Raw genomic sequence first — 109,936 nt, forward strand, 5'->3', positions numbered from 1 at the left:
ATCCATTTCTATAATGTGGAGCGATACCAGAAAAGATTAAACGGCCTCAGTCCTATGGAGTGTAGGAATAAGGCCGCATAAATCCTTTTTATTATTTCCACTGTCTACTTGACAGGGGGCAGTTCAAATTTCTACGATTAGAAATTGTTATCGTTCGGATTTTTCTATTGCATTATAGGAAGATAATGCCCCGTAACTCTGGTGCCAATTTTGAAATGGTTTGTATTACTAAACCATTCGCTTCGGCTGCCCGCTTCCCTTTCCGTGGGGTTTTACCTTCAGCTAACTTTTCCAAGCAAAGACCGCTCGGAAAAGTGAATTTCTTTACAAAAGTTAGCTGAAGACACGCCCATCGGAAAGCGAAGAGAGTAAGCCGTAGCGGTTTTTAAGCATTTTATACATGGCAAAATGACCACTTTGATTATAGTTACACTTCATCTGTTACTACACATAATCCTTCTTATATTCATTTTAATTCTTTACATTATTCGTCTTTCGATTGGAAAAAATTGATTTGTCCAATCCTCTTTTATTACGGTCGTTTATCTACTTTCATGATTTTTTTATGGGCAGCCATGCTAATACTTCTTTGATTTTCTCGTCCCAATATCCCCATTCATGCGTGCCTGCTGAGAAGGTATGTACAAGAGGAAGGTTATTCTCTTCAGCAAATTGAAAAAATTTCCGATTATCTTCCCATAGAAAATCCTCTGTACCGCAAGCTTGGAATAATTGTGGCAATTCTTGTCCTCTCTCTAGCAAATTTTTGACAACAGCAAATAAATCATGGTCAGTCCCATACAGGTCTTGATCCCCAAAAACATAATATAGTTCATTACCAACCGGATCATCTTTCTCACGATCTTTTTTTATATGTGTTGCAATATCCAATACACCGGATAAGCTTGCTGCTGCAGCAAATTGTTCGGGCATACGCAATGCCCATTTAAAAGCACCGTATCCTCCCATTGATAAGCCTGCTACGAAATTATCTTCTCTCTTTGTCGATAACGGAAAAAAAGATCGAGCAATTCGCGGTAATTCTTCCGAAATAAACGTCCAATATTTTTTACCATACTGCATATTGGTGTAAAAACTATGATCAACTTGAGGCATAATGACAGCAATACCATATTCGGCAGCATATCTTTCAATGGAGGTACGTCTCGACCAGATCGAATGATCATCACTAAAGCCGTGTAACAGATACAAAACTGGTAATTTCCCGTCTGATCGATTATTTTTAAGTCCTATTTGAGTAGTTGTTTCTTCTGGCAAAATCACCGTCATTGAAGTGCTAAGAGTTAATACTTCCGAAAAGAAGTCACATTTTATTAGTGCCATACAATTCCTCCTTAATCAAATTGCTCCATAAATAACATTTCGGATTCTTGGTTGACGATAAATCTCAAAGTTTGGTAACATTTGCTGCATATAAACAGCAGATAATTTTTCTATTGGATCGATAAACACATATGTACCCGCTAAACCTGACCAGCCAAACTCTCCTATCGTACTATTACTTCCCCCTTTTGTCTGATCGAGCATAACTCTCACACCTAAGCCATAACCATAACCATTTTTATAATTCCAACCTAGCTCAGGCAATAATTCTTCAGGTAAATGACTTTGTGCCATCAACTCAATCGTATGCTTGCTCACAATAGTTACATCATCAACAGTTCCGCCTAACGCCAAACAATGGGCAAATTTTTGATAATCCGCCAATGTCGAATGAAGACCAGCACCACCACTTTCAAATACTGCGATTGGTTCAGCATCACTGTCTAACCGTGTATTCTTTACTAATTCACCAGATTCTTTCCGATCATATAATGTAGCTAATCGATGTTTTTTAGCCAAAGGTACTTGAAAAAACGTATCTTCCATACTTAAGGGTTGGAAGATATTTTTTGCCAAATACTCTCCAAATGACTCACCGCTAACTTCTTCAATTAGTGCTCCAAGTACATCATGACTAAGTCCATATTTCCAATGGGTACCGGGATGAAATTCTAATGGGTTTTCACTTAGTTTCCTAGCCATAAACCGAAGTTTTGACGTCTCTCCAGACTGTTCTTCGTCTCGCACTTCCGCCATCACTTTGCTGGTCATTCTTTCAACTTCTGTTTGTTCCCCGCCATAGGTAATTCCTGAAGTCATTGTAAAAAGATCCTTAATCGTTATTTCCTGATTTGCTTTCTCTAGTTGTCCATTTTCTAATACGTGCATGTCTTTAAACTCCGGCAAATAAGCAGAAACTGGATCAGTCAGCAAAATCTCCCCTCGCTCAAGTAGTTGTAATCCTGCAACACACGTTACCACTTTAGACATGGAGTAAATACGATAAATAGTCTTATCATTAATCCCTTTTTGTTTATCCAAATCTGCATATCCGAAATAATTTTCATAGATAGATAGCTTTTCTTTTTTTACAGATAACGCTACACCTGCTGGTCCATTATCGATAAAACCTTGCAATAATCCGTCTAACCTAGTTTTTAACATAAGATACCCCCTAAATTGTTATCGCTTACTTAATTTTACCACATTAGTTATTGATTTGCTTATTCATACATGTACAATAATTTCTGATACAATAGAGACAGATCAGAAAAAAGGACGGAAAATTATGACAGATAAACTGACGAAACGCCCCTTAGTATTGGCATCACTTGTTTTATCCATGTTTATGGCAGCAATTGAGGGAACCATTGTCGCAACGGCGATGCCTAATATCGTCTCTGATTTAGGAGGTTTTTCCTTATATAGTTGGGTATTTTCAAGTTTTTTATTAATGCAAGCTGTCACTACAATGATATATGGAAAATTAGCTGACCTGTTTGGCAGGAAACCTGTATTTATTATTGGGGTTTTGATCTTTTTACTTGGATCAATTCTTTGCGGGTTTGCACCCACCATGGGAGCACTTATCGTGTTTCGTCTAATTCAGGGGCTTGGAGCAGGCGCGATTCAACCAATAGTCACTACTATTGTAGGCGATATGTATACGATGGAAGAAAGGGCAAAAGTCCAAGGATACTTAGCAAGTGTATGGGGTATCTCATCTGTGATCGGCCCATTACTTGGTGGAATTATTGTTCAATTTATTGATTGGGCATGGATTTTCTGGATGAATATACCGATTGGAATTATTGGTCTAATAGGTGTCATTATCTTTTTCCACGAAAAAGTTGATTCAGAGAAAAAATCAATCGATTATCTTGGCTCCAGCTTATTTTTTATTGGTATCTCCTGTCTTATCATTGTTTTTGTACAAGCTGGAACAAATTGGGCTTGGTTATCCTTCGAATCGATTAGTTTATTACTTATTTTTGTGATCTGTATGGCATTGTTTTTATGGCAAGAAAAAAAGACTGTTTCACCAATGATGCCACTTAGCTTATGGAAAAATAAATTAATAGTGATTGCGAATATCGCAACATTACTTTCGGGGATGATTATTCTTGGGCTTTCTAGTTTTCTACCGACTTATGTCCAAGGAGTTATGGGGGAATCCGCAATTGTTGCTGGTTTTACTTTAAGTACTTTATCGATTGGATGGCCAATATCCGCTACACTTGCTGGACATCTTGTTCTAAAAATAGGGTTTCGTTTAACCGCGTTTGCAGGAGGATTTGCCTTATTTCTCGGTACTTTTTTATTTTTTCTGTTGGATGCTGATAAAGGCCCCATCTATGCTGGTATAAGCTCATTTGTAGTCGGGATCGGAATGGGATTATCATCGACAACATTTATCGTTTCGATTCAAAACAGTGTCTCATGGTATGAAAGAGGAGTTGCAACATCACTTAATATGTTTATGCGGATTATTGGCAGTGCAGTCGGCGCGGCATTTCTTGGTGGAATATTAAATATGCAATTAAATCATTACTACCAGCAAAAAGGAAAAGATCTTGAAGTTGCCAGTACAGATGTGTTGCTAGATGAGGGTATGCGCGATACGATCTCTCCAGAAATACTAGCATCAATGCAGGATGCCTTAACATTTGCTTTACATACTGTCTATACTGGCTTATTTATCATTGGAACCTTAACCTTTGTCATATTATGGTTCTTCCCAAAAGTAACAATCGACAAGCAAAACAGAAGTTAAAAAATCCATCATACCTTCGAACAAGAGATTGATAAGAAAAACTAGGCAAAACCTGCCCAGCCCTTATCACAAAATGCTAAATTGATGTGCGACCCGTTTAGTAGCCATTATGAAATAGATCGACCGTTTGACCACCACTCCGGCTACCCACCCATGGGAGCAAATATTTTCATTCAAGTAGTTCCCTCGCTATGGCCATGCTCTTGGAAAGCGAGGTATCTTGCCGTAGCGTATCCAAGCATTCATCAAAATGCAGAATGGAAGAAAGCAAATCACAAAAGAGTTACTTTCGCAGTTTATGTTTTATGTGTACTTTTTTTAAAACTTTCATACCTTCTTAGCTAATTATATTATTCCTAATGAAAATGTATGAGACGCCTCAAGCTGGATCGGAAAAAAGATCAGATTAAAAGGTCCTAAACACGCTCGGGCAATCTTCTCCTGTTGGACTATAAAAACAATGACTCTTGTAGCGCCCAGCATTCCATTGGTCAAACCATTGTGCCGGACAGGTACCTTCTGGTCTAAAAAACCATAAAGAATAGCTTGCAGGATGATTACGTTCTCCATTGATTGACCTTCGTGCTAAACGTATTTCTTTTTCCCTGGCTCTTTGGTAAAAGTATCCCTTCTGTGTTGCTTCAAAACCTCCAGGACTTTGGTAAACCATTCTGTTTATCGTATTAATATCTTTAAAATCCAAGCAACGGGCTTTCACCCGATTCACACCTACATTACCTACCATAAGCATACCAAGCTTACCGTCACCTTCTGCTTCTGCTCTCATTAAACGGGCTAATAACCTCACATCTGCTTCATTTGCTTTAATTACAGCCATTCCTATACCTCCTCTATTCCCTTTATATTCAATCAATGAAAAATGATGAATACCCTAAAACGAATCACTAATGTAATCCCTTTCAGCATGTGGTATACTTTGATTAGGAGGTGCTTTGCTATGGAACTAAGTAACTTTATCTTACACAAGGATATCTTATTAATTCACGCTGATATTAACGGTAATGACTATATATTTACAGTAAAGTGGAAAACGATTGAAAACAAAAAAGGAGGAGAATGGGAACTTAAATCTTATCTAAACAACTCAAATGGTAAAAAGGATTTATCAGAAAGACAACTCCAACAATTTATAGACCGGATAAATCCACAATGGGACTGGGAAAAAGATCAAGAACAAATTATGAAAGCTATTAAAAATGACTAGTTATGATGATATCATAACTAGTCATTCTTTCCTTAAGACATTGCTTCTGTAGATTCCTTAAACCACTTAATTTGCTCCTGAAGCCGAACTACTTCTCCTATTACAATTAAAGAGGGATTACTTATTTCATGTAGTCGCTCAGAAATCGTTTCTAAATCGGCAACAACTGTTTTTTGTTGTGGTAACGTCCCCCAATGAATAATAGATACAGGAGTATTTTTACTTAATCCAGCCTTCTTTAATTTTTCACAAATTACAGGGAACTTCCTGATTCCCATATAAAAACACAAAGTATCAGCTCCTTTGGCAATATGACGCCATTGTTCGTCTGATTTCGCCTCAGGATTGGAGCCATTAATAAAGTTTACCGATCCGCTTATATAACGGTGAGTAAGTGGAATGCCAGCGTATGCTGCAGCACTTATTCCAGACGTAATTCCTGGTACCACCTCATATTCTATCTCGTTATCTTCAAGATGAATCGCTTCCTCTCCTCCTCGACCGAAAATAAAGGGATCGCCTCCTTTTAACCTCGTCACTATTTTACCTTTTGAAGCATAATCTATAAGTTGTGCATTTATTTTTTCTTGAATTAACCCATGCTTCTGTGGTTGTTTCCCACAGAAAATCAGTTCTGCTTCTTCCTTCGCATGTTTTAATAATGATGGATTTACTAAGCGATCATACAGGATAACATCTGCTTCCTGTATAGCACGTAATCCTTTGACAGTAATTAATTCTTCATCTCCTGGTCCTGCCCCCACTAAGTACACTTTCCCCATGTTGATCCCATCCTTTTTTTGTGTTTACTTTTGCTGGTTTTTCTCGAAATCTCACTAATATAAAAGTAGCAATAATAGCTAATGTTAAAAGTATCACTTGGTAAAATCTCTGTTGAACAATTACCTCTGTCAATCCAAATGCAATAATTAATGATACAATCGGAGATGTAATCCACACTTTTGCTATTTGATGAATAATTTTTTGTTTCCAAACATCTTTTAACTGGTAACTGGCATTTATCCCGACTATCGCCGAAGTAGTTACCTGTGTCATTGGGATTGGTATCCCGAGTAATGATGCACCTACTACCAGTCCCCCAGTAGCACCTGAAATCACAATACCATTTCCTAGAGATAGTGAAGTAATTTTTTTTGCATTCGTTTCTAGCACACGCCCTCCAAACAAAATACTCCCTAACGCTACAATAACTGCCATCAATGGTAAACCTAACTCCATTGAACTGATCCCAGCACCTACTAATGGACCTAAAGCATTCCCTACATTATTCATACCTGCAGCTATGGCTTCTATTATACCAGTTATGATTAAGATAAACGTCAATAGTTTTACAGGAGGTTTATAATTTATTTTATTTTGTAAGGTCTTTCTAAATTTTTCAAGGAAAAGCGTAATCAGAAAGGCTGCAACTGGTACCACTATCCAGAAGGATACAATCACTACTATAGTATGAACGTGCAACTGTTGGTAACTAATACCAACTCCAATAATTGCGCCTACCGTTACCTCACTAGTCGATAAAGGAATACCAATGTAATTTGTAATTAATAATGTAAAAGCCGAAACTATTAAAATAATACAGGCAATCTTAATATCTAATATTTCTTCTGAGATGATACCTTTCCCTAGCGTATTCGTAACATGTTGACCTCCAAGTATTGCACCCGTGACGGCGCCTAATCCAGCAATTATTAGTGCATACCTTCTTTGCCTGACTACTTTAGTACCATACGTAATACTCATACTAGCTGCTGAACCACTTGCACCTATGTTAAAAGCAAATAGACATGCAGCGAATATTGCAATTATTGTTAACATCTAAAATCCCAACCTTCACCACTATAACCTACGTGGTTTTATTTTCTTCACCTATATACCCATAGGAAAACTCGGATTAATAAACAAATTTAGCTAGTTCTCTCAGTTTTGATTCAGATAATAATTATCCCCCATTTAACTTTCTTGTGTTACTTCGGGGGTCTTACAGACGGTTAGCACCGTGATAAAAATTATATTTCTGTTAAATAAATATAAAAAACTCCTACTTGGCGATGAAGTAGGAGTTTGCCTCTTATCTGCCAAAAAGCTGCTGGATGTAGCACAGTGCTTTGGAAGCCTGTTGCTGAGAATTCACAGGGCCAGATCCCTCCTTCTCTCTTGATAAGACAATATATTATTTTTCATAAATTTCCAAATAATTATGATGTCCATAATATAAGCCATTCTTTAGTAATTGTCAACAGATCCAATATATAAAATTTTTTTTGGGTATGCGCCTTGTAATTTCTTCCTTTGTGGTGTATGATAAATGTATTAAATTTCCAAAAATACTATATCTTATCGAGAGAGGTCTAGGGACTGGCCCGATGACACCTCAGCAACCAGCAATAGTAATTGTATGGTGCTAAATCCAGATGGTAAATTACCAAAGATAAGAGAATGCAACCTTAAACAAGGAGGTCTTCTACTTATCGAAGACCTCTTTTTTATTTAGAAAGGATGTATAAAATGAACGATATCGAAACAGCTCTTGCGCAAATTGGCAATCGACAAGATAAACGTACCGGTGCAGTGGAAGCCCCTGTTTATTTTTCAACCGCATATCAGCATCCAGCACTGGGACAGTCAACTGGTTATGATTACACACGATCTGCGAATCCTACACGGGAAATTGTCGAAGATGCCATCGCAACATTAGAACAAGGTTCAAAAGGATTCGCATGTTCTTCAGGTATGGCTGCGATCCAATTAGTCTTCTCTTTATTCAAACAAGAAGATGAAATTATCGTAACAGAGGATATCTATGGTGGAAGCTATCGCTTATTTCAACATTTTCAAGAATCATATAACATTACACCAGTATATGCAGATCCAGACGAAATGGAGCAGTACATTAATCAAAATACAAAAGCTATTTTCATAGAAACTCCTACCAACCCGTTATTAATGGAAATTAGTATCGAGAGTCTAGCAGCACTTGCAAAGAAACATCAATTACTTTTTATTGTAGACAATACATTTTACACACCCTATTTACAACAGCCTTTAACACAAGGAGCAGATATTGTTATTCATTCTGCTACCAAATATTTAGGCGGGCATAATGATGTACTCGCTGGATTAGTCGTAGTAGAAGACACTGAACTTGGTGAACGATTGACCTACCTCCATAATGCTATTGGCGCTGTATTGTCACCGATGGATTCCATGCTTTTAATAAGAGGAATGAAAACTTTGGCACTTCGTCTTGAAAAACAACAACAAAATGCTCGGCAATTGGCAGCGTTTTTAAAAGAAGTACCATCCGTTAAAGAGGTTCTCTATCCCGGAAGAGGGGCCATGATAAGTTTTCGTGTGTCGGATAAAAAGATTGTTTCTCCATTTCTGGAGCAACTAAAAATTATATCATTTGCCGAAAGTTTAGGAGGGGTAGAGAGCTTTATTACCTATCCTGCTACTCAGACACATGCGGATATTCCACAAGAGGAAAGGGAAAAACGAGGGATTAGTGATACATTGCTCCGATTTTCTGTCGGTATTGAGAACGTGGAAGATTTAAAAAGAGACATCTATCAAGCATTAGGAGGGAAATAATATGGGACATACAAATGAAACAACACTTGCACATGGTGGTAATCAGCAAGGCTATCAGGAAAAACATACTGGTGCGGTTAATCCACCAATTTATGTATCATCCACTTATCACCAACAGCAACTAAATGAGTTTGGTTCTTATGACTATAGCCGTTCTGGTAACCCTACACGTGATCAATTAGAAGAAGCTATTGCAATATTAGAAAACGGATCATCCGGTTTTGCTTTCTCATCTGGTATGGCTGCAATATCATCGGCTTTCATGCTGCTAAAAGCTGGTGATCATATTGTCATTACCAAAGATGTATATGGTGGTACGTTTCGCTTTGTTACGCAATTATTGACACAATTTTCGATTGAGCATACTTTTGTTGATATGACAAATCCAGCAGAAGTAGAAAAAGCTATTCAACCAAATACAAGGGTTATTTACATGGAAACTCCAGCAAATCCGTTATTACAAATTACCGATATTCGAGCAGTAGTACAGCTTGCAAAGAAATTCAGTTGTTTAACGTACTTAGACAATACATTTATGACCCCTCTACATCAACAACCATTAGACCTAGGTGTCGATATCGTATTACATAGTGCCACCAAGTTTTTATCAGGTCATAGTGATATCGTTGCAGGTTTAGCCGTTACGAATAATAAGGAACTTGCTTCTAAACTGAAGTTTGTACAAAACACATATGGTGCGATTCTTGGGGCAAAAGACTGTTATCAATTATTGCAAGGAATGAAAACTCTGGAACCTAGGTTTTCCAAAAGTGTTTCCTCAGCGATAAGGCTGGCGGATTTTTTCAATTCTCATGATGAAATTGAACATGTATATTATCCTGGCTTAGATCATCACCCTGGTGCATCGATTCATTCTGAACAATCTACCAGTCCAGGGGCTGTCTTATCTTTTGAAGTAAAAGATCATGTAGATGCCAAACGCTTTGTCGAACAATTAACTATTCCTGTGTTTGCAGTTAGCCTAGGTGCAGTAGAATCGATTTTATCTCACCCTGCCACTATGTCCCATGCCGCAATGCCAGCGCAAGAAAGAGAAGCTAGAGGTATTAGTGAACGACTATTTCGTTTATCTGTCGGGATTGAGAATGTAGAAGATCTGATCGAGGACTTTAAAAATGCCTTAACAGTGAAAGCGGGGGTATTGTAAGAAAAACCAGCGAAAATCTATCCGTTCTATCGCTGTTTATCTGATTCGAAATAGATAAAAACCAGAAACTATTGAAAATTCTCTTTAGTATGGCTTTCTTCCATTCTTTTGAAGTTGTCTTCTAATTCGTCGCTACGGAAAAATACTCCGTGGGCTCAGGCTTTTAGCTAACTTGGTAAAGAAAACCGCTTTACCAAGTGGATCTTTATCGCGTGAGTTCCCACAAGAGTGTCGCATTTTTCAGCAGCTTCGAACAGTGTTCTGATAATTTGACAGGAAACCTTAAGATTAAGCACCATGAGTCCTATACTCCTAATAATCAGAACACTAAATGTCGCGGAGGCAGAATACGGAGACTCCTATGGAATCAGCACAAATCTGAAACCCCACGACGCATCTGCGTCTATTAGTAACGCTTCATAGTAGGCTTCCTCGGTGCAAGGGAACAATGATGTTCATTCAACTAGTTCCCTAGCTTTAGCGTATCACAACAAGTATAACTTAGCAGTTTATGTTTTCTGTACTCCATTTCTAATCTCTAGTTAAAATGGATAAAGCAATTTTTATTGCTTGCCAATGGCATTTTTCATTTGATCTGTGTGGGAATTATAATCTACTGATAAATCAGCATAACCATCAATCGCAACAATTGCTCCTGCTTTCACGTAGTTATTGTCGAATATTTCCTTTTCTTTTAATCTACTAACCTATAAGGAGCCGGATAGCTCCCAATGCCGCAAATGCTAAAACTAATATTTGGAATACTTTTTGCGGCATGATCTTGATAACTCTCACACCTATCAAGGCCCCGATCAAAATAGCAGGAATAAGCCACGTATTGAAAGTAATCGAATCTACTGTAATAATACCTAATGAAATATAGAATGGAACTTTAATAACATTAACAAATAAGAAAAACCAAGCACCTGTACCGACAAATTCTTGTTTGGGTAATCCTTTTACGAGTAGATAAATCGCCATCACTCCGCCAGCAGCATTTCCGATCATGGTTGTGAAACCGGCTAAAATTCCCATACTAAAAGTAAAAACTTTTGATTCTGGCAACAGTTTTACAAATCGTTCCCCTAATTTTTCTTTGCTTATATGTAATAAAATAAGTGCTAATACTAAAATACCAATCATTGGTTTTAACTGTTCACTAGTAACGACATCTAATACAAAATATCCTAGTACAATCCCTATCAAAACCCATGGCACTAATGAAAATAAATAACGCCACACAACATTTCTGCGATAATAGACCACTGCAAATAAATCCCCGACGATTAGTAAGGGTAATAAAATACCTACAGACTCACGAGCTGGAAAGATGATCATAAAAACAGTAACAACTAATATTCCCATACTCGCTACACCAGCTTTGGCAAAACCAATTAGAAGAGCCGAAAAAATAATAATAATCCATTCCAGTATGGTTAACTCAAAAATGACAAACACCCCATTCTATATTCAGGAAAAATCCTTCCATCTTAAATAACCGTAATCTGCTTGATCAGCTTGTGATGCTTTTTGATTAAGTTCTTCCAAATTATCATAAACCGTAACAATTCTACCTTGAAAAGCTTGTAACTGATCATCTATGATTTTCTCTACCCAACTGGGTGCATGCTCAGGTGAAACGTCTACATTATCCTCAAACAGCTTTTCTACATTTGCTAAATATTTCTTTCCCTCTTCGCTAGTTCGCTGATATTTTGTCATATCTGTATCATTTAAACCGGGATCAAGTGCATATACTTCAACACTAGTATCCTGTAATTCATTTGTTAGATTTTCTGTAAATCTTGCAATTGCTGTTTTTGATGTGCCGTAGCCATTGCCATATGGAAAGGCATCAAGTGTACCACCTCCAACAATATTAACAATTTTACCTTCCTGTTGCTCCAACATGAATGGAATAACTACTGCAGCACAATGATAGGTTCCAACTAAATTTGTCTCTATATCTTGCTTAAACAAATCAGGTGACACTTCCCATGTAGGACCTATCGCCTGAAAAGACCCAGCATTATTAACCCAGACATCTATTTTTCCAAATGTATCTATGACATACTTTAATGTTGATTTTACTTCTTCTAAATTTGTTACATCCATGGCAACCATGCGATGATCTCCCGAATATTGTAGTAACTCTTTACGAACTTCTTTTAATTGTTGTTCATTTCTTCCAGAGCCAACCACTATAAAATCTCGCTTCGCAAAATAATTAGCCATATTTCGACCAATGCCCTTTGTTGCACCAGTAATAAAGATAACTTTTTTATTCATACGATCACCTCTTGTTATGTATATTTATTGTAATAGACTAGACTATTATATTGACGATTAACCAAATTAAAACAAAACTAATAATCATCGTTATATTGGATGCTGTACCTACGAGCCGCTGGTTATAACCAAACATAATGGCATACGGTAATACAGATGCTGGGGTTGGTAAGATAAAACCGATCAATAAGGTAAACTTAAACATCTCCTCTACAGGTAACCATATGTAACATGCAAAACCTGTAATCAAACCAATGCCGTATTTCGTGAATAAAAATTTCGCAATCAGCTTTCCATATCCTTTTGCAAATGAAAAATTCAAATATAATCCTAATAATAACAGCGATAGCGGCATATTAGCTGCTGAGATTACATTAGATACATCTACAACTATATCAGGTAATTGCAAACCAATAATACTTAGTAAACACATAATAAGATATGTTTGGAGTGGAATGGACTTAGATAGTTTTACAATAATGGACCTTGTCTCCAACATTCCGGCACTTCCTGCATACACACCAGCAATAATATAGCTGAGTCCAAACACAATAAATGCGTTACCAACATCAAACATACCAAAATATTTTAACCCTTCAAAACCAAATAAACCTTCTACAAGTGGGTATGCAAATAATCCGATGTTTAAACCAGGTACCATCATACCGAAAGTACCTTTAATATCTTTTGTATGATTACGAAATACTAACAGTGCAATAACTGCATTGATAACTCCATATACAAAAGCAATAATAACTAGATATATTAAAGAAGCTGTAAAATCTACATCACTAAAGGTTACAATAATTAAACAAGGTAACGTTAAATTAAATACTATCCTTGCTATTCCTTCCCCGTCTTTCTCTTTCACAAGATTAAACCTTTTTAACAGATATCCAATTGCAATAATTACAATGGAAATCATAAATTGCTCATTAAATCCGCTCATTTTTTTCTGTATCTCCCTGTTGTTTCTTTTCTTCTCACTCCTTCTACTATACCATATTGTGCAACAATTCGTATTTATCTTAATCTTTTGACATATATATATCAAGGATGTACCATAAATTATGGAAATAGTAGAAAAATTCAATTTAAGGGGGATTAGTTTTCTCTTGAAGAGAAACTAACACTATATGACGGAGACATGGTATTTTATAGACACACAGCAACAAAGTCCTGCCTATAATATGGCGGTTGATGAATGCTTATTGAATTGGCACAGTAACAAAAAAATACCGCCAACCATTCGGTTTTATGAATGGCTGCCAGCAGGATTGTCGATCGGTTATTTTCAAAAAACAGTCAATAAAATTGATTTGGAAGCAGTCCAAAATAGTGACATAGAACTTGTGAGAAGGTTGACCGGAGGGCGTGCAGTTTTACATGATCAAGAATTAACGTACAGTGTGATCGTTTCCGAGGACCATCCGAAAATGCCTAAGTCGGTTAAAGAAGCTTATCTGGTACTTTCAAAAGGATTGTTAGAAGGGTTTCGTACTTTGGGGATTGATGCATCCTTTGCCATACCTGAGGGTAAGTTAAATACAACACAGTCTGCTGTTTGCTTTGAAGAGCCTTCATGGTATGAACTAGTAGTGGATAATAAAAAAGCTGCAGGCAGTGCCCAAACGAGAAAACAAGGAGTTATCTTACAGCATGGATCGATCCCGTTAACAGTGGACAATGATAAACTATACGATTTGTTTGTCTACCGAAATGAAAGAGTCAAACAGAGAGCTCGAGAGGCATTCAATGATAAAGCAATTTCTATTGAGCAAGTAGCTAAACGAAATGTCACTTTAGAAGAAATGAAACATGCCTTCAAAAAAGGATTCGAAACAGGATTAGATATTAAGTTACAGGAAATTCAATTTAATAAAGAACAAGAACAAGAGATCCATGCGTTAATGGAGAGCAAATATTTAAGTGATCAATGGAATCTTTCAAGATAGGAGCGAAACAAAATGGCAAAAAATCAAGAACATCTTCGTAAACCTGAATGGCTGAAAATAAAAATTAATACGAACAAATCGTATAACAAACTTAAACACTTAATGCGTGATAAACGTTTAAATACTGTATGCGAAGAGGCAAAATGCCCGAATATTCATGAATGCTGGAGTGAGAGAAAAACAGCTACATTTATGATTTTGGGAGACACTTGTACGAGAGGCTGCCGATTCTGTGCGGTTAAGACTGGTCTTCCTAATGAATTAGATTGGGGCGAGCCTAAAAGAGTTGCTGAATCAGTGGAGATTATGGGCTTGAAACATGTGGTGGTGACTGCTGTTGCACGTGATGATTTGAAAGATGGCGGTGCTGCTGTATTTGCTGAAACGGTTAGACAAATCAGGGAAAGTGTCCCAGGTTGTACGATTGAAATTTTGCCTTCAGATATGAAAGGTGATTACGAAAGCTTACATACATTAATGGACAGTGGTCCTGACATTTTTAATCATAACATTGAAACAGTGAGAAGACTTACGAAAAAAGTACGTGCAATCGCCATGTATGACCGTTCCCTTGAGTTGTTACGTCGAGTAAAAGAAATTGCTCCAAATACACCGACAAAATCAAGTATTATGGTTGGACTAGGTGAGACAAAAGAGGAAATTGTTGAAGCAATGGATGATTTACGTGCCAACAATGTTGATATTTTGACAATTGGACAATATTTACAACCTACTAAACGACACTTAAACGTGGAACGCTATTATCATCCTGATGAGTTTTATGAATTAAAGCAAATTGCTTTATCCAAAGGTTTTAAACATTGTGAAGCTGGCCCTCTTGTTCGTTCATCCTACCATGCTGACGAACAAGTAAACCAAACTTCCGCTCAACGCCGAATTAAATATATGAAAGGCTATGAAGAAACAAGTGGCGAAGAGCTAAAGAATTTTACTTTTTAATGAAATTAAAGGGAGACTTACGATGAACAACTACAAAGCTCTTTTTTTAGATATCGATGGGACTATTTTAGGGCGTGATCATACAATTGAAGACACAACAAAAACGGCCATTAAACAAGCACAAGACAAAGGAATTGAAGTATTCTTAGCAACAGGTCGCCCGCTCCATGAAGTTCATGATATTGCAGAAACATTAGCTGTTGACTCTTTTATTGGTTATAACGGAGCGTATGCTATCTACAATGGAAAGATAGTTGTAGACGAACCAATTGCGGATTCTATGATCGATCACTTTTTAGATGTCGCTAAACAAAATGAGCATGAAATGATTCTTTATACTAATGAATTAAACTTACTTACATCTGAAACTAAGCCAATAGTAAAATCTTTCATTGATTATTTTGCTTTGAAGGATTATCAACCATACGAAGACAAATATCGAAATCAAATATTAGGGATTACACTAATGAATGTTAAACCAGATGAAACTGCTCTATATGATCTCAAGGGTGAGTATATTTACTTTTCACAAGTAAATGTCGAAGGCTTGGAAAATTGTTATGATATGATCAGAGAAAATGTGAACAAAGGACAAGCTATAAAAAAAGTGCTCAAGCAATTGGACATTCCAGCTGAAGCAGCGATTGCTTTTGGTGACGGAATGAATGATAAGCAGATGTTACAATATGCTGGTGAGAGCTTTGCAATGGGAAATGCCACTCCCGATCTGTTTCAGTATGCCAAACACCGGACCACTTCTGTAGAGGACTCAGGTATTTATAACGGATTAAAACAATTAGGTATTGTAGAAAACTAAAAGTTATAGAATTATTGTTTACTCTACTTTTTTAAGTCAAATCCTTATGGTTTTCTTGGAAGATTTGTTGTTTGTCTCCGTTTATTAACAAATCTTCGGGTTGCTCTTTCGATTTGTTGTTTAAAAGAATTAGAAATAAAGCTTCATCGTTTATACTAAGGCCACAAAGAAGCCAACTTCGTCTTGAAGTTGGCTTCTTTGCGTTTCGTGAAAACAGACACCTTAAATGGATTGGGGAGCAACAAGCTATCATACATATAAGCAGGCTAAAGTGGACTAATTATTTAGGCTTACATGTATTTTATTAATTAATGAACTTTCCACATTCACTAATTAATAGGTTAGATATAATATAACAAAGGATTTTCATTGCGACAGTAAACTTGTGAACTTATCTAACAAAGAATTTTTTAAGCGATTATCGCCCATTTTTTCTAAAACTAGTCATTTACCCTAACTTATCTGGCTAAAGTACATACATTATATAGTGACAATACACAAGGAGGTTGATAGGAATGAGTCATTATGGAGGCTGCAGTCCATATGGTGGATACGGTAACGGATATGGATACGGCGGTGGATACGGCGGTGGATTCGCCTTAATCGTTGTTCTATTCATCTTGTTAATTATTGTTGGTGCTTCTTTCTATAACTAATCATTGATCTAGGGTACCCTGTTCCACCTTTTAAAAAAGATCCCCGCTAATCGGGGATCTTTTCATTTATAAAGATGGATTGTTTAACATTCTGATATGATACACAGCACCTGCAATCTTATTTTTCTCTGCAAAAAATGTAACTGTTACTTTTTCTTTACCATTGATTAGCTTCATTGGTATCGGATAAGTTTTTGTATATAACTCGCCAATATTTGGTTTATTAAAGTGCTCTGTCGCTAGTACAAGCCCATCAATTTTTATCTCAAAATCCCTTTCCATCTTTTTACCATCTATTTTGGTTGTAAAATCACTTTTATTATAGGTGATGCATAAAAACATCTCCTTTTCGGAATCCAATTTTAAATCATAGCTAAAATAACCACCATCTCGGGCCTCTCTCCATCCGCTATGGACATCATTCTTATATCCGGAAGTTGATTTTTCAGCTTGCAGATTGTGATCTACTTCTGGTTGCTGTTCGTTGGGTGTAACCTCATCGACTGTAATTTCTTGTTCTCTTGCTTTTCGTCTTCTCTCTTCATCCCCGAAAGCCTTGAACTCCTGCTCCGACATAATATTCCAATAGATCGTATAGCGCTCATGATGTATCTCATAAAAAGGCTTCAACAATACCCTTTGATGACCAGGTTGTCCGATTGCTTCGGTTTCAAATAAAAGTTTTTGATTATCTTTTGACTTAATCCATTCATGTAATGGTCTATCTGTTACCAAGGTTGGCACGTCAATCAATGGGTGATTATTTAATGCTTGATGATCATCCAAGATATCTGTTTCAGGAAAATTCTCTCTACCTAGTGCCCCAGCTAGTACAATTGGACCGTACATGATTACTTGTTTTTTCTTATCATCCTTTGCATGATATCGATGTAAATTCATTGGTAAATCATATGTAATCTGATCTCCATTTTGCCAACTATGTTCTAATATAACATACCCTTTATCCTCTTTAGCTTTTACTTCGGTTCCATTAATTTTTATTGATGGTTCATTTGATAACCAGGAAGGTTTTCGAATAGCAATCTGTTTTACTTCATTGCTTGCTTTTTCTAAGGTAATGGTAGTACTAGGCTTATACGGAAACGCTGTTTGCTGTTTGATCACCATATCATCATAATTGTTTGATGCTTCTGCAGAAATAAATAAGTGCACATATAACATGTCTTCCATTTTTTCAAAAATACGACGGTTATATCTTGCCGGATTCTCCATTCCTGTACCTGTACAACACCAGAACGAATTATCATGTGAGTGATATACTTTAAAATGACCTGGCTCGGAAGATACAAAATAGGTTTTCATACCAGAATCCGGATCTTGTGACGCAAGAATATGGTTATATAAAGCACGCTCATAGTAATCATAGTAATGTGCGGAATGATCCCATTCAAACAGGATTTCCGTTAACTTTAACATATTATACGTGTTACATGTTTCGGTTGTCAGTATTCCTAGTTCTTCGGCATTTTCCGGTCCGAAATGCTCACGAATACTATTTCCGCCAATGGCATAAGTACGATAATACACGACTTGATCCCAAAAGAATGTGGCTATCTGCTTATACTCTTCTTTTCCCGTAATATTGTAAAGTTTCGCTACTCCAATCACTTTCGGTATCTGTGTATTGGCGTGTTTTCCTTCTAACTCATCTTGCTTGTTTGCTAATGGATCTAATACGGCCTTATGGTAAAACCTTTCTGCTAACTCTAAATAGCGAGTATCATCTGTGATTAAATACAGATCTGCTAATGCTTCGTTCATCCCACCATGCTCACAGGTCAACATCCGTTGAAATTGGTCTTCTGATAAATTCACTAACCCATTATAAGCCCAATCAGCAAGTTTTGTAACAATTTCCAATGCTAAAGTGGATCCTGTTATTTGATGAATATCGATTAGTCCTGCATAGATTTTATGTATGGAATACCATGGCACCCACGATCCTCCGAGGCTAAAGTTATCTACTTTAAACTCACCAGAAAACACTTGATCAAAACATTCACGGGAAAAACCACTAACATATCCGTCCTTATCAAAGGACTGAGCAGCAGCTAATTCAGTTAAAGCATACTCTATTTTTTCTGATAACGCTTCATCACCTGTTACTTGATACATCGTTGCTGCTGCTGACAACCAGTGACCAATTGAATGGCCAGCAATTCCCATAGACTCCCAACCACCATATCGCTCTTTCTTAGCTGTTTTACCTGCAGCTTCATAGCATGGTGCGACAAGTCTATCGATATCTAAATAGAGTAAGTATTCTTTTCCTATTTGTTGGGAATTTTTAAAGATTCCGTCTAACAAATTCACTTTTTCCATATCTTCCACCTCCGTAACTATCTCAAATACTAGTATGAATTGTAATAGAGTACTTGTACATTCACAATTAATTAAATTACATATCTTTTTTTTAGATTTCTGATAAAATGTACTTAAACAGTTTCAAAAGGAGCGATCGTTTTGTCTCATCCAGTGATTATATCAAGCAGTTCATTCCCACTTCTTCATGAAATAGGTTTAATGAGTGATGAAAAAGGGTTGGAGAAACATCCTGATCGTGTGATGGAGAAATTAAATGTATTTGTATATGTTATAAAAGGTCAATTACAAGTAATAGAAGATAACGAAATATATACTCTAAAAAAAGGTTCCTATCTTTTTCTTAGAAAAAACATCCATCATTGGGGAGACGAATTCTATCAACCTGGATCTCAATGGTTTTACATTCATTTTTTTACTAATGACGTACAGGAAAATGTTAATGAATATAGTACATATGGAAAAACATCGCTGATCCATCATGAGGAATATCAGAGAAAGTTAACTATGCCTAAATATGGGGAAGTCTCTCACTTAGGATATACAGAATCACAACTAGAACAGATATTGGAAATGTTTGAATCATCTCACCCAATGCGACCATTAGTAACCAGCATGTATACACACCAATTTTTCTTAGATTTATACCTTGAGAATCTGGAGGCCTATACAAATAAGAAATCAAATAGAATAGTAGCGAAAATGATTCAGTTAATTGATAAGAGGGATAGACAGAAGTTATCCAGTCAAGAGATATCGGAATCTTTAGGTATGAATTATGCTTATCTTTCCAGCCTATTTAAACAACATACAGGCAAGAGCATTACACAATACCAAAATGAAAGAATGGTAGAAAAAGCAATTCAACTATTTCGAAAAGAAAACTTTAATGTGTCTGAGGTTAGTGACAAACTTGGGTTTTCCAACCCCTTCTATTTCAGCCGAGTTTTTAAAAAAGTAACAGGTATGTCCCCTTCCGACTACCTAAGGCAAATATATCGAGGGTAGTTTAGGAAAGGGCCTTTCTTCGGTGTGGATTCAAAGCCTAATGATGTTTATGAAAAAGCATTAAATGAAGCAGAGATACTCTTAGAGAAATTAAGCTAATTATACTTAATTCTTCTTCAATAAACGGGTAGCTTTAGTTGAAGAAGCAATATGATTAAAAAGATCTTCAATATACAACATGATGTATGTTAAAGATCTTTTTACATACAAAAATATACTGCCATTCTAAACAATCACTGAATAACTCTTTTCTAATATTACTAAATAAAGAATTCGATAGATTGAGTAGGTCATTTTCAAACCCATCTCTCTTATCCAGAAGTTTCAAAGACTCAACAATAACGAAGAATATGTTAGGTAAATCTTCCTTTAATTCTGATTTGACTTGAATAAAAGCTGTTGCATACTTATCAAAATGATGACTTTCAAACTCTTCAACGCCCGTGTAAAACGGAAAACTACTATCATCTTCCCATTCACATAATAATCCCCAAAAGCCAATAAGAGATCCAGCTTTTAGTACACGATTTTCATCACCGAAATGATTATAAAAGGCATATAAAAATTCTTCACACCAACCTAAATCAAAAATTCCGCCGTCACGCACAATACATTTTTTAAGTATGCTCAGAGTTTCTTCTAATGTCCTATAATTCTTTATCTCTAATGTCATATATTTCATCATTAACAATGTAAAGAGTTGCCCATTCAGGTGCTTTTTCTCGCGAAACTTCCCCTTTTAAAACTTTTTTAAATAATTCTATTACATCATTATAAGAAGGTAATTTTTCTTTCATATTTCTAAACTTTCCATTATTTCTACTCGTTAAACTATTCTGCACCGTTAGAATTCCTGTAGAGCATTAATTTCAACTTTGAAAAAAATAGAGCTCCTCAGTAAGATGTAAGTATAGACACCACTCTATAACTCAAAATCTAAGGAGGAAGCTCTATTATGAAGTTTAAAATGCAAGACAAACAAAATCAACTAATTGAAAGAATTTCTGATCGACATCTTATTGTAGGAGTAGATATTGCACAACACGTTCACGTTGCTCGTGCTGTTAATTTCCGAGGAATCATTATAGGTGAACCTCTATCTTTTGAAAATAACGAGGAAGGCTTTGATAGATTAATAAATTGGATGAAAATATTAAAAACTTTGAAAGGCTTTGATACTACAATAGTAGGCATGGAACCAACAGGACATTATTGGGTCAACCTTTCTAAATGGCTGTATGATAACGGTGTTGAAGTAGTAACTGTAAACCCTCACCTCGTTAAAAAGAATAAAGAAAACCGTGATAATACCCAATCTAAAAGTGATAAAAAAGATGCTCTAGTCATCGCTGATATGGTGAAGAATGGATACTATTCCTTTATACGCCCTACTTCAGAATCGTTTGAAAAACTACAAGTTTTAATGTCTAACCGGGACATGACAGTTAAACGACTTGTAAGTGCAATTAATCAAATCAATCGTTGGGTTGATGTTGTCTTCCCAGAACTTCGACAAGTATTCAAAGATGTAAAAGGAAAGGGTCCCATCGCTACACTTCGCTTATTCCCTACACCTGTAGAGATACGGTCTATGAAGAGAGAGGATATTGTTGAAGCCTGGAAAACCAAAATGAAGCGTCATGCTGGGCTTAAAAAAGCTCAATCACTCATTGACTTATCAAAGCGTTCTGTTGGTACTCATCAAGCACTTGATGCTTATAAATTACATTTGGAACAGTTGCTTGAAGAATTTGATCTCGCAACAACTCAACTCGAGCGAGTTGAGATGGAAGTTACAAAAGCTCTTGATGAAATTACTTTTGCCAAAGATATACTAGCCATTAAAGGAATTAATAAAATCACACTTGGCGGCATTTTAGACGAAGCAGGAGATTTAAGTGGGTTCGCACATGGTAATTCTTTATTACGTCATGCAGGATTACATCTAGTAGAAGCTAGTTCTGGTAAATGGAAAGGTCAAATAGTCGTTTCAAAACGCGGAAGATCTCGTTTAAGGCGTTTCTTATACTTAGCGACCATGAGCCTTGTTATGAACAATCCTGAATTTAAAGAATTGCACGCCCAAAATGTTAATGTAAAAAAAATGAAAAAGATGAAATCAATAATGAAACTAATTAATAAGTTTGCCAGAATATTAGTTGGTATGGCTCGTAACAATCAACCATATTGTCCTAGCCTGGTATGGCCTGTTTCGCCTTTAGCTGCGTAATATAACTTAATTAGATTTTATATGACCACATGAAATAACCAGCAGTATTTTAGAGAGTAATATTTTCAAATATTGGCTTATTCGTAGGATCTCAAAGAAAGTGCGGAGTACCGGATTTATTGTGCAAAAGGGCTCAGACCCGTTCCGTTAGAATTACCGGCCTCCACCACTTGGATAGGTGTGACGAAGGAATGAGAGGGCATTGACCCGTTGAGACATGGGAGCGAAAACCTCCAAGGGTGGTGTGGAGAATACGTACAGTATATGGAAATAATTGGAGTTGTTATTACCTCCTCTTATTTAAGTACGCCTTCATGTGGACCGAGCCATTAGATTATCTATTCTAATCCCTAATGTCCCCTCCAAGTGTTTTGAAATCCTGCGAATAAGCGAGCATTTGCGAGTGAATCGCATCTATCTGAGGGAGCATAATAACATAATATTTCAACATCTCATTTTAAATTTATGCCCTAAAAAAGTCGTCATTTGAATCGTCATGTTTCACGTTTGTACCCTTTAATTCAAGTACCGTGTTATTCAAGCTCCTCTGGTAAAGGTGGCTCGAAGATTTGCATCCACTCCTCAAGTTTAGCTTCGGGTATAACAAAAGTTGCATCTGGTTTCTGAGCATTTCTATTCCTTAAACGTTCAAATAACACCTCTTCTGATACATCATTAAAATGGATTTTAACGTCAGCCCCTAGTTCCTTAGCACGGGAACGGAACTCTTCTCGTTCATTTCTACCCCAGAACCCAAAATCTAGAATAACATCAACTCCGAGAACTAGAACTCTAGCTGCAACATTCCACATGAGAGATTCAACTGCATCATGTCTACCATCGTGTAATGACTCGTCCGATTCAGTCATGTTATACCCGTAATCATGACCTAAACTCGTATGCCATTCATCGGGGGTAAGGCGAAGTGCAGAGTATCTAGTTTCAAGTTTCCTCGCAAGGGTAGTTTTGCCGCTACAAGGGAGACCAACCATCAAATGGAGGGTTGCCATGTAATACCATCTCCTTTTCTTTAAAATAAATAAGTAATATTCTGAAATTAATCTGCTCGATAGTACAATACCTTCTTACACAATATTAGCATAATATCCCAACGTTTCATTTTAAATTTAAACCATGAAAAAAGAAGATCATTTGATAATCGTCTTGTTGAACTCTTGCTCTCTATAGTATAATAAGATTCTATGTCACTTTCTCTAAATTTCGTAATAAATACGGTATAGCATGATTAACATACATCACTAATTGATTCATTTGCTCTAAAAAGTCAACATTATCAGGAGAACCTATATTTACGGGTTTTTGTTGATCATTTTATATTTCATTAAATAAATATATATCACGGTTATATTGTTGTTTAATAAAGTCTTTATATAATTTATTGCTGATATTTACCTTCTTCCGCGTACCTGCACCGTTAATTGAAGTAATGCACTACCTTTGTTGTGGTAACGCATCCGTTAGTTTAAATTTTGTATTTTTGATTGTTCATTATTTCATTTAGCACATTAGTAATATCATAGGACATATTTTTACCTGTTTCATAAAAATACTTTTCATCTAATCCTGACTCCATAAACTCATTAGCCAAAATTAAGCACCGTTCACCCATTCTATGCTCCGGTTTTCTCATATTATCTCTCTTTAATAATGTTTCATTATCAGTCCATAAAACCATATAATTGATCTCTACATTTAAGCTTTTTAGGTTGTCACGAAGCCATTTTGCTTCTTAAGAGAAAGTTACATAATCCACAACTACATCATTGCCATACCTGAGAAAATTTTGTGTAAGACTTAAAATATTGTCCCAAATCAATGAAATTTCTTCTTTGCTTTCCCATGGTTTTTTTCTTCCATTCACATGCATATGACTAATGTAGTCACCAGAGATATAGGCACTTGATTTTAATTTTTTAACAAGTTCTTTTGAAGTCGTTGATTTCCCTACTCCAGCTGGTCCGGATAATATATAAACCTTATTCACTTTATTATTCATTTAAAGAAAATCCTCCAAAAAATATATTCAATAAATAGTTCTATGTAGTGGTTAAAAATCCTTATTCAGGGTTAACCCGCTACCACATAGTTCAATAACTTTCCATAACTCAATACTAACATTATATTCCATATATATTTCACCAACAAGACGAACAATTTAATAAACTGTTGCTCTTACTCCCTTCAGTTTAATCTTGCATAATTCATACATACGTTTCTAAATTAGAGGACATCTGATTCGTTGTTTGTAATAAAATAGCTAATTTCAATGTGTAAGTGGACATCTAGTTCGTTATACTTAAATCCCCAATAAATCTGCCTTTATTTTGCTAAATAAAGGAACAGATGTCCACTAACATCCCTATATCATTGTTTTCACTAGATATAACGGAATATATGTCCGCGATAAATCATAGCTTTTTAAAAAGGCAAAATAAAAAAGGAATAATAAGAATTATATAGAATAGAAAAAGTAAGGCTCGAATAATTGTAGAATTTAATGAAGGGTGAGAGGTATATTGGGTTCAAGGATTATGCACTTGATTATCGGTAATAGAATGGCAGAGTCTTTATTGATAGAAGATAAGACATCCTTTTTGCTTGGAAGTATTGCTCCAGATGCAGTATTTTCACATGAAGAAAAAACTACATCACATTTCTATATAGGTGAAGTCAAAGACTATTCAAGAAGCATTGATTATAAAGGTTTTTTACAGAAGTATAGTGCAGAAGTTGAAAATAAAAATCTGTTTACTTTGGGGTACTGTGCACATTTAATTGCTGATGATATATGGCTAAGAGGATTTAATCTTGCTTGGTTAAGAAACAGAATGGATGCTGATGAAGGATTACACGAGTTATACCATAATGACTTTCGATTACTAAATGCAAAATTGTTAGATTACTATGATTTTACAGATGAATTGAGGAAAACGCTTAGCCATTTTCCTACAATATTAGATTTGGAAGAGGTTAAGTCCAAGGATGTTGAAAAATTCGCACCTTATGTGTTAGGTGATATGGAGTACGATAAAGAAGATTCAAATGAAAAACTTAATGTTTTTACGTTTAACCAGATTGTTGGTTATATAGAGACATCAGTTGATGTGGGGCTATTGAATATAAAACCTTTGCTTACTTAATCTTCATTCACGACTGTAATCAAAAAGACACGGGTAGAATCCGTGTCTTTTATCTTGCTTATTTCCCTTTCGATCCTTGGCCTTTGCTGTGTAAAGAGAAAAGGTTAGTGTCGATTGAAAATTGTATGGATTGACGTTCTCTTTCTCGTTTTAAGGCTAGCTGGATTAGCTGATCAGTTAACTGTTCAAAATCTTTGCCACTTGGTTCCCAGAGATAGAAGGATAGTGAACCCGGAATCGTGTTAATTTCGTTAACGAACACTTCTCCTTCAGGGTTTAACAAAAAGTCGATGCGGGATACACCACTTGCATTCAATAGTTGAAATGTTTTTTCAGCCATTTCTTTTACTGTTGCAGTTGCTTCTTCACTGATTTCAGCAGGAATAATACGATTTACACTTTCCATCCCTTTAGTATCACCTGTTTTACCACCACTTTGGTATTTGTCTGCATAAGATAATATCTCATCCGTACTCAACACTTGTTCACAGACAGAGCTTTCTACTTCTTCATAATCACCAATAACAGAACAGTTAACCTCTGTTAAATCTGTCACCATTTTCTCAATAATCACTTTAAAACTATAAGAAATCGCAAGCTCTATTGCTTCCTCTAATTCTTCTACGTTATTCGCCTTTGAGATACCTACACTGGATCCAAGATTAGCTGGTTTAACAATAACGGGATAACCGACTTTTTCAGCTAATTGCTTAATTCGATCCTGCTGCTCATGCCACTGACTAGAATAAAACCATTCATAATCAACGATTGACACGCCAGAATCTCGTAAAATCTGTTTCATCATCACCTTATCCATGCCAGCTGCTGATGAAGCCACATCACAACCGACGTAAGGAATCCCTAATAATTCAAGGTATCCCTGTAAAGAGCCGTCCTCTCCATTTGTACCGTGAATAACGGGGAAGACTACATCAATTGTTGTGATAACACCTTTCGAGAAAAGGGAACGTTCTTTTTTCTTCAATACGATATTCCCTTCGCCTTCCTGTTCCAATACGACTTTGTCTGCTTGTTTAAACAGCTGATCCAAGTCTTTATAATTCTCAATATCTGTTAATACATCCCCTGTATACCATTCTTTTGTTTTACTAATATAAATAGGTACCGGATCATATTTAGATCGGTCGATTGCATTATATGCTTGAAGTGCCGAGATTACGGAAACTTCATGTTCTACAGAAACGCCACCAAAGATTACGGCTACTTTCGTTTTCACAGCCTATTCCTCCCAATAAATTACTCATTATATGTGTCAGGTAAATCATTTTCCAATAGTATAATAGCATCTTGGCGGTTTAATGCCTGAATTTGTGATATCGCATGATTTAAGTCTTTAGCGATAAACAATTGCTCTTCTGGGTAGCCTTTTTCGTGAAGACCATCCTGAATTGGCTTTGTCTGTTTCTCCCCTACTAATATCACGTAATCACATGCATCTGCTGCATATTCACCAAATGCTTTATTATATTGATATTCCTTATCACCTAATTCTACCATACCTGGTGTCACTAGTACTTTATATCCATCCATTGAAGAAAGAACTTCTAAAGCCATACGTGAACCAGTCGGATTCGAATTAAAGCTGTCATCAATCACCGTTAAATTACCGAATCCTTTTTTAATTTCCATACGGTGTTTGACTGCTTGAATCTTTTTGACACCTAGCTGCAGTTTGTTCAAAGGCACACCCATTTCCCATGCCACACTGATCGCTGCCAAAATATTATAAACATTATGTTTCCCTAACAACTTCGTATCGAAATCAGCATCCAGTGATCCTTCTTTATTTGTCACTCTAAAAGTTGTTCCTTTGTTGTGAAAACGGATATCAGAAGCAAGATAATCTGCTTCTTTGTCATCAATTCCAAAATAGACTTTGCGACACTGATTTTTAGGTGTATAGGACATAATATTCTCGTCATCACGATTTAAAAAAGCGACACCATCAGCTGGTAGTGTTTCAACAATTTCATACTTTGTTTTTTGTATGTTTTCAAGTGTTTTAAACGTTTCTAAATGTTGTTCACCTATAGCTGTTAAAACCGCATATTTGTGACCAACCAATTCACAGATTTCTTGAATATTACCTGGTTCTTTCGCTCCCATTTCGGCAATAAATACATCATGATATGGCTTTAGAGAGTTACGAATTGTAATCGTTACACCTATTTTTGTGTTAAAACTGTTCGGAGTTTTTAACGTGTTAAAATGTGACGATAATATCGTATCTAATATAAACTTCGTACTCGTTTTACCGAAACTTCCTGTAATACCAACTGTTTCCGTATTTTTAGCGCTGTCGATGATACGCTTCGCATCTTTATAATAATATTCTTTAATACTATTTTCGATCGGTCTGTTAATGAAGTTCGCTAATAAAACCACACCATATGTCAATATAGAACCTAGCACGATAACGAAAGCAGCATAGCTCAATGAATAGTCATTCCAGATAAAATGTAAGCTCGTTGCTAACAAGAAAAGATAAATAATCGAAATAGTCACAATTAATCGTTTAATACGAGCGGTAATCGCCAACTTTTTCTTTTCTTGTTTGTTTTTCGGTACCAATAAGCCTAACAACGCGATCACGAAAATAAGCCAATTCCACTCAAAAAGTAATAATAGAGCTAAAAGAAGAGCCAGCCATTCATGAACAGGTACTACTTTCGTCCAATGGTCGGCCATCCATCGCCACAATCGAATGTTAAAATAACTGTTTAATTGCAGCATATGGATCGCTTGTTTTGTACGGAAAAACACATACACCATCCATAATACACTTACAATTGAAAATATAATCTGCATGATCAAACTGCTCCTTTATCATCTTCTAAAAAAGTATCCACTATTACTGCGACACGACGTTTTTGTTCTAAAAATACGTAATGTCCGGCATTCTCAATTAATGCTAAACCGGCATTTGGAATTAGCTTTTCCATAATTTTCGCATCTTGTACAGGTGTTGCCGTATCATTTGCACCCCAAATTAATAAGGTCGGTGCTTTAATATTTGGCATATGGTGCTGTAGATCTTCATTGACTACTTTACTTAATGTTTGCTGCATCACTCTAGACGCATTTTGATAATCAGAAGAACCTGCTTTGCCGCGGTATTTTGCAATAATATCATCTTTATATTGATTCAAAATTGGTAAGCTTAACACCTTTTTTAAGGTTTTATACGTGTATACTTTTACATAATAATCTGCTTTACGCTTCGGTTTCACACCAGCACTGCCTATTAATATAATTTTATGTACATTATTCTGGTGTCTGTCAGCATATTTTATAGATACTCTCCCACCAAATGAATGTCCGATTAATATCGGATTGTCAATCTCTAACTCTGCTAAAAATTTTTCAAAAAAATCAGTATACCTGTCTACATCCCACGCTTCATCTGGTTCATCGCTTCTACCAAAGCCAGGAAAGTCCAATGAGGTAACCTGAAAATGAGCACTTAGATTGTTTTGTAAATCCTCAAACAAATCGAGGCTCGTTCCCCAACCATGAAGCATAACGACAGGACGACCCTCACCAGTTTGTTTATAATGAATTTTTAATTGATCTATTTCTATAAACACGAATGAACGCTCCCTTATCAATCTCAGCTTATATCTTTCGTACATCACTTCTACTATATGACGCAAAAACACTATTTAGAAAGAAAATTTCACATCCATTATCATATCATAAAACGAGACAGAGGGACAGATTTAATGCACCTTTATCTGGTCATCAACCTGCCCCTCTATTTACATTAAATTTGCTTTCATTAATCTTTTCCTTATCATAATTCCCAGCCAACTTGCAAGAATTGCTTTGATGACTCCAACAATTAAGAATGGATAAACTCCTGAAGCCATTGCCGCACTCCAGCTTAATTCTGCCACAAATTTGAGCTGAGTCATACCAATAGCTAAAGTAACAAACATTCCTACTATATTTGCAATCAATGCCATCTTAAAATTAAATGTTGTTTTTTCTAAAATAAGTCCGGTTATGTAAGCCGTAACGATAAAACCAAAGATGTAACCTCCTGTGGGTCCAACTAAAACTTGTGGTCCTCCAGCTAGTCCAGAGAACACAGGTAGACCAATCAGACCTAGCAACATATAGGCAAACATCGAAAGTGCGCCGAGCTTACTTCCGATAATCGTTGCGGTTAAGCCTACAGCTAATGTCTGTCCACTGAATGGAACAACCCACAATTGTACTTGCAATTGTGCTAAAATAGCAGTAATCGCTGCAAAAATACTTGCTAAAATAAGTGCTCGTAATTTACTTGATTTCATTTCTCTCTCCCTTTCGTCAACCGATACAAAATATAGGTTAACATAAAGGTGTAGGAGTGACAATAATTTTTTTAAACAATTTCCAAGTGACCAAAGCTTTACATATAACAACTAACTCTCTTATTCGGACTGGTAAGTGAAGTATTCTCCCGAAAGCTTTGAACAGCACTCATCTCTTCAAGTGTGGAAAAAACAATACTTATATAATTGGCAAAAAAGAACTGCCTTTATTCTGACAGTTCTTCTTCGTCATTATCTCCATCCATATAGCTATCTGACACTTGTTCATGTGTTTCGGCAAAGCCTTTGCTCATCTGGTCATTTCTTTTATAATCTTCTACCTCATAATTTCGTTCTGCGATTTTGGAATTCTTTTTTGGATCCATACTATCACCTCACCTATAGCTTGAACCCACTTGCCAATTATATACTCTTTTTGTTAAATTGAATTAATTTAAGTTCGTACTAATATTGTTTTTTCGGTTGACTGTTTTTTTATAAAACTTATTAAATAGGCTTCTTGTTTCTCGATATCAAGGAACAGTTGACACCATAAATGTTACTAAACTGCAAGCACGGCATGAGATTCTTATGGGCAAAATTGGAACTTATAACGATATTTTGTCCATAAGAAATCCAACAAACATTAACCGTTTATGAAATCGCAGCATATTTCCAGAGCTTTTGCATAGTGTTACCTTCCCTCAATCAAAATAGTTCATGTTTGAAAAATACTATCTGCAAAGTAGCTTCTGTTTCACGATATCTGATAACAATTCCATGCCTGTTACTTGACTTACATGGATCACTTCGTCTGGAACTGTTGGATTTTCTACCCATTTTGTCAGGATATTTTCCTTATCTGTTAAATAAGATGGTTCAAAACGGACACCTTCTTCTCCATCAAAAATGGCTGCATAAAAAATATCCGATTCAACTATATCTTGAAAGAAATGACTTCCATATGATAATTCCGGCATAAAGCCTTTTGCTTGTGATGAGACCTCGCATATTGCATCAACATGCTGAATTTCGGAAAAATGAACAGGAACACCAAGTGAAGGTGTAGATGTGCCCCACCGACCGGGTCCAACTAGAAATACACGCTTATTTTTAAGATCTCTTGTTATTTTGCCAATGGTACGTGCCACACTATATTTATCTTGTTCACTTAAATTAAGGTATCCATCCATATCTACATAAATACAATAATCTATTGGAAGACGCACATTACCTCCCATAAAGTTACCTTCTGTTTGAATAAAACAAGCTTCGTCAGGACTAATTTCTGGTATCTCTACTGACTGCCCTAGTCCTTTTGTTTGTAATGGTCTACATTGAACAATGTTAATCTTAAAATTATCTTTATCACGGAAATTAGCAGTAAATTCTACATCTACAGGATAATCATAAACACGTGCTATTTCCGCTAACAGCTCTCTCATCACTTTTGGAAAGCTAGAATTTTTTAATAAATTTTTAAAATCGAGAATATATGGAGTCGGCATATTCTTATAGCCTAAATCCTTCAAGCGGAAAGCTGTTTCGGTATCAATTGAGGCAAATAAATTACGTTCGACATCCCACACATTAGCTATTGCATTATCTAACTTGACACTAGTCCATTCATTTTTCGATATCGATAGAACGTCCACTCCGTGCTGCGAAAATTTCTTTAAATCATCCATGTGCATTAATGGCTTTCGCGTCGGTTGGTCAAGTGTAACAATTTTGGCATAGTCATCTACCGTTCGGTCAACTGCTCTGGTTCCTAATCCAAATACTAAACGAATCATTCCTGCATCCATATCAACACTTTTATCCCAAACATAAAGATTGGAGGAGTTACCAACACCAGCAATATGCGGGAAGAAATTATCATCATAATGGTCGCCAGATACTCGCTGAATTAAAATTGCCATTTGTTCATCTTTTTCAAATAAACCGCGATTCATACGATATTCTAGTGCATCTTCATTCATCGTACTGGCATACACAGTACGTATTGCGTCTTCTAATGCTTTATAACGTTCTTCTGGTGTACCCTGATTAACACAAAAGACACTATCGTATTTTCCGGCAAATGCATTGCCAAAATTATCTTCTAGCAATGAACTGGAGCGAACAATAATTGGAGATTGACCAAAATACTCCAAAACTTGAACGAATTGTTCTTTAATATTAGATGGAAACTCTCCATTTAATAATTTCTCCCGTAATTCACGTGCATACTTAAAATAACCCTCTTTTGTTTTTTGCTTAACTCGTAATTTCCACCAGCCATTTTGAACAATGTAGGTATAAAAAATATCTGAGCCAATGTAAAACGAATCATGTGCTTCCATATATTTTTCAAACCTATTCGTATTGTCTTCTTTTAATATTTTTCTTGCTAAAAGCATCCCGACACTTTTACCACCAATAAATCCTGTACCTACTTCTCTGGACGCAATCGTTAAAATATCTTGTAATGTAAAATATTGATCACAAAGGTCGAACATTCTCGACTTCTCACCCAGTAATAGTGTCATCAATAACCTCTTTGTTTTTACTTGCGTTGCTTGATCTTTTTGCAGATCTTCACGTGCTCTTGTGAAAATGACATCCCAATAATCCAGCCGTTCTTCCACACGATTGATATTAGAAAATAATGCAGAAGCCTCCGAGCTTGCTGTAATACTTTTCACCCGGTCACCTTCAATTAAATGTGGGAAAAACATCGTAGGAGAATAACGTTGCCAAACTTTTAATGGATGAATATAGTGCTTACCTTCCACTTCGTATAAATCTAACAATACCTGTGTAGTTTCACGAATCCGGGCAATCGTACTATACGTATGAACATTACGATTGATTGCAAAGTAGGCTACTGTTTCTAACTCATATAAATACGGACAGCACACTTTAAAGAAGTTCCCAATCATTAAATCAGAACACCAACTCGATAATAGATCCGTCAAACTATCGAAAACATAGAACGTTTTGAAGCCTTCATTTTCAATTAAACGATGAATCTCGGTAGCGAAGCTTTCAAATCCTTTTTTTGCATCTACATTGTATTGCTTTACGCCTTCTCGGTCTATTAATGGTTCATGTTTACCAAACCGTACATAGATTACTTTTCGATTATCCTGCAAGGCTTTATCTACATACGGAGTAATAATATCTTTATATGCATGAATATTATCAACTTGCCATACTACATTATCTCCTAATCTCAACGAGTCAATAGTCTTATCAAATCCAGGAATTCCTGTTGAGATTTTTATATCCATTTCCATGTTAATCACCAGCCACTTCTATAAAAATACCTTATATTCTAATTATAACATCATATAATGATAATCCTATATCGATTAAGCATCGATTTATTCCAATTAATTGATAAAAAACTAATTCACCACATATATTCCTATTTTATTAAGAAAAACTGGGCAAAACCCGCCCAGTCTTATAACAATATGCTAAGTAGGTCTGTGGATATTGCTATTAGTAGTCATTATGAAATATATCGACCGTTTGACCACCACTCCGGCTGCCCACTCCCCTTTCCGTGGGGTTTGCCCTTCAGCTAACTTTTTCGAGCAAAAACCGCTCAAAAAAGTGGATCTTCAGAGCAAACGAGTCCCACAGGAGTTGAAGTGGGCGCCTTCGTTTAATGCATACGCTACAACATTTGTCAGACCTAGCAGCTTGGATTATTATCCCTGTGAAAGTGCAAAAATATGGCATTTGCATCACTCATATGGTTATAAAACTAATATGCTTTTTCTGATATTCGGTGTAGAAAAAGGTATAGCGGAGGCCGACCGTTTCGACTCCTAAGGGAATAGCATGATCTGAAGATCCACTTTTGCAGGAGCGAACTCCTCCTGCAAAAGTTAGCTGAAGAGCATGCCCCTTGGAAAGCGAAACGGTCAGCCGCAGCGGGTGGCTTGCACACTTTAACTTTCATCATAAACAACATGACTAGTCAACTAAATCTTTATTTATTACACTTTTTAAACGTAAATAAGATACAAAAACACTGTGATACCAATGGTTATGCTTTCCTACCTTATAAAAAAAGATACTGCTTATTCTGCAGTATCTTTTTGATTTGGTGCTTCTATGAAATTTTGCAATGCCCTTTGATCATATTTGATCCTTTCCTTTATATCTGCATTAATACTATCAATCGCTTCGATTGTAACAGTTTTTCCATCATAGAAATCTTTCATAGCAACATCCCAAATAAATTGTATGTCTTGATCCAAAGGTTGAGGTTTGCCTGGTACTTTTTTGTGTAAGGCAAGCTCAAATATTTGATTTAAATCTTTATTGATATAAAAGGGATCATGTTCAACTTTCTCATACATATTTTGCATATCATCTGCCATTTTTTTAGCAAATGCCCATGCCATCTCCTTTTGGTTACTATTTTCAGAAATAGCAATAGACATACTTGCCTCCATGTCTACACCTGCTAGTTGAAATGGTAAAGCAGTTACTCCCCATTTCCCCTTTTGCTCGGGAACCCAATTCTTCAGATGATCTACTACATAACTAGCCATTTGAAACATAACTAATTCATCATTTTGCAATGCTTCTTTTCCTCTTTCATCCCAAATATTAATATAGGGACTTAGGTCATTACTAACTACATCACTTGCAACTTGAAAAGTAGTCTCTAAAGGTTCTTCATTCGCTAAATACTTATACTCTTCATCAAAAAAATAACTCGTTCTTAAAACCATGTTCAGTAGTGAATGTTCTGATTCTACAATATAGTGGCCATTTTCTTTTAAATTTCGGGCCATGTTCAACCACTTTTCATCATCATTTAAATACTGAGACAATTGCCTTGGGTCACTGGGATATCCATATAGATTTAATATATCTTCCCGATAATACGTAACATAAGGGAAATACAATAATGGTATTGCGAACATTTTATCGCTGTCTTCATCAATATATCGATTTAATAAACTTTCTGGTCTTCGGGCGAAAAAACCTTCATCATTATACCTTTCTTCATATAAGTTTTCAAAACCACTTATTCCAGTAAATTCACCTAAAGCATAATCAGGTATTACATATAGATCTGGTGCCTGTTCTGTTAACATACTTTGACGATATTTTTGTATAATATTTTCTTTTATTACTTGTATATCAACCTCTATCTCTGGATACATTTCTAAAAAACCTGGTAATGACTTTTCAAAAATATTATCATGTGTCCAAATAACCAATTCATCGTCCTGTTCAACCTCTTCTTCCATTTCAACCGATTCAATTCTTAATGAAGATTCCTGAAAGGACTTAAAACTGGAAGAATGACAACCAACTAAGAGAATTATTCCTGCAGTCGCTATCCATAATCTGATTGATTTCAATCGTGTTCCTCCCTATATGATGTTAGTAGTTGTGAATTGTGATGTTCTTGTTTCTCCTCATACATTAATGAATCCGCATGATGTAACAATTTATCTAAAGTCTTACCATGGTCAGGATAAAAACTAATACCAATACTAGCTGTCAACATGATCTCCGTTTTATTAATAACGATTGTTTGCCTAATAACCTCGACTAATTGTTCACTAAACAACTGTACGTCTTTCTCTGTTTTTAAATTCACAACAGCAACAAATTCATCGCCTGCTAAACGATAAAAAGTTACAGGCTGACCTCGCTGAAATTGTTTTAACCGTTTGGCAAATACTTTTAATAATAAATCTCCACCACTATGCCCAAGCGTATCATTGACTTGTTTGAATTTATCTAAATCAATAAAAACAATCCCAAAGCGTTCCAAGTTTGCTGGTGCATCTAACATCTCTGTTACATCCTCATGAAAAGAATACCTATTTGGTAAATCAGTTAATGTATCGAAATGAGCCAAACGGTATAATTTCGACTCTGATTCTATTAATTGATTTGTCCTTGCTGTTAGTAAGTCATTCTTCTTTTTGGCATCAGTAAACATTGTTTGTAGCTGGTTTGCTACTTTTTCAATATTTTGCCCTAGCTTTGAAAATTCATCTATAGAAGTATCTCTCCAATAGAAAGTCTCCTGTCTATTCATCTTCTCTGGTAAATCACTTGTTAATTGCGTAAGTCGTATTAATGAATTGGATAATATGCGGTTAACTATCATACCAAACACTAATGCAATGAATAATACAGACAGGGCAAACATCAAATAATGAGTAAGGTCAGCAGCTAACGCTACTACTCTATTTGTGATAGGAATAATTAAAAATGCTCGCTTATTTATAAAGGTAGTTTCACCTAGATAATAGCCATGATACCAATCTGATAAAGTTTGTTGCTTAGATGGTAGCCAAATAAAACCATTAGGATGAATTTGATTAACAAAACCATCTTCAACATAATCAAGATTAGGAAGTGTGTCATTCTGATTATGCGCATAAAGCCATAATTGACCACCTTGATCCAACATATAAATACGTCTATTTGTTGTTCCAATAAATTCATCTAAAATTGATTTTATTCTAGCTTTCTCTAGTTCAGCGTCTAATTCATAATTTTGAATCTCGATAGAATCCATTTCTGCTACCTTTTGTTGTAACCGTTCTTCCAGTTGTTGATATTGAAGGTAAAACTCCTTGTACATTTCGCTCTCGAGCTCCCTACCATTAACTAAAATGATGATAAGTAATGGGAGGACAGCGGAGAAAATTAATATGTGGGAAATTACCTGGCCAAAATATAATTGATTTTTTTCCTGAAACCAGTTTTTCATCTTTGGAATGACTGGAAGATAATCGCACAACATATCAGCAACTAAAGCAGCGAACAAAGTAGCTGCTACAGTCTGAATGATCATAAAATTAGTTAAAACACTTAAATCATCCAAGAAGTCTGAGAAGAGAAAGACCAATAAGAAATAAAGAATAAAGATGATAAAGGAATAAGCAAAACTCCATGTAAATAGATCTTTTCCTTTTTTTGTATAAAATGTACCGATTATCAAAATTTCAAGTATACTAAAGAAAACCAATGAATTGCCTATATGTAAAAATTGTGTGAGTAAGCTCATACAAATTGTTAATAGAAGTGCAAAACGAAAGCCAAATAATCGGATAGATGCTAGATAAAGAACAGGCGCAAAACTTATGGTAATACCGAAAACTAATGATACAGAATATAATTGCGCAATGACAGATACAGTTAAGATCAATATAAACAATGTAATTTTTCTATTCATGACATTACGCATATCTATTCGCTCCTCACCCATATCTCGTTTTATAAAAAATATAAGAATAAAAACCTATACAAAAATGTATAGGTTTCCTGTTTTTATCTCAGGTAACCCTGCCATCGTCGCGATTTTCCACCTTAGATCTGTGGTTTTGCGTCTCTATTTTTCAATAGATTTGCCTTTTCCCATTATATAGTACTATTATATCACAAACACTGACGTAGCTTACTAGAAATATAAAACTAATTCCCTATATAATATAATAATTTCATGATAATAATCAATTCAAAGTAGAGATCAATTCAAAAAATACGAATAAACCAACAAATTCTTCGCTTTTAAAGTAAACTGCGAAATAACTTCTTAATAGATTAGCTTTTGCCATTCTGATTTATGCTAAGTGTTAGGAAACGCTACGGCAAGATACTTCGCTTTGCTTAGTGTTCTAATTATTGAAAGAAGAGAACTTATTCAATAATAAAAAGAGTAATCCTGATTAAGATTACTCTTTCACAATGGACTGTTTTCAATTGCATATACTAGCAGCAATTACTCGGGTACGTCTGTTTCGTCCTCCCAAGCAAGCATGCCACCTTCCATATTTGTTGCCTCAATTCCATTTGCTTCTAAATATTCAGTTGCTCGACCACTTCGAGCTCCTGAACGACATACCATGTAGTAATGTTCATCTTTATTAAATTCTTCTATTCGGTTAGGAATTTCTCCTAATCTTATATGTTTTGCACCAGGAATTATACCTTGTGCTACTTCATCATCTTCTCGAACATCAATTATATTTAATTTTTCACCATTTTTTAATTTTGTTGCTAATTCTGTTGCTTGAACCTCTTTCATAATAATACCTCCAAAAGTTTATTCTCATATAGCAATTTATTATTGGTTGATGAATCTCTCATTGAATAATACCATTATTGTGCTTCCTTTACTAATATTTAATATAGCTTCTAAAATTAATAACATACTGGGTACAGTTTTAAGCATTCATTTGCGCTATTTTCTTATCACAAATATGTTCAATCACACTCGGAATTTTTTCTTTTGCTATTGGTTTAGAAAACCAATAGCCTTGGAATATTTGACATCCTAAATCTTCTAATAGCTTTATCTGTTCTATTTCTTCTACCCCTTCTGTGATTACTTGCAACCCAAGTGCATGTCCCATTTCCATTATCGCCTGCACAATAGCTAAATTTTTTGGATCCTGATGAACATCTATTACGAAAGAACGATCAATTTTTAATGCACTAATTGGGAATTTTTTTAAATACGATAGCGAAGAATAACCTATTCCAAAATCATCAACTTCTATTCCAATACCTAATGCTCTTATATCTTGCAATACGTTAATAGATAACTCAATATCCTCTAATAATAAACTTTCTGTAATCTCAAAACTAATTTGGTATGTAGGGCACTTTGTTTCAGCTAGCAGCTTTTTTACTTTATTGACAAAATTCTGCTCGCTCATTTGCTTATAAGATATATTGATAGAAATATGATAATATTCCCCTTTCTGGTTCCAAGCTACAACGTCTTCAAATACTTGTTTCATGATATGAGCGCCAATTGGAACAATCCACCCACTTTCCTCCGCAATCCCTATAAATTCTCCTGGAGATACATTACCTAAGTGTTTATTATTCCAGCGAATCAAAGCTTCGAACCCTATTACCTTCTCTTGTTTGATATCTACTTGTGGTTGATAATGTACCTGCAGTTCATTTTGATCAATAGCTTGAAATAAATGCCTTTTAATGTGAAAGACACGATTAGTTTCCTCCGCGTTTCCTTGTTGAAAGAAATGATAAGATTCTGCGCCTTTACTTTTGGCCATTTGCAAGGATTCTCGTGCCTGCAAAATCATCGTGTCAGGCTTTTGCTTTTCAAAATGAACCATTCCAATATAAATCGTAGTCATAAACTCCTGCTTTTCATATTTCCAAGGATCTTTTAGACGGTGCAATAAAGCTATTATTTGTTGCTGCAATTTTTCTTTACTCTGCTTTACAATCAAGGAGAATTCATCCTCGCCACTTCTTGAGATAAACATTGGTTGAAAATGATCTGCTAATAAACCTGACATGTTTGTCATGACGAATTCCCATGCTTCCATACCATAAATCCCTTTTACTTCTTTCATTTGATCAAAATCAACAAGCATTAAATGAAAAGCATCTTGCTCATGAATCGTTTTTTCTAACACTTTCCGAAATTTATATTTATTCGGAAGATGTGTGACAGGGTCATAGTAAAGGATTTTGTCCAATGATTCCTGATATTGTTTTCGTGCTGTTATATCCCGTGAGATAAGCAATATACTAGTTTCATCATTTTCATCCGTTACTTTCCTTCCCTTTACATCCAACCAGCGTTTATTCCCCTGATAATCTGTAACTTCTAGTTCCGTAGTATCTTCAATGCTGACATGGTACAAATAATTGATAAATTGTCTAATTGTTTCATTTGTCGATGGTTCGAAAAAATCGCTAACAGATGATATATCTTTTTCACCTATTAATTGATTAATTGAAGGTGAAACATAGCTAACTTCCCTATTTTCATTGATTAAACCGATAATATCTGTTGTATTCTCAGCTATTAATCGATAGTGGTAATCATTGACCTTCATTTTCTCTTGATAATTCATGTTTTCCATTACTAATCCAATAACATAGGCATACGTCTCTAATGCTTTTATTTCTCTATCAGAAGGCATATGTACTTCATTGCGATATAAAGTAAAAACCCCTGCGACTTCATTGTAACTGGTTAGGATTGGAGTCGACCACACTGTTTTCATGTTAAAACGTCGTGCTAAATCTCGATATTTAACATTCTCAATTTGATCTAAATTATTTTTAATATTTGTTTTATTATAATAAGCCGCTTCCCCACTAATAGCTTTTCCAGGTTGAATAGGTAAATCAACTAACTCACCTATAAACGCTTGGGGCAATGAATGGGTAGCATAAGGAGTTAATTTTTCTGCCTCAGCATCTTTCCGGAATATTAAACATTGATACTCCGTTTGTTCTTCAATCATTTTACAGATCTCTTCAAAAGCGACTTTTTTATCAGATATAGTAAGTAATTTTTTTACCATATTGAATTGATTCCCAACTAAAATGGATTGATGTTTCTTTTCGGTCACATCATTTTGAATGCCGACAAAGAATGTTTGTCCCTGATTAATAATTGGCGTTATCTTTAATTCATTCCAAAAGCACTCACCATTCTTTTTATAGTTCTGAATTTCAATTTGTATTGGCTCTTCTCGACTAATCGCTTCTTTAATTTCATGACTGTTTTCCTCTCTTGTTTTGCTTCCTTGTAAAAAACGGGCATTCTTTCCGATTACTTCATCTTTTGGATAACCAGTCATTCTCTCAAATCCTTTATTCACATAAATAATCGGATTGTCTTCCTTAGCAGGATCTGTAATGACAAGGCCTGAAGATACTTGATCAAATAAATGAATAAATCGTCTGTTTTCGTTAAGGGATTCCAGTGCTTGCTTTTCAGCTTGCTTTCTAGTTTCAATTTCATCTTCATATAATTTTGTTTGTTTACGGATTAAATAAAAAAGTAATATAGCAGTTATAAGAACAAAGATAAAGCCTTTAAAAGTTTGAACTTGGAATAAAAAAAATGAATCCCATTCAAAATATTCTAATATAAAATCAGAAAAAAAGATCCACAGCAAACCGACAACTACATAAGTACAAGTTATTCGCGTAACATTTTTCACAATCGCCACCTCTAAATTGTTTTGATGTTATATTCATTATTTAGTTCTATATACCCAATTCCGAAAATTCAAAACATTTTTGAGAAAAACGAATGCTATGATTGCGATTCTTGATAGACATAAAATCCGTTTTTTCCATTTCGTTTCGCTTCATATAGTGCAATATCAGCTTGTTTGAGCAAGAGAGAAGCATCTTTATTTAATTGCTTAGAATCTATTCTGGAAATTCCTATACTTGTCGTCATATAAAAATGGTTAGTTTCTATCACCCATTCCTCTGCCATCGCCTTTTTAATTTTGGTTGATAGTTCTACTGCATAATTAATAGATTGAATGTTTGGTAGCATAATGATAAACTCATCACCACCCAGTCTTGCTATTATATCTTGCTTAGAAAGTAATTGTTGTATTCTATTGCCAAATTCAACAATAACCTTATCACCAACATCATGACCGTACGTATCATTAATATTTTTAAAATCATCAAGATCCAACATCAATACAGCAAGCATATTGTCTTTTAGACTATCTAAACTTTCCTTTAATTTCTGCGTGAATAATCTTCGGTTTGGTAGATCTGTTAAATAATCATACATAGCACCGTGTTCAAGTTTTTCTTCATATTCTTTTTGAATCGTAATATCACGTGCCAGAACGACCATATGTTTAAAATTACCTTGCTCATCAAACACAGGAGTTCCATTTGCTTCCACCCAAATGTAGGATTGCTGATTAGTGTAATGTCTATTTTGTACAGAGAAGGGTTTTCCTTCTTTGATCGAGCCAGTGACTAATTCATGTAAGCTTTCTTGATCTTCAGGATGAATATTGTGGAGAAAGATTTTATCTAAATATTCATCCTGAGAAAATCCTACAATTCTTTTAAATGAAGGTGAAGCATATATAATACGACCTTGATGGTTCAACAACACAATTAAGTCATGGGCATTCTCAGCAATTATCCGAAAACGTTCTTCACTTTCTTGTAGTTTCTTTTCGGATTCTTTCTCCTTTGTCATATCATGAAAAATAGCATAAAATCCTTCGACTTTATCATCTAAAATTAATGGGGTTATTTTTACAGTTACTGGTATTAGAGCATTTGAACAATGTTTAACTTTTATTTCAATCGAATCTAATTGTTCAGAATGCGATTTTAGTATCAAGTTATCAAACTTCTCATTACTTTGTTGATCTAAAAGCATATTAATGGACTTTCCTATTAGTTCAACCGAATGATAACCTGTAACATCTTTGACTTGAGGATTACCATTAATAATTTTTCCTTCTAAGTCAAAGGAAATAATCGCATCTGGATTGTCTTTAAATAAGGATTGATACCATTTTTTATTCTTGTTAAGTTCATTCCATATTTGATGTAATTCTTGTTCAGCTTCTTTTTGCTTTGTAACATCCTGTACAACAGCGACAATTAGTTGAACATTTCCTTGCTTATCTATTATTGGCGTTAATGTAGTATTAGAATAGTTTGTTTTTGAGTTTGCTGAATAGCTATCCGCATATTCTACTATATCTTTTTCATCTAACACTTCTCGATATTTACCGATTAAAAAGCTTGCTTGTGTACTCGGCAAAACTTGCTCTACTGACATCCCGATACATGTTCTTGTTATATCTGTTTTTTCTAATACGGCGTCATTAACAAACTCATAAATAAATCGTCCGTTAACCGCTTTCATAGCATAAACTTGATCCTTAATTCCCACATTCAATATATTTAAAAACATAGTTTCCATCCCGTTAATCAATAGTATAACCACCTTTCAAAAAAGTGTCGATATATGTAGAATGATCTATAATACCATTCTATCCTTTTAACTTAATAAAATAAAGCTATTATTCTATTAAGAAAACAGGACTATCCAGCCGGGTCCATATCGTACAAGATAACAACTGCGAACAAGTTAACATTCATTTTTGTGTAGGCTGATTCCATTCTGATTAATGATGAGTGCTTAGAAATGCTTCGGCAAAATAATGCGATTTCCTTAGTCTTGGACATGTACTCTTCACTATTTTTAAACTTTCCTTTTAAAAAAGAAGAGACAGACAATGAAAGTCTATCTCTTCTATATTTAAATCATTTTAAACTTTTGAATTTGTTTTTGTAAATCATCTGCTAATCCATCTAGTTCATTGGCACTTTTGGTGACTTCTTCCATAGAATGATTAGTTTCCTCGGCTGATGCGGCTGTCTCCTCAACGGCAGCTGCAGACTCTTCACTTACAGCAGCAATTTCATCAACCGATTTATTCATTTCCACACTATTTTCATTTACTTCTTCCAAATTTTTCACCATATGTTTCACACGATCTACCATATCGGTGATGGATTGGTTAATTTGGGTAAATGTTTCACCTGTTTTCTCCATTTGTTCCGTACCGTTTTCAACTTCTTTAAAACCGGATTCCAATGACTGAGCAGCTTGTCCTGATTCATCTTGAATATTCGAAACCAGCCCGGTTATTTCGGTAACAGAATCAGTTACCTGCTCTGCAAGCTTTCGAACTTCATCTGCAACGACTGCAAAACCTTTTCCTGCTTCACCTGCTCTAGCTGCTTCAATAGCAGCATTCAATGCAAGTAAATTAGTTTGCTCCGCAATTTCTTTAATCACAATTACAATTTTATCAATTTCTTCGGTACGCTTATCTAACCCTGATACTTTTTGATAAGAATCTTGTACCATCTGATATATCGTTCTCATTTGGTTGACTGACTTCTCAAGATCTTCACGACCGCCCTGACTAAGATTCATAACATCTTCTGACTCATTAGCAACCTGATATCCTTGATTCGCTACTTCTTTCACTTTACGATTATATTGCTCTACCGATCCGGCTAAGTCAGATGCATGATTTGCTTGTGATTCACTTCCAGACGATAACTCTTCCATTGTTGCTGCGATTTGTTCACTGCCTTCACGCACTTGATCTGCAGATTGATTTAGCGTACCACTCTGCTCCATAACACGACCAGTAGCCATCATCACTTTGTTAATCATTTCATACAAGTTTTCTTTCATTTGATTCATCGCTTTCGCCAATTCAGTAAATTCATCATTGCTTTTTACCGTGACTTCCTCTCCTGAGAGATCACCTTGTGCTAATAGGTTCAATTCCTTCTTGATCGTCGAAATATTATAATTTATCGTTCTTACGATCAAGGTAACTAATGCTAATCCTAAAATAATAGAGATACCGATCGTTATAAGAGTCGATGTAACAAGATCCTGTCGCATATTAGAAGCAATAAGATACATATCAAAATCAATTGCTCCCACCCCAATTAATTCATTGTCACTTCCGTAAAATGCCTTTGCTAAAGTGATCACTGGCTTTCCGGAAGCTGTATCAATATAAGGTTGCGTCCATATTACTTCATCTGGTGACTGAACAGCCTGTTTATACCAATCTGTTGCAGTTGAATCGTAATTATTCAAATTCACATCACTATCTGGAATGTTATTTAAATATAAAGCACCCTCAGTGGTTCCTAAATATAAATTAATTATATATTCATCATTTTGAGCTTGCTCTGTTAAGTAACTTTCATAGTAATTCGTTAATTTGGGATCATTAACTGTAGGCATATGAGAATAGTTTGCATCTTGGAGATCAGAGGTGGAAACCTTTTCATAGTTTAATTCCTCTGATTCTGTAAGTGAAGTTAGAAACGCTTCATATTTTTCAAAGGTTTCTTGGTATTTTGGTGACATTTCTACGATATCATCTTTTTGTATTATTGCTTTTTCCAGTATCGCTGTCTTTTCATAGGCTATGTAACCAACAACCCCCATTGGAATAAATAATAGTAAAATCATAATAACGGGTAATTTGTATTTAATTTGCTGAAACTTCTTCATGTTTGTCCCCTTCCCTTTGTAGTATATAATTCCCCCTTACATATTACCATTATCATTTAAATATTACTATACGTAACAAACAAACAGTTCTAAAGGACTAAAAAACTACACTCTCCTTAAAAGTGTAGTTGGTCATTTATACGCAATGACGATACCAAGAGGTTTATGATCCATTTGGGTACCCTCCATTGGCTCTATTAATGCGCCTTTTTGATAAAAAAACCTCTTTTTTGGGAACTGATTAAACATAGACAAAAATTCATTTTCTGTCATTTGATGTACATGGAATGGTGAACCACATCGTTTTCCCTTACCTTCACCGAAAGGCGTTGACAAAATCAATGTCCCACCAGGTTTAAGTAAATGATAAATATTATCCGTAAATTGACTTTCATCTTCAATATGTTCAATAGTTTCAAAGCTTAAAATGACATCAAATATACCTAATTGATTAGGTAATGTAGGATCTGTTACATCTGCTACCGTGTAATTCGATTTGGGATGATAATAATTTCCTTTCGCATATTTAATCACATCAGGATCAATATCAACACCAATAATTTCATCGATATTTTCCTTGCATTTTTTTGCAACAATATGTGTACCATACCCGACACCAGTGGCAAAATCTAAAACACGTCCATGAACATGCGGAACTGAGAAATGATAACGAGCAATGTGTTCTATTAATAATTCATTCGTAATGTCCATCTTCTCCGGAATAACTCGTTCTCCAGTATCTTTTAACAATATAATCACCGCTTTTTTAAAGTTACTTACAAGCATAACATATTTTTTGGTAGGGGTTATTCTTTAAAATCTATCGTGAAAAGACAATTGTTTTATTTTTAGATAACACTACTTTACTGGTAGCCGTAGCTTCTTGTTTGAAACGGTTCCATTATTGGCAAAAAAAAGAGATAACAGATATCATGTTAAACCTGTTATCTCTTTAGATTATTTAACTATTAATACTGGACAATGTACTCGTTTGGCAATTTTGTGACTGACACTGCCTAGTATCATCGTTTGGACTTGATTTAATCCTCGACTTCCTACTACAACAAAATCATATCCATTTTTGTTAGCAAAGTCTACGATTGCAGGACCCGGTTCACCATGAACTACATGTGTTTCACATTCCAAACCGGCTTCTTCGATTACTTCCATTACTGGTTTTATTTTTTCTTGCCTTTCTTTTTTTACATCATATTTATCTAAACCGTGCAAGACATCCTCTTTCGATGTTTTGCCATCCACTGCATATACAATATCTATTTTACCTTGATCAATCTTAGCAATCTTTACTGCATGAGATGCAGCTCTAATTGAGTGATCTGATCCATCAGCTGCTAATAATATCTTTTGATACATTTCTCCACCTCATTTATCCATTAATGACCTGAAGCTTTTGATAAGCCACCGATTTTCTTCTTCAATTGCTTGCTTTCCGCATTCAAACCTGTATAAGACACTTTAACATGATTCTGCTCAAATTTCGATTCAATTTTGTCTAAAGCACCAATGGCAGAATCATCCCATAAATGAGCAAGGCTTAAATCAATTTCTACCTCATCAATTTCCTCATTAAAATTGAATTTTGCAATTAAGTCATTAACTGAAGCAAAGAATATTTGACCATCTACTTTATAAACCTTCTTCTTACCCTCGACTGCTACAATTTGGGTAACTTTCACTTTTGATATCTTGGCCGCAAAGAAAATGGCACTCAAAAGTACACCGGCTAATACACCTTTAGATAAATCATGTGTTACCACTACAGTCCCGACTGTGATCACCATAACAGCTGCATCTGTTCTAGGGACTTTGTGAAGGTTTTTCACAGAGGACCAATCAAACGTACTGATCGATACCATAATCATGACACCAGCAAGTGCAGCCATTGGGATTTGCACCACAATATTTCCTAAAACAAAGATCAAAAACATTAAAAATACACCAGCAACTAAAGCTGATAATCGACCACGGCCACCTGATTTTACATTAATTACGGACTGACCGATCATCGCACATCCAGCCATACCACCAAAGAACCCTGATACAATGTTTGCTATACCTTGTCCACGGCTTTCTTTATTTTTATCACTCTCTGTATCTGTCATATCATCAACAATGTTGGCCGTTAACAAGGATTCTAGTAAACCTACTATCGCAAGTGATAAAGAATATGGGAAAATAATTGCTAATGTTTCAAACGTCAACGGAATATCCGGAATTAAAAATACCGGAAGTTCAGAGCTTAAATTTCCTAAATCTCCTACAGCACGTACGTCAAATCCAAAGTAAATAGCTAAAGTAGTTACTACTATGATTGCTACTAGAGTAGAAGGTACAACTTTCGTAATTCTTGGAAAAATATAAATAATTGCTAAAGTTAAGGCAACTAAACCATACATAATCCATCCTTCACCTTTAAAGTGTTCTAATTGTGAAGTGAAAATAAGAATAGCTAGTGCGTTAACAAACCCTACCATTACCGAACGTGGTACGAATTTCATTACTGCTGCTAATTTAAAAATACCGAACAAAATTTGTAGTACACCAGTCAAGATTGTAGCTGCTAGTAAATACTGCAAACCATAATCAGCTACCAGTGTAACCATCAACAACGCCATTGCGCCTGTTGCTGCAGAAATCATACCTGGTCTGCCACCGACAAACGCAATCACGACTGCAATACAAAACGATGCATACAACCCTACCATCGGATCTAGACCAGCGATAATCGAAAAGGCGATCGCCTCCGGAATTAACGCTAATGCTACTACTATACCGGCTAAAACGTCTCCTCTCACGTTTCCAAACCAATCTTGTTTAATTTTTGCTATGTTCATGAAGCACCTCTTTCTAATTTTTTGGCTTCTCTGATCCCCTCAGAGAAATTTTCCGAAATGAACAGAACGAATCATAACACATTTCACAAAATAGACAAAACCCGATGAAAACGTGAACATTAATCTTATTCTTTCATTTTCATGTACATGCTCTTTTATCCTTATTTTTTTACTAAACCAAATAAAAAGGTTATTTTACTATGTATCACATTCCAACTAGAAAATTTATCTACTGCACCAAAATACTGACTATTAAAAGTCAGTTTTATAGATAATCTACTTTATTTGATTTTAGCCAGTAGTCCACTTCATATAACGACAAAAAAATCGACTACAAAAATCGCTAATAAGACATAATTGATTTGACTTCCTCTATAATCATTCCTGAATTTTACAGTTTATGTTTTATGTACATATTTTCTTTCCCATAAATTTCGCAAAAGAAAAAGGAGGTCTCCCTCCTTTTAGAATAACTCTTGCCATGTCTCTGGACCTACTATTTCATCCACTTGTAAATTGTTTCGCCTTTGGTATTGCTTTACTTTTTGCTCTGTCTTTGGTCCAAAAATACCATCGACTTTAGCTCCTACTTTACGTTGAATAATTTCAACAATTTCTCCCCGACTTCCCCTTTTTATAATTCCAGGATAATTAGCTACTAGCGTGGTTTTTTTGTCCAACCTTGCTCTAGTTACTGGACCCACAATTCCATCCACTTTTATACCTTCAGATCGTTGAAACGCTTTTACTGCTGATTCAGTTTCATTTCCAAACACACCGTCAGCACCATATTTATTTAGGTTGAAACCGAGCTTTATTAATTCTCTTTGTAGATTACGCACGTCTGTTCCACTTATTTTTTCTTTTAAAATTGCATTAGAACTAAACTGGTTTACATATGAAATAGGATTTAAGGTAGAAGCTGATTTATTGGCACGATATCCATATGGTGGAGCAGTTTCTACCTTTTTGCGTACTTCGAAATGCAAATGTGATCCTGTTACATATCCAGTTGCTCCTTGATAACCAATCACTTGATTTTTTGATACGGATTGACCGCTTTTTACAGCGACAGAATCAAGGTGTGCATAAAGCTGCGCGTTATTATTTCTATCTCTTATTAACACTACATTTCCATATCCTCCTAAGCCTGTACCACTTTTACCAAACCCAGCATAAATAACTGTTCCTGAAGTAAATGGATGGATTGGTGCTTTATGTGATTTGACTAAGTCAACACCAGAATGAATATCTCTTGATCCCCTTATGGGGTGTGTCCTGTATCCATAAGAACTTGTAATTTGAAACCCGCGAAATTCCGCCATAATCTCCCCTCCCTTATTATTCCTCTACTCTATTAAATGTTTGCTTCACAATTTGGTGACTAAACACAGCCAATCCAGTTGCAATGATACCTTCTGCTATTGACCGTATGTTCCAACTATATAAATTACATGCTGCTAGGACTCCAATGGTCAATAAAATCCAGATGATCAGCCAATCAGGTATAAAGGGTGTTCTTTTACATGCGTATCCGATAAACCAGAGAGCTGGTATGATAAAATGAAAATCCTCTGGTAGTAAATACAATAAATCTTCCATTAATCGAACACCTCCTCTGATTTACATTCGAGTCACTAAGCAGTATAGTCTTTCTTTTTAAATCAGTGCATAGTAAGGACTCATATTAAAATATGCAACGACCTCCCTTCATGCCTTGGCGTTTGACATGGATGTTCTCTTATTTTTATAATCGGTGAGGTGAAAAAGAAAGTGTCTAAATAATTTTGTTATTTTTGATAAATATGTCCATGCTAAAAATAATGGTTAGATGTAAAAAAATCGGGGAATAACAATTAGGCATAAAATAGATTTACAATTTGAAAGGGGGAACTATGTCAGCAAAGAAATGACATAGGTACATATGAAAGATGAGAAATCCATTAAAGATAATGTCGGTAAAATTGGCATCGTATTTATTACTTCTACCATTTTAGTTACCATGTTCGTACTTTGGGGCGCTATATCACCATCATCCTTAAATAAAGCAGCGAATGAAGGGCTGGAATGGATGATTACAAACTTTGGTTGGTTCTATATGCTAATCACTGCCCTGTTTGTTGTATTTGTGATTACGTTAGCTTTAAGTCCTTATGGAAAAATACGTTTAGGAAAACCAGAAGATAGACCGGAATATTCATGGTTTTCATGGATCGGAATGTTATTTGCTGCTGGTATTGGTGTTGGATTTGTATTCTGGGGAGTTGCAGAACCAGTTTTATATTATATGGACCCACCACTTGGGTATGAACCAGGTACAAGAGAATCAGCGTTAGCCGGTTTACGATACGGCTCTTATCACTGGGCATTACATCCTTGGGCTATTTTTTCTATCGTTGGAATGACTTTAGCTTACGTACAGTATCGAAAAGATCGTCCTGCATTAATCAGTTCAGCATTTCACCCTATTTTAGGTGACAGAGTAAATGGCTGGGCTGGGAAGACGATCGATACATTAGCAGTAATTGCAACCTGTACAGGGGTCGCAACAACATTTGGTCTTAGCGCGATGCAAATTACAGGTGGATTATCTCATATCACACCCATCCCTAACTCACCATGGACACAGCTAGTCATTATTTGCATTGTCACAGTATTATTTATGCTTTCAGCAGTTCGCGGTCTTGATCGAGGGATAAAAATTTTAAGTAATATTAACTTAGTAGTAGCTGGATTACTATTATTATTTGTTATTATAGTCGGACCTACATTATTTATTGCAGAAAATTTTGTTACAACATTAGGTGGTTATATAACAAATGTCATACCGATGGCACTAACATTAACACCTTTTTCAGAAAGTGAATGGTTAGGTACGAATACCATCTTCTTTTGGGCATGGCATATTTCATGGGCTCCATTTATGGGAATGTTTATTGCTCGTATTTCCAAAGGAAGAACTATACGGGAATTTATGGCAGGTGTACTAATAGTTCCTTCATTACTTGCTATCATATGGTTTACCACTTTTGGTGGCACCGGATTAAATATCGAAATGTACGGAGCTGGTGGACTTTCAGATTTAATCAATTCACAAGTTGAATTAGCACTGTTTGCAGTACTTGCTGAACTTCCATTAAGCTTTATTACAAATACATTGGCGATACTTTTAATCTTGATTTTCTTTATAACATCAGCCGATTCAGCATCGTTTGTACTGGGCTCCATGACATCTAACGGTGATCTAGAACCAAAAAACTCTGTTAAATTAATTTGGGGACTATTGATCGCTGGTGCTGCAAGTGTACTACTCTTTAGTGGGGGTGGCGGTTTAAGTGCACTTCAAACTGCCTCGATAATTGCAGCTTTACCTTTCGCGATAGTGATGGTTCTCATGATTATTTCCATCATTATCACATTAGGTAAGGATTGGAAACTTGATCAAAGGCTTCATAGAAGAAGACGTGAAAAGCGTGTAAAAAGTGAGTTTAAAGATGAATTTAAAGTTGAAGTAAAAGAAGATATCCGTGATGATTTTAAAGATGACGTCAAAGAAGATATTTATCAAGATATGAAAAATGATTTTTATGATGACATTAAAGAAGAAATTTACGATGAAATGAAAGAAGAGTTGTATGACGATTTCAAAGAAAAAATATATGATGATATGAAAGAAGAAATTATCGAAGAAATAACGGAAGAAGAAAACACAGAAAAAGACAAACACGATAAATAACAGCTAACACCTCCTTAAGCAAATTGCTTTCTTTAACTGATATATGTGTGTCAGAATAAGATAGAAGCTTAAGAGAGGTGTTTTTTATGCAAATTGAAATATGGTCAGATTTTGTTTGTCCATTTTGTTATATTGGTAAAACAAGGTTAGAACAGGCATTGGAAAGATTCCCACAGAAATTAGATGTTTCGATTCAATATAAAAGCTTTGAATTAGATCCCAATGCAGCTAAATATTCCGGAAAAAATATACATGAATCATTAGCTGCTAAGTACAATATGACAATTGATCAAGCAAAACAAGCCAATCAGCAAATTGGTGAACAAGCGAAAGCGTTAGGCTTGGACTTTGTCTTTGATACAATGAAACCAGGCAATACATTTGATGCACATCGGTTAAGTAAATATGCTGCAAACCTTAACCGAGAAGCAGAATATGTAGATACCATGCTTTATCATTATTTTACTTTGTCAAAAGATCTTAGTGATAAAGAGACGCTTCAGTCTATTACAGATGAGCTTGGCTTTGATCAACAAGAAGTTAAACGAATTTTGGATGATAATACAATCCACTCCGAATTAGTAAGACAAGATGAAGCCGAAGCACAAAAATTAGGAGTTACAGGTGTTCCATTCTTTGTTTTTAACAAAAAATATGCTGTCTCTGGAGCTCAGCCGATTGAAACTTTTATGCAAGCATTAGAAAAAGTAGCAGAAGAAGAAAATAATCAATTAGAAAATTTAAATCTTCAACAAGGCAGTTTTTGTGACGGTGATCATTGCAAATAACGTGTAGCAAAATTCATAAATGAGGCTGGGCCAAAAGTGATTTGATAAAAGTAAACTCCGAACGATTATATGCGAATTCTACGATTAGAATTTGTTATCGTTCGGAGTTTTTAATTGCATAATAGGAAGATAATGCCCCATAACTTTGGGGTCAATCTTGAAATGGTTTGAACTGCTAAACATCCGCTCCGGCTGCCCGCTTCCTTTCCGTGGGGTTTTATCTTCAGCTAACTTTTCCAAGCAAAGACCGCTCGGAAAAGTGGATCTTCAGAGAAAATATTCCCACAGGAGTGAAAGCGGGCGCCTCCGCAAAAAAAGTTCTACAACGTTTATGACAGTTGGCTTTTTGAACTTTCGAAAAGCTTATTATATATAAAAGTGAGTGGGGGCTTACAGACGGTTAGCACCATGAATCAATAAATAAGAATGGAAATGCTACCACTAACATTATTGTAGAAATTTTTTAGTGAAGTGGGCAAGCCGTAGCGGTTTTTAAGCATTTTACACATGTCAAAATTACCACTTTGATCAAAAATTACACCTCATCAGTTACTACACATAGTCCTTCTTAAGATCATTTTAATTCATTACATTATTCGTCTTTGGAGAGGAAAAAATTGATTTGTCCCAGCCAAAATTTTTTGCGGTTTTTATAGTTCTTTAGTCCTTATTTAGCCGATAGGTAAAAAGTTTGCCATTTCTTGTCGTTAATTAATTCTAAACATGTTATAATCTATTTGAACTAATCATTTATGATTAATAGTTAATGAAGCACCAAGATTATATACCCAGTTTAATTCTTTTGAAAGCCTTTACTAAAAACAAGAACTACGGAGGACTTATTATGGCAAACAAATTTATAAGCAGGAGTAAAAGCGGTATCAAGAAAACAAAACAATCATTACTAAACATGTCGGACAAGATAAGAAACAGCACAAGTAAACTTAAGAAAAAAGGGGGAAACAAGAATTCTAAAGCTTCACAACAAATTATACAAAATACAAGTGTATCCAAAAAAGATTCAGTCAGTACTAAAATACTAATAAGTATATTAGTAACAGTATTAATCAGTGTATTGATCGTTGGAATTGCTTCTTATTTTATATCTAACAATATTATTAAAGATAAAGTAACTGAAGCTTCTGAACAAACAATTGTCCAATCTGGTGATAAACTCGATTATTTAATGAAGCAATATAAAGATCGCGTGACAGAAATTTTAATGGCTGATAATTTTAGTAATACATTAGCTGAACTGGATCGTTTTGAAGATACCAATAATTTCGATTATTTCAATTTAAAAAGTACGATTGATGATGCGTTAACTCAAATAACTATGATTGATAATAATGTAAGTCTTTACCTACTACATACTGAAAAGGAAAGATTAATTTCATCTTCGGAAACGCTCTCAGAAGAATCTGTTTTTAGTTCCGACTGGTATAAAGAATCACTTGAATCAGAAGATTCTACTGCATGGATTGGTGGTCTCGCTAAGGGAATAAGTGGTACTCAAGAAAATCCTACAGTTGCTTTCGGACAAAAACTAAGAATAAATGGCACAGAGTACATTTTAGTAGTTGAATTAGCTACAGTTGTATTTGAAGAAGCTCTACAGGATGTTAAATTTGGTGAAGAAGGCTTAGTTAGTATTGTAGATCGAAATAATGAGGTAGTTTTTTCTTTTGATCACGAAGAAATGACACAACCTTATGATTATCAAATTGCAGTTGATTCTGAAGAAAATATGATTGAAAATAATGGTCAACTTATTTTTCAACACGATTCAGAAGTAACGGACTGGTATTTAGTAGGATCTGTTTCCGAGTCTGAATTAACAAAAGATACAACCATTATTTTTTACGTAACTGCCGGAATCGTTATCTTGTCATTAGTGATTTCTATTTTTATTGCAAACGGTATCGTCAAAACTATTGCACGCCCTATTGCACATATATCAACGTTAATGGATTCTGCAAAAAATGGTGATCTAACAGTTAGATCAAATGATACATCACGCAAGGATGAAATAGGAGAACTGGCAAAAGGTTTTAATGAAATGCTTGAAAATATAGCAGGAATGATGCACCAAACGAGAGAATCGGCAAACAAAGTATTAAATGCTGCGATTGAATTAACTGATATTTCACAAATGCAATCACAATCAGCAAAAGAAGTAGCTGCTGCGTCTGAAGAAATTGCTAGTGGTGCTACAGGCTTAACAGATGAAGCGGAAAAGGGAAATACATTAGCAGCCAACATTCATGACGAAGTAGAAAATGTATTCGCCAATAATAGTGAAATGGAAAATCATGCAGTAGAAGTGTTAGAACGTAGTCATGAAGGTTTAGAAAAAATGGACGAGTTAGTTACTAAAACTAAAGATGGCGAACAAATGACAAATGCACTTGTCGAAAAAGTCGATACATTGAAAGAAAGTACTGAACAGATCAATCAAGTGATGGAAATGCTTACTAACATTGCACAACAAACAAACTTACTTTCACTAAATGCTGCAATTGAAGCAGCACGTGCTGGAGAAGCTGGAAAAGGTTTCGCAGTAGTAGCGGATGAAATTAGAAAACTTTCCACCCAATCTAAAGATTCCATTGATAAAGTGGAAGAAATAACGACAGGTATCGTGAATGAAGTGAATGAAACTTTGGGAGTTTTAGAGGAAGCAACACCACGTTTCAAAGAACAAGTAACCCAAGCAGTTGATACACAAGTGATATTAAATGGTGTTGGTGAGAGCATGGGTACATTTACCGGCAAGATTCAACAAGTTACCCAATCTATTCAGCAATTAAGAGACTCACAGGAAGTATTAACTTCTACAATTCACCAGGTAAGTGCAACAGCACAGCAATCCTCTGCAATTAGCGAGGAAGTATCTGCTACGACAGAGGAACAATTAAAAGTTAGCGAGTCACTTGTTACTACCTCAGATGAATTAAAACAACTATCTGAAGAATTACAAGAAATGATGAAGAAATTTAAAGTATGATAGATAAGTAATATCATTGCTACTCAAAGTTAACAGAGTCAACATTGTTAAATAAGACTTGTATAGTTTCATAATCTTGAAACCTAATGTATGATCATAAAAAAACAAAAATGTTAGTTGGATGACTTCCAACTAACATTTTTGATTGATTTACATGTGATTTATTAGGGTGAATCCGCTGAAATTCGAATCAGATCAAATGCACATAATGGACATTCATTATTCCAAATATTCTCCACCTGGATATAAAGTAACAGAGTATGCTCGTTTTTCTTGTATCAAAGTATCATCTTTATCTGATTTGGATAAATCTACTTGAGAACTTCCATAAATATATACGGATGTTTGATCAAAAATAATAACTTGGTTGTAACCAGAACCGGTTAAATCATTAAAACTGGCATAACCATCAACTGGAAATGTTGTAACTACATTTTGATATCCATCATAAATAGTGGGGTATATTCCACCACCACGTCGATATGCTAAAATATAATCCAAATCGTTATCATCCCAATTCCGGATAGTATCAATAATAGTAAGCCATCCACCCGTTTCTCTATTTTCCTTCCAAATTTCTTGACCGTTTGCATCTAACAAAAAGATACCGTCTTTCCCATCTGAATAGTTGGTACCACGTATAATTCGATCTAAGCCAGCAACTTGCAAACCATTAGCATCATGTCTGAACTTTCCTAGACAGATATGCTGTGATTCAATTGATCCCTCATAACGCCAACATTCAGTACCATTCCAATCATAAAGGACGGTAACACTACCACCGATCACTAGTTGATAATCCTTATTTTCTGGCTGCACTTTCCCGACCCAAATACAATCTGCATGATCATCTAAGGGTTGACAAGACCACTTTTTTTCACCATTAGAATCAAGAAAATCATATCCAGCCATTACTTCATCTTTTCCATCCCCATCAAAATCAAACACCCAAGGAAAATGACCTATATTTCCTTTATGTGTCCATAACAATTCAAAATCGTTATTAAGTGCCCACATTTGATGATACCTATCTTTTAAAATGATATCTTGCGGAAAGGAATTACCTGTTAAATTCGCAATGATAATACAATCATGTGCTTCTTCACTCGGTAAGGTATAACTTTTTTTCGTTTGGCCTGTTTTACCATCAAGGATGAAGAATTGTTTTTCCATCACACAGAGGACTTCATTATAGCCATCCCCATCAATATCATATATTTGTACAGGATAATCACTACCAGGACCGCCTGGTGACTTACTTGGGGTACCAACTTGCCACAAGATATTACCTTCCAAGTCAAACGCTGTCATCGCTTCTACCTGATGTGGTACATATCTATCATCAATACCTCCATCAGGTTGAACCATTAGCAAGTCCTTTCTTCCATCTCCAGTAAGATCACCGAGAAACATTTTGCAATTTTTACCGGACTTTGATAAATCAAGTTTTCTTAATAGTACTGGTTCTATTTCTGCTTGTGTTTTCGTCATTGATTAAACTCCTCCACATATTATGCTTCCGTTTCTTGAAGCCGTTCTTGTTTTATTTCTAATCTTAAAAAAGTTCGATAAGTGATCCACATAATGACTAAACTAGACAAACTTCCGCCAAAGAAAAATAGGAATACTGGTAACGTAAAATACAAATAGTATAAGGTTAAACATGCTGCTATTAAATAAATGGTTCGGATTGGTGAATAAATCGTAATTAAAATTGCATTTTTAAAATAATTATATAATTTGTTATCATAATGGACATACATCGGAAAAATATAAATCACCATAATTCCGAAAACAATGGAAACAAATATTAACACATTCTTTATCGTTTGCTGCATCCATTCATTGTCCAATTGTAGAAAGTTGAAATTTATATATAGCATATATGTAAATAGAAGGATGAGCAGACCTAATCCATTAGCTCGCTTAAATTCTTTTTTATAGGTTTGCCAAAACACTTTAAATGCAGGTATATCCTCTTCACCTTTGGACCATCTTCTAAAAATTGTAAACATTGCAACAGTACTTGGGCCAAAACCGAATATAATAGCACCTGCAAGCGTAAAGCAGACCCACAAAAAATTAACATATAATAACAATAGTACGGTTTCCCCAAAGAAATAAAACTTGCTTATAAATCCATTTCCTAACATTTAAATGCCCCCTATTAGGTTTTCTTCATGGCTTTTTTTATCGACAGATTCGCATAAGCTGCTTTCATAGGTGCCATTTGTCTAAAACCTATTTTTCCTCCTTGATAGATTGGTCCATAAGTTGATCCATCATCTTCCCATTCAAGTACATGTAAATCATTAATATAAAAATGAACGTATTGCTCGTATTTTATCAGTTTCATATGATATGGATTAATAGCATCTTCCACTGGTGGTAATGGATCAGCTGCCTGTGTTACTAAATGAAATCCATGACTTTTACGTAAATTACACGTCCGAAAAGCACGTTCTTCTGCATGTTTATGTCTAAAATAGGATAAATGCAATGTATTTATCGCACCTGAATGGTAGTCTGGATAATAACCTGTTCGTTTCGGCAGTGATGAGTCAAATAGATCTTCTCCCTTTCTTCCGGTTGCAGAAAAGAACATCATACAAAGACCAGGTTCTTCTAATGGATAAAAATCCCACTCTATCATAATTTTATCTGGAAATTCGATTGGACACCATAACAACCAATGAGCATGGTCACCAAATTCTTCTGGATCTAGCATATTTTCCAATACTAACTTATTGTTCCAAGAACTTGTTTTTACCTTGCCTTCTTTTACCCAATCTTCTATAGAATCTGCTCCGGTTAACTCATTTTCATAAAGTGTTTCTTGTGCTTCAAAGGTTATATTTTTCACTATCCATTTCCTCCAATTCTTAAAACAAATTACATCTTACAATATAAACTAGAAACAATTTTCTTAAATCTTTTTCGTAAGTACTTAAAACCTATGAAAGACGGAAACAAACAACTACCTCATCTCATATGATAGTCATTTGTTCTAATCCTTCTTATTCACGGACAGAAGTAGATATATCCATACAGCTTCTGTCCGAGTTAATAGTTAGGCATGGTATACTATCCTTTCACTGAACCTAGCATGACACCTTTGGCAAAGTGCTTTTGTAAAAACGGATAGAACATTAAAATTGGAACAGTTGCTACAACGATAACCGCTAACTTAACTGATTCTTCAGGTGGTTCATATAAAGAGGCCTCTTGTAAGTCCCCTAAACCTGTATTTGCAACCATTACTAACTGTTGAAGTAATAATTGAATTGGCCATTTTGATGTATCTGTTAAATAAAGTAAAGCATTGAAGAAATCGTTCCAATAGAATACCGCATAAAATAATGTAAAAGTCGCTATTACTGGTTTTGATAGTGGCAACATAACTCTCCAAAATGTTTGCAACTCTGTACAGCCATCCATTTTCGATGCATCTTCCAGTTCTTTCGGCAGTTGTTGAAAGAACGTTTTCACAATAATTAAATTAAATGGATTAATCGCCACTGGCAAAATTAACGCCCAAATGGAATCTAATAAACCTAACCCTTTTACAAGTAAATAAGTAGGAATCATACCCCCACCAAAAAGCATGGAGAACAAAACTAAGTTCAAAAATAAGTTACGCCCTATCATATTTGGTCTCGATAATGGGTAAGCCATAGTAAGCGTTAGGAGCATACTTACAAGTGTACCTAATACGGTTACTAAGATGGATATACCTAAACTTCGAAGTACCGCATCTGTTGAAAAGATATAATTATAAGCATTGGTTGTAAATTCATGTGGGATGACAAAAAATGACCTTGTAGCAAGTTCTGACTCAGATGCAAATGACCCACCTACAATATATAAAAATGGAACAACAGTAATCATCGCAACTACCGCCAAAAATATGTGATTAAAAACATCAAATACTCTTCCTGGACCTGTATTATGCATTTTGTGCATGTTTAACCCCTCCTCTTCGTGTTGATTAGGTTAGAATAAACCACTTTGACCTAATTTTTTAGCAAATCTATCTGCGCCAACAATTAAAACGATACCTACAACAGACTTAAATAAACCAACAGCAGTACTGTAACTAAATGCCCCTTCGGTAATACCGACAAAGTATACATATGTATCAAATACATCTGCTACACTACGGTTTAACGAGTTGGACATTAAGTATATTTGCTGGAAGCCTGTGTCTAGAAAATTACCCAGTCTTAAAATTAATAAAATTACAATTGTACTTCTTAATGCTGGTAAGGTAACATGCCAGAGTCTACGGAATCGACCGGCACCATCAACAATAGCCGCTTCATATTGTTCTTGATCAACACTTGCTAACGCTGCTAGGAAGATTACTGTACCCCAACCTGTTTCTTTCCAAATAATTTGTCCGATAATCATCGGTCTAAACCAGTCAGGACTTGACAAGAAATTAACTTCTGTACCTATAAAGCCTCCAAGTATATCGTTTACTACGCCTCCGCTTGTTGTCAAAAATACATAGCTGATACTTGCAATAATTACCCACGACATAAAGTGAGGTACATATACAAATGTTTGCAGTGTACGTTTATAGACACTTAACCTTATTTCGTTCAGCAATAACGATAAAATGATTGGTGCTGGGAAAAAGAAGACAAGGTCATATAGTGCTAATATAAACGTGTTTCTTAATAATCGTAAAAAATCAGGATTTGAAAAGAAGTATTGAAAATGTTCAAACCCTACCCATTCACTTTGCCATACTCCGAGAAAAGGTGAATAATCTTGGAAAGCAATAATTATCCCCCACATCGGGACATACTTAAAGATAATAAAATAAGCTAATCCTGGTAATAGCATAAAATAGAGCCATTTTTCTTTTAATATTTGACTCCATTTACTTTTCTTTCGCTGGCCAACACTGTTTATCTTATTTTCGTGTACATTTTCCATCGAATCCCCTCTTAACCTATTATTTGAAGTAAAAAGCAGGTTACAAGACCTGCTTTTTACTAGTTATACTTAAACTATTATTTCTGAGCATCTTTGTGTAATTGATTGATTTCTTCCATGTATTCTGTACCGCCAGAGCTTTTCCAACGCTCTACCGCTTCTTCTAGTCCAGCTTCATCGATTTGCCCAACAATATATTTAATACGTGCATCAAAAATAATATTGTCAAGTTGCTGACCTTTTTTAGAGTATACTTCTGAAATATATGATTCTGCTGGGTTAGCAACAACTATATCTTCATTCTCGACCATTAATTGATTTTCTAGCTGACGTAATGGTGATGAACTAGGTGAAAGCGATTTAGCTTCTGGAAGATACATTAACATTTGGTTAAATCCATCTACTTCTGCTTTTAGTGCTGGATCATCTTTTATTTTTGATTGATATTCTCCATCTACTATCTCATAATGTTTTCCTTCGATACCGTTCTCTGCAAGAATTTGTGCTTCTTCATCATTCATTTTGTCAAGGAAATCAAGCACTTGCTTCAACTCTTCTTCTGACTTAACTGATGTTTTGGAAACAGCAAGCATACCTGAATAACCAGATGTCGGTAAATTGTGTAGTCCAGTAGGACCTTCTACGGATTTTATTACTGTGATTGGATCTGTATTATCAGGATTTGCATCAATAATTTTTTCTTGAATTCGATGACCTTCATCCAATACATTTACTTGAACTCCTGCTTCACCAGATACCACAGGATCAGACCATTGTGCTGGATCCATTACCGCGAAATCTTCATTCACAAGACCTTCATCGTAAAGCTTTTTAAAGAAGTTTAATGCTTCCAAGTAGTTATCGTCCATGAAGAATGGGTATAATTCACCGTTTTCATCTTCACCCCATTTATTTGGTACGCCAAACCATGTTTGCATTACATCCCATGGTCCTTCATATTTTGAAACTACCACACCATACGTATCATCTTTTCCATTTCCATCTGGGTCTTCTTCAGAAAATGCCTTTAACATATTATAAAAATCATCAATTGTTTTCGGCTCCTCTAAACCTAGGTTCTCTAGCCAATCTTTACGAATAATGACACCATTACGACCTAAATCACGTGTACGAGGAATTCCATAAATGTCTCCATTAATCGAACTATTCTTCAAAACAATATCATTAGCTTGACTTAAATTTGGATAATTTTCTAAATGAGGTCCTAATTCCCAAAATGCTCCGTCTTCTACTGCACTGATAAAACTTGGTGATTTATTAGGGACCATCATTACATGCGGTAAGTCTCCTGATGATAAGGTGATATTGAACTTATCTTCTAAATTACTGTTGGGAATCCATTCCATTGTAATGTCTTTATTTGTATAGTCTTCTATTTTCTTTAAGACAGGACTATCATCTGTTGGTGGTTCTGTAGAAAAAGTCGGTACAAACACACGCAACTCCATTCTTTCTTCAGAACTTTCACCAGAATCCTCTCCTGTTTCTTCACTTCCTGAGTCACTATCACTACCTGCCGTATCACTATCATCACTACAACCAGTAACTACTAATATTCCAACTAAAAATAAAGCCATTAATAAATAACGAAGAAATTTTGATTTCATTTTGACCCTCCCTGAAATTGACTAAGTGACTAAGTCATATTCGACTAACACATTCCCTTTTTCTTTTTCACAAAATGAATGTTATTTTTGTTTCCCCCTTTTCTTTTGGAAATTTTGAAAAGGAATCAATGTGTGTCGTTGAACCAAATATAAAACGCTTTCATTTTTCCATCAATATTCAATTTTTGTTCATTGACATAAAAATGCTGTCTAACTTTGATATGTAAGGGTTTATACAATCGTTTTAACACTTTTTTTTTCGATATAACACTTTTTTGCAACCTGCTATTTGGCGGTCTTTCCTTTGGAATTTCCAAACAAACAAGCATATTGATACACCAATTTCTGCTAATCTCTTACAACTTGTTACATTTTGTTCCTCAATTGGCTCACATCTGTCTCATAATGACATAATTCCCCATACTGCATAAGTACGGGGAATTTATCACAGCTTGTTATGATGTTATAATTGATTGTAATTGTTTTGCGATAATCATTGCGATTTGATTAGCACCTTTTTCGGTAAAATGAGTATGATCTGTTCCATTCACATCAACCATATAATATGTTCTTGCTTCGTCAATACCAATGTCTATTAGGTGATGAATACTCAACGTCATTAAATCTATAATTAGACATCCTTCTTCTTCTGCAACTTCTTTCATTGCATTACAATAATCACCAAAATCAGCTAAAAACTCTTCAGCAACATAATGTAGGCGTGCAACTGGCGTAATTAATATCGGAGTAGCTTTGTTTGACCTTGCAACTTCGATAAATTGCTTTAAATACTCCTTATATTCTTTGTAAGGTTCTGTATATCTTTCCGGTTTTTCTTTTGTTGAATCATTATGTCCCAATTGTATAAGCAAATAATCGCCTTCTGTTATTTCAAGATCGATTTCTTTTAATCTACCTTCTTCTATGAAAGTCTTGGAACTTCTTCCACCAATTGCATGATTGATGACAGAATATCCATTCAAGTATTCTGGTAAAAATTGTCCCCACCCTGCTTGTGGGGCATCTTTGTCTGTATAAGATTGACAAGTAGAATCACTTGCCAAGAAGAATCTTGCCTTCATCCTCTCAGTCCTTTTCCTTTTATTCTTACAGGTCCAATTAATCCAGACGGCAATAATTGTCGATCCATTTGATTGGCACTGTTATTTGTAATGCGAACACAAAGTAAGTTTTCACCTTGTCGCAACTGCTCACCCGAAAATGAAAATTGATAAGGTGCCCACATTTTGACCTTTGATTCTAATTGATTAAGGGAAACTTCTGCTATCTCGTATACCTCTCCTAAATCTATATCAACTTGATCCAAATGTTCTCCATGGTATTCAAAGCTAAATAAATATTCAATCGTACCAGAAAAATATTGTAATTCATCACATTTGCTCCAATCACATAGTTCTGTCCGATTCCAAACACCTTCAGCTTTATCCTGGACTACTAAGTTTGGAGTAATGTCCACTATTTGAGTGATATTATTACTTTGAGCAGAGACGATGTTGTCCTCCACACACCAAATAATTGATTCGCGTCTTGGCAGATCTAGAATATGTTCATTTGAAAGAGACTGGACATCACCTGTCCAGGGATTCCATTCAGTTGTCGGTTGATCTGAGACAAAATTTACTTTCCCATTAAAATGAGTGTCACCTTCATTTGTTATAAAATAAAACAATCGTCCACTTTTCTTAATTTTTGTCATTCTGATCGATTGATTATTTCCTTCGATTCTTACATGACGATATGGTGAAAAATGTGCATCGATCGTATTCTCATCAGTTGGCGATATATAACTTGCATTAGCCAATTCTTCTTTTCCTGGTTTGTCTGTCACGATATAAACCTTTCCGCCTTGTGACATAAAAGTTGTTAATTGTTCAAGTACAGTCTGGTCAAATAATGATAACTCCATTTCATCAATAACAACAGCATTGTATGATTGTTGACCAACTTCAAGGCGCCCTTCTAACGTTTTGACTTGATGATCTGTAAATAATGACTCGTGTAAATAGTTAAATTCTATTTGATGTTCATAAAAATACTTAGCCATTTTCCATGGCAAGCGATTATTCAAAGCTAATATTGCGATTTCCGCTTGATTTACACTATCTGTCATAAGCCAGCTGACCCTTTTGATGTACGTACTAAAATATCGATAATACGGCCACCAGACATTATTCGGACCTACATCAGGCGGACGTTCATGGCTCCTTTCTCTACCTTCTACAGAATAGTAAAAGGCATGTGGACAAAATAAGTTCACTCCTCTTACAGCTAACCAATCGGTATACCATTTCATATCAGATGCCGAAAGATTCCAACTATTATCAATACCGCAAACACCTAAATATTCATTTAAATTTCGTCTGCGCTGATAATGTCTACCGGCATCACTGCCACATTTGCCTGCTGTTGAATGGGTACCCGTTATTCCTTTTTCCTCTTCTGGTGCTACCCATCTCCAAACTACATCCTGCCCAGGAATAGTGAATGGCTTTAATAGACCAATATCATCACTTTTAGCTGGATGCCCTGTTAAGAATAGTTTATTTTCTTCACACCACTCTGATATCGGCATATAATATGTCTCCAACATGCGCTTATCAATCGCTTTTTCATAAGTTTGCTTCACTTCTTTTGTTTTTTCACCTATATCAAAGAACAAGCCTAGTAAGTCTTCAACATGTAAACCCTCATGATATAAATATCTCTCAAAATTATTTGTCCATGCTATACATCCATGTTTAGCATTTCTTCCTGTGATATCCGGCTCATCGGTAAACATCGCAAAAATGGTATTTCCAAAATATTCTCCGACTACCTCCTCATATCTTCTATGTGTAATATCGATAAAAGCTTGCACAGCCTCTGGATTTAATAAATCTGCTGAACGTGGTGCACGTTTTTGTCCGTCATCTTGATCCCTGTGAATTCCTCGAATAGTTCCGTCTGTATAACCTTCAATCAATAATATACATGCATAATCTTCTTTTTTACGATTTTGTACTTGAAAATAGGACTTGATAACTTCGTCAGATATGGAAATTTTTCCATCTCCTATTTCAACTACTTGAGCATTCAATGGATAGAGACAGCTAATATATTCTGAATCAAAGCTGTCCTTTCCGTTTTTCGCAGCTAAATAAACAGCTACTACGTGATCATCTCTTTCTAAGGGTACCTCAAGGGTATGATCCAGTTGATCTACAACTTTAGCTGACAGTCCTCTACTTGCAAATGTAGGGTTTTGTTCTACAACTTTTCCGTTAGCAGCTCCAGAAGGATACATGGCTTCATCATACAAAATAACATGCATATTACGCCTGTCTGCTTCTTCAACGGCAATCTTTACATATTCCATAAATTCATCTGATAAATATTTTGTTTGTTCAGGTATACCTATTCTCGGATGTAAAACGAAGCCTTCTACACCTTTATGTTGAAAATCTTCTATTTGATTTTGTAACCTTTCCTTGTCTAGCCGGTCGTTCCAAAACCAAAATGGCATTGGTGAATACTCTGATGTTGGATTTAAAAATTGTTGATACAAAGAATCCATTTACATACCCTCCTACAAATTGCTTGCACTCGATTTTCGATACTGACTTGGGGGTAAACCTACATGCTTCTTAAATATTCTATTAAAATAACTATGTCTATATCCCACTGCTTCTGCAATTTCATTAATTTTCATATTAGTCTGTAATAGTAGCTCTTTTGCTTTAGTCATTCTTACTTTTGTTAGGTAGTCTATAAAATTAACACCATGTACTTTTTTAAATGCTTTACTTAGCGTATAAGGGGTTGTATCTACATATTCTGCACAACTTTCCAGAGAGATGTCTTCCATGTAATGTTCTTCAATATAAGAAACAATTTTATCTACAACCGCTTTCAATTCCATGTTCATATTATCTTCTAAAAAGGTGATATATGGTGTAATCACCTGTTCAGTTAACCATTTTACCACCCATTCTATCTCACGAAGTTGGGACAATTCTGCATACATATTGCGTCCTTTATATAAAACTACGGGATCAACACCTGAATGTAATATTTCATGTTGAATAGCACTATATAATTGCATAATACCAGCCTGAACACTAACTTCCTTGGTGCTATTGTTAAGTAACTCATCAAAGAATTGACGAATCAACTCTTCTGTTTCATTGATTCTACCTCTTCTAATACACTGTATAATTTCCTTTTCCATTTCAAAAGGATAGAATAATTTTTGTCCAGTTACTTCTTTCTCCACTTCATTTAACATGAGAATTTGATTTTGTTTATTAAAATCTCGAAACCTTTTCACTCTTCCGATTTCTTCAAAAAGAAAATTAATATCTTTTATCTTAGGTGTTTTCGAACTGATGGTGATCGTGACATATCGTGACAACACTCGGTTGATCGCTGTTGTAATATCATTGGCAAGCTGTTCTAAAAGTTCTGTCACATTTGTAATTTGATTAGGAACAATTAAAAAGATGGTAGCCGTCATATCATATTGATTGAGTACAGTATACTGTTCCAAATACTCTTTCGTTAAATCTTCAGCAATGTTTGCCATTGCAAAAGCAATTAAACTTTCGTCCTCATAAGTATGTTTATCTTTGTTACACATTCCAGTTAATTGAATATCTAATAATACAAAAGATTGATCATCTACATTCCATCTGTAATTTTCCATTCTTCTCTTTAACGCTTTTTCATCAAAATCATATAAAAAACCTTTCGTTAATTGAATAAGGAAATTCTGTCTAAGCTGAGGTATTTGTCGAGTTATCCGTTTTTCCAATTGTTCACTTTCAGAAGTCAGCATATCTATTCGGTCACGAATTTGTTTAAATTCATCTTTTGTACCTTTGGCGGAAGAAGAATTGGTCGGTGTAAAACTACTAGCTAGATTTCTAATTGGCTGATACAAACGATTCGACGCAAACCATGTTAATAAAAACGCCAAACCTAACACAGTGAGACTCGCAATTAGGATTACTTTCGAAATTGTAATAATTGGCGTTGTAATAGCTGAGATAGGTGCTGCCGAAACATATGTCCATTCTGATCCAACACGATCAAAAGTACCATAAGAAACAGAATAAGTTTTATCATTCCAGTCTATTTGAAAAGAACGATCGGTAACATCCTCACTCGAAAACATGGAAACTAGCTTATTTGTAAAGCTATTATCTGAAGCTGTCTCAGTTGAGAACAATAATTCGTTATTCTCGTTCATTAGTAAGGTAACCCCATTACTATAAGGAGTTAATGTCTCGAGCGTACGCATTAGAATTTCATTATCAATAGAAACAACAATTGCCCCAAACGGACTGTTTATTACTCCCGGTATTTGGTGTGTTAAGATTAGATCACTTGGATATTCCGTATTCTGATAAAATTCTTCATTGTGATCCCATGTAATATTTTTGGAGGATTCCAATAAAGAAAGATATGCTTGTTGCGCCTCCCCTTCTTTAATATGATTAAGATATGGAGTGAATAGCACTGGTCCCTTTGCTGTTTCAATAAAAAGATCAACTTCATTAATGAGTGGTTGACTTCCTTCTAAGACCATTAATTTCTGCATAATATCTCTAGTTGTTTGAAACTCATAAACAAAATCTGTCGTTATTAACTGGTAATTAAAAGTTGGTTCAAATGCCCAATATGTAAGTGATTCCTCCAAGTAATTAAATTGAGCATCAATATTTTTCGCACGTTCATCTATTTCTTCTAAATGGACTTTTCGCAATTCATTTTCTGTTGAACTTAAACCAAATGAATAAATAGCAATACCTGATATAATTCCTGGAATCGAAGTGATAAAAAGAATCAACAGAAAACTTTTCCGAAAATAATTACTCTGCCATCGATTTAAGAACCAACTCTTAATATTTGAAAAAAACTTTTTGTTTTTCATCTTCTTCACCTCACACAATTATAATACCATAAATGTAAGCACTTACACAATTTGTGAGGAGATTTTCCCAAAACAGAATCCAAATAAACAATACCAAAAAAAGATATTTGCCCCTAGATCAAAACTATACAAATACTATAGTAGGCAAATACCTTTCCTGCAATATTCAATTTTTGTCCAAAAGTACTTAAATAAAAGAAATATTTTATAATTCGATTAATACTTTTATGCAATAGTAGTACTTTATTGCATTATAATTTTTATCACAGTGCTAACCGTCTAGACCCCTACTGATCATAGTCACACTTTATATGCTTTCTCTATCCTTTGGCATAGATATTTCTAAATACTGATCAATTAACTCCAAACAAACAATAACATTAAGTGACCATTGTGAAGCAGTATTCGTCGATATTGATTTCACCTCTGAAAGTGGTCTCACATAATCTTCTGTTTTATCTATATTTAAAGGTGTTTTAATTTGCCAATGTGTCGAATCTTCTAGCAAATAGCTCCATGCTTGTTTTGCCAATTCTGCATCCTTTCTTTGGGCTGCTGCAAATGCAACTAATGTTGAAGATAACATGGGAGTACCCCAAGGCTTATCCCCTCGAATTTCTCCAGATGTCCTTTGAGATTTCTCTTCTTTGGACAAATTATAAAATTCTCCAAATTCTACTAACATATCATTCCATTCAGAGTCTTCCAATACTTCTGCCATTTCCATCCATACTTGAGCTCCACCCATACTCATGATTAAATGATGGCCCGAGTTCTCATTTCCAAAGAACATTAATTCTCCAGTTCTTGGTTCATATCCAAAAACAGGCCCTGTTAATAAACGATAAGGCATATTTTTCAAAGAGTTGATACCTGTTAGCATCTTATCCCGAAAATTAGTATCTTCATAGCGTTCCCATTTTGTTAACCAATTGGAACAAAATGCCGCCCAATCCGGTCCACTTCGTACATGCGTAGGAAAATGATCCCTTGGAAAATAGGCTCTCATTGGGGGAATCTGTTCCGTAGTATAATCAGCATTAACTACTTCATCCATTATGTCACCAATACGCTCATCTGCTGTTAGGTAATAATATATTTTATGCAAACCTGCAGCACCAATACGTGCTTCTTTACATCCACATCCCCAATGCAGAACATTATGTCTTGAACCTAGGCCAGCATATTCTCCAAAATGGTATACATCCACTTCACTCGTGTGCCGCGTCATTGCTTCTGCAAATCGGAATATATCCTCTCGTCCTGAGCGTAAAAACATGTACCATAACCAATAATTAGGTGCTAACTCGGTATTTTGCCACGCACATCCACCTAAATCATATTTCCATACATGACGAACATGATCGTAACTATGCATCACATCACCATAATCCCAAAAACCGTACCAACCCCTTTGTTCCACCTCGTCAAGATAGAACTGGAGAACTTCATCTAGTGCACTTTCCAGTTTTGCTTTTATTGGCGTACTTTCATCTTTTAAACTCCATACCCCTAACGCTTTTGTATCATGATAATAGGTTGGATCACAAACTAATAATGGTGGGGATTCTTTTTCTTGGACAAACGTCTGTAATTCTTCTTGATCTGGTGTACTGTGAAAGAAACCAATGGTTAATTCACTTGTATTGCCAATTCCATAAGGAGTGCTGCGGAATTCTTCAGCGCCCTCATAAGAAGATTTCACATGCGTCTCTGTGTCATAATGTCTCAAATCCATTGTTGGTGCATCTGGTGACCAAAACCAAGCTGTTAAGGTAGATGTCTGTTCTGATAATTGTTTAATTTCAAGAGAAGACGGATGTTTCTGCCAGAAATTTCGAATCGCAACAGCTATTCCCCCGCTTTCGCTACCAACATAGGCTAAACCACCTGATCTTTTTCCAGATACAGCTCGTATCCATGCACATTCTTCTTTAGTTTGTTTTGATATTGTATAGGAGTCTGCAGAAATTTGGACCAATTTGAAATTATCCCATGTAGCGGAGTCATCCAGTAATGCAACAAAATGTTTATCTTCCGCATCAAATTCGAAAGGTTTTCCGTCCATTTGCATCTTGTAAAGTTCTTCATATCTTCCTTTTGTACGCCAAGTTAACATTCCTTTTGGTGACTCACTAAAAAAACCACTATCACCTGCAAATTTGATATATCTGTTATATAATGGACCATTCATCGGTACTTTAAAGTCTATTCCAATACCTTTAATAAAATCTTTATGAGGATTACCATCATACAAAAATGTATGAACTGCTTTTACAGTATATTGACCAGCATAAAAATATAACCTAAGCGTAAATGGGAGCCATTCGCGCTTATCTGAATTTATTTTGTGTCTACCTGAAATTTTCACGACTGCTCTAATAGGTCCCTTTTGTTCAACTACAACATTTTTTATTTCACTATAAAATACTTCTTGCTTTGATGTGACTATTCCATCCGTTCGATTTTTAGACTCTCGTATACCTTTTAAATACCCACCTTCACAAACAAGACTTTCTCCATAATAGACTTCTCCAATTACCATGTCACCTGTCTTATTTACTTTATACGTCAAATCACCTGTATTTATATGAATAAAGTCAGCTTGGTCATGTATTGTGAGCGGATTCATTTTTTCAACTGGTTTTCCTTTTTTTACTTGATAGCGATCTACGCAAACTTCATCCTTTAACGAGACAGCATGTGCTGTCCATTTCACACTACCATCTGGCCAAAAAGCAGTCGGCCAACTTTGAAGAGGTATCTCTAATTCATTTGTATCTACTAATGTTAAGGAATCTTTCTTATTTAACATCCCCTTTTCCCAAGGGATTCCCCATGTAATTCCGGTATTTATTTCTGGCTTTTTTTCTAACCAAGACAATGCTATATTGTTTGTCATGATACTTGACCCCTTTCGTAATTAGAAAAATCTAGAGCTTTCCTTCGGTACTATGTGCTAAGTAAGTCTGTGACGCTTGCTATAAATAAAGATGTAGTTGACTAGTCATGTTGTTCTGATGAAAGTTATCGTGTGCAAGGATATCGCTTCGGCTACCCACTCCCCTTTCCACGGGAATAATTACCCAAGTTGCTAGGTCTGACAAACGTTGTAGCGTATGCATTTAAAACGAAGGCGCCCACTTCAACTCCTGTGGGACTCGTTTGCCCTGAAGATCCACTTTTTTGAGCGGCTTTTGCTCAAAAAAGTTAGCTGAAGGGCAAACCCCACGGAAAGGGGAGTGGGCAGCCGTAGTGGTGGTCAAACGCTCGATATATTTCAAAATGGCTACTAATACTACACATTTCAAACGTGAATAGTATACCAAAATACTGTGATATCAACATTTATATACTTTTCTGCCTTGCAAAAAATTGGGTAAACCTTAATTGAAACTATTTTGGAATTTCAATACGGAATAAACTAGCCTTCTCATCATAATAAGATACAACATCTTTTATATACGAAATCACGGCATTTATTTCTACGATGAAAACTCCTACTTCATTAATATAAGGTTCACCATTTAATAGATTTTCTTCTCCGTTTACTAAAAGATGTGTACGTCCCTTTTCGGCAATGATCGTTTTACCCTCAGATTGTAAAGTCAGAACCCCATTCTCATTATCATATTGATAGTCAAATAATTGTGGATAATTATTTTTTAGCCTTTCTAATATAAATAAAATCGGACTATAGACACTTCCATGCTCATAAATACTATAAATACCATTTGTATTAGGTTCTTGTCCATTTACGACTACCTTACAATATATTTTATCAGGAGCAGTATATTTAGAAGCATCCGCTTCTGGTATAGCATTAAATTCGAAACTATTTTCAGGTGGACGCTCAGCATATGATGGTTCAAGGTATTGTGGAAAATCAAGTGATAATGGACTTATGTCAGCTGATTTACTATAGATCTCGATACTTTCCTCAGGTATGCCACGCATTTTCGCTTTCAAAATTATTTTTCCTGTGTTTCTAGTAGAACGAATGAATACTCGATTGCTGCCACATTCTGCAAATACATGGTTTCTATGAATCACACTATCTTCTTTTCCATAGCCATCGAAACGTCCACTATTGTAACCGCCTAGAAAAATACCTTCACCTTCAATCGTAAAATCTATCCTATCATCGGCAAGTGGATGACGGCGGTTATGAACATCTAGAACCTCCACATCAACATAGGTTATATCTGTTCCATCCGCTAAAAGTCCTCGATCACCAACATGTGTTGTAAGCTTTAACTTGGCAGGTTGTGATACTGTTTCAATTGTATCTGTAGCCACTTGAATTCCATTATAATCGTATGCTTTTGCTGTAACTGATCCAGATTGAGTAATATCAATGTGATGAAACGGAAAAACAAATGTATCTATTGGTTTATCGCATTGCGCTACATATTCTCCATTTATATAAAGTTTTATTTGGGCGATCGAGTAACTACCAATAACATATAGCGTTTTATCTTTTGGATTTCTGTATTTATATTCTCCAGTTTTTCGCCAGTAAGTACCGTCAAATTCTTTAACAGGATAACGATAATTGTCACCTTCTTCAAGTGGATAATTCCAATGTCCAAGGACTTTTATCATTGGCACTGGAGATTGCATTGTTCGAAATACATCAAAGTTTTGCTTTTTAATGCGAACAGGGTCTACTCGTCCACTCATTCTTGCGTTTTCGCTTGCTGCTTGTCTTCCATGTTGAGCTGAATCAGTCCAACATAATGCAGCAGCTGCTGAATAGAGATTTCTCCCAGAAGCTCCACCAATGCGATCGTTAAAAAATTCAGCATATCCTTTTGCTGCGTATAGAGCTAAATCTTCAGAAGTAAGATCGTGACAATCACCACCAATCTGTTTCCTTCCTCCTCGACCTAACCATAGATTATCATAATCAAAATGAGGGGGTGAAAAATCATCCCAGACACGTCTAGGGGCTTCCTCTCGTAAATATTCAGTCTCTGTAACTGGCATTTTTTCAGATTGATATCGTCCAGCATGCCGATTTAACATAGTACCTACATATTCCGCCTCATTTAATACTTCTTCTGTATTTAATGTGCGGCACCCCATATATCTGCCACCAGTAGGATCTAACTTTTCCTTTAATAAGCGCATTTCACGCATGTGTTCCTTATTAATGGAGTTATTACCCGCTTCCCAAAATAATATAGAAGGATTATTCCTAAAATAAATGATAACATCTCTCATTAATTCGACTCGTTGATCCCATTGTCTTCCAAAGGTCTCTCTTTCTTTATCACCAGCAGGTTGTGTACAAACAACACCATACCGGTCAAATGATCGAATATCAGCTGGGCTACCCGCCACATGCATAAAACGAATATGATTTGCATTACTTTCGCGTATTAATTTGGCATCCATATCTTTAAGCCAATCTGGTGCCGTGCCAATAGCTGCCCATTCATTTGCTGAGCGTTGAGCATACCCAGTCAGCCAAACACGAGAATCATTAATCTTTAATCCACTTTCAAAGTCATACGAAACCTTTCTAAAACCTGTGACATTTGTTACTTGATCTAAAACTTCTCCATTGCACATTAGATAGGTTTGAACCGTATATAAATATGGGTCATCTGGAGACCAAAACCGTAGATTTGATCCGAGAGAATGGGATTTTACTAAAGTTACCTCTAATGAATCAGTTTCAGTTTGTGCGGCTTTCTCTTCAGACAACGGTATATACTTGTTACCTTCTTTTGCATAAGCATCCTTAGGAGTTATTGATTCTGGTGGTAAGTTAGGTAACTTTTTTGTTTTAGGTACTTGTATTTCGTCAGAAGAGATCCGTGCTACTTCATGACCTTTATGATCCAATATGATAGTTTCTAATGTTACATTTTGGGCAGAGTCACTCTCATTCCTTAACTCTGCATCTACATTTATATTAGCTCTTTTATTTTTAATATCATAATCAGACCCGTATATATATACTCCTTTAGTTTGAAGATTACTGTATATTGGCAGTGTAATATGTAATTTTGTTTTAACGTGTAACCTTAAATTCTTCGAAAGGCCTCCAATACTAGGATTAAAATCATTCGCATTCCAAAAATATGCCACCCCTCTTTCACTTTCATTAATATTTTCTGGGTTTTGAGATGACATAAATGCACCTGGCTTGGCTCCTTCTACATTTGGCGTTTCAGCAACAAATTCATCTAAGTTTCTTGAGGAGGTATTGTCAGTTGCAACCGCTATCAAATTATCTGTCTCAAAGTCAACATACGGTGTTAAATCAAAGCCAAATGGTCCAACACCTGCCTCATAATAACCTACCATTCTTCCATTTATATATAGATAACAAGTTTGTCGAATTCCTTCAAATTCTATCAAGCATTTCTTTCCTTTATGCTCAGCAGGTAGACTGAACCATTTTCTATAGAAGGAGAAAGTTCTTTTTTGTCCACTTCCGGCATCCTCGATTCTTGCTACAAATAAATCTTTATCATTATAAGTATGCGGAACGCCTATCATATTCCAATCTTTTTCCTCGTACTCTCTTTCATAAAAGAATCTACCCGACTCATCTTTCCATGTATTTAATGCCTCATTTAGAGGAAAAGTATCTGCAAGTTTGAATTTCCATTCATAGTTAAAATTATATATTTGTGATTGCGCTTCAATGTTTGTTAATGAAAAGTTTCCATTATTATTCATATTCTTTGTAGCCCCCACCTTATAGTTCCATAATAAAAATAAAAAGAATTTAAGTATTTATTACTAACAAAAGAAAAAAATATTTAAGCGATTTTAATTTATATTAGATTCTTACTGCGTTTAATCACCTCTTTGTTAATGGTTTTAATAAGAAGCATAGCACCTATCACTCTTTCCAACAATAATACATTTTTGCAATCTAGTTTTTTTGAAACGACGACAATAAATTACCTCAAAAATAAAATTATTACACACATAAGTTTCTAGTTTACTGAACTTCTCTACAAAAATTTCCTGAAAATATAATAGTGTTTATTGCAAAAAAAATAGACTCTTTAACTGAGAGTCATATTTGTTATTCCATATCATTTTAATTTCTTATAAAAATTTTAAAATTAGCGTCGTAATTTATATAATCCTATTTATCCGATTAAATTCATTATTTTGATATGTTTTTCTAAAACTGAAAATTGTAATGGTGTCTGCATTCCTTCATCTCCATCTATATTCGCCACTTTAGTAGGTATTGTATCCACTGTCACTTTTTTTGCTTTCCAGTATTCAACTTGCTTTTGATCTTTTAAAGATCCGTTTAACAGACTTGTGATCATCGAAACACTTTCTAGAGTTGATATTTCCTTGACAGCAAAGACATGCAAATAACCATCATCGATTTCTGCTTCTTGTAACATGTTTTCCCATCCAGCAACTGTATTAGTAACTGCTACTAGAACAAGCATTGCTTCTATTTGTCTACTACTCTCATCCGTAGAAATGGTTACTGAAAACATATCCTTTTCAGTAAATTTCTTAAACCCCTCCAAAAAATAAGCAATAGAACCTAATTTTGATTTCTGTTCTGGCGTCACCTGATAAGTAGCTTCCGCAATGGCACCAACATTTACTAAGTTAATAAAAAATTGGTCATTAACTTTTCCAAGATCCGCTTTCATTACGTGTGGATCTCGGATAACCTCAATCGCATCTCGTGGTTTTAACGGGATCCCTAGAGCTCTGGCAAAATTATTAACAGTACCGAGCGGAATAATATGTAAAGTCGGACGTTTTGTGCGTTCGGCAATACCATTTATTACTTCATTTACGGTGCCATCACCGCCCAACACTGTCACTAATTCCATATTTTCTTCACACGCTTCTTCAGCAAACTTTTTTGCATCATACTCTTTTTCGGTACATTTAGTGATAACATGGTAACCTTGTTTATTTAGCACTTCTTCGACTTCGTGTTGAAATTGTTTACTTTTCTCGGTACCTGAGCTTGGATTTAAAATAATCATTGCATTTCTTTTCAATAGGGACTCCTCCTCTTTTACCACAGTAGATCTTCATTTTCATCTAAATACATTGGAGAAATGTCCAAAAATAAATATAACGATTGGTCAATTGGATAAGAGAAAGTTCTTATCCGTTCCCCTGTTTCAATATCATTATATAAATCTGATAAAATCCCATTTCTTTCTTCATTCATACGAATGACATTTTCAATAAAATACGGTCTCCAACTCCAGTTTTTTCCTTTTACTGTCTCATCCCAAATCCATCCGGTTTCCGTTCGAATCAAGTTCACAGTTTTTTGAAATCCATCTTCATCTGTCACATAGACCCTGAAGAAAATGTGCTCCATTGCTTTTGCTAGAGAATCTATTTGTTCATCTAAACTTCTATTTTTCCTTATTTGCCTCCATTGTTCATACAATTGCTTATTTAAATTCGCGGTAAGTTGAAATTTTGCTGTTAATTTAGACCTTTCCACTTGAATAAATTGTTGAATATCATGGCGAAATCTTTCTCTTAAAATAGTTTTCGAGACAAATTGATTGGTAGTCGAAGATAAAAAGTCCCCTTGATAGTATCTTCCGTTGTTCCTCCATGCATAGTGAAAATGATAATTTGATTCAATTCCTTCAAATAATAATTCTGCTCCAAGTTTTCGCGCAAGGAGTGATAACGAATAAATGACACCATGATAAGCATTAGACATTGATTCGTTTTGTAATGCTAATAAATCAACTTTTAATATATCTGGTTCGATTAAGCTAATTCGATCCAAATTACTTGCTCCCGTACCAAGATCATCAATTGCTACTTTCACACCTAATGTTTTTAAGTATTTTAACGTATGTGTTAATAATTCAATATCACCATGGAATTCTTGCTCTGTAATTTCTATAACAATGTGGGTTAAGTCTAACCCTTTTTCTTGATAACTAAGAAAATGATCCAAAAACTCGTCTTCTTTATCTGTTGTGAAGTAATTAGCATGTACATTTAAATATAAATCTACATTGATTTTTTCATTCATATATCGTTGTAAAGCTAGGTCTTGTATTTGCTGATCAATTTCCATCTTAAAATCATCTGGAACATTCGGATCATGGAAAAAATGTCCGAGGCTTATCGTTTCTGTACCCAGTTCTAATCTACCTAAAACCTCATAGCCAATCACTTCATGACTATCTGCACTAAAAATAGCCTGAAAATGTGGTTTTATATTATCAACATGCATCATTACATCTAATGGATCCATTTTCATTCACCTCTCTTACAAATTATTGTAACCCTCCAATATTGTATAATCAAAAAAATAGTCTGAATTCACTTGGAATCCAGACTATTCTTTCTCTAAAATTAAAACTTCGCTTGATATCGCTCTAATTCCCATTCCGTAACGGCAATACGATAACTGTCCCACTCATCTTGTTTTAATGATAAGTATTCATTCAACGCATACTCACCAAGAACTTTTTCACCAATTTCACCAGCTTTTAATGCTTGAATTGATTCACCTAAAGTTGTTGGTAAGTTCTCAATACCACGCTCTTGGCGCTCTTCATCATCCATGCTGAAAATATCGTCAACTATTTCTTTAGGTACTTCTAAAGATTTTTCTACACCATCAACACCAGCCGCTGCAATACTTGCAAAAGCATAATACGGATTGGCACTTGGGTCTGGACAACGGATTTCAACACGCGTTCCTGCTCCACGAGTTGCCGGAATACGAACTAATGCGGAACGGTTAGATGATGACCATGCAATGTAACAAGGTGCTTCATAACCTGGAACTAGACGCTTATAAGAGTTTACTAATGGATTAGTAAATGCAACAAATGAAGGTACGTGATGTAACAAACCAGCGATAAAAGAATATGCCGTTTCTGATAACTGACGAGAATCAGATTCATCATAGAATGCATTTTTTCCTGCTTTTTCATCGAATAATGACATATTAACGTGCATTCCATTTCCATTCTCACCGAATACTGGTTTTGGCATGAATGTCGCACGTAAGCCAAATTGCTGTGCCACAGTTTTTACTACCCATTTAAATGTAGTTGAATTGTCTGCAGTTTTAAGTGCATCACCAAACTTGAAGTTAATCTCGTGTTGACCTTGGGCAACCTCGTGGTGAGATGCTTCAATTGTAAAGCCCATTTTTTTCAATGTTTTATAGATTTCTAGACGAACACGCTCACCTAAATCGTATGGTGCTGGTTCGAAATATCCTGCTTTGTCATGCACTTGCTGAGTAGGCTGGCCTTTTTCATCTGCTTCAAATAAGAAAAATTCTAATTCTGGACCAACATTAATAGAAAAACCTTTTTCCTTCGCTTCAGCTACCGTTTTTTTTAGAACATTTCGCGGGTCTCCCTCGAATAATGTACCATCAGGATTAGTAACACTACATAAGAAACGAGCTTCTGAGTAGTCTGCTTCTTCTGTCCATGGTAAAACAGCAAACGAGTTTAGATCTGGTAATAGGTATAAATCTGATTTATTAATCGGTGTAAAACCAGTAATGGATGAACCATCAAACATTGTTTTACCTTCCACAACGTCATTTAATTGTTCTGCTGTCACCGATACTTGTTTTAAAGATCCTTCAATATCAACAAATTGTAAATGTAGTAATTCTACATGTTTTGTTTTAATTTTCTCTTTAATCGATTCTAATTGTGATTCAGTTTCCACAGTTTTCTCTGGTGCAATTGTTGCCATTTTTCATTTCCCCTTTTCCATGTAACTTTTTTTAACATCTATTGTTATTAACTATCCTACAATAGTCGGAAAGAAATCGTCATGACTTTTGTCAGATTATCTGACAAACTTTTTTAATATTTTTTGATTAATTATTGAGCCAAATAACCGTCATATCGCCTAACGAAGCATACGTGTATATAAATAAAAAAATTTAATGCATAACCATTCCTTATTTACACTAGATAACAACTGCGAACTAGTGAAAATTCTTTTGGTGTTGCTTTCTTCCATTCTGATTAATGATAAGTTCTGGTATTCGCTCAGGCAGAATACTCCGCTTTCCATGGGCTCGGCTTCAGCTAACTTGGTAAAGAAACCCACTTTACCAAGTGGATCTTCAGCTCTCGCTGTCCCACAGGAGTCTCCGTATTCTACCTACGCTAGACATTGTGTTCTGATTGTTGAAAGTATTGAACCCATGGAACTTTTATTTTTAGATTTTCAATCTTTTATTAGAACATCATTCTAAGCCACGGAAAAATGCGACACCCCTGTGGGTGTGCTAAAAGCGGCCATGTTCTGTGACCAATGTCGCCACTTGATCGTCATGCTCTAAAAAAAGAACTTCGCAGTCTATGTTTTTTTGTTAAACCTTTCTCCTTGTTAAGAAAACCCGGTACCTGTCTATGGATACCGGGTTTAATGGTTATTGTTGTTGGATAAATGTTTTTAACGCTTGCCATTCCTCTGAGGTGAGGGTTACACCTTTTCCCATTTTTTCGTGATCTGGTGCCCAATCTCGAATATCGTATTTCGGCTCACGATCATTCCAGCTAATAAGATTTACTTCTTTTTGCCATCCTTTTGGTGATTCAGACAGGACGGCCACTTGTTCAATGATCTCATATTTAATACCTGCCAAGTTTACACCTCCTACTCTTTTTCTCCGTATTCCATTTCAAATACCTGTTGTACGTCTTTATCACCACGGCCAGATAAATTGACGATAATAATATCTTCTTTATTTAAGTCTTTTGCTAACTTAACTGCATGCGCGATGGCATGAGCACTTTCTAAAGCAGGGATAATACCTTCAGTCTCAGATAATAGCTTGAAAGCATCCAATGCTTCCTGTCCGGTTATGGTCACATATTCACCTCGACCAGATTCCTTCAAATCACTGTGTTCTGGTCCAATACCTGGATAATCTAACCCAGCCGCAATGGAATAGGTAGGCTTTGGATTACCTTCTTCATCCAATAATGTTAAACACTTAAAACCATGAATGACAGCTGGAACTCCCTCTGTTAGGGATGGTGCTTCAGCTGGTTCTACTCCAATGATACGAACATTCTCTTCTTCAAGATAGTGTGCAAATGCACCAATTGCATTACTTCCGCCCCCGGTACAAGCTACAACCGCCGTTGGAAGTTTTCCCTCTTTCTCTAAGATCTGACGTTTAGATTCTTCACTAATAACCGATTGAAAAAATTTCACCATTGTTGGAAACGGGTGAGGACCTACTGCGGATCCGAGTAGATAAAAAGTATTTTGATAATTTTCAACCAAATCACCCAAAGCAGCATCTACAGCATCTTTTAAACGACCTTGTCCTGCCTCAACACCTTCTACTTTCGCACCTAGTAATTCCATGCGAAACACATTAAGTGCTTGACGTTTCATATCGTGTTTTCCCATATATATGGTACAATCTATGCCAAACATCGCGCAAGCAGTAGCTGTAGCAACTCCGTGCTGGCCTGCACCGGTTTCTGCGATAACACGTTTTGCCCCCATCCGTTTCGCTAACAAAATTTGCCCGATCGCGTTATTTATTTTATGAGCACCTGTATGGTTTAAATCCTCTCTTTTCAGGTAGATTTTGGCACCACCTTGCTGCTCAGATAAATTCTTTGCATATGTAAGTGGATTTTCTCTACCAACGAACTCCGCTAATACATCCTTGAACTCTTGTATAAAGGCCGGATCATTTATTGCTTTTTCAAACTCCTCCGCTAATACTTCTAATACTTTTTGAAGATCCTCCGGTACATAGCTTCCTCCAAATTGACCAAATAATCCTTTTTCACTCATATCATTATCTCCCCTTTTCTTCTTATAAAACTATTTTAATAGAAGAAAAAGAGAGACACAATTTATATTTAGAAAATTCCTAATTTTATGACTTCTAATAAAGTGAGACTTCCATTAGTACCCACTAATGATTAGGGAAACTTATCAGGGTGTTGGCGTCCGTTAGCCCCACCTAGCTTCTTTGAATTACTTGAAATTTAAAGTGGAGGTTTTTATGGACGATTATCACCGTGATAAAGATAGGCAAATAACAAAAGAATAATCCCTACTAAAATAGCAAGCATAATAAACATATTGGTAAAGCCAATCATTGTAACGATTATACCTAAGATGAAGGAGCCTACTGCAATTCCTAAATCATATAAGGTATAAAAGGTGGCTGTTGCATGTCCAGTACGATTCATTTTTACTTTGGAAACTGCTAATGATAAGAAAAATGGTAACAATGATCCATAGCCTACTCCAATTACACCTGCTGCAATCAAAAAGGTTACTGCATTGCTAGAAAAGCTTAACATTACTAAACCGAGAGAAAATAACACCATACATGGAACAATTACTGGTCTTGCGCCTCGAAGATCAAACTGTTTACCTAAAAATGGTCTCGAAATAAGCATTGTTACAGCAAATACAACAAAGAAATAACCTGAAACATGCTCCAATCCTCTCGCATTCGCATAAACAGATATGAATGAAACAATACTGGAGTAAGCAAAAGCAACTAATAATCCAATTAACGAGATCGATAATGCTTCTTTTTCCAACAGTTCCTTCCATGTAAAGGATGAATTTTTTGGTTGATCAGCATTCTTTACTTCCTTTGTATGAACAAAAAAGGTCGAGATTACACTTAATACGGTAAACAGATTAAGTATGACAAATAAGTTCGTATATGTTGTAAGCTGAATGATACTTAACCCTAAAAAAGGACCTAATACAATTGCCAGGTTCATTGACATTGTGAAATAACCAAGTCCTTCTCCCCGCTTTTTAGCTGGCACAATATCTGCGGCAATCGCAGAAGTTGCTGTTGTGAGAATCGCAAAAGAAAATCCGTGAATAAAACGGAGCACTAACATCGCTGTATAAGATTCTATAAATAAATATCCAATCATGGTAATTGCAAAAAGAATATTACTGATTAATAACATCGTACGCTTTCCATATTTACTGAGAATGGTACCTGAGAAGGGTCTTAACAATATCGCAGCTAGTAACATAGCAGTGACCACAAGGCCACCTTGGGCTTCAGACCCACCCCACTCCTCTATCACAAATAATGGTAGCGTAGTTAATAACGTATAAAAACTGATAAAAACAAATAAATTAACTATTGCTATACTTATAAAATTCTTCGTCCATATTTTTGACTCTGACATACTTATCCATCTCTTTCTATTGATAGTTTTTCTAAAAGTTGTTGTAAAGCTACTTTTTCTTCTTCCGACAGACGTTTCAGAAACATTTCTTCTGTTTGTTTTACTGCCTCGATAATATCCGGGTAGGTTGATTTCGCCTTTCCAGTTAATGTAACAACACGTTCTCGTTTGTCCGTTCCTATTTTCCTTTCAACCCATCCGCTTTTCTCCATCCTTACTAATGTTCTAGTGATAGTCGGCGCTTCAACCTTAAGATATTGCCATATTTCGGTTTGTGTCATGTTACCCCTTTGATAAAGTGTGTAGAGGATCATCCATTGAGATTGAAACAATCCAAACTTTTTCAATGTTATATTTAATTCATTTTGAAACAACCGTAATTTTTGGTGATATAAATGCAGTAAATGGCTAGTATTCATGATTTTACTCCCTTCCATACTTATTTACCTAGGTAAATAAGTAACTTTACAAGTTTAGTACATTTTCAATCAAAAGTAAAGAAGCAGCCGGTAACCGACTACTTCTTATTTTTCATGCGTCCTTTTACATAATCAATGAATTCATTTGCTTTTCGCTCTGGAGGTTGTGTCGTTAAACTGATCACAATAAATAAAACCGTTGATACTATAATCCCCCATATACCTGACTTCAAACCAAGTAATAATCCGCCTGTTGCTTCAATATAAATCACGAGAGTACTACTAATTATAACACTGACTATCACACCAACTGCTGTACCTTTCTTCCAGAAAAATGTCCCGATTATAGCCGGTACGACAACAATTAAACCTGCAGAAGATGCAACAGAAAGAACGGCAATTAAGTCCAGCTCTAATTGGGCAAATAAGAAGGCTAATACGGCAATTACCGGAATAACAATTTTGCCAATTAACAATTGCTTATGATCGTCGTTTTCTCCTTTTACATTGCGATATACATCTCGTGAGAATAAGGATGATAACGTTAATAAAATTGAATCAATTGTTGAAATCGCAGCAGCCATAATTCCTACCATAACAATAACACCTAAAATTGGTGGAACGACATCAGACGATAATAGCATTGGAGTTGCTAAATCGGCATTTTCTAAGCCCGGAAACAAAATGGATGCTGAAAAACCCCAAACAACCGATACGACCGTATAAATAAGACCAAAAACTAAAAAACCTAACAACATATGACGCAAGCTTTTTAATGAAGCAGGCATAAATAAACGCTGACTTACCTGTGGGTTGGATATACTAAAGAAAAACCACGGTACTGTCAGTCCTAAAAACGTCCAAAAATTAAAAAACCCGTTACCTGGAACAGCTAATGCGTTTGGATTATTCTCTTCAATCGATGTAAAAAATCCACTCATCCCGCCTAAGCTATTAACGATCAGAATGACAACTATCGTTGAGGTAATGATCATGATTAACGATTGTAAGGAATCAGTCCATGCCACCGAACGGATCCCAGCAATATATGAAAAGACCAGTGCTAACACCATCGCGATAATAACACCTGTTGTATATGGAATAGCATCATTTGTCACACCTTGCAGCAAATACCCTATTCCTGTTAATTGAACTGCACTGTAAGGAATCAGAAATAAACAACTTGCCACAGCTGTAACTATTGCTACCCATTTATTTTGATATCTGTCTCCTAGCATTTCTGAAGGTGTAACATATCCATACTTTTTACCAGCTAACCAGAAACGCGGACCAAATATTGCGACTAGGGAAACCCCCATAAAATAAATAATTTCAAATCCAAACGCACCTACACCACCATTGTAAGTAAGTCCGGCAAGTCCGACTAACATAAAAGCACTGTAAGTTGTGGCACTATAACTTAAAGCTGATACAAAGCCATTTAATTTTCGTTCACCTAAAAAGTAGCCAGACATACTGCTTTGTTTGCCATTTCTTGATAGATAAGCAATTACAATAGCAATGACTACATAGATTGCAATGGTTGACCAAACTAATGTTGTGCTCATTCCTCGTCACTCCAATTCGTCGTTAAAAAGTAATTCGCCAAAATGGTAATGAATGCTAATATCGACCAAATCAAAAAGCTTCCATACCATTTGGTAACATCACTAAGGAATGTGTAAGGAATCACATAACCAAGAATAACAATGATCAAAATAATAAGTCCCCAAAATTTCTCTTTTTGATTCACTTCTCTCACCTATCCTTTCATGTCATGATTCTTATTATACAGATAATCGTACACGTGTAAAGACACATGTTAAAAATCAGTATATGAAATACGGAATAGATTCTGACTAAAGAATATAAAAACGACCAGCATCATAGCTGATCGCATTATTTTTTATTCATCTGGTCGATCCGGATTTTGATCTTTTAATACTTCCATTGGTGAACGCTTCTTCTTTTTCTTTTTCCAGCGTTTGATATAGATAGTAGGCGATTCATAATTATCAGACACGGTAATATCCCGATTGGACGCACGCATAAATGACCATGCTAATAAAAACATAATGAAAATTAATGGAAAACCACCAACAATACTTGTTGTCTGCAAAGTATCCAAACCACCCAGAAACATTAATGCAAGCGGCATAATACATAATGTAAATGCCCAGAATAACCTGTTCCATCTTAACGGTTCATCTTCCACTTCCTTTTGTGCGACTGACGCTAAGATAAATGAAGATGAATCAAACGTAGTTGCTAAAAATATTACAGCAAGAATAGTAAATACACCAACCATTAATCCAGGAAGTGGTAGTTGAGCAATAATAGCAATAATCGTTGCTGGTGCTCCAAATTCATTAATATGATTGATGGCATCAAATTGCCCTGTCAACTGTAAATGCAATCCATAGTTTCCCATGATTCCGAAAAAAAGCACACACCCAAGCGTACCATATACCATCGTACCAAAAATCATTTCACGAATCGTACGCCCTCTTGATATACGAGCTACAAACAAGCCTACAAATGGTGCATATACCAGCCACCATGCCCAATAGAAGACGGTCCATGCTTCCGGGAACCCCGTTTTCGTAAAATCACCCATATTTCCAAACGGTTCTACCCATGTTGCCATTTTAAAGAAATTGTCTAACAATATACCTAAGGAATTGAATGTGGTTTCCAAAATGAACCGGGTAGGTCCAAGAACGAGAACAAAAGCTAAAATAAACAGAGCTAACCATAGGTTTATATCACTTAAAAGTTTTATCCCTTTACGTAAACCGGAATAAGCACTTATCGCAAAGATAGTCGTACAGACGAGCATAATAACTGCTTGCATCCATAAGGTAACAGGCCATCCTGTTAAATAATTTACTCCTTCAGCAATCATTGGTGTTCCCAACGCTAATGTAGTACCTGCCCCACCTAATAATCCAAAAATGAAAAGAATATCGATAATTTTTCCAACTGGACCATCTACCCAGTCACCTAAAACAGGTCTAATTGCTTCACTTACTTTTAGTACAGGCTTTTTACGAACATAGAAAAAGTAGGCGATTGGTAATGCTGGTAGTGTGTATATTGCCCAAGCTATCGGCCCCCAATGAAAAATTCCATAAGCAGTAGCCCACTGAATTGCTTCTGTTGATTCACCAGCCAAACCGAATGGTGGTCCTTGATAGTAGTAAACCCATTCAATTACTGACCAGTACAAAATACTTGAACCAATACCTGCCGCAAACAACATCGCTGCCCATGAAAAAGTATTAAATTCAGGTTTTTGACCCTCATCACCTAACTTAACATGTCCATTTTTACTAAATGCGACAAATAATAGAAAAGCAAATATAATGAGACCCATCGCTAAATACAACACACCAAAATTAGTGGTCATAAAAGTATTAGCCTTTCCGACAATTTCTTTCCCTTCTTCAGGAAATAAAATCAGAGGTATAGTCACTGCTAATAACAGTAAAAACGCTCCAATAAATGTCGGCCAATCAATTATTCGCTGTCTCATAGTCTTCACACCTTCCAATTCAAGTTTAATGTTAACTTACCCATAATCAGCAAAAACAAACAAAAAGAGGACAATTTTTTCATTGTCCTCTTCTTACTTTAGCTTCTTTTTTTTGTTTTGATTAGACACATTTCGACGAATATAAATGTTATACCATATTAACGCAGCAGCAATAATAAATATTACAATACCAGGAACATAAATAACACCCGTTAAGTCTAAAATCATCATAATTACTAGCGCTGTTAGCAATGGTATTCGAATTAAATTATAGTTCATGTCATCCCCCTTTTAACCGCTTTCATCAATTAATCCTACCACATGCTAGGGAAAAAAGCATCATGAACCAGTTAGAATTGTTTTCTTAATTTTTTAGTTACTTCAGGTCTTACTTTGTACACTAACAAATCAATCGTTTTTTTAATTGATTCTAAGGGTTGTCCACCAAAATCTACCTGTGCATAAAAACGATCATGTTCAAATAATTGAGATTGATAAAGGATTTTTTCAACAATTTGTTCAGGCGTACCAACGAAAAGCGTGGATTCTTTACTTGTAATAAACTCTAAATCGGTTCTAGCTGCTCCCATCGCACCACCGATTCCCTGCTTGGTTAAATGCTCCCAATAATTTGCATAGTAAGAGTAAAAATCTTGTTCCAATTCAGTCTCTGTTTTGCGAATCAACGTATGACCTGCGATTCCAACTTGCGACTTATCTCCATTGTATACTTCACGATATCGATGGACCAATGGCTGATATTTTTTAGCAATCCCACCGATCATCACAACGGTTAGACCACAGCCGTTGCGACCTGCACGCTCGGCACTTTCAATTGTACCGCCTACCCCAATAGAGATTGGTAATCTATGTTGCAGGGGACGAGGCGCAATTTCTGCTTCTTCTAATGCGGAGCGATACTTTCCGTTCCAGGTAACTTTTTGCTGCTGATTCAATTGTAGAAACAGTTGTAAATGCTCTTCGAAAAGCTGATCGTAATCCCTTTCGTTATACCCAAACAATGGAAAGGATTCTACAAAAGCACCTCTACCTGCTGTAAATTCAACCCTTCCACCAGATAACAAATCGAGAGTTGCAAAATCTTCAAACAACCTGACCGGATCCGTAGTATTTAATAATGATGTTAATGCTGTTAATTTTATTTTACTTGTTTTCTGAGAAATGGCAGAGAGCAGCATTTGTGGTGAAGAAATTGCATAGTCCAAACGATGATGCTCTCCCACTCCAAATAGATCTATTCCTGACTGATCTGCATATCGAGCCATTTCAACTATCATATCCACACGCTCTTTTGTCGTTATGGCTTGTTTTGTTTTTGGATTTTCTAATATTTCGGATAAACTGTAAACCCCGAACTCCATCTGTTATCCCCCTCTTTAATTCGTAAGTAATGTTTCCCAGTTCGACCACGGATACTGATCAGGTGGAAATGATGAAGCATTGATTTCCTCTTTTCGAACCGGATGGATAAATCGTAATTCATGTGACCATAATGCAATTTGCTGACCAGGTTTGTTTACCCTTTTGCCATATTTTTGATCGCCATATAAAGGATAGCCTCGCGATGCAAACTGAACACGAATTTGGTGAGGACGCCCGGTATGTAAATTGATCTTTACTAAGCTTAAGCCATTTTCACTTGCTAAAAGCCGATAATCCAGTACTGCCTTCTTAGCTTTTGGATTATTTTTGGACGAAACCGTGACAATATTTTGGCGTTTGTCTTTCCATAAGAAATCCACCCATTCTCCGGTTGGTTCTGGAACCCCTCTGACAACAGCTAAATATGTTTTGTTTAATTCATTTTTTCGAATCGTATCAGATAGCCGTGATGCAGCTTTTGACGTTTTCGCAAATACCATCACTCCACCAACCGGTCGATCTAATCGGTGAACTAAACCTAAGTATACATTACCAGGCTTCTGATAACGGATTTTGATATCTTGTTTCAAAATCGTGAGCAAATCCTCGTCATTGCTTTGATCTTTTTGTACAGGTACATTGACTGGTTTTTCCACCATTAACAAGTGATTATCCTCATATAAAACATGGATATTCATAAGAAACCCCTTTTTAAGTAGATAGTTCTCTTGCCGAAAAGCAAGCTATTATTTTCTATGTTATTCTAACACAAAAAAAGATCCCCTAAATACTAGGAGACCTTCATGCTTCATTATTCTACTATTAACGTTGCTACCATATCATCGTGACCAGTACCACACATGACCGAACATCTAATTGTATATTCTCCTGGTTCAAGTGTTGCAGTTGCAGAACCTTCTTCATCCAACGAAATATCGGTTCCTTCTACTTCTATACCATGGAAGCCTTCTTCATTTGTAAGGTTTATTGTTACTTCACCTGCTGGCACCGTATATTCTTCTTGATCAAACTGCCAGTTAGAGGCTGTAATGTCTACTGTTTCACCTTCTCCGCTTGCAGTTTCTCCATCATTATTCGAACTTCCTTCATCATTACCACCACCACAAGCTGCTAGCACAAGTGCTAATGATAATGTCATCATGCCTAAAAGTAATTTTTTCATAATTATTTTATCCCCTTTCTATTCCCCTAGTTACTTTCGTAATTATTTATTGGACTAGAATGTGATTACTACTTAATTATAACGATTAGTTTCTATTTTTATCTACTAATAGTTCAATCCGTCATAAAACGTTCATATTTAAAGGAGGTAAAAAAACCATTACAGATTTTTACATTAGGGGATCGGCCTATCAGGTAAAAAGAAATTAGTCAACTAGGTATTTATAAAATGCAGGAAATTCACGAATCGTAGAGTAAATATCTCGCCATTCAAAATACTCTGCGTGTGCTCCATATACTTTAGTAAAACCGTGCTGCTTCATCGCCAATTTTGATCTACTAATATGAAAAAATTGCGTAATAACGGTGATACTCTCTGTTGACAGATCGTGTTGATGTGCAATCTCCAGCGTATTCTTTGCCGTCATTTCAGTATCATAGCCATTGCTATCCTGGATGATGAAAGAATCTGGCACACCTTTTTTTATTAAATATTCTTTCATTACTGCTGCTTCATCATGTCCCTCTTTGCCGATGCCACCACTAACAATAATCGTTTGTAACCTGTCATCCAAATATAAACTAACCGCTTTATCTAGACGTTCCTGTAGTCTTTTGGAAGGTGTGCCGTCTTTATTGACTTTATTACCAAGGACAACGCCAATCTCTGACGCTTCTCTTTCATCGGATAACCCATCAATGGTGATAACCGCCGTATGGATAATAAAAAAAGTGATCATGATCCCTACCAGTATAAATACCATTCTTTTCATACAATATTCCTTTCCCACTCTATCATAAGAAAATCTAATCGTTCCTATTATTTAATCTTTTTTCTAGTATTCTTTCACTTAATGTTTTATTTTCTCTTACTATTTTTTTGTGTATACTGTTCAATAAGTATACACCTCTAATCATTAAGGCTAACATTAAGCTAAAGACAATTAATGGGAGATATACACGAATGTCTAAATAGTTTAATAAAAATCCCAAAATTACTAATAACAGAAATAAAAGAATTGTATACATCTTAACATACCACCTTTTTTTAGATAACTTACTAGTGACAATTATAACAATGAGCACAACAGGAGGACACATCATGTTTATTAAAAAATGGTTGATCAGTTTACTTATCGTGATTACCGTACTGACTGGCTGTGGTACGGTAACAGTCGAAAATGATCAAACCGATACACCAGCAACGGACAATACAACCGGCGAAACAGTAACACAGGAAATTCAAGAATCTAATTCAAATGATGATAATTTCGCTAAGGCAACCGTCAGTCGTGTAGTCGATGGAGATACAGTCAATATTGACATAGATGGTCAAGAAGAAACAATAAGACTGTTATTAGTCGATACTCCGGAAACAAAACACCCTAACCTCCCTGTTCAGCCGTTCGGTCCGGAAGCGTCTAATTTCGCAGTCGAAAAGCTGACTGGCAAAGAAGTTAAAGTTGAATTTGATGGACCAGAGCGTGATAAATATGATCGTCTACTCGGCTATATTTGGGTAGATGGAGAAAATTTTAACCAATTATTATTAGAAGAAGGATTAGCGCGTTATGCATATGTCTATGATCCACCTTACACCCATCAAGACGAAATGAAACAAGCGGAACAACTAGCACGTGAAGCAGAGATTGGAATCTGGAGTATTGATGGATACGTAACAGATGATGGATTTAACCATAAAATCCCTACTGATGATCAAGAAGATAAGGATGTTGAATATGCTAATTGTACAGAAGCGCGTGAAGCTGGTGCAACACCGCTGTACGAAGGGGATCCAGGTTATGGTAGTTATATGGATGGCGATGGTGATGGAGTAGCTTGTGAATAATGAAAATCTAGTTTTTTTCTGATAATTTTTTTCTGGACACTTTTACAGTTTTTCTGGACACTTTTCTTAATTTACTGGACACTTTGGCACCGTTTCTGGACACTTTTTACGATTTACTGGACACTTTCTATAAAATTAGCAAAGCCCGAAAAGAGTTTCGGGCTTTGCTTATATATGCTTCTCTAGTCGATAGAATTTTTTCGTATTTTGTTCCACCTGTTCTACTACTTGTTGTAATGGTAACTCTTTAATCCCCGCTATTTTCCTAATCACATCATTTATCATATTAGGATGTGTCATTTTTCCTTGAAAGGTACCTTCAAACGGCCAAGGACCATCAGTTTCAACCATCATTAGTTCCATTGGATAACTTCCTATCAAGTCTTGGATTTCCTTTTCATAAACACAGTCTGGTGTTACAGAAATCATATAATTTGATTCGATCATCCTCTGAACCGTTGCTGCATCTCCTTTGAACCAATGAAAATGGGCACGCTTCACGCCATGCTTTGCTAATAAATCACATACCGTCACCGCATCGTCATATACTGCATGCAAAACAATCGGCAAATCATATTGCGCGGCTAAAATCATAAATCGTTCTAATATTACAATATAAGGTTGCAAACGGAGATTGGGCTCCTCTTTTCTCTTATAAAAAGGTAAACCCACTTCGCCAATGGCAACTATCTGATCATGGTGTTTATGAATCAAAGTTTCGATTTGTGCTATTTCTTGACTAGTTGGAAGTGGTTGTTCCGGATGCCAGCCAAAAGCCGGAAAAACTTTTGGATACTGATTGTATAATTGCCAAACTTTTTCACAGCTTTTCAGATCACTTGATACGGCAATCATACCATCCACTTCTAATGTATCCATAATTATTTTTTGTTGATTTGGCTGATACCAATCCAAATGAATATGTGCATCAAACATCCAATACACCTCGTAATGTTTGGTAGATTTCTTTTTTCTTTTCAAGAAATGCTGTCGATAAGGTTAATTCTTCCTGTCTCGGACGATTAAAATCAATGCTGAATTCGTTGATGACCTTAGCAGGCTTCGCACCTAAGACAAGAATTCGATCTGATAAGAAAATAGCTTCCTCAATGTTATGTGTCACAAATAAGACAGAGGGCCGTTCTTGCTCCCAGATAGCTAATAACCATTTTTGCATTTCTAACCTTGTGAACTCATCTAATGCTGAAAAAGGTTCATCTAGACATATAAAAGATTGTGGGCTTAATAAACTGCGTACAAATGCAACACGTTGACGCATTCCACCTGACAATTCATGTGGATAGGCGTTGGCATAATCCTTTAATCCAGCCTTTTCCAACATCGCGAGCGCTTTTTCTTTATCAGGCTTTTGATATAACTCCATACCTAAAATAACATTTTCTAAAACCGTACGCCACGGGAATAACGATGGTGTCTGCGGCATATAACTAATAGCGCCTCTTTTACCATTAATCGTTTCATTATCCAATCGAATCGTGCCAAGGTCTGCTTGATAGAGCCCGCCGATTAGATGAAAAATTGTACTTTTCCCACTTCCAGACGGTCCTAGTAAGGAGACGAATTCACCATCATTCACTTGTAAATCCAGGTTATCCAGAATCGTCTGTTCACCGAAGCTTTTTGTAATTTTCTCGAGTTCTAGTGTACTCATTATTGATCCTCCTTACCCGGATGCCATTTTAATATGATTTTTTGAGCAGCAATGATAATCGCAAAAAAAATCAGACATAAAATCATAATAAATAAAATGGCAACAAATACCCTGTCAGTTCGAAACGATGATGAAGCCAACGTCATGTATACACCAATTCCTTCATTGGCACCTAACCATTCAGATATTACAGCACCCATTACACTATAGGTAGCTGAGATTTTTAAGCCGGAAAACATTTGTGGAACCGCATGAGGCAATTCAAGCTTCATGAAAATTTGCTTTTTCGAAGCGCCAGCCATTTTCATGTAATGAATTAATTCCGGGTTTGTATGCCTTAATCCATCTATGGTAGATACAACGATTGGGAAAAAACATACTAAAGTAATAATTAATAATTTCGGCGTTACACCAAATCCGAACCAAATAACAAGCAGTGGTGCGAGCACAATAATCGGAATATTTTGTGACATGATAAGCAGTGGATATAGTGCTTCTCGAATTTTGGGCAAAACATGAAGGACTACCGCAATAATCAACCCTACACTAACACCAATAGCTAGTCCGCAAACAGTCAACAAAACTGTCGAAAATATATGGTGCTGGTAGTCATTCCAGCCGCTGATCGCTTCCTGAATAATAACAGTTGGTGCAGGAAGGACCCAGGTCGGAATATCAAAGATGCGACTGGAAACTTCCCATATAATTAAAATACTAATGATCACTGTGACTGGTAAAAATGACTTTCTAAACATAAAACATGCTCCTATTTACTGGCCACTTTTTATTGTTTAGTGACCGCTTTTTCCCATTTAACGATATTTCTTGGTCAATTCACTCATAGAAGCTTTATGATTCTTATGAGAATAAATTTTAACTTGTGAGATAACACTTGGGCAATCTAACTCATGCATACGATGATTCATTTTTTCGATAACAGATAATAAATCTACAAGATCACCTTCCATGGTTGTTTCTAATGGATTGACTTGATATTTGACCCCCGCTTGTTCGATAATTTTGATTGCTTCATCAACAAAAGGGATTGAATCTTCTCCTTTTGGTGTCTTTGGAATGATTTGTACACTAACTAATGCTTCAGCCATTGCGATCCCTCCATTATTCTGGTAAAAATTCGTTGGTAAACGCTGCTTCAACGTCTAGTTCACGCTCTAACAAGTCATTATTAAACATGAATTCGGCATAATTACTCCATACCTCTGCTGATTGCTCGCCCCATCTGTCTGCATCGTCTTGATATTTTGGCGATACCCATTCTTGGCTTGCATGGACTAATTCTTCATCTAAATCTGGTACGGCATCAACTAAGATATCAGCAGCTTCACTTGGATGATCAATTGCATCTTGATAGCCGCGACTTACTGCAGCCATAAATTTTTCAATGGTTTCCGGGTTTTGTTCAATCATCTCTTCATTTGTTGTAATAACTGGCGTATAATAATCTAGTTTTTCCGAATAGTCCGTGAGATACATCATATCAATTTCTTTTCCTCGAAGTTCGGCTTCGATTCCTGTCCAGCCATAATAAATCCAGGCAAAGTCAACATCACGTTCAACTGCTGTAAAAAAGTCGGTATTTCCCATATTTACGATTTCTACATCCTCTACAGATGCACCTTCTTGTTTCATTAACGCATCGATAACTGCAGATTCAACAGGAGCACCCCAACCACCATACGTTTTCCCTGCAAAATCAGCAGGTGATGTGATTCCTTTTTCCACTGGTGCAGCAAAACCGGAAGTATTGTGCTGAATAACTGCAGCAATCGAAACGAGTGGTATATCTTGAGTACGTGCTTCTGTTACCTGTTCCTGATAACTAATACCAAATTCTGCCTGGCCAGAAGCTACAGTTTGATCTGCCCCCGCTTCACCTGGCATGACAATTTCCACATCAAGGCCCTCTTCTTTAAAATATCCTTTTGATTCGGCTACATAAAGTCCGGTGTGATTAGTGTTTGGCGTCCAATCTAATACTAAGGTAACTTTCTCTAATTCTTCTTGTGTCTTTTCTTCATTCCCACATCCTGCCAAAATAAACAAACCTATGATTGCAATTAAAAATTTTTTCATGATGAAATCCCCCTATTTATATTATCTTTTTAGAGGAACATATAAGAAAGCGCCCTAGACGAATTGCCTAGGGCGCATATAGATACTATTATCTCATATGTTCCCTACGCTGGTGCTAACCAGATCAGGTTCTAAGGGTCAGCATCTTACGGATACAGTCTCAACCGGCAACACCGGTCCCCCTACATTCATTATTCTATTACTACCTTCTACTTTGACATAATTCGTACTTTTGATCAAGTTTTATTAACCCTACTAATTAACATACCAAATTCTCCAACCGACAATAGCTATTTCCAACACTCTAATTACATTGCAGTATTGTGGAAGAAGAAATATTAAAGTTTTGGTAAGGAGGATATTTAAATGCAAGTATTTTTATATGTATTACTTGGTATGATTGTAACTTATGTCTTATTACTAATTGGAGAATTCGGTCTGGTATTGCTTGGTAGAGGAGCGTTTGGTTTACTTTTATATATTGCTTTGAACATAAACAAGAAGAATAACATAGAAAAGTAACAAAGCTAATGAAGTAGATTGAATCAAAGAATGATGATATCGATTTTTTTACAGAAAAGGTTTAAAGCACCTATCTGATTGATTTGTAATATCGATACATATTCAGGTGAAAATCATGCAAAATATTACTAGTATCGGTTGAACAAATTTAAAAAAGTGGAGTTTGTATATAAATGAAAATTATGTACTTAACAATTGAACTTATAGTTGGATTTTTTTTCTTGTTTATCATAGTGAAATTTGTAGGAAAAAAAATCATTAATCAAATTTCCCCGTTCACTTTTATAGCAGCTATTGTTTTAGGAGAATTAATTGGAAATGCTTTATACGATCATAAAATAGGCGTCCTTTATATTATTTATTCTATGTGTATTTGGGGAGGATTACTTTTTTTCGTTGAGTATTTAAGTCAAAAATTCCTTGCAATCAGAGGTTTGGTTGAAGGGAAACCTTCTGCTCTTATCAAAAATGGAATTGTTGATCGTGAAGCATTAAAGAAAAATCGAATGAATTTAAATCAATTACAAAATTTACTTCGACAAAGTGAAACCTTTTCTATTCGTGAAGTCGCCTTTTGCTATTTAGAGGCAAACGGATCGCTTAGTATTTTAAAAAAGTCAAAGTATCAAAAAACGACTCAGGAAGATTTTAATATGCCTTCACAAGTAGTTTCCGTACCAATCACTTTGATAAGAGACGGAGAAGTTTTATGGGACGAAATCATTGATTTGGGCTTTGATGAATCTTGGCTGAAATCACAATTAAACACTTATAATATTACTGACTACAAAGATGTTTTCATAGCTGAATGGCTTCAAGGGGAAGGTCTTTTTGTACAGGTTATTTAAACCGTACGACTACAATAAAAGAAAAAATTTGAAATTGTTAACAATTTTACTTTATCTAACAGATGCATGAGTTCAACTGACGGTCATTAAATGTTCGTCTTTTTTATGGATTAATTTCAACTTTTTGGAATATTATGTTAAAATATTGACAGAAGAGATTATGCTTATGACAGCTTAATTTAATCGTATACATGGCTATAAGGAGGGCTGAAAATGAAAATAGGAGAAAAGATTCAAAAAAAGTATTTAGAGAGAAATAAGTTATTTTTAGCTATAGACATTATTTTTAGTGTTTTAACGATTTATTTTGCAGTTCGAGTGTTATTGATATCTATTACGGGGTTAGTAAGTTCAAATCCGTCAACTGATTCTCCGACTTTATTACTTTTTGCTATGCTATTTTCTTTAGGATTATCTAATTCTGTTCGGGTTATTGAAATGTTAGTTATCGAAAAAAAAGAATATTTCTCGTTTTTACTTTTATCTACACTCTTCGTTTTCAGTGTATCTACATATATATTACTAGTAGACTAAAGGGAGTGTTGATCGATAACGATCAAAATCCCCCCAATGTATTGTGTATTTGTTAAAATCTATAAGCACTTCCGCATGTATTAGCCTGTGGTTCATAATAACAATGTTGTTTATATTGTCCTGCAAATGGTTGACCATACCATGTAGGTGGACATTCAGCATACGGATTAAAATACCAAAGAGAATATTTAGAAGGATGTTTTCTCCAATACTTTACAACTTGTCGTGCTAACCTTTTCTCCACTTCTCTTGCTGGTCTATAAAATAAACTACCTTTTTGTACTGCTTCAAAAGAATAATTTCCACCTTGAACTTGAAAAATTACATCACGTATAGTCCTTACATCCTTAAAATCTAAACAATCAGCTTTTGCCCGATTTACAATAACATTCCCAACCATGAGCATCCCTAGTCGCCCTTCAGCAATGGCTTCTGCCCTCAACATTCTTGCTATTAAATTAATGTCACTTTCGTTATATGATACTCTTGTCACTATTATCACCTCTAAAAGAATTGTATGAAAAAATCTTTGAAAAATGTAAGATTTTCGTAATTCTTATCTGTTTGGGCTTGGACCATTTCGCAAGAATTCATAGCTAAGATCAAGTCGGATTTTTAGGTGTTCGCTTCAGTTCTTCATACTTCTATTTGGATTTTTTACATGGTGGAGTTTAATATGTTCCGCCATCTACAGCCATTGGAATATACGGTGTCACTGATATGAGGAGATTTCGGGGGCGAATATGTAAAAAAAGAGAGTAACAAAAAAATTATTGCTACTCTCTCTATTATTTAAAAGGATTTATTTTAAAATTCTTACCTAGTCTTATCCATGAATTTTATTTGCTACTTCGACGACACGTTTTGCTTGATGTTTAACTGCTGCTTGAACATCTTCTACCATGGAACCATCTTCCTGGCTTTGCGTAACACTTGTCCCATATGGATTACCGCCAGCTGCAAATAATGAATCATCAGAATATCCTGGAGGAACGATGATTGCCCCCCAGTGCATCATAGATGTATAAAGGCTTAAAACTGTTGCTTCTTGTCCACCGTGTGGATTAGAAGCAGATGACATTGCACTTACTACTTTGTTTACTGTCTTACCAGACGCCCATAAACCACCTTGTGTATCGATGAATTGTTTCATTTGTGATGCTACATTTCCAAAACGTGTTGGAGTGCTAAAAATAATAGCATCCGCCCATTCTAGATCTTCAGTCGTTGCTACAGGGACATCTTTAGTTTCTTCTACATGTTTTTTCCAGCCTGGATTTTGTGCGATTGCTTCTTCCGGTGCTGTCTCAGCAACGCGTACTACTTTCACTTCCGCTCCTGCTTCTTTTATTGCTTCTGCTGCCCAATTCGCTAATTGATAGTTTATACCTGTTGAACTGTAATAAACTACTGCAACTTTTACCATATTTGTAAAACTCCTTTGCTTCTTTGATACTTTATATTTTCCCAGTCTGAGATAATATATGTATTTATCTCGATACTGAGATAAATACAATTTATCATACGTTTATCTCGATTTCAAGATATTTGTGCTTAGTAAAAAACATGGAGTATTCCCCATGTTTAGTCAAATGTTAAACCAGCCTCTACAAATGTATTATAACGGATCACATTTCCTGCCTTTTGATAATCAAATTGAATGGTTCCATTTTTGCCATACAATTTGATTTCTCCTTCTGGTGCCATCATAGTCATCGTCATCACTGATTGTGGTGTACCTTCACGAATTTTTGTAATTATCTCTCCTATTTCATTTTTATCGTTTGAATCCAATACGACTTCATCATTTACGATGACTTCGATACGATGGTAAATATCTTCAGGAACAATGATATCTGCAATAGGAAGACTCGCGATCGCTAATGCTCCACCCTCATTGTCACAACCTGTCAGTTCGAACATTATGTTTTGATTATCTATTAAATAATATTCTAATTGTGGACAAGATACGTCTCTTATTGTTTCAGCCACACCAAAGTTATCTTGGGTTGCATCCACTTTTATACTATGTTCTCCATTTTCGAACATATAATTGTTAAAAACCGGATCGCCTTCTGTCGTATATTGGACAACTCGCATAATAGCATCTTCACTTTTTTCTACTTGTTGTATAAATTGTTCCAGTACCATTAAATTTAGTGTTTGATCAAGCTTTATTACTACATCATGGTCTTCGTCAACTATTCTTTTTATGGCAACGGCACTACTTTGCCCAGGATAGGATTCCGCCACTGCACCATGGGTAACTTGAATTTTTTCGCCTCTGATTAGTGAATTAGTCATACTATCTTCTATTTCTTCGAGACTAAAATAAATCGCATTTCCTGCCTCGTCATGTTGCTGTGGATCAAACTCAGTAACTGTTGGATCCAATCGGTTCTCGACAACTAATACACGATTATCTTCTACACTTGCCACATACCCCTCCATCTCATTATGCCCTTCATTACTTGAATCTCCTTGTGTTTTATTCCCATTATCAAGAGATGTACCACAGGCGGTTAACAATAATATCAAGATAATACCAAGAAAATATTTCATCCTCCACATCGCCTCCCTTTTTCTATTAGTCGTTTTTCTAAAAAAAAGGTTACACTTGTGATGTTAAAATGCCTATTATGACACGGACACTTAGCACCTTGATAACACTAAACAAAAAAAATGGACTAAAATTCAAAAGTCCATTCTTTTCACTATTTATTCTCCTGTTTCTGCAAAACGTTTAATCCGTTTTCCAATTTCATCACGCACTTGCTGGAAGACAGACCATTTTTCTTCGTCTGTTCCTTCTGCTTTGGCCGGATCATCGAATCCCCAGTGTTCATTTCGAACACCAGATGGAATGACCGGACACTTATCACGTGCATCCCCACATAAAGTAACAACCATATCAGCATTACGTAGAATTTCCATGTCAATTTTATCAGATGTCTGATTGGAAATATCAATATCTACTTCTTTCATCGCTTTGACCGCATTTGGATTTAATCCATGTGTTTCAATTCCAGCGCTGTATACGTTCCAGCCGTCACCTAAATATTTTTTTCCCCAGCCTTCAGCAATTTGACTGCGGCAAGAATTACCTGTACATAAAAAGTAAATAGTTTTTTTCGTCATTTTGAATTCCTCCTATAAATTAGAATAATAACAATGTCAGATATAAGCCCACTAACGTAATAAATAAAATGGGGATAGTGAGAATAATCCCTGTCTTGAAATAAGTACCCCAAGAAATTTTCACACCTTTTTGCGATAATACATGCAACCATAAAAGAGTTGCCAATGAACCAATCGGTGTGATTTTTGGACCTAAGTCAGAACCGATCACATTTGCATATATCAGAGCTTCTCGTATGACACCAGAAGTATTTGTCTCAGCGATCGCCAGTGCATCAATCATTACAGTTGGCATATTATTCATGACTGAAGATAGAATGGCAGCGATAAAGCCCATGGCAACAGTAGCACTGAATAACCCTTGATCCGCACTCCACTGAATAAGTCCTGCCAAGACGTCGGTAAGTCCGGCATTACGAAGACCGTAGACAACGACATACATACCGATAGAGAAGAAAACAATTTCCCATGGTGCTCCTTTAACTACTTCTGTCGTATTAACCGCTGCACTGTTTCGTGCCATGATTAGAAAAAAGATAGCTATGATACCAGCAATAATTGATACAGGAACTGTAATAAACTCACTTACAAAATAACCAACTAATAATATAGCAAGAACATACCATGACAGGTGGAACATTTTGATATCCTTTAATGCTTCAGCCGGCTTCTTTAAATGATCAAGCTGATAGTTTTTCGGAATATTTTTTCTAAAGTATAAATACAATACCCCAATCGTAGCAATAATGGAAAATAAGTTTGGAATGATCATTCGTGATGCATATTCAACAAAACCAATCTCAAAAAAGTCTGCCGAAACAATGTTCACCAAGTTACTAACGATTAACGGCAGTGAAGTTGTATCAGCAATAAAACCACTAGCCATAATAAATGGAAAGACCATTTTTTCTTTAAATTGCAGATTACGTACCATTGCCAGAACAATCGGTGTTAAAATTAAAGCTGCTCCATCATTTGCGAAAAAAGCTGCCACCAAAGCACCTAGTAAACTGACATAAACAAACATTTTGATACCATGACCTTTAGCGAGACGAGCCATATGTAATGCTGCCCACTCAAAAAAGCCGATTTCATCCAAGATTAAGGAAATAATTATAATTGCTACAAACGCCAGTGTTGCATTCCAGACAATCCCGGTTACTTCTAATACATCCTGAAATCCAACAACTCCAACAAGAAGTGCCAAAATTGCACCACCGATCGCAGACCAGCCAATGGATAGACCTTTAGGCTGCCAGATCACAAGTATTAACGTTACTAAAAAGATAATTATAGCCAATATAACATCAAACAACATATTGCCCCCCTACTAACAACAAGTAATTCTTGTTCCGCTTTTCTCTAATTCGATTAATTTCTCATCTTGACTTGGTAATTGCTCTAAAATAGACTTCATTAATCCGTACCATTCACTCTCACGATTTAATGAATAGAATACCCATTGGCCTTTCCGTTCTTCTTCGATCAGTTCGGCATTTTTTAGTTTACGCAAATGCTGACTGATGGATGGTTGACTCATTTGGAAAATCTCTACAAATTCACAAACACAACAGGTTTGGTTTTCCATTAATTTCATCATCGTAAGTCTTGTTTTGTCACCTAACACCTTAAAGACTGGTGCAGCTTTTTCTATTTGAAATTCCGTTTTAGTAGTCATTCTCATCCTCCTTATCCATTAGTATATAATCATATAACAATTTACTTATGTGTTCAATAATTAAAAGGAAGAAACTTAATTGTTTCTTCCTAAAAGGCTACTGCCAATTTCCCTAATAATCCAATGCTTTTACTAACACATCTAAGTTACGCTCCATTAAGCTAAAATAGGTTTCTTCATTTTCAATATCTTCTTCCGTTAAAATCGATAAGTTGTGTAACTCCAATGATTCGACGTTTGTTTCTGCTTGAATCACCTCTGCTACTTTTGGTTCGACATTTTGCTCAAATAATAAATATTGGATATTTGTCTCTTCCACATGATCCATTATTCTTTCCAACTCTTTCTGAGAAGGTTCCTGTGATGGGGATAAACCAGTAAGAGCAATTTGTTCAATGCCATAACTTTGTTCCCAATAGCCATATGCTTCATGTGTCACGAGAATTTCGTTATTTGGTGCAGCTTCTAATTGCTGATGAAATTCATCATCTAACGCAATCAATCGATCTTTTAAATCACTAAAATTAGTTTCAAAGGTTTCTTGTTGTTCCGGATTTAATTCAATTAAGGCATCCTTGATATTACGAGCTAATTCCACAGAACGGACAGGATCTAACCATAGGTGTGGATCGGCATCACCATGCTCGTGACCGTCTTCTTCCGCATCTCCATGTTCTTCTTCATGGCTATGTTCCTCTTCTTCATGTGCATGTTCTTCTTCGTGGCTATGTTCCTCTTCTTCATGTGGATGCACGTGCTCTACTAGTGAAATCCCTTCAGCGGCTTCTAACATTAATACATCCTCACCTAAAAGTGCTTCTTCTATTGTCCCTGCATAGGTTTCGAGATTAGCTCCATTATATAAAAACATATCCGCTTCTGCGATATCTACCATCATTTTAGAAGTTGGCTCAAAATTATGTGGATCAGATCCAGGCGGCAAAATTGTTTCTACCTCTACAAACTCTCCACCAATTTCTTCTGTAAAATAGGCTAAAGAATATAACGTTGCATATACTTGAAGTGTATTATTTCCTGATTCTTGTTGATTTGATTGATTTCCCTCCTCAGCACTGCAACCTATTAATAAAAATAATATAGCTAAAATTACTAAACTTACCTTTTTCATGTATAAGTTATCCCCCTTCGAATTTATGTATAGAAATAATAATGATTACGATTCAACATAAAAACAAAACGTAATCAATACGATTTAATAGTATTATAGTTGATTATAAAACAAATGTAAATAGTAATTGTTACGATTTATTTTTGATATTTAGTTAGAACTATTTGCACAACGACATAACCTCTATTTTTACGGATACTACAAAATAGAACAAATAATTAAACCATGTTTACAGTATAACCCCTTACGCTACAAAAGTTACTCTCCAGATCTAGACATCCTAAAATGTCATACATTGTTCATTGATTATCCCTACAGCAAGGAGTATAGTATCATTAACATAAAAAAGTATAATACGGAGGATACACATGAAAAAACGATTTATAATAATCATTCTATGTACCTTAGCACTTACAGCTTGTGCAAGCCAAGCAGAGAATGATGAACAACAACAGGAAGATGTAGAAGTTAAAGGTATTCATGTCGAATTTGAACTTCCTAAACAAGCAAAAGTCGGTGAATCCGTTCTGTTACAAACAACTGTAACATATGGTGAAGATGAACTGGTAACAGATGCCGAAGAAATGAAGTTTGAATATTGGAAAGTAGATGATGAAAAAAATACTGTTTCCGTAGAAGCTACTAATCACGAAGATGGTACTTATTCGTCGGAAGTGAAGTTTGAGGAACCTGGTACTTATGAAATTTATGCTCATACTACAGCCAAAGGTTTGCATACGATGCCTAAAAAGGCGATAACCATTACTGGTGAGCAACAAGAAAATCACGATCAGGAGTCTCAAAAGGAAGAGGCTAACGCAGAACATGAACATCAGCAAGAGTTTGAAATAATGTTAAACCCATTAGGTGAAATAACTGTTAATCAGGAACTAGAAATAACCATAAAGCTTGCAATGGATCAACAGCCATATAAGAACGCTCGAGTACGATATGAAATAATCCCAGAAAACAGTGAGAAACACGACTGGATCGAAACAGAAGAAATCAATGCGGGTGAGTACGTAAATTCCTATACATTTAAAAAAGCGGGACAGGCAAAAATGATCGTACATGTAACAGACGATACCGGATTACATGAGCATAAAGAATTTCAATTAGAGGTAAACGAATAAAGATTTACAAATCCCCCCATAACTTACGCAACTGGAATATACTTGCATTTCGAAGCAACTGCTAGTCTCAGTGCAGCAATTCGTATATTCCAGTTACAGTAAGAAAAAATTCCATATTAATCAAAACCCATTTATACTTTCTTAAAACAGAAACATCCCATGCCTATTTTATAAAGCGGATAACAAGCGGGATTCTATATTCTTCCCCGTTGAACGCTTTAAACAAAGCGATTAGGGTTAATATAAATGCCGCAATACCAACAATCGGCAATAACACCATACCGATTAATACTACTACCAAAATCCCGCTCACAATCGCATAAATCGTAAATGATATAAAGAAATTGAAATACTCTTTACCGTGATAGTCAATAAATGCAGACTCCTCACGTTTGATCATCCAGATAATTAGAGGACCGATAATAGCAGTAAAGAAACTTACTAAATAAATTAACATCGCAAATAATCGTTCGTCACTATTCGTCATAACACGCACCTCCCCTCGATATTGTACCATATAAAGGCATTTCAATTTGATAAATAGATAATTTTTAATAGAATGTATATAATAATAGAAAATGACTGAAAAAGAGGGAAATCTATGGAACAATATGATGTTATTGGGCTAGGGATTGGTCCCTATAACCTGGGATTCGCAACTTTAACAACTGAAAAATCTAATTTAAAAACAATCTTTTTTGATCAAAATGGGCAATTTGCCTGGCACCCAGGTATGTTAATTGAAGGAACTGATTTACAGGTTTCCTTTCTGGCTGATCTTGTGACATTCGCGAATCCTACTAGTAAGTATACGTTCTTAAATTATTTACATGAACACAATCGTCTATATAAATTTTTCTTTTTTCATAAATTCCAAATGCCTCGAGCTGAGTATGCCTCTTATTTAAAATGGGTTGTTGAGCAACTGCCAAATTGTCATTTTAAGTCAGAGGTCAAAGATGTGATTGACCATGGAGATCATTACGAAGTAGTTATCAACCACTGGGGCGAACAAAAAGAGCGCTCATATTTCGGAAAACATGTCATACTTGGAACCGGAAGTACTCCGATGATTCCATTCGAACTAGATGACATCGGCTCAGAACATGTCCACCATTCCAGCCAATATGTATATCTTAAGGATCGAACAATCAGAGGCGATCATATTACTGTTGTTGGATCAGGACAAAGCGCATCGGAAATTTTTTACGACTTATTAAAGCTTCAGGAGCATTTTGACTATCACCTATCATGGTATACAAGATCACCTGGGTTCTTTCAACTCGATAATAGTAAATTAGGTCAAGAAGTATTCACACCTGATTATGTAGATTATTTTCATGATTTACCATTTCAAGAACGCAAAGAATCTCTCGATCACCTTGGCCAATTGCGGAAAGGGATTCAGGGCGACACAATACATAGCATTCATGAACTGCTATACCATCGTTCTGTTGATAATAAGAAACTCCCTGTAACTATTCAACCATTAACAGAGATTCAGAAAGTTGTAAAGAATGGCTCACGCATAAAAGTCGAAGCAAGACAATGGCAGAAAGATGAGGATATTTCTTTTGAAACAGAGAAGGTTATATTGGCGACAGGATATAAACCAAACATTCCGGACTGGTTTTACCAGCGCTTCGAAGACAAAATTGTGTGGGAAGATGACAAACGCTTTAAAGTAGATGATAATTTCAAACTTGTTTTTAAAAATGGAAAGAGAGATCATCACTTTTATACTTTAACGAATTTGGAACACTCACATGGAACAGGAGTGACTAATTTAGGGTTGGCAGTAGATCGCAATATCCAAATCATCAACGAAATTGCCGGAGAAACCGTTTATGAGGAAAAAAGGGATACGATTTTTACTCAGTTTGATCCAGAGTAGTATCTAAGCGGACATTCGTTCCGCTATTACAAGATAAAAGGGTTATTTTTAGCTTTTGACGGACATCTATTCCGTTATTAATAAGCAATTCTTTAAATACAAGCCAAATCTCTGTAAATAACGGAATACATGTCCATATCACCTTAAAAATGAAATGTTTTAGCGAAAATAGCGGAATAAATGTCCGCATACCTCTTATCTTTCGATGACGTACAATAGTTTGTGTAAGAGTTGAAAGATTAAAAAAGGTAGGGTACCCTTCGTGTTGAGCCTAATCAAACAAGAAAGGAGAAACCCTACCTATGGTAAACAGTATAGAACATAATTCTATTGAAAATCAACTGGATAAGATGGTACGTGAATTTGTGAAAGAAAAGATTGAAATGATAATGAAAGAAGAGATGAAACAGTATTTCGAAGTAGAACATCCAGAACAAAAAAATCAAAAAAACGGTTATTACGAGCGATCCCTGGATACAAAGTACGGACACATCTCAAACTTGAAAGTTCCAAGAGACCGCGAAAATCATTTTCAGACTAGTGTATTCAAGCCGTATCAACGTTATGAACAGTGGCTTGGAGAATCCATTATACATATGTACCAACAAGGAATGAGCACGAGGGATATCGGAGACTTTGTCGAAAAGGTACTGGGTGATACCTATTCTCCAACAACCATCAGTCATGTCACAGACGTTTTAATGGAAGACATTGAAGCCTGGCAGTCTCGTCCCCTTGATAGACGTTATTCCGTGCTGTTTCTAGATGGTACCTATATCAATTTGCGTAGGGATGATGTTGATAACGAAGTCGTATACATTATTTTAGGTATTAACGAAAAAGGATACAGAGAAATTCTTGGTTTTTACGTTGGTGGACAAGAAAGCTCCACTGGATGGGAGAATCTCTTGAGAAGCCTTAGAAAACGCGGTTTGGAAGAGGTTCTGCTTGGGGTATTTGATGGTCTCAGTGGACTGGAAGCAGCTTTTAAGCGAGTGTTTCCTAAAGCTGATGTTCAGCGTTGTATCGTTCATAAAGTGAGAAATGCACTGTCAGCGGTTCGAAAAAAAGACCGTGATAAAGTCTCTGAAGATTTGAAATCGATATACAACGCCAAGAATCGAGAATTGGCTCATGAGGAGTTTGGACATTTCCGTAAGAAATGGGCGAAAAGGTACCCAAAGGTGGTACGCTCGTGGGAAAATGATCTACCCGTTCTCTTAACCTTTTATAAGTACCCGGCAATTCTACATCAAAAGATATATTGCACGAATATGATTAAACGATTTATGTTGGAAATCAAACGCCGGACAAAAAAGATTGTGACGCTTCCGACTGAACAGGCAGCAGAAAAAATCATCTACCTACAGTGTATTCGATTTAATCAAAAGAAACGAATGGTAGCTCATGGTTTTGGACAACAAAAAGAAAAGCTCCAACAAATGTTTTGGGAACGATATGGTACCGTTGAAAAACCGGATTAACAGGAAAAAATTCATCCCCTCCCCCGGGGGAGGGGATGAAATATATATTAGTATATTCAAAGGGAACCCTACTGATTTACACAAGATTATTGACATAACCTATCTTTCTGTTTCGGATGACGTTAACTCTACAAGGCTATGTATTACTTTTACATTGGGATGTGTTATTGTATTTTTTCGGTTTAGCCACACTCCAACCATCCCTGCATTGCTACTTCCAATTGCATCCGTTTCAAGTCTATCCCCTACATAAAGACTTTTACGAACTTGAGCTTTCGCTTGCATACATGCTTTTTGAAAAATAGAAGGATTTGGTTTAGCGACTCCTATTTCACTTGAAGTAATAATATGTTCAAAATAATGATCTATCCCTAAACTCACTAATTTCTCTAATTGTTGATGATAATCGCCGTTGCTAATAACCCCAAGACGAATTCCTTGTTGTTTTAAGGCCACTAAGCAAGGGATGACATCTTCAAAAGCAGACCAATTTCTTTTATACAAACTCAAATATTTGTTGAATATGTTATCTGCCTGCATGTCATTTAAATGAGAGCCAAATATGTCTTTTATACGGAATCTTCTCTGTTCCTGGAATGTTAATTCATTTGATAAAAATTTTCCGAAATACTTTTTTGATAATTCAAACCACCTATCAACAAATTCATTCTCACTATTCTCTAGCTCATTCGAATACTTCTTATAAAAATCAACGGCTCCCTTTTGTTCTGCTTTGCCGTGGTCTAGTAATGTGGCATCAATATCAAAGAATATCACTTAGAATCCACCCCATAAGCCCGTTTCAAAAGCATTAAACTGTTTGATCTTTTCTCGAAAGGTACAATATCTTTTATCACTTTAGTCCATGAGTTATCAGCAATTCGAGTTGTATAAGTAATACGATTTTCTTTACTATGAAAATTAATCCTCATTTTACATCCCCATCTCTAACAATGTATTCGTTTTCCATAATTGTTATGGCTGGTCCTCCTCAATGATATGTAGCCTTTCCTTAAGTGAACTATTCTTTCTTAGCTATACAAAACATTTCTGCAAAATCATTTACAATTGTCTTTTCAGGATTCGTTTTTATATCGAATCTCATTCTTTCTAATCCTTTCTTATAATCTTCTTCACTAATTAAATTAAGTACGGAAATATCTCTATTCTCAGCGTAAACTATGTAATCCATCACTTTTATATTTTCCATCTTGTACACGATTTTAAGATCGACTTCATAGCCTCTTGCTATGAGTTCGTTAAAAATAACTTCTTTATTCCAATATCTTTTTAAATCTTCATAAAAAGCAGATGGAAAGTAATGATAAAGCCACCATTTAGGCATATCGAGTATTGCAATATTATGTAATTTATAAATACCGCCTTCTTTTAATACACGAGATATTTCATTTAATGCGGTTCCCTTATCCGTGTAATGATGGAACGCATAGTTATTTGAAATAAAATCAAATGTTTCTGATTCATAAGGCATATCCACTACATCAGCTCTAACCAATTCTACATTTTCCACCTTTTCATTAGCCTTACTCAACATTTGATCTGATAAGTCTAATCCATTCCACTTAATATTATGTTGGCCTTCAAAATAATTTGATTGCTTTTCAAGGTACAGACCTGTTCCGCAAGATAAATCTAATACATGGTATTCTGTTTTTCTGTTATTATCCATGTATTCTTTCAAATCATAATCAATACTAATCTCCTTAACTCGATATTGATTCTTATCGTACTTCTCAGCGATTTTAGAGTAGTTAGTTGTTTTCAAATTTTCACCTCTTTAGTTTCGACCTTAGTTAGAATTCATATAATCCAAGACAATACTAACTCTTTCAGAAACTGTATAATCTCCTTCAATTCTTAAAATTGGACAAGATAAATCTTCCATCCAATGTTCATGAAATGTTTTGCTTCTAACATCCATACCAGCACTATCATATAAGGCAGCCCATTCTAAAAAAGCTTTCGATTGATCGTATTTACTACCACCAGCTAATATTTCATTTCCATATCTCTGAAACTCCCTTTGCCGTAATCTCTCAAGCCTTATTTCTGACGGAATCCATAAGAATATAACCAGGTCAAAATAGTTTATAAAATTATCTCCCCATCCACACACTGCACCAGATAGCACCCAGCTTTCATATTGTATTAAATCTTTTTCAAGCATCTTTCTTCTTTCAGGCACTTGTCTTTGTTTGGTGAACTTGGTTATCCAAAAATAATCATCCGTATCGAGGTGTCTATAAGGTAAAACTTTTGATAGTGAAGATCCAAGGGTTGAAGTTCCAGACCCAGCAGCTCCCATTATATGTATTTTTCTGTTCATTTAGTCTCCTCCGTATTAAGAAATGAGTTTTTTACTTATTACCACTACATATTATTAAATTAACTATATAGTTCTATATTTTTATTACGTGTTCCTCTTTTAAATTTTGTTCCTTTAACATGCACATAACACAATATCTTCTTACCTAACTCATGATTATGAACTCCTATTTAGCGTTCGGAATTATGTATTCATTAAAAAATAAAGTTAGCCCCAATATAAAACTAATAAGTCCAAATCCAAAAGTGAAATTTGTGATACTCCAAATATACGGTGGTGTGAAATTTTTAATCGCTTGCATTTGATGTAAATCACCATTAAATGACGAAAAAATAAGTACTTTTTCTAAACCACTTAACCCCATAAGTAAAGCTCCTAAAAAAATAAAAACCATTCCCAATTTCTTCATTGTTTTCCTCCTTCGCATTCCTGTATGAAACTGCCACGTTCACTATAAGCATATACTTGTTGAAGAAACACGGCTTCCCCTCTAAGTATTACAGTTAAATAGCAACTGCCTACACCTAATATTTAAAGAACTAATTTTCGATTCTTTCTCCTAAGTAGTTCGTCAATCACCCAAAAGAATAAAGCGGTAATCGAAGCAAAAATAGTAGTTGCATTAACCTCTGTTCCAATAAGCAAAAATTGCCCATCCATTGGAGCTATCAAACCGAACAATATACCAAAAGATAAATGGACAATGAATGCAGTTAATGCCCGCACATTCCCTGTAAATCGCTTGCTTATATAGTCTGATAAAAATGTGATTGGAACCCCATACAATAATATAATAGGTGATATCCATAGACCAAACGCTCCTGTCATCACTATTAATTCAACAGGATGTTGCCATTCTCCAAAGAATAAGCCAAAGATAACTAACAAAGATAAAGGTGTTGCCAATAATGTTGTTATTACTTTCCTTTTTACCATCTATCTCTCTCCCTCGAAATACATAGCCCTGTTACTACTCTGTTAGCACAATATCTTCTTACACCATTTTAACATAATATTCCAACAACTCATTTAAAATTTATGCAACTATCGAGTAGGAGGATAATCATTAATTGATTATCCGACCTCTCACACCACCGTACGTACGGATCCGTATACGGCGGTTCCAACTTATTTAGGCATGCACCTTTCTATAGTGCTGTAAACTAGAGATTAGTCCGAATTTGGTTAATCTCTGGTTAGTTATTGTAGTGGTCAGTATCCATGAGTAGGCAATACGGGTTACTCCTTTGCTAGTGTGACTATTCTTATATGCGTTGTATTTATCCATCCCTAATTTTATTAGATTCT

The 109,936-nt window shown here is 35.5% G+C and carries 97 protein-coding genes and 4 riboswitches; of the genes, 22 read left to right on the plus strand and 75 right to left on the minus strand.

Annotated elements, in window-relative coordinates:
• A complete protein-coding gene (locus ACTWP4_RS19035; RefSeq protein ID WP_443127340.1) occupies positions 1-81 on the plus strand; it encodes an IS3 family transposase in 81 nt (26 codons plus the stop codon).
• Positions 82-552: 471 nt separating this feature from the next.
• Here ACTWP4_RS19035 and ACTWP4_RS19040 read toward each other — a convergent pair whose 3' ends face one another.
• On the minus strand, positions 553-1,344 hold the full coding sequence (locus ACTWP4_RS19040) for an alpha/beta hydrolase (RefSeq protein ID WP_443130369.1): 792 nt from the start codon (positions 1,342-1,344) through the stop codon (positions 553-555).
• Between the two features lie 15 nt (positions 1,345-1,359).
• Positions 1,360-2,508: a serine hydrolase domain-containing protein gene (locus ACTWP4_RS19045; RefSeq protein ID WP_443130370.1), complete on the minus strand. Its 1,149-nt coding sequence runs from the start codon at positions 2,506-2,508 to the stop codon at positions 1,360-1,362.
• A gap of 124 nt (positions 2,509-2,632) precedes the next feature.
• Between ACTWP4_RS19045 and ACTWP4_RS19050 the strand changes: the two genes are divergently transcribed.
• Positions 2,633-4,117, plus strand: a complete 1,485-nt coding sequence (locus tag ACTWP4_RS19050; protein WP_443130371.1) for an MDR family MFS transporter — start codon at positions 2,633-2,635, stop codon at positions 4,115-4,117.
• Positions 4,118-4,523: 406 nt separating this feature from the next.
• Here ACTWP4_RS19050 and ACTWP4_RS19055 read toward each other — a convergent pair whose 3' ends face one another.
• Entirely contained in the window at positions 4,524-4,955 is a 432-nt protein-coding gene (locus tag ACTWP4_RS19055; RefSeq protein WP_443130372.1) for a cell wall hydrolase, read from the minus strand.
• 120 nt (positions 4,956-5,075) lie between these two features.
• On the opposite strand from ACTWP4_RS19055, the gene ACTWP4_RS19060 reads away from it, so the two are divergent.
• Positions 5,076-5,342 (plus strand): hypothetical protein, encoded by a 267-nt coding sequence (locus ACTWP4_RS19060; RefSeq protein ID WP_443130373.1) that lies wholly within the window; start codon positions 5,076-5,078, stop codon positions 5,340-5,342.
• 32 nt (positions 5,343-5,374) lie between these two features.
• Here ACTWP4_RS19060 and cobA read toward each other — a convergent pair whose 3' ends face one another.
• Both cobA and ACTWP4_RS19070 read right to left on the minus strand, forming a co-directional pair.
• Positions 5,375-6,124, minus strand: coding sequence for a uroporphyrinogen-III C-methyltransferase (cobA, locus tag ACTWP4_RS19065; protein ID WP_443130374.1), 750 nt, complete (start codon positions 6,122-6,124; stop codon positions 5,375-5,377).
• Positions 6,084-7,181 (minus strand): inorganic phosphate transporter, encoded by a 1,098-nt coding sequence (locus tag ACTWP4_RS19070; RefSeq protein ID WP_443130375.1) that lies wholly within the window; start codon positions 7,179-7,181, stop codon positions 6,084-6,086. The genes cobA and ACTWP4_RS19070 overlap by 41 nt, the downstream gene beginning before the upstream one ends.
• Before the next feature lie 250 nt (positions 7,182-7,431).
• Positions 7,432-7,530: riboswitch (SAM riboswitch) on the minus strand.
• Positions 7,531-7,697: 167 nt separating this feature from the next.
• A riboswitch (SAM riboswitch) is annotated at positions 7,698-7,801 on the plus strand.
• A gap of 70 nt (positions 7,802-7,871) precedes the next feature.
• Here ACTWP4_RS19070 and ACTWP4_RS19075 point away from each other — a divergent pair.
• On the plus strand, positions 7,872-8,957 hold the full coding sequence (locus ACTWP4_RS19075) for a methionine biosynthesis PLP-dependent protein (RefSeq protein ID WP_443130376.1): 1,086 nt from the start codon (positions 7,872-7,874) through the stop codon (positions 8,955-8,957).
• Position 8,958: 1 nt separating this feature from the next.
• Positions 8,959-10,125: a PLP-dependent transferase gene (locus ACTWP4_RS19080; RefSeq protein ID WP_443130377.1), complete on the plus strand. Its 1,167-nt coding sequence runs from the start codon at positions 8,959-8,961 to the stop codon at positions 10,123-10,125.
• A gap of 702 nt (positions 10,126-10,827) precedes the next feature.
• Here the strand turns inward: ACTWP4_RS19080 and ACTWP4_RS19085 are convergent.
• From ACTWP4_RS19085 to ACTWP4_RS19095, 3 genes are read right to left on the minus strand one after another with little or no spacing between them, the layout of a single operon-like run.
• Complete coding sequence (locus ACTWP4_RS19085; protein WP_443130378.1) at positions 10,828-11,583, minus strand: sulfite exporter TauE/SafE family protein; 756 nt, start codon at positions 11,581-11,583, stop codon at positions 10,828-10,830.
• A gap of 12 nt (positions 11,584-11,595) precedes the next feature.
• The gene (locus ACTWP4_RS19090; protein WP_443130379.1) at positions 11,596-12,414 is read right to left on the minus strand and encodes an SDR family NAD(P)-dependent oxidoreductase; all 819 of its coding nucleotides are present in this window, start codon (positions 12,412-12,414) and stop codon (positions 11,596-11,598) included.
• A gap of 37 nt (positions 12,415-12,451) precedes the next feature.
• A complete protein-coding gene (locus ACTWP4_RS19095) occupies positions 12,452-13,363 on the minus strand; it encodes an AEC family transporter (RefSeq protein WP_443130380.1) in 912 nt (303 codons plus the stop codon).
• A gap of 187 nt (positions 13,364-13,550) precedes the next feature.
• On the opposite strand from ACTWP4_RS19095, the gene ACTWP4_RS19100 reads away from it, so the two are divergent.
• From ACTWP4_RS19100 to ACTWP4_RS19115, 4 genes are all read left to right on the plus strand, one after another.
• Positions 13,551-14,369, plus strand: coding sequence for a lipoate--protein ligase family protein (locus ACTWP4_RS19100; RefSeq protein WP_443130381.1), 819 nt, complete (start codon positions 13,551-13,553; stop codon positions 14,367-14,369).
• A 12-nt stretch (positions 14,370-14,381) separates the two neighbouring features.
• Positions 14,382-15,329 carry a lipoyl synthase gene (lipA, locus tag ACTWP4_RS19105; RefSeq protein WP_443130382.1) on the plus strand — a complete coding sequence of 316 codons (948 nt, stop codon included), beginning with the start codon at positions 14,382-14,384 and terminating at the stop codon, positions 15,327-15,329.
• A gap of 22 nt (positions 15,330-15,351) precedes the next feature.
• Positions 15,352-16,146 (plus strand): Cof-type HAD-IIB family hydrolase, encoded by a 795-nt coding sequence (locus ACTWP4_RS19110; protein ID WP_443130383.1) that lies wholly within the window; start codon positions 15,352-15,354, stop codon positions 16,144-16,146.
• A gap of 515 nt (positions 16,147-16,661) precedes the next feature.
• A complete protein-coding gene (locus ACTWP4_RS19115; protein ID WP_443130384.1) occupies positions 16,662-16,802 on the plus strand; it encodes a YjcZ family sporulation protein in 141 nt (46 codons plus the stop codon).
• Between the two features lie 66 nt (positions 16,803-16,868).
• On the opposite strand, the gene ACTWP4_RS19120 is transcribed toward ACTWP4_RS19115, so the two are convergent.
• The gene (locus tag ACTWP4_RS19120; RefSeq protein ID WP_443130385.1) at positions 16,869-19,145 is read right to left on the minus strand and encodes a beta-L-arabinofuranosidase domain-containing protein; all 2,277 of its coding nucleotides are present in this window, start codon (positions 19,143-19,145) and stop codon (positions 16,869-16,871) included.
• Between the two features lie 141 nt (positions 19,146-19,286).
• On the opposite strand from ACTWP4_RS19120, the gene ACTWP4_RS19125 reads away from it, so the two are divergent.
• Positions 19,287-20,153, plus strand: a complete 867-nt coding sequence (locus tag ACTWP4_RS19125) for an AraC family transcriptional regulator (protein WP_443130386.1) — start codon at positions 19,287-19,289, stop codon at positions 20,151-20,153.
• A gap of 166 nt (positions 20,154-20,319) precedes the next feature.
• Here the strand turns inward: ACTWP4_RS19125 and ACTWP4_RS19130 are convergent, their stop codons facing one another.
• Together ACTWP4_RS19130 and ACTWP4_RS19135 are read right to left on the minus strand one after the other, a co-directional pair.
• Positions 20,320-20,826, minus strand: a complete 507-nt coding sequence (locus ACTWP4_RS19130) for a hypothetical protein (protein ID WP_443130387.1) — start codon at positions 20,824-20,826, stop codon at positions 20,320-20,322.
• Complete coding sequence (locus ACTWP4_RS19135; RefSeq protein ID WP_443130388.1) at positions 20,801-20,995, minus strand: hypothetical protein; 195 nt, start codon at positions 20,993-20,995, stop codon at positions 20,801-20,803. The genes ACTWP4_RS19130 and ACTWP4_RS19135 overlap by 26 nt, the downstream gene beginning before the upstream one ends.
• Before the next feature lie 113 nt (positions 20,996-21,108).
• Between ACTWP4_RS19135 and ACTWP4_RS19140 the strand changes: the two genes are divergently transcribed.
• Complete coding sequence (locus ACTWP4_RS19140) at positions 21,109-22,383, plus strand: IS110 family transposase (protein ID WP_443130389.1); 1,275 nt, start codon at positions 21,109-21,111, stop codon at positions 22,381-22,383.
• 533 nt (positions 22,384-22,916) lie between these two features.
• Here ACTWP4_RS19140 and ACTWP4_RS19145 read toward each other — a convergent pair.
• The 3 genes from ACTWP4_RS19145 to ACTWP4_RS19155 all read right to left on the minus strand — a co-directional run bounded on the left by ACTWP4_RS19145 (position 22,917) and on the right by ACTWP4_RS19155 (position 24,400).
• Positions 22,917-23,393, minus strand: coding sequence for an AAA family ATPase (locus tag ACTWP4_RS19145; protein WP_443130390.1), 477 nt, complete (start codon positions 23,391-23,393; stop codon positions 22,917-22,919).
• Positions 23,394-23,866: 473 nt separating this feature from the next.
• A complete protein-coding gene (locus tag ACTWP4_RS19150) occupies positions 23,867-24,079 on the minus strand; it encodes a hypothetical protein (RefSeq protein ID WP_443130391.1) in 213 nt (70 codons plus the stop codon).
• Between the two features lie 54 nt (positions 24,080-24,133).
• Positions 24,134-24,400 carry an AAA family ATPase gene (locus ACTWP4_RS19155; RefSeq protein WP_443130392.1) on the minus strand — a complete coding sequence of 89 codons (267 nt, stop codon included), beginning with the start codon at positions 24,398-24,400 and terminating at the stop codon, positions 24,134-24,136.
• Between the two features lie 520 nt (positions 24,401-24,920).
• Between ACTWP4_RS19155 and ACTWP4_RS19160 the strand changes: the two genes are divergently transcribed.
• A complete protein-coding gene (locus ACTWP4_RS19160; RefSeq protein ID WP_443130393.1) occupies positions 24,921-25,544 on the plus strand; it encodes a zinc dependent phospholipase C family protein in 624 nt (207 codons plus the stop codon).
• Between the two features lie 58 nt (positions 25,545-25,602).
• Here the strand turns inward: ACTWP4_RS19160 and ACTWP4_RS19165 are convergent, their stop codons facing one another.
• From ACTWP4_RS19165 to ACTWP4_RS19245, 17 genes are all read right to left on the minus strand, one after another.
• Entirely contained in the window at positions 25,603-26,781 is a 1,179-nt protein-coding gene (locus ACTWP4_RS19165; RefSeq protein WP_443130394.1) for a D-alanine--D-alanine ligase family protein, read from the minus strand.
• Between the two features lie 20 nt (positions 26,782-26,801).
• Positions 26,802-28,373 (minus strand): UDP-N-acetylmuramoyl-tripeptide--D-alanyl-D-alanine ligase, encoded by a 1,572-nt coding sequence (locus tag ACTWP4_RS19170; RefSeq protein ID WP_443130395.1) that lies wholly within the window; start codon positions 28,371-28,373, stop codon positions 26,802-26,804.
• A 2-nt stretch (positions 28,374-28,375) separates the two neighbouring features.
• Positions 28,376-29,152, minus strand: coding sequence for an alpha/beta fold hydrolase (locus ACTWP4_RS19175; RefSeq protein ID WP_443130396.1), 777 nt, complete (start codon positions 29,150-29,152; stop codon positions 28,376-28,378).
• 171 nt (positions 29,153-29,323) lie between these two features.
• Positions 29,324-29,863, minus strand: coding sequence for a biotin transporter BioY (locus ACTWP4_RS19180; RefSeq protein WP_443130397.1), 540 nt, complete (start codon positions 29,861-29,863; stop codon positions 29,324-29,326).
• A gap of 227 nt (positions 29,864-30,090) precedes the next feature.
• On the minus strand, positions 30,091-30,249 hold the full coding sequence (locus ACTWP4_RS19185; RefSeq protein ID WP_443130398.1) for a YozQ family protein: 159 nt from the start codon (positions 30,247-30,249) through the stop codon (positions 30,091-30,093).
• 348 nt (positions 30,250-30,597) lie between these two features.
• A complete protein-coding gene (locus ACTWP4_RS19190; RefSeq protein ID WP_443130399.1) occupies positions 30,598-33,144 on the minus strand; it encodes a PEP/pyruvate-binding domain-containing protein in 2,547 nt (848 codons plus the stop codon).
• A gap of 795 nt (positions 33,145-33,939) precedes the next feature.
• Complete coding sequence (locus ACTWP4_RS19195) at positions 33,940-35,238, minus strand: ABC transporter substrate-binding protein (RefSeq protein ID WP_443130400.1); 1,299 nt, start codon at positions 35,236-35,238, stop codon at positions 33,940-33,942.
• Positions 35,235-37,085, minus strand: coding sequence for a diguanylate cyclase domain-containing protein (locus ACTWP4_RS19200; RefSeq protein WP_443130401.1), 1,851 nt, complete (start codon positions 37,083-37,085; stop codon positions 35,235-35,237). Before ACTWP4_RS19200 ends, ACTWP4_RS19195 begins: the two co-directional genes overlap by 4 nt.
• Before the next feature lie 88 nt (positions 37,086-37,173).
• Positions 37,174-37,260: riboswitch (cyclic di-GMP riboswitch) on the minus strand.
• Between the two features lie 359 nt (positions 37,261-37,619).
• Complete coding sequence (locus ACTWP4_RS19205) at positions 37,620-37,925, minus strand: rhodanese-like domain-containing protein (protein ID WP_443130402.1); 306 nt, start codon at positions 37,923-37,925, stop codon at positions 37,620-37,622.
• Positions 37,926-38,064: 139 nt separating this feature from the next.
• Positions 38,065-40,839: an EAL domain-containing protein gene (locus ACTWP4_RS19210; protein ID WP_443130403.1), complete on the minus strand. Its 2,775-nt coding sequence runs from the start codon at positions 40,837-40,839 to the stop codon at positions 38,065-38,067.
• Positions 40,840-40,934: 95 nt separating this feature from the next.
• A complete protein-coding gene (locus ACTWP4_RS19215) occupies positions 40,935-42,608 on the minus strand; it encodes a PAS domain S-box protein (RefSeq protein WP_443130404.1) in 1,674 nt (557 codons plus the stop codon).
• Between the two features lie 327 nt (positions 42,609-42,935).
• Positions 42,936-44,726 carry a methyl-accepting chemotaxis protein gene (locus ACTWP4_RS19220; protein WP_443130405.1) on the minus strand — a complete coding sequence of 597 codons (1,791 nt, stop codon included), beginning with the start codon at positions 44,724-44,726 and terminating at the stop codon, positions 42,936-42,938.
• A gap of 132 nt (positions 44,727-44,858) precedes the next feature.
• On the minus strand, positions 44,859-45,476 hold the full coding sequence (locus tag ACTWP4_RS19225; RefSeq protein ID WP_443130406.1) for a class I SAM-dependent methyltransferase: 618 nt from the start codon (positions 45,474-45,476) through the stop codon (positions 44,859-44,861).
• Between the two features lie 207 nt (positions 45,477-45,683).
• Positions 45,684-46,100 carry a universal stress protein gene (locus tag ACTWP4_RS19230; RefSeq protein WP_443130407.1) on the minus strand — a complete coding sequence of 139 codons (417 nt, stop codon included), beginning with the start codon at positions 46,098-46,100 and terminating at the stop codon, positions 45,684-45,686.
• A 20-nt stretch (positions 46,101-46,120) separates the two neighbouring features.
• Positions 46,121-47,581, minus strand: coding sequence for a SulP family inorganic anion transporter (locus tag ACTWP4_RS19235; protein WP_443130408.1), 1,461 nt, complete (start codon positions 47,579-47,581; stop codon positions 46,121-46,123).
• A gap of 464 nt (positions 47,582-48,045) precedes the next feature.
• Entirely contained in the window at positions 48,046-48,906 is an 861-nt protein-coding gene (locus ACTWP4_RS19240; RefSeq protein ID WP_443130409.1) for a peptidoglycan-binding protein, read from the minus strand.
• Positions 48,907-48,922: 16 nt separating this feature from the next.
• Positions 48,923-49,183, minus strand: a complete 261-nt coding sequence (locus tag ACTWP4_RS19245; protein WP_443130410.1) for a phage holin family protein — start codon at positions 49,181-49,183, stop codon at positions 48,923-48,925.
• 322 nt (positions 49,184-49,505) lie between these two features.
• On the opposite strand from ACTWP4_RS19245, the gene ACTWP4_RS19250 reads away from it, so the two are divergent.
• The 3 genes from ACTWP4_RS19250 to ACTWP4_RS19260 all read left to right on the plus strand — a co-directional run bounded on the left by ACTWP4_RS19250 (position 49,506) and on the right by ACTWP4_RS19260 (position 55,112).
• Positions 49,506-51,317 (plus strand): BCCT family transporter, encoded by a 1,812-nt coding sequence (locus ACTWP4_RS19250; RefSeq protein WP_443130411.1) that lies wholly within the window; start codon positions 49,506-49,508, stop codon positions 51,315-51,317.
• Between the two features lie 86 nt (positions 51,318-51,403).
• On the plus strand, positions 51,404-52,105 hold the full coding sequence (locus ACTWP4_RS19255; protein WP_443130412.1) for a DsbA family oxidoreductase: 702 nt from the start codon (positions 51,404-51,406) through the stop codon (positions 52,103-52,105).
• An 844-nt stretch (positions 52,106-52,949) separates the two neighbouring features.
• On the plus strand, positions 52,950-55,112 hold the full coding sequence (locus tag ACTWP4_RS19260) for a methyl-accepting chemotaxis protein (RefSeq protein WP_443130413.1): 2,163 nt from the start codon (positions 52,950-52,952) through the stop codon (positions 55,110-55,112).
• 219 nt (positions 55,113-55,331) lie between these two features.
• Here the strand turns inward: ACTWP4_RS19260 and ACTWP4_RS19265 are convergent, their stop codons facing one another.
• The 26 genes from ACTWP4_RS19265 to ACTWP4_RS19390 all read right to left on the minus strand — a co-directional run bounded on the left by ACTWP4_RS19265 (position 55,332) and on the right by ACTWP4_RS19390 (position 89,079).
• Entirely contained in the window at positions 55,332-56,603 is a 1,272-nt protein-coding gene (locus ACTWP4_RS19265; RefSeq protein WP_443130414.1) for a hypothetical protein, read from the minus strand.
• 20 nt (positions 56,604-56,623) lie between these two features.
• Complete coding sequence (locus tag ACTWP4_RS19270) at positions 56,624-57,265, minus strand: YesL family protein (RefSeq protein ID WP_443130415.1); 642 nt, start codon at positions 57,263-57,265, stop codon at positions 56,624-56,626.
• Between the two features lie 14 nt (positions 57,266-57,279).
• Entirely contained in the window at positions 57,280-57,975 is a 696-nt protein-coding gene (locus ACTWP4_RS19275) for a DUF1961 family protein (protein ID WP_443130416.1), read from the minus strand.
• A 221-nt stretch (positions 57,976-58,196) separates the two neighbouring features.
• Entirely contained in the window at positions 58,197-59,075 is an 879-nt protein-coding gene (locus ACTWP4_RS19280; protein ID WP_443130417.1) for a carbohydrate ABC transporter permease, read from the minus strand.
• Positions 59,076-59,105: 30 nt separating this feature from the next.
• On the minus strand, positions 59,106-60,056 hold the full coding sequence (locus ACTWP4_RS19285; protein WP_443130418.1) for an ABC transporter permease: 951 nt from the start codon (positions 60,054-60,056) through the stop codon (positions 59,106-59,108).
• Between the two features lie 77 nt (positions 60,057-60,133).
• Positions 60,134-61,684: an extracellular solute-binding protein gene (locus ACTWP4_RS19290; RefSeq protein WP_443130419.1), complete on the minus strand. Its 1,551-nt coding sequence runs from the start codon at positions 61,682-61,684 to the stop codon at positions 60,134-60,136.
• 455 nt (positions 61,685-62,139) lie between these two features.
• The gene (locus ACTWP4_RS19295) at positions 62,140-62,766 is read right to left on the minus strand and encodes a rhamnogalacturonan acetylesterase (protein WP_443130420.1); all 627 of its coding nucleotides are present in this window, start codon (positions 62,764-62,766) and stop codon (positions 62,140-62,142) included.
• Positions 62,763-65,258 (minus strand): glycosylhydrolase-like jelly roll fold domain-containing protein, encoded by a 2,496-nt coding sequence (locus ACTWP4_RS19300; protein WP_443130421.1) that lies wholly within the window; start codon positions 65,256-65,258, stop codon positions 62,763-62,765. The genes ACTWP4_RS19295 and ACTWP4_RS19300 overlap by 4 nt, the downstream gene beginning before the upstream one ends.
• Positions 65,259-65,270: 12 nt before the next feature.
• Positions 65,271-67,616: an AraC family transcriptional regulator gene (locus ACTWP4_RS19305; protein ID WP_443130422.1), complete on the minus strand. Its 2,346-nt coding sequence runs from the start codon at positions 67,614-67,616 to the stop codon at positions 65,271-65,273.
• Positions 67,617-67,923: 307 nt separating this feature from the next.
• The gene (locus ACTWP4_RS19310; RefSeq protein ID WP_443130423.1) at positions 67,924-70,518 is read right to left on the minus strand and encodes an exo-rhamnogalacturonan lyase family protein; all 2,595 of its coding nucleotides are present in this window, start codon (positions 70,516-70,518) and stop codon (positions 67,924-67,926) included.
• A 494-nt stretch (positions 70,519-71,012) separates the two neighbouring features.
• Positions 71,013-74,312 (minus strand): sugar-binding domain-containing protein, encoded by a 3,300-nt coding sequence (locus tag ACTWP4_RS19315; RefSeq protein WP_443130424.1) that lies wholly within the window; start codon positions 74,310-74,312, stop codon positions 71,013-71,015.
• A 422-nt stretch (positions 74,313-74,734) separates the two neighbouring features.
• The gene (locus ACTWP4_RS19320; protein WP_443130425.1) at positions 74,735-75,625 is read right to left on the minus strand and encodes a diacylglycerol/lipid kinase family protein; all 891 of its coding nucleotides are present in this window, start codon (positions 75,623-75,625) and stop codon (positions 74,735-74,737) included.
• Between the two features lie 17 nt (positions 75,626-75,642).
• Positions 75,643-76,860, minus strand: a complete 1,218-nt coding sequence (locus ACTWP4_RS19325) for an EAL-associated domain-containing protein (protein ID WP_443130426.1) — start codon at positions 76,858-76,860, stop codon at positions 75,643-75,645.
• A gap of 101 nt (positions 76,861-76,961) precedes the next feature.
• Positions 76,962-78,332, minus strand: a complete 1,371-nt coding sequence (gene glnA, locus ACTWP4_RS19330; protein ID WP_443130427.1) for a type I glutamate--ammonia ligase — start codon at positions 78,330-78,332, stop codon at positions 76,962-76,964.
• 688 nt (positions 78,333-79,020) lie between these two features.
• On the minus strand, positions 79,021-79,236 hold the full coding sequence (locus ACTWP4_RS19335) for a YdbC family protein (protein WP_443130428.1): 216 nt from the start codon (positions 79,234-79,236) through the stop codon (positions 79,021-79,023).
• An 11-nt stretch (positions 79,237-79,247) separates the two neighbouring features.
• Positions 79,248-80,408: a tryptophan synthase subunit beta gene (gene trpB / locus ACTWP4_RS19340; RefSeq protein WP_443130429.1), complete on the minus strand. Its 1,161-nt coding sequence runs from the start codon at positions 80,406-80,408 to the stop codon at positions 79,248-79,250.
• A gap of 212 nt (positions 80,409-80,620) precedes the next feature.
• A complete protein-coding gene (locus ACTWP4_RS19345; protein WP_443130430.1) occupies positions 80,621-81,787 on the minus strand; it encodes an MFS transporter in 1,167 nt (388 codons plus the stop codon).
• A 2-nt stretch (positions 81,788-81,789) separates the two neighbouring features.
• Positions 81,790-82,206 (minus strand): MarR family winged helix-turn-helix transcriptional regulator, encoded by a 417-nt coding sequence (locus ACTWP4_RS19350; RefSeq protein WP_443130431.1) that lies wholly within the window; start codon positions 82,204-82,206, stop codon positions 81,790-81,792.
• A gap of 98 nt (positions 82,207-82,304) precedes the next feature.
• Complete coding sequence (locus ACTWP4_RS19355) at positions 82,305-83,774, minus strand: sodium:solute symporter family protein (protein ID WP_443130432.1); 1,470 nt, start codon at positions 83,772-83,774, stop codon at positions 82,305-82,307.
• The gene (locus ACTWP4_RS19360) at positions 83,771-83,959 is read right to left on the minus strand and encodes a hypothetical protein (protein WP_443130433.1); all 189 of its coding nucleotides are present in this window, start codon (positions 83,957-83,959) and stop codon (positions 83,771-83,773) included. The genes ACTWP4_RS19355 and ACTWP4_RS19360 overlap by 4 nt, the downstream gene beginning before the upstream one ends.
• A 153-nt stretch (positions 83,960-84,112) precedes the next feature.
• The gene (locus ACTWP4_RS19365; protein WP_443130434.1) at positions 84,113-85,741 is read right to left on the minus strand and encodes a BCCT family transporter; all 1,629 of its coding nucleotides are present in this window, start codon (positions 85,739-85,741) and stop codon (positions 84,113-84,115) included.
• Between the two features lie 93 nt (positions 85,742-85,834).
• Positions 85,835-86,020: a hypothetical protein gene (locus tag ACTWP4_RS19370; protein WP_443130435.1), complete on the minus strand. Its 186-nt coding sequence runs from the start codon at positions 86,018-86,020 to the stop codon at positions 85,835-85,837.
• A 71-nt stretch (positions 86,021-86,091) separates the two neighbouring features.
• Positions 86,092-87,123: an LLM class flavin-dependent oxidoreductase gene (locus ACTWP4_RS19375; RefSeq protein WP_443130436.1), complete on the minus strand. Its 1,032-nt coding sequence runs from the start codon at positions 87,121-87,123 to the stop codon at positions 86,092-86,094.
• 15 nt (positions 87,124-87,138) lie between these two features.
• Positions 87,139-87,822 carry an RluA family pseudouridine synthase gene (locus ACTWP4_RS19380; protein ID WP_443130437.1) on the minus strand — a complete coding sequence of 228 codons (684 nt, stop codon included), beginning with the start codon at positions 87,820-87,822 and terminating at the stop codon, positions 87,139-87,141.
• A gap of 113 nt (positions 87,823-87,935) precedes the next feature.
• Complete coding sequence (locus tag ACTWP4_RS19385; protein ID WP_443130438.1) at positions 87,936-88,307, minus strand: cytochrome C oxidase subunit II; 372 nt, start codon at positions 88,305-88,307, stop codon at positions 87,936-87,938.
• Positions 88,308-88,512: 205 nt separating this feature from the next.
• A complete protein-coding gene (locus ACTWP4_RS19390; RefSeq protein ID WP_443130439.1) occupies positions 88,513-89,079 on the minus strand; it encodes a YdcF family protein in 567 nt (188 codons plus the stop codon).
• 329 nt (positions 89,080-89,408) lie between these two features.
• Between ACTWP4_RS19390 and ACTWP4_RS19395 the strand changes: the two genes are divergently transcribed.
• Entirely contained in the window at positions 89,409-90,155 is a 747-nt protein-coding gene (locus tag ACTWP4_RS19395; protein ID WP_443130440.1) for a thermonuclease family protein, read from the plus strand.
• A 168-nt stretch (positions 90,156-90,323) separates the two neighbouring features.
• Here ACTWP4_RS19395 and ACTWP4_RS19400 read toward each other — a convergent pair whose 3' ends face one another.
• From ACTWP4_RS19400 to ACTWP4_RS19420, 5 genes are read right to left on the minus strand one after another with little or no spacing between them, the layout of a single operon-like run.
• Positions 90,324-91,091 carry a TatD family hydrolase gene (locus ACTWP4_RS19400; RefSeq protein ID WP_443130441.1) on the minus strand — a complete coding sequence of 256 codons (768 nt, stop codon included), beginning with the start codon at positions 91,089-91,091 and terminating at the stop codon, positions 90,324-90,326.
• Entirely contained in the window at positions 91,084-91,827 is a 744-nt protein-coding gene (locus tag ACTWP4_RS19405; RefSeq protein ID WP_443130442.1) for an ABC transporter ATP-binding protein, read from the minus strand. Before ACTWP4_RS19405 ends, ACTWP4_RS19400 begins: the two co-directional genes overlap by 8 nt.
• Positions 91,827-92,582, minus strand: a complete 756-nt coding sequence (locus tag ACTWP4_RS19410; RefSeq protein ID WP_443130443.1) for an ABC transporter permease — start codon at positions 92,580-92,582, stop codon at positions 91,827-91,829. The genes ACTWP4_RS19405 and ACTWP4_RS19410 overlap by 1 nt, the downstream gene beginning before the upstream one ends.
• A gap of 57 nt (positions 92,583-92,639) precedes the next feature.
• Positions 92,640-92,933 carry a thiamine-binding protein gene (locus ACTWP4_RS19415; RefSeq protein ID WP_443130444.1) on the minus strand — a complete coding sequence of 98 codons (294 nt, stop codon included), beginning with the start codon at positions 92,931-92,933 and terminating at the stop codon, positions 92,640-92,642.
• Positions 92,934-92,946: 13 nt separating this feature from the next.
• On the minus strand, positions 92,947-93,921 hold the full coding sequence (locus ACTWP4_RS19420) for an ABC transporter substrate-binding protein (protein WP_443130445.1): 975 nt from the start codon (positions 93,919-93,921) through the stop codon (positions 92,947-92,949).
• Between the two features lie 84 nt (positions 93,922-94,005).
• A riboswitch (TPP riboswitch) is annotated at positions 94,006-94,115 on the minus strand.
• Between the two features lie 172 nt (positions 94,116-94,287).
• On the opposite strand from ACTWP4_RS19420, the gene ACTWP4_RS19425 reads away from it, so the two are divergent.
• The 3 genes from ACTWP4_RS19425 to ACTWP4_RS19435 all read left to right on the plus strand — a co-directional run bounded on the left by ACTWP4_RS19425 (position 94,288) and on the right by ACTWP4_RS19435 (position 95,825).
• The gene (locus ACTWP4_RS19425; protein WP_443130446.1) at positions 94,288-94,443 is read left to right on the plus strand and encodes a hypothetical protein; all 156 of its coding nucleotides are present in this window, start codon (positions 94,288-94,290) and stop codon (positions 94,441-94,443) included.
• A gap of 173 nt (positions 94,444-94,616) precedes the next feature.
• Positions 94,617-95,291 carry a DUF421 domain-containing protein gene (locus tag ACTWP4_RS19430; protein WP_443130447.1) on the plus strand — a complete coding sequence of 225 codons (675 nt, stop codon included), beginning with the start codon at positions 94,617-94,619 and terminating at the stop codon, positions 95,289-95,291.
• Positions 95,292-95,504: 213 nt separating this feature from the next.
• Complete coding sequence (locus tag ACTWP4_RS19435) at positions 95,505-95,825, plus strand: hypothetical protein (RefSeq protein WP_443130448.1); 321 nt, start codon at positions 95,505-95,507, stop codon at positions 95,823-95,825.
• Between the two features lie 52 nt (positions 95,826-95,877).
• Here the strand turns inward: ACTWP4_RS19435 and ACTWP4_RS19440 are convergent, their stop codons facing one another.
• From ACTWP4_RS19440 to ACTWP4_RS19470, 7 genes are all read right to left on the minus strand, one after another.
• The gene (locus ACTWP4_RS19440) at positions 95,878-96,318 is read right to left on the minus strand and encodes a cell wall hydrolase (protein ID WP_443130449.1); all 441 of its coding nucleotides are present in this window, start codon (positions 96,316-96,318) and stop codon (positions 95,878-95,880) included.
• 333 nt (positions 96,319-96,651) lie between these two features.
• On the minus strand, positions 96,652-97,251 hold the full coding sequence (gene wrbA / locus ACTWP4_RS19445) for an NAD(P)H:quinone oxidoreductase (RefSeq protein ID WP_443130450.1): 600 nt from the start codon (positions 97,249-97,251) through the stop codon (positions 96,652-96,654).
• Between the two features lie 158 nt (positions 97,252-97,409).
• Positions 97,410-98,387 (minus strand): DUF4362 domain-containing protein, encoded by a 978-nt coding sequence (locus ACTWP4_RS19450; RefSeq protein ID WP_443130451.1) that lies wholly within the window; start codon positions 98,385-98,387, stop codon positions 97,410-97,412.
• A 156-nt stretch (positions 98,388-98,543) separates the two neighbouring features.
• Complete coding sequence (gene arsC / locus ACTWP4_RS19455; protein ID WP_443130452.1) at positions 98,544-98,963, minus strand: arsenate reductase (thioredoxin); 420 nt, start codon at positions 98,961-98,963, stop codon at positions 98,544-98,546.
• 19 nt (positions 98,964-98,982) lie between these two features.
• Complete coding sequence (locus tag ACTWP4_RS19460) at positions 98,983-100,281, minus strand: arsenic transporter (protein ID WP_443130453.1); 1,299 nt, start codon at positions 100,279-100,281, stop codon at positions 98,983-98,985.
• A gap of 12 nt (positions 100,282-100,293) precedes the next feature.
• Positions 100,294-100,641, minus strand: a complete 348-nt coding sequence (locus ACTWP4_RS19465) for an ArsR/SmtB family transcription factor (protein WP_443130454.1) — start codon at positions 100,639-100,641, stop codon at positions 100,294-100,296.
• 112 nt (positions 100,642-100,753) lie between these two features.
• Entirely contained in the window at positions 100,754-101,770 is a 1,017-nt protein-coding gene (locus ACTWP4_RS19470) for a metal ABC transporter solute-binding protein, Zn/Mn family (RefSeq protein ID WP_443130455.1), read from the minus strand.
• 368 nt (positions 101,771-102,138) lie between these two features.
• Here ACTWP4_RS19470 and ACTWP4_RS19475 point away from each other — a divergent pair, with 368 nt between their 5' ends.
• Positions 102,139-102,903, plus strand: coding sequence for a FixH family protein (locus ACTWP4_RS19475; RefSeq protein WP_443130456.1), 765 nt, complete (start codon positions 102,139-102,141; stop codon positions 102,901-102,903).
• A gap of 163 nt (positions 102,904-103,066) precedes the next feature.
• Here ACTWP4_RS19475 and ACTWP4_RS19480 read toward each other — a convergent pair whose 3' ends face one another.
• Positions 103,067-103,390 carry a DUF4870 domain-containing protein gene (locus tag ACTWP4_RS19480; RefSeq protein WP_443130457.1) on the minus strand — a complete coding sequence of 108 codons (324 nt, stop codon included), beginning with the start codon at positions 103,388-103,390 and terminating at the stop codon, positions 103,067-103,069.
• 114 nt (positions 103,391-103,504) lie between these two features.
• On the opposite strand from ACTWP4_RS19480, the gene ACTWP4_RS19485 reads away from it, so the two are divergent.
• Complete coding sequence (locus ACTWP4_RS19485; RefSeq protein WP_443130458.1) at positions 103,505-104,797, plus strand: lysine N(6)-hydroxylase/L-ornithine N(5)-oxygenase family protein; 1,293 nt, start codon at positions 103,505-103,507, stop codon at positions 104,795-104,797.
• Positions 104,798-105,099: 302 nt separating this feature from the next.
• Positions 105,100-106,281 (plus strand): IS256 family transposase, encoded by a 1,182-nt coding sequence (locus ACTWP4_RS19490; protein ID WP_443130459.1) that lies wholly within the window; start codon positions 105,100-105,102, stop codon positions 106,279-106,281.
• A gap of 99 nt (positions 106,282-106,380) precedes the next feature.
• On the opposite strand, the gene ACTWP4_RS19495 is transcribed toward ACTWP4_RS19490, so the two are convergent.
• The 5 genes from ACTWP4_RS19495 to ACTWP4_RS19515 form a co-directional block, all read right to left on the minus strand.
• Positions 106,381-107,058: an HAD family hydrolase gene (locus ACTWP4_RS19495; RefSeq protein ID WP_443130460.1), complete on the minus strand. Its 678-nt coding sequence runs from the start codon at positions 107,056-107,058 to the stop codon at positions 106,381-106,383.
• A 244-nt stretch (positions 107,059-107,302) separates the two neighbouring features.
• Complete coding sequence (locus ACTWP4_RS19500) at positions 107,303-108,067, minus strand: class I SAM-dependent methyltransferase (RefSeq protein ID WP_443130461.1); 765 nt, start codon at positions 108,065-108,067, stop codon at positions 107,303-107,305.
• 24 nt (positions 108,068-108,091) lie between these two features.
• Entirely contained in the window at positions 108,092-108,628 is a 537-nt protein-coding gene (locus ACTWP4_RS19505) for an ATP-binding protein (protein WP_443130462.1), read from the minus strand.
• Between the two features lie 166 nt (positions 108,629-108,794).
• Positions 108,795-109,037 carry a hypothetical protein gene (locus tag ACTWP4_RS19510; protein WP_443130463.1) on the minus strand — a complete coding sequence of 81 codons (243 nt, stop codon included), beginning with the start codon at positions 109,035-109,037 and terminating at the stop codon, positions 108,795-108,797.
• Positions 109,038-109,159: 122 nt separating this feature from the next.
• Complete coding sequence (locus tag ACTWP4_RS19515; protein ID WP_443130464.1) at positions 109,160-109,564, minus strand: hypothetical protein; 405 nt, start codon at positions 109,562-109,564, stop codon at positions 109,160-109,162.
• Between the last annotated feature and the right edge of the window lie 372 nt (positions 109,565-109,936).

It is taken from the genome of Gracilibacillus sp. D59, assembly GCF_052246695.1.
GTDB lineage: Bacteria > Bacillota > Bacilli > Bacillales > Amphibacillaceae > Gracilibacillus.

Bases quoted from the DNA above. Each gene is read 5' to 3' on its own strand.
- ACTWP4_RS19390 (WP_443130439.1), bottom strand. From the start codon at position 89,079: ATGAAAAGAATGGTATTTATACTGGTAGGGATCATGATCACTTTTTTT.
- ACTWP4_RS19485 (WP_443130458.1), top strand. From the start codon at position 103,505: ATGGAACAATATGATGTTATTGGGCTAGGGATTGGTCCCTATAACCTG.
- ACTWP4_RS19075 (WP_443130376.1), top strand. From the start codon at position 7,872: ATGAACGATATCGAAACAGCTCTTGCGCAAATTGGCAATCGACAAGAT.
- ACTWP4_RS19270 (WP_443130415.1), bottom strand. From the start codon at position 57,265: ATGTTAGGAAATGGATTTATAAGCAAGTTTTATTTCTTTGGGGAAACC.
- cobA (WP_443130374.1), bottom strand. From the start codon at position 6,124: ATGGGGAAAGTGTACTTAGTGGGGGCAGGACCAGGAGATGAAGAATTA.
- ACTWP4_RS19510 (WP_443130463.1), bottom strand. From the start codon at position 109,037: ATGAAGAAATTGGGAATGGTTTTTATTTTTTTAGGAGCTTTACTTATG.
- ACTWP4_RS19235 (WP_443130408.1), bottom strand. From the start codon at position 47,581: ATGAACATAGCAAAAATTAAACAAGATTGGTTTGGAAACGTGAGAGGA.
- ACTWP4_RS19045 (WP_443130370.1), bottom strand. From the start codon at position 2,508: ATGTTAAAAACTAGGTTAGACGGATTATTGCAAGGTTTTATCGATAAT.
- ACTWP4_RS19285 (WP_443130418.1), bottom strand. From the start codon at position 60,056: ATGGAAAATGTACACGAAAATAAGATAAACAGTGTTGGCCAGCGAAAG.
- arsC (WP_443130452.1), bottom strand. From the start codon at position 98,963: ATGACGAAAAAAACTATTTACTTTTTATGTACAGGTAATTCTTGCCGC.
- ACTWP4_RS19170 (WP_443130395.1), bottom strand. From the start codon at position 28,373: ATGCAGATTATATTTTCAATTGTAAGTGTATTATGGATGGTGTATGTG.
- ACTWP4_RS19490 (WP_443130459.1), top strand. From the start codon at position 105,100: ATGGTAAACAGTATAGAACATAATTCTATTGAAAATCAACTGGATAAG.
- ACTWP4_RS19155 (WP_443130392.1), bottom strand. From the start codon at position 24,400: ATGAATAATAAAGTGAATAAGGTTTATATATTATCCGGACCAGCTGGA.
- ACTWP4_RS19140 (WP_443130389.1), top strand. From the start codon at position 21,109: ATGAAGTTTAAAATGCAAGACAAACAAAATCAACTAATTGAAAGAATT.
- ACTWP4_RS19080 (WP_443130377.1), top strand. From the start codon at position 8,959: ATGGGACATACAAATGAAACAACACTTGCACATGGTGGTAATCAGCAA.
- ACTWP4_RS19355 (WP_443130432.1), bottom strand. From the start codon at position 83,774: ATGAGCACAACATTAGTTTGGTCAACCATTGCAATCTATGTAGTCATT.
- ACTWP4_RS19380 (WP_443130437.1), bottom strand. From the start codon at position 87,822: ATGAATATCCATGTTTTATATGAGGATAATCACTTGTTAATGGTGGAA.
- ACTWP4_RS19230 (WP_443130407.1), bottom strand. From the start codon at position 46,100: ATGTATCAAAAGATATTATTAGCAGCTGATGGATCAGATCACTCAATT.
- ACTWP4_RS19255 (WP_443130412.1), top strand. From the start codon at position 51,404: ATGCAAATTGAAATATGGTCAGATTTTGTTTGTCCATTTTGTTATATT.
- ACTWP4_RS19240 (WP_443130409.1), bottom strand. From the start codon at position 48,906: ATGGCGGAATTTCGCGGGTTTCAAATTACAAGTTCTTATGGATACAGG.
- ACTWP4_RS19280 (WP_443130417.1), bottom strand. From the start codon at position 59,075: ATGCACAAAATGCATAATACAGGTCCAGGAAGAGTATTTGATGTTTTT.
- ACTWP4_RS19370 (WP_443130435.1), bottom strand. From the start codon at position 86,020: ATGAACTATAATTTAATTCGAATACCATTGCTAACAGCGCTAGTAATT.
- ACTWP4_RS19120 (WP_443130385.1), bottom strand. From the start codon at position 19,145: ATGGAAAAAGTGAATTTGTTAGACGGAATCTTTAAAAATTCCCAACAA.
- ACTWP4_RS19425 (WP_443130446.1), top strand. From the start codon at position 94,288: ATGCAAGTATTTTTATATGTATTACTTGGTATGATTGTAACTTATGTC.
- ACTWP4_RS19205 (WP_443130402.1), bottom strand. From the start codon at position 37,925: ATGAAAGAGGTTCAAGCAACAGAATTAGCAACAAAATTAAAAAATGGT.
- ACTWP4_RS19290 (WP_443130419.1), bottom strand. From the start codon at position 61,684: ATGAAATCAAAATTTCTTCGTTATTTATTAATGGCTTTATTTTTAGTT.
- ACTWP4_RS19090 (WP_443130379.1), bottom strand. From the start codon at position 12,414: ATGAATAAAAAAGTTATCTTTATTACTGGTGCAACAAAGGGCATTGGT.
- ACTWP4_RS19465 (WP_443130454.1), bottom strand. From the start codon at position 100,641: ATGACTACTAAAACGGAATTTCAAATAGAAAAAGCTGCACCAGTCTTT.
- ACTWP4_RS19100 (WP_443130381.1), top strand. From the start codon at position 13,551: ATGACGGAGACATGGTATTTTATAGACACACAGCAACAAAGTCCTGCC.
- ACTWP4_RS19180 (WP_443130397.1), bottom strand. From the start codon at position 29,863: ATGAAATCAAGTAAATTACGAGCACTTATTTTAGCAAGTATTTTTGCA.
- ACTWP4_RS19385 (WP_443130438.1), bottom strand. From the start codon at position 88,307: ATGAAAAAATTACTTTTAGGCATGATGACATTATCATTAGCACTTGTG.
- ACTWP4_RS19115 (WP_443130384.1), top strand. From the start codon at position 16,662: ATGAGTCATTATGGAGGCTGCAGTCCATATGGTGGATACGGTAACGGA.
- ACTWP4_RS19365 (WP_443130434.1), bottom strand. From the start codon at position 85,741: ATGAGACAGCGAATAATTGATTGGCCGACATTTATTGGAGCGTTTTTA.
- ACTWP4_RS19250 (WP_443130411.1), top strand. From the start codon at position 49,506: ATGAAAGATGAGAAATCCATTAAAGATAATGTCGGTAAAATTGGCATC.
- trpB (WP_443130429.1), bottom strand. From the start codon at position 80,408: ATGAGTGAAAAAGGATTATTTGGTCAATTTGGAGGAAGCTATGTACCG.
- ACTWP4_RS19295 (WP_443130420.1), bottom strand. From the start codon at position 62,766: ATGAAGGCAAGATTCTTCTTGGCAAGTGATTCTACTTGTCAATCTTAT.
- ACTWP4_RS19345 (WP_443130430.1), bottom strand. From the start codon at position 81,787: ATGTCAGAGTCAAAAATATGGACGAAGAATTTTATAAGTATAGCAATA.
- ACTWP4_RS19435 (WP_443130448.1), top strand. From the start codon at position 95,505: ATGAAAATAGGAGAAAAGATTCAAAAAAAGTATTTAGAGAGAAATAAG.
- ACTWP4_RS19315 (WP_443130424.1), bottom strand. From the start codon at position 74,312: ATGAATAATAATGGAAACTTTTCATTAACAAACATTGAAGCGCAATCA.
- ACTWP4_RS19405 (WP_443130442.1), bottom strand. From the start codon at position 91,827: ATGAGTACACTAGAACTCGAGAAAATTACAAAAAGCTTCGGTGAACAG.
- ACTWP4_RS19415 (WP_443130444.1), bottom strand. From the start codon at position 92,933: ATGGCTGAAGCATTAGTTAGTGTACAAATCATTCCAAAGACACCAAAA.
- ACTWP4_RS19145 (WP_443130390.1), bottom strand. From the start codon at position 23,393: ATGGCAACCCTCCATTTGATGGTTGGTCTCCCTTGTAGCGGCAAAACT.
- ACTWP4_RS19310 (WP_443130423.1), bottom strand. From the start codon at position 70,518: ATGACAAACAATATAGCATTGTCTTGGTTAGAAAAAAAGCCAGAAATA.
- ACTWP4_RS19430 (WP_443130447.1), top strand. From the start codon at position 94,617: ATGAAAATTATGTACTTAACAATTGAACTTATAGTTGGATTTTTTTTC.
- ACTWP4_RS19265 (WP_443130414.1), bottom strand. From the start codon at position 56,603: ATGACGAAAACACAAGCAGAAATAGAACCAGTACTATTAAGAAAACTT.
- ACTWP4_RS19050 (WP_443130371.1), top strand. From the start codon at position 2,633: ATGACAGATAAACTGACGAAACGCCCCTTAGTATTGGCATCACTTGTT.
- ACTWP4_RS19450 (WP_443130451.1), bottom strand. From the start codon at position 98,387: ATGAAATATTTTCTTGGTATTATCTTGATATTATTGTTAACCGCCTGT.
- ACTWP4_RS19475 (WP_443130456.1), top strand. From the start codon at position 102,139: ATGAAAAAACGATTTATAATAATCATTCTATGTACCTTAGCACTTACA.
- ACTWP4_RS19110 (WP_443130383.1), top strand. From the start codon at position 15,352: ATGAACAACTACAAAGCTCTTTTTTTAGATATCGATGGGACTATTTTA.
- ACTWP4_RS19400 (WP_443130441.1), bottom strand. From the start codon at position 91,091: ATGTTTGATGCACATATTCATTTGGATTGGTATCAGCCAAATCAACAA.
- ACTWP4_RS19150 (WP_443130391.1), bottom strand. From the start codon at position 24,079: ATGGTTTTATGGACTGATAATGAAACATTATTAAAGAGAGATAATATG.
- ACTWP4_RS19060 (WP_443130373.1), top strand. From the start codon at position 5,076: ATGGAACTAAGTAACTTTATCTTACACAAGGATATCTTATTAATTCAC.
- ACTWP4_RS19130 (WP_443130387.1), bottom strand. From the start codon at position 20,826: ATGACATTAGAGATAAAGAATTATAGGACATTAGAAGAAACTCTGAGC.
- ACTWP4_RS19070 (WP_443130375.1), bottom strand. From the start codon at position 7,181: ATGTTAACAATAATTGCAATATTCGCTGCATGTCTATTTGCTTTTAAC.
- glnA (WP_443130427.1), bottom strand. From the start codon at position 78,332: ATGGCAACAATTGCACCAGAGAAAACTGTGGAAACTGAATCACAATTA.
- ACTWP4_RS19245 (WP_443130410.1), bottom strand. From the start codon at position 49,183: ATGGAAGATTTATTGTATTTACTACCAGAGGATTTTCATTTTATCATA.
- ACTWP4_RS19420 (WP_443130445.1), bottom strand. From the start codon at position 93,921: ATGAAAAAATTTTTAATTGCAATCATAGGTTTGTTTATTTTGGCAGGA.
- ACTWP4_RS19460 (WP_443130453.1), bottom strand. From the start codon at position 100,281: ATGTTGTTTGATGTTATATTGGCTATAATTATCTTTTTAGTAACGTTA.
- ACTWP4_RS19375 (WP_443130436.1), bottom strand. From the start codon at position 87,123: ATGGAGTTCGGGGTTTACAGTTTATCCGAAATATTAGAAAATCCAAAA.
- ACTWP4_RS19185 (WP_443130398.1), bottom strand. From the start codon at position 30,249: ATGGATCCAAAAAAGAATTCCAAAATCGCAGAACGAAATTATGAGGTA.
- ACTWP4_RS19470 (WP_443130455.1), bottom strand. From the start codon at position 101,770: ATGAAAAAGGTAAGTTTAGTAATTTTAGCTATATTATTTTTATTAATA.
- ACTWP4_RS19220 (WP_443130405.1), bottom strand. From the start codon at position 44,726: ATGAAGAAGTTTCAGCAAATTAAATACAAATTACCCGTTATTATGATT.
- ACTWP4_RS19190 (WP_443130399.1), bottom strand. From the start codon at position 33,144: ATGGAAATGGATATAAAAATCTCAACAGGAATTCCTGGATTTGATAAG.
- wrbA (WP_443130450.1), bottom strand. From the start codon at position 97,251: ATGGTAAAAGTTGCAGTAGTTTATTACAGTTCAACAGGTATAAACTAT.
- ACTWP4_RS19260 (WP_443130413.1), top strand. From the start codon at position 52,950: ATGGCAAACAAATTTATAAGCAGGAGTAAAAGCGGTATCAAGAAAACA.
- ACTWP4_RS19095 (WP_443130380.1), bottom strand. From the start codon at position 13,363: ATGAGCGGATTTAATGAGCAATTTATGATTTCCATTGTAATTATTGCA.
- ACTWP4_RS19395 (WP_443130440.1), top strand. From the start codon at position 89,409: ATGTTTATTAAAAAATGGTTGATCAGTTTACTTATCGTGATTACCGTA.
- ACTWP4_RS19410 (WP_443130443.1), bottom strand. From the start codon at position 92,582: ATGTTTAGAAAGTCATTTTTACCAGTCACAGTGATCATTAGTATTTTA.
- ACTWP4_RS19480 (WP_443130457.1), bottom strand. From the start codon at position 103,390: ATGACGAATAGTGACGAACGATTATTTGCGATGTTAATTTATTTAGTA.
- lipA (WP_443130382.1), top strand. From the start codon at position 14,382: ATGGCAAAAAATCAAGAACATCTTCGTAAACCTGAATGGCTGAAAATA.
- ACTWP4_RS19200 (WP_443130401.1), bottom strand. From the start codon at position 37,085: ATGCGTAATGTCATGAATAGAAAAATTACATTGTTTATATTGATCTTA.
- ACTWP4_RS19325 (WP_443130426.1), bottom strand. From the start codon at position 76,860: ATGGATCCATTAGATGTAATGATGCATGTTGATAATATAAAACCACAT.
- ACTWP4_RS19055 (WP_443130372.1), bottom strand. From the start codon at position 4,955: ATGGCTGTAATTAAAGCAAATGAAGCAGATGTGAGGTTATTAGCCCGT.
- ACTWP4_RS19350 (WP_443130431.1), bottom strand. From the start codon at position 82,206: ATGAATACTAGCCATTTACTGCATTTATATCACCAAAAATTACGGTTG.
- ACTWP4_RS19515 (WP_443130464.1), bottom strand. From the start codon at position 109,564: ATGGTAAAAAGGAAAGTAATAACAACATTATTGGCAACACCTTTATCT.
- ACTWP4_RS19505 (WP_443130462.1), bottom strand. From the start codon at position 108,628: ATGAACAGAAAAATACATATAATGGGAGCTGCTGGGTCTGGAACTTCA.
- ACTWP4_RS19040 (WP_443130369.1), bottom strand. From the start codon at position 1,344: ATGGCACTAATAAAATGTGACTTCTTTTCGGAAGTATTAACTCTTAGC.
- ACTWP4_RS19300 (WP_443130421.1), bottom strand. From the start codon at position 65,258: ATGGATTCTTTGTATCAACAATTTTTAAATCCAACATCAGAGTATTCA.
- ACTWP4_RS19305 (WP_443130422.1), bottom strand. From the start codon at position 67,616: ATGAAAAACAAAAAGTTTTTTTCAAATATTAAGAGTTGGTTCTTAAAT.